Source organism: Bacillus sp. OTU530 (assembly GCF_038440375.1).
Genome location: NZ_JASATP010000007.1, coordinates 57,672 through 173,014 on the forward strand (window position 1 = coordinate 57,672; position 115,343 = coordinate 173,014).

General features: G+C 39.8%; 105 protein-coding genes and 3 pseudogenes (1 of these 108 only partly in view). 94 read left to right on the forward strand and 14 right to left on the reverse strand.

Annotation, left to right across the window (positions count from 1 at the left end):
* From spoIIR to AAHB12_RS07160, 10 genes are all read left to right on the forward strand, one after another.
* Window positions 1–897, forward strand: the 3' portion of a protein-coding gene (spoIIR, locus tag AAHB12_RS07115) for a stage II sporulation protein R (RefSeq protein WP_342044771.1). Its footprint begins 6 nt before the window's first position; only the last 897 of its 903 coding nucleotides appear in the window; its start codon lies off the left edge, out of view; the stop codon is at window positions 895–897.
* A 59-nt stretch (window positions 898–956) separates the two neighbouring features.
* Window positions 957–1,415, forward strand: a complete 459-nt coding sequence (locus AAHB12_RS07120) for a mechanosensitive ion channel protein (protein WP_342044772.1) — start codon at window positions 957–959, stop codon at window positions 1,413–1,415.
* Window positions 1,416–1,522: 107 nt separating this feature from the next.
* A complete protein-coding gene (locus AAHB12_RS07125; RefSeq protein WP_342044773.1) occupies window positions 1,523–2,566 on the forward strand; it encodes an L-threonylcarbamoyladenylate synthase in 1,044 nt (347 codons plus the stop codon).
* 57 nt (window positions 2,567–2,623) lie between these two features.
* Window positions 2,624–3,184, forward strand: coding sequence for a manganese efflux pump MntP (locus AAHB12_RS07130; RefSeq protein WP_129727488.1), 561 nt, complete (start codon window positions 2,624–2,626; stop codon window positions 3,182–3,184).
* A gap of 349 nt (window positions 3,185–3,533) precedes the next feature.
* Complete coding sequence (locus AAHB12_RS07135; RefSeq protein ID WP_342044891.1) at window positions 3,534–4,205, forward strand: response regulator transcription factor; 672 nt, start codon at window positions 3,534–3,536, stop codon at window positions 4,203–4,205.
* Window positions 4,202–5,572, forward strand: coding sequence for a HAMP domain-containing sensor histidine kinase (locus tag AAHB12_RS07140; protein ID WP_342044774.1), 1,371 nt, complete (start codon window positions 4,202–4,204; stop codon window positions 5,570–5,572). Before AAHB12_RS07135 ends, AAHB12_RS07140 begins: the two co-directional genes overlap by 4 nt.
* A gap of 726 nt (window positions 5,573–6,298) precedes the next feature.
* Window positions 6,299–7,639 carry a TrkH family potassium uptake protein gene (locus AAHB12_RS07145; protein WP_342044775.1) on the forward strand — a complete coding sequence of 447 codons (1,341 nt, stop codon included), beginning with the start codon at window positions 6,299–6,301 and terminating at the stop codon, window positions 7,637–7,639.
* Window positions 7,640–7,822: 183 nt separating this feature from the next.
* Entirely contained in the window at window positions 7,823–8,761 is a 939-nt protein-coding gene (locus AAHB12_RS07150) for an ABC transporter ATP-binding protein (RefSeq protein ID WP_342044776.1), read from the forward strand.
* A complete protein-coding gene (locus tag AAHB12_RS07155) occupies window positions 8,739–9,443 on the forward strand; it encodes an ABC transporter permease (protein ID WP_342044777.1) in 705 nt (234 codons plus the stop codon). Before AAHB12_RS07150 ends, AAHB12_RS07155 begins: the two co-directional genes overlap by 23 nt.
* Window positions 9,443–10,171 (forward strand): ABC transporter permease, encoded by a 729-nt coding sequence (locus AAHB12_RS07160; RefSeq protein ID WP_129727501.1) that lies wholly within the window; start codon window positions 9,443–9,445, stop codon window positions 10,169–10,171. The genes AAHB12_RS07155 and AAHB12_RS07160 overlap by 1 nt, the downstream gene beginning before the upstream one ends.
* 154 nt (window positions 10,172–10,325) lie before the next feature.
* Here the strand turns inward: AAHB12_RS07160 and AAHB12_RS07165 are convergent, their stop codons facing one another.
* Complete coding sequence (locus AAHB12_RS07165; RefSeq protein ID WP_342044778.1) at window positions 10,326–10,925, reverse strand: alpha/beta hydrolase; 600 nt, start codon at window positions 10,923–10,925, stop codon at window positions 10,326–10,328.
* 28 nt (window positions 10,926–10,953) lie between these two features.
* Window positions 10,954–11,340, reverse strand: a complete 387-nt coding sequence (locus AAHB12_RS07170) for a DoxX family protein (protein WP_342044779.1) — start codon at window positions 11,338–11,340, stop codon at window positions 10,954–10,956.
* Window positions 11,341–11,706: 366 nt separating this feature from the next.
* Between AAHB12_RS07170 and AAHB12_RS07175 the strand changes: the two genes are divergently transcribed.
* The 16 genes from AAHB12_RS07175 to AAHB12_RS07250 all read left to right on the forward strand — a co-directional run bounded on the left by AAHB12_RS07175 (window position 11,707) and on the right by AAHB12_RS07250 (window position 26,064).
* Entirely contained in the window at window positions 11,707–12,162 is a 456-nt protein-coding gene (locus tag AAHB12_RS07175; RefSeq protein WP_342044780.1) for a low molecular weight protein arginine phosphatase, read from the forward strand.
* Window positions 12,163–12,199: 37 nt separating this feature from the next.
* Entirely contained in the window at window positions 12,200–12,646 is a 447-nt protein-coding gene (gene rpiB, locus AAHB12_RS07180) for a ribose 5-phosphate isomerase B (protein WP_342044781.1), read from the forward strand.
* Between the two features lie 108 nt (window positions 12,647–12,754).
* Complete coding sequence (locus AAHB12_RS07185) at window positions 12,755–13,330, forward strand: TIGR01440 family protein (protein ID WP_129727506.1); 576 nt, start codon at window positions 12,755–12,757, stop codon at window positions 13,328–13,330.
* 448 nt (window positions 13,331–13,778) lie between these two features.
* Window positions 13,779–15,020 (forward strand): serine hydroxymethyltransferase, encoded by a 1,242-nt coding sequence (gene glyA / locus AAHB12_RS07190; protein WP_129727507.1) that lies wholly within the window; start codon window positions 13,779–13,781, stop codon window positions 15,018–15,020.
* A 335-nt stretch (window positions 15,021–15,355) separates the two neighbouring features.
* Window positions 15,356–15,985, forward strand: coding sequence for a uracil phosphoribosyltransferase (gene upp, locus AAHB12_RS07195; RefSeq protein WP_129727508.1), 630 nt, complete (start codon window positions 15,356–15,358; stop codon window positions 15,983–15,985).
* 396 nt (window positions 15,986–16,381) lie between these two features.
* Window positions 16,382–18,559, forward strand: coding sequence for a S8 family serine peptidase (locus tag AAHB12_RS07200; protein ID WP_342044782.1), 2,178 nt, complete (start codon window positions 16,382–16,384; stop codon window positions 18,557–18,559).
* Window positions 18,560–18,840: 281 nt separating this feature from the next.
* A complete protein-coding gene (locus AAHB12_RS07205; protein ID WP_129727510.1) occupies window positions 18,841–19,068 on the forward strand; it encodes an AtpZ/AtpI family protein in 228 nt (75 codons plus the stop codon).
* On the forward strand, window positions 19,065–19,460 hold the full coding sequence (locus tag AAHB12_RS07210; protein ID WP_129727511.1) for an ATP synthase subunit I: 396 nt from the start codon (window positions 19,065–19,067) through the stop codon (window positions 19,458–19,460). Before AAHB12_RS07205 ends, AAHB12_RS07210 begins: the two co-directional genes overlap by 4 nt.
* Window positions 19,450–20,187, forward strand: a complete 738-nt coding sequence (atpB, locus tag AAHB12_RS07215) for a F0F1 ATP synthase subunit A (RefSeq protein ID WP_129727512.1) — start codon at window positions 19,450–19,452, stop codon at window positions 20,185–20,187. Before AAHB12_RS07210 ends, atpB begins: the two co-directional genes overlap by 11 nt.
* A 52-nt stretch (window positions 20,188–20,239) precedes the next feature.
* On the forward strand, window positions 20,240–20,458 hold the full coding sequence (gene atpE, locus AAHB12_RS07220) for a F0F1 ATP synthase subunit C (RefSeq protein WP_129727513.1): 219 nt from the start codon (window positions 20,240–20,242) through the stop codon (window positions 20,456–20,458).
* A gap of 144 nt (window positions 20,459–20,602) precedes the next feature.
* Window positions 20,603–21,109, forward strand: a complete 507-nt coding sequence (gene atpF / locus AAHB12_RS07225) for a F0F1 ATP synthase subunit B (RefSeq protein ID WP_129727640.1) — start codon at window positions 20,603–20,605, stop codon at window positions 21,107–21,109.
* A complete protein-coding gene (locus AAHB12_RS07230) occupies window positions 21,106–21,648 on the forward strand; it encodes a F0F1 ATP synthase subunit delta (RefSeq protein WP_129727514.1) in 543 nt (180 codons plus the stop codon). The genes atpF and AAHB12_RS07230 overlap by 4 nt, the downstream gene beginning before the upstream one ends.
* Window positions 21,649–21,659: 11 nt before the next feature.
* Window positions 21,660–23,168, forward strand: coding sequence for a F0F1 ATP synthase subunit alpha (gene atpA, locus AAHB12_RS07235; RefSeq protein ID WP_342044783.1), 1,509 nt, complete (start codon window positions 21,660–21,662; stop codon window positions 23,166–23,168).
* A 105-nt stretch (window positions 23,169–23,273) separates the two neighbouring features.
* Window positions 23,274–24,134 carry an ATP synthase F1 subunit gamma gene (gene atpG, locus AAHB12_RS07240; protein WP_342044784.1) on the forward strand — a complete coding sequence of 287 codons (861 nt, stop codon included), beginning with the start codon at window positions 23,274–23,276 and terminating at the stop codon, window positions 24,132–24,134.
* Window positions 24,135–24,229: 95 nt separating this feature from the next.
* Window positions 24,230–25,642 (forward strand): F0F1 ATP synthase subunit beta, encoded by a 1,413-nt coding sequence (gene atpD / locus AAHB12_RS07245; protein ID WP_129727517.1) that lies wholly within the window; start codon window positions 24,230–24,232, stop codon window positions 25,640–25,642.
* 23 nt (window positions 25,643–25,665) lie between these two features.
* On the forward strand, window positions 25,666–26,064 hold the full coding sequence (locus AAHB12_RS07250; RefSeq protein WP_129727518.1) for a F0F1 ATP synthase subunit epsilon: 399 nt from the start codon (window positions 25,666–25,668) through the stop codon (window positions 26,062–26,064).
* Between the two features lie 65 nt (window positions 26,065–26,129).
* Here AAHB12_RS07250 and AAHB12_RS07255 read toward each other — a convergent pair whose 3' ends face one another.
* Both AAHB12_RS07255 and AAHB12_RS07260 read right to left on the reverse strand, forming a co-directional pair.
* Window positions 26,130–26,807 carry a DUF1796 family putative cysteine peptidase gene (locus tag AAHB12_RS07255; protein WP_342044892.1) on the reverse strand — a complete coding sequence of 226 codons (678 nt, stop codon included), beginning with the start codon at window positions 26,805–26,807 and terminating at the stop codon, window positions 26,130–26,132.
* A 351-nt stretch (window positions 26,808–27,158) separates the two neighbouring features.
* The gene (locus AAHB12_RS07260) at window positions 27,159–27,356 is read right to left on the reverse strand and encodes a hypothetical protein (RefSeq protein ID WP_342044785.1); all 198 of its coding nucleotides are present in this window, start codon (window positions 27,354–27,356) and stop codon (window positions 27,159–27,161) included.
* A 150-nt stretch (window positions 27,357–27,506) separates the two neighbouring features.
* On the opposite strand from AAHB12_RS07260, the gene AAHB12_RS07265 reads away from it, so the two are divergent.
* From AAHB12_RS07265 to AAHB12_RS07350, 18 genes and pseudogenes are all read left to right on the forward strand, one after another.
* The gene (locus tag AAHB12_RS07265) at window positions 27,507–28,199 is read left to right on the forward strand and encodes a DUF975 family protein (RefSeq protein WP_342044786.1); all 693 of its coding nucleotides are present in this window, start codon (window positions 27,507–27,509) and stop codon (window positions 28,197–28,199) included.
* 39 nt (window positions 28,200–28,238) lie between these two features.
* Window positions 28,239–28,496: pseudogene (locus tag AAHB12_RS07270) on the forward strand (hypothetical protein); the annotation flags it as partial.
* Between the two features lie 403 nt (window positions 28,497–28,899).
* Window positions 28,900–29,268: an NADH-quinone oxidoreductase subunit A gene (locus AAHB12_RS07275; RefSeq protein WP_129727522.1), complete on the forward strand. Its 369-nt coding sequence runs from the start codon at window positions 28,900–28,902 to the stop codon at window positions 29,266–29,268.
* Complete coding sequence (gene nuoB / locus AAHB12_RS07280; RefSeq protein WP_129727523.1) at window positions 29,259–29,777, forward strand: NADH-quinone oxidoreductase subunit NuoB; 519 nt, start codon at window positions 29,259–29,261, stop codon at window positions 29,775–29,777. Before AAHB12_RS07275 ends, nuoB begins: the two co-directional genes overlap by 10 nt.
* A gap of 371 nt (window positions 29,778–30,148) precedes the next feature.
* Window positions 30,149–31,555, forward strand: a complete 1,407-nt coding sequence (locus tag AAHB12_RS07285; protein ID WP_446715527.1) for an NADH-quinone oxidoreductase subunit C — start codon at window positions 30,149–30,151, stop codon at window positions 31,553–31,555.
* Window positions 31,556–31,560: 5 nt separating this feature from the next.
* Window positions 31,561–32,661, forward strand: a complete 1,101-nt coding sequence (locus tag AAHB12_RS07290; protein ID WP_342044788.1) for an NADH-quinone oxidoreductase subunit D — start codon at window positions 31,561–31,563, stop codon at window positions 32,659–32,661.
* On the forward strand, window positions 32,661–33,662 hold the full coding sequence (gene nuoH, locus AAHB12_RS07295; RefSeq protein WP_129727526.1) for an NADH-quinone oxidoreductase subunit NuoH: 1,002 nt from the start codon (window positions 32,661–32,663) through the stop codon (window positions 33,660–33,662). The genes AAHB12_RS07290 and nuoH overlap by 1 nt, the downstream gene beginning before the upstream one ends.
* A gap of 135 nt (window positions 33,663–33,797) precedes the next feature.
* On the forward strand, window positions 33,798–34,217 hold the full coding sequence (gene nuoI / locus AAHB12_RS07300) for an NADH-quinone oxidoreductase subunit NuoI (RefSeq protein WP_129727527.1): 420 nt from the start codon (window positions 33,798–33,800) through the stop codon (window positions 34,215–34,217).
* A complete protein-coding gene (locus AAHB12_RS07305; protein WP_342044789.1) occupies window positions 34,214–34,735 on the forward strand; it encodes an NADH-quinone oxidoreductase subunit J in 522 nt (173 codons plus the stop codon). The genes nuoI and AAHB12_RS07305 overlap by 4 nt, the downstream gene beginning before the upstream one ends.
* Window positions 34,728–35,042, forward strand: coding sequence for an NADH-quinone oxidoreductase subunit NuoK (nuoK, locus tag AAHB12_RS07310; protein ID WP_342044790.1), 315 nt, complete (start codon window positions 34,728–34,730; stop codon window positions 35,040–35,042). Before AAHB12_RS07305 ends, nuoK begins: the two co-directional genes overlap by 8 nt.
* 21 nt (window positions 35,043–35,063) lie before the next feature.
* Entirely contained in the window at window positions 35,064–36,923 is a 1,860-nt protein-coding gene (gene nuoL, locus AAHB12_RS07315) for an NADH-quinone oxidoreductase subunit L (RefSeq protein ID WP_342044791.1), read from the forward strand.
* On the forward strand, window positions 36,923–38,425 hold the full coding sequence (locus AAHB12_RS07320) for an NADH-quinone oxidoreductase subunit M (protein ID WP_342044792.1): 1,503 nt from the start codon (window positions 36,923–36,925) through the stop codon (window positions 38,423–38,425). The genes nuoL and AAHB12_RS07320 overlap by 1 nt, the downstream gene beginning before the upstream one ends.
* A 12-nt stretch (window positions 38,426–38,437) precedes the next feature.
* Window positions 38,438–39,952 (forward strand): NADH-quinone oxidoreductase subunit NuoN, encoded by a 1,515-nt coding sequence (nuoN, locus tag AAHB12_RS07325; protein WP_342044893.1) that lies wholly within the window; start codon window positions 38,438–38,440, stop codon window positions 39,950–39,952.
* A 324-nt stretch (window positions 39,953–40,276) separates the two neighbouring features.
* Window positions 40,277–40,510 carry a DUF1146 family protein gene (locus AAHB12_RS07330; RefSeq protein WP_342044793.1) on the forward strand — a complete coding sequence of 78 codons (234 nt, stop codon included), beginning with the start codon at window positions 40,277–40,279 and terminating at the stop codon, window positions 40,508–40,510.
* A 110-nt stretch (window positions 40,511–40,620) separates the two neighbouring features.
* A complete protein-coding gene (locus AAHB12_RS07335) occupies window positions 40,621–41,322 on the forward strand; it encodes a YwmB family TATA-box binding protein (RefSeq protein ID WP_446715528.1) in 702 nt (233 codons plus the stop codon).
* 41 nt (window positions 41,323–41,363) lie between these two features.
* The gene (gene murA, locus AAHB12_RS07340; RefSeq protein ID WP_129727534.1) at window positions 41,364–42,671 is read left to right on the forward strand and encodes a UDP-N-acetylglucosamine 1-carboxyvinyltransferase; all 1,308 of its coding nucleotides are present in this window, start codon (window positions 41,364–41,366) and stop codon (window positions 42,669–42,671) included.
* Between the two features lie 441 nt (window positions 42,672–43,112).
* Window positions 43,113–44,138, forward strand: a complete 1,026-nt coding sequence (gene spoIID, locus AAHB12_RS07345) for a stage II sporulation protein D (protein ID WP_342044795.1) — start codon at window positions 43,113–43,115, stop codon at window positions 44,136–44,138.
* Between the two features lie 382 nt (window positions 44,139–44,520).
* A complete protein-coding gene (locus tag AAHB12_RS07350; RefSeq protein WP_342044796.1) occupies window positions 44,521–46,107 on the forward strand; it encodes a sensor domain-containing diguanylate cyclase in 1,587 nt (528 codons plus the stop codon).
* A 627-nt stretch (window positions 46,108–46,734) separates the two neighbouring features.
* Here the strand turns inward: AAHB12_RS07350 and modB are convergent.
* The 5 genes from modB to AAHB12_RS07375 form a co-directional block, all read right to left on the reverse strand.
* Complete coding sequence (modB, locus tag AAHB12_RS07355; protein ID WP_342044797.1) at window positions 46,735–47,391, reverse strand: molybdate ABC transporter permease subunit; 657 nt, start codon at window positions 47,389–47,391, stop codon at window positions 46,735–46,737.
* A 9-nt stretch (window positions 47,392–47,400) separates the two neighbouring features.
* Window positions 47,401–48,207, reverse strand: a complete 807-nt coding sequence (gene modA / locus AAHB12_RS07360) for a molybdate ABC transporter substrate-binding protein (protein WP_342044798.1) — start codon at window positions 48,205–48,207, stop codon at window positions 47,401–47,403.
* A 235-nt stretch (window positions 48,208–48,442) separates the two neighbouring features.
* A complete protein-coding gene (locus AAHB12_RS07365; protein ID WP_342044799.1) occupies window positions 48,443–48,730 on the reverse strand; it encodes a hypothetical protein in 288 nt (95 codons plus the stop codon).
* Complete coding sequence (locus AAHB12_RS07370) at window positions 48,700–49,416, reverse strand: flavodoxin domain-containing protein (RefSeq protein WP_342044800.1); 717 nt, start codon at window positions 49,414–49,416, stop codon at window positions 48,700–48,702. The genes AAHB12_RS07365 and AAHB12_RS07370 overlap by 31 nt, the downstream gene beginning before the upstream one ends.
* Before the next feature lie 17 nt (window positions 49,417–49,433).
* The gene (locus AAHB12_RS07375) at window positions 49,434–50,516 is read right to left on the reverse strand and encodes a molybdopterin-dependent oxidoreductase (RefSeq protein ID WP_342044801.1); all 1,083 of its coding nucleotides are present in this window, start codon (window positions 50,514–50,516) and stop codon (window positions 49,434–49,436) included.
* Between the two features lie 374 nt (window positions 50,517–50,890).
* Between AAHB12_RS07375 and AAHB12_RS07380 the strand changes: the two genes are divergently transcribed.
* The 3 genes from AAHB12_RS07380 (at window position 50,891) to AAHB12_RS07390 (ending at window position 52,967) form a co-directional block, all read left to right on the forward strand.
* Entirely contained in the window at window positions 50,891–51,307 is a 417-nt protein-coding gene (locus tag AAHB12_RS07380; RefSeq protein ID WP_342044802.1) for a MarR family winged helix-turn-helix transcriptional regulator, read from the forward strand.
* A gap of 44 nt (window positions 51,308–51,351) precedes the next feature.
* A complete protein-coding gene (locus AAHB12_RS07385) occupies window positions 51,352–51,777 on the forward strand; it encodes a GNAT family N-acetyltransferase (protein ID WP_342044803.1) in 426 nt (141 codons plus the stop codon).
* 230 nt (window positions 51,778–52,007) lie between these two features.
* Window positions 52,008–52,967: a substrate-binding domain-containing protein gene (locus tag AAHB12_RS07390; RefSeq protein ID WP_446715524.1), complete on the forward strand. Its 960-nt coding sequence runs from the start codon at window positions 52,008–52,010 to the stop codon at window positions 52,965–52,967.
* 213 nt (window positions 52,968–53,180) lie between these two features.
* Here AAHB12_RS07390 and AAHB12_RS07395 read toward each other — a convergent pair whose 3' ends face one another.
* The gene (locus AAHB12_RS07395; protein ID WP_342044805.1) at window positions 53,181–53,894 is read right to left on the reverse strand and encodes an SIR2 family NAD-dependent protein deacylase; all 714 of its coding nucleotides are present in this window, start codon (window positions 53,892–53,894) and stop codon (window positions 53,181–53,183) included.
* A gap of 337 nt (window positions 53,895–54,231) precedes the next feature.
* Here AAHB12_RS07395 and AAHB12_RS07400 point away from each other — a divergent pair, with 337 nt between their 5' ends.
* From AAHB12_RS07400 to AAHB12_RS07615, 44 genes and pseudogenes are all read left to right on the forward strand, one after another.
* The gene (locus AAHB12_RS07400; protein WP_342044806.1) at window positions 54,232–55,098 is read left to right on the forward strand and encodes a M23 family metallopeptidase; all 867 of its coding nucleotides are present in this window, start codon (window positions 54,232–54,234) and stop codon (window positions 55,096–55,098) included.
* A 507-nt stretch (window positions 55,099–55,605) separates the two neighbouring features.
* Window positions 55,606–57,321 (forward strand): IS200/IS605 family accessory protein TnpB-related protein, encoded by a 1,716-nt coding sequence (locus AAHB12_RS07405; RefSeq protein WP_342044807.1) that lies wholly within the window; start codon window positions 55,606–55,608, stop codon window positions 57,319–57,321.
* 391 nt (window positions 57,322–57,712) lie between these two features.
* A complete protein-coding gene (locus tag AAHB12_RS07410) occupies window positions 57,713–57,868 on the forward strand; it encodes an ABC transporter ATP-binding protein (RefSeq protein ID WP_342044808.1) in 156 nt (51 codons plus the stop codon).
* A gap of 152 nt (window positions 57,869–58,020) precedes the next feature.
* Complete coding sequence (locus AAHB12_RS07415) at window positions 58,021–58,509, forward strand: hypothetical protein (RefSeq protein WP_129727544.1); 489 nt, start codon at window positions 58,021–58,023, stop codon at window positions 58,507–58,509.
* A gap of 569 nt (window positions 58,510–59,078) precedes the next feature.
* Complete coding sequence (gene spoIIID, locus AAHB12_RS07420) at window positions 59,079–59,351, forward strand: sporulation transcriptional regulator SpoIIID (protein ID WP_129727545.1); 273 nt, start codon at window positions 59,079–59,081, stop codon at window positions 59,349–59,351.
* A 160-nt stretch (window positions 59,352–59,511) separates the two neighbouring features.
* On the forward strand, window positions 59,512–60,513 hold the full coding sequence (gene mreB / locus AAHB12_RS07425) for a rod shape-determining protein (RefSeq protein WP_129727546.1): 1,002 nt from the start codon (window positions 59,512–59,514) through the stop codon (window positions 60,511–60,513).
* 858 nt (window positions 60,514–61,371) lie between these two features.
* Complete coding sequence (gene fabZ / locus AAHB12_RS07430) at window positions 61,372–61,797, forward strand: 3-hydroxyacyl-ACP dehydratase FabZ (protein ID WP_342044809.1); 426 nt, start codon at window positions 61,372–61,374, stop codon at window positions 61,795–61,797.
* A 722-nt stretch (window positions 61,798–62,519) separates the two neighbouring features.
* Window positions 62,520–63,248: a YveK family protein gene (locus AAHB12_RS07435; RefSeq protein ID WP_342044810.1), complete on the forward strand. Its 729-nt coding sequence runs from the start codon at window positions 62,520–62,522 to the stop codon at window positions 63,246–63,248.
* Entirely contained in the window at window positions 63,238–63,927 is a 690-nt protein-coding gene (locus AAHB12_RS07440) for a CpsD/CapB family tyrosine-protein kinase (RefSeq protein WP_342044811.1), read from the forward strand. Before AAHB12_RS07435 ends, AAHB12_RS07440 begins: the two co-directional genes overlap by 11 nt.
* A 23-nt stretch (window positions 63,928–63,950) precedes the next feature.
* Complete coding sequence (locus AAHB12_RS07445) at window positions 63,951–64,718, forward strand: tyrosine-protein phosphatase (protein ID WP_342044812.1); 768 nt, start codon at window positions 63,951–63,953, stop codon at window positions 64,716–64,718.
* A gap of 227 nt (window positions 64,719–64,945) precedes the next feature.
* A complete protein-coding gene (gene galU / locus AAHB12_RS07450; RefSeq protein ID WP_342044813.1) occupies window positions 64,946–65,827 on the forward strand; it encodes a UTP--glucose-1-phosphate uridylyltransferase GalU in 882 nt (293 codons plus the stop codon).
* A gap of 14 nt (window positions 65,828–65,841) precedes the next feature.
* A complete protein-coding gene (locus AAHB12_RS07455) occupies window positions 65,842–66,528 on the forward strand; it encodes a sugar transferase (RefSeq protein ID WP_342044814.1) in 687 nt (228 codons plus the stop codon).
* Window positions 66,529–66,847: 319 nt separating this feature from the next.
* Window positions 66,848–67,951 (forward strand): hypothetical protein, encoded by a 1,104-nt coding sequence (locus AAHB12_RS07460; protein WP_342044815.1) that lies wholly within the window; start codon window positions 66,848–66,850, stop codon window positions 67,949–67,951.
* Window positions 67,951–69,012, forward strand: a complete 1,062-nt coding sequence (locus AAHB12_RS07465) for a glycosyltransferase family 4 protein (protein WP_342044894.1) — start codon at window positions 67,951–67,953, stop codon at window positions 69,010–69,012. The genes AAHB12_RS07460 and AAHB12_RS07465 overlap by 1 nt, the downstream gene beginning before the upstream one ends.
* Before the next feature lie 18 nt (window positions 69,013–69,030).
* Window positions 69,031–69,489 (forward strand): PssD/Cps14F family polysaccharide biosynthesis glycosyltransferase, encoded by a 459-nt coding sequence (gene pssD / locus AAHB12_RS07470; protein ID WP_342044816.1) that lies wholly within the window; start codon window positions 69,031–69,033, stop codon window positions 69,487–69,489.
* Window positions 69,486–69,974, forward strand: a complete 489-nt coding sequence (gene pssE / locus AAHB12_RS07475; RefSeq protein WP_342044817.1) for a PssE/Cps14G family polysaccharide biosynthesis glycosyltransferase — start codon at window positions 69,486–69,488, stop codon at window positions 69,972–69,974. Before pssD ends, pssE begins: the two co-directional genes overlap by 4 nt.
* Window positions 69,975–69,985: 11 nt before the next feature.
* On the forward strand, window positions 69,986–71,527 hold the full coding sequence (murJ, locus tag AAHB12_RS07480; protein WP_342044818.1) for a murein biosynthesis integral membrane protein MurJ: 1,542 nt from the start codon (window positions 69,986–69,988) through the stop codon (window positions 71,525–71,527).
* A 7-nt stretch (window positions 71,528–71,534) separates the two neighbouring features.
* Window positions 71,535–72,743, forward strand: a complete 1,209-nt coding sequence (locus tag AAHB12_RS07485; RefSeq protein ID WP_342044819.1) for a polysaccharide pyruvyl transferase family protein — start codon at window positions 71,535–71,537, stop codon at window positions 72,741–72,743.
* Between the two features lie 32 nt (window positions 72,744–72,775).
* Window positions 72,776–73,363, forward strand: a complete 588-nt coding sequence (locus tag AAHB12_RS07490) for a serine O-acetyltransferase (RefSeq protein ID WP_342044820.1) — start codon at window positions 72,776–72,778, stop codon at window positions 73,361–73,363.
* 83 nt (window positions 73,364–73,446) lie between these two features.
* Window positions 73,447–74,784 carry a UDP-glucose dehydrogenase family protein gene (locus tag AAHB12_RS07495; protein ID WP_342044821.1) on the forward strand — a complete coding sequence of 446 codons (1,338 nt, stop codon included), beginning with the start codon at window positions 73,447–73,449 and terminating at the stop codon, window positions 74,782–74,784.
* A gap of 400 nt (window positions 74,785–75,184) precedes the next feature.
* On the forward strand, window positions 75,185–76,087 hold the full coding sequence (tagU, locus tag AAHB12_RS07500; protein ID WP_342044822.1) for a polyisoprenyl-teichoic acid--peptidoglycan teichoic acid transferase TagU: 903 nt from the start codon (window positions 75,185–75,187) through the stop codon (window positions 76,085–76,087).
* A 414-nt stretch (window positions 76,088–76,501) separates the two neighbouring features.
* On the forward strand, window positions 76,502–78,514 hold the full coding sequence (locus AAHB12_RS07505) for a DUF4962 domain-containing protein (RefSeq protein ID WP_342044823.1): 2,013 nt from the start codon (window positions 76,502–76,504) through the stop codon (window positions 78,512–78,514).
* Window positions 78,515–79,837: 1,323 nt separating this feature from the next.
* Window positions 79,838–79,984 carry a hypothetical protein gene (locus tag AAHB12_RS07510; protein ID WP_342044824.1) on the forward strand — a complete coding sequence of 49 codons (147 nt, stop codon included), beginning with the start codon at window positions 79,838–79,840 and terminating at the stop codon, window positions 79,982–79,984.
* 704 nt (window positions 79,985–80,688) lie between these two features.
* The gene (locus AAHB12_RS07515; RefSeq protein WP_342044825.1) at window positions 80,689–81,345 is read left to right on the forward strand and encodes a YveK family protein; all 657 of its coding nucleotides are present in this window, start codon (window positions 80,689–80,691) and stop codon (window positions 81,343–81,345) included.
* 733 nt (window positions 81,346–82,078) lie between these two features.
* A pseudogene (locus AAHB12_RS07520) lies at window positions 82,079–82,958 on the forward strand (UTP--glucose-1-phosphate uridylyltransferase).
* 14 nt (window positions 82,959–82,972) lie between these two features.
* Window positions 82,973–83,662 (forward strand): sugar transferase, encoded by a 690-nt coding sequence (locus AAHB12_RS07525; protein ID WP_342044826.1) that lies wholly within the window; start codon window positions 82,973–82,975, stop codon window positions 83,660–83,662.
* A 19-nt stretch (window positions 83,663–83,681) separates the two neighbouring features.
* Window positions 83,682–84,626 carry a GDP-L-fucose synthase gene (gene fcl / locus AAHB12_RS07530; protein WP_342044827.1) on the forward strand — a complete coding sequence of 315 codons (945 nt, stop codon included), beginning with the start codon at window positions 83,682–83,684 and terminating at the stop codon, window positions 84,624–84,626.
* Between the two features lie 26 nt (window positions 84,627–84,652).
* A complete protein-coding gene (gene gmd / locus AAHB12_RS07535) occupies window positions 84,653–85,732 on the forward strand; it encodes a GDP-mannose 4,6-dehydratase (protein ID WP_342044828.1) in 1,080 nt (359 codons plus the stop codon).
* 616 nt (window positions 85,733–86,348) lie between these two features.
* Window positions 86,349–87,164: a WecB/TagA/CpsF family glycosyltransferase gene (locus AAHB12_RS07540; RefSeq protein ID WP_342044829.1), complete on the forward strand. Its 816-nt coding sequence runs from the start codon at window positions 86,349–86,351 to the stop codon at window positions 87,162–87,164.
* Between the two features lie 732 nt (window positions 87,165–87,896).
* Window positions 87,897–88,073 (forward strand): annotated as a pseudogene (locus tag AAHB12_RS31680) (DapH/DapD/GlmU-related protein); the annotation flags it as partial.
* Between the two features lie 68 nt (window positions 88,074–88,141).
* Window positions 88,142–89,257 carry a glycosyltransferase gene (locus tag AAHB12_RS07550; RefSeq protein ID WP_342044831.1) on the forward strand — a complete coding sequence of 372 codons (1,116 nt, stop codon included), beginning with the start codon at window positions 88,142–88,144 and terminating at the stop codon, window positions 89,255–89,257.
* A 179-nt stretch (window positions 89,258–89,436) separates the two neighbouring features.
* Window positions 89,437–90,267: a glycosyltransferase family 2 protein gene (locus AAHB12_RS07555; RefSeq protein ID WP_342044832.1), complete on the forward strand. Its 831-nt coding sequence runs from the start codon at window positions 89,437–89,439 to the stop codon at window positions 90,265–90,267.
* A 3-nt stretch (window positions 90,268–90,270) separates the two neighbouring features.
* Window positions 90,271–91,509 carry a hypothetical protein gene (locus AAHB12_RS07560; protein WP_342044833.1) on the forward strand — a complete coding sequence of 413 codons (1,239 nt, stop codon included), beginning with the start codon at window positions 90,271–90,273 and terminating at the stop codon, window positions 91,507–91,509.
* A 258-nt stretch (window positions 91,510–91,767) separates the two neighbouring features.
* Complete coding sequence (locus tag AAHB12_RS07565; protein WP_342044834.1) at window positions 91,768–92,730, forward strand: alpha-1,2-fucosyltransferase; 963 nt, start codon at window positions 91,768–91,770, stop codon at window positions 92,728–92,730.
* Window positions 92,721–93,506, forward strand: a complete 786-nt coding sequence (locus AAHB12_RS07570) for a hypothetical protein (RefSeq protein WP_342044835.1) — start codon at window positions 92,721–92,723, stop codon at window positions 93,504–93,506. Before AAHB12_RS07565 ends, AAHB12_RS07570 begins: the two co-directional genes overlap by 10 nt.
* 11 nt (window positions 93,507–93,517) lie before the next feature.
* The gene (locus AAHB12_RS07575) at window positions 93,518–94,972 is read left to right on the forward strand and encodes a flippase (RefSeq protein ID WP_342044836.1); all 1,455 of its coding nucleotides are present in this window, start codon (window positions 93,518–93,520) and stop codon (window positions 94,970–94,972) included.
* 97 nt (window positions 94,973–95,069) lie between these two features.
* On the forward strand, window positions 95,070–95,741 hold the full coding sequence (locus tag AAHB12_RS07580; protein WP_342044837.1) for an acyltransferase: 672 nt from the start codon (window positions 95,070–95,072) through the stop codon (window positions 95,739–95,741).
* Between the two features lie 166 nt (window positions 95,742–95,907).
* On the forward strand, window positions 95,908–96,999 hold the full coding sequence (locus tag AAHB12_RS07585; protein WP_342044838.1) for a glycosyltransferase: 1,092 nt from the start codon (window positions 95,908–95,910) through the stop codon (window positions 96,997–96,999).
* A gap of 123 nt (window positions 97,000–97,122) precedes the next feature.
* Window positions 97,123–98,508 (forward strand): sugar phosphate nucleotidyltransferase, encoded by a 1,386-nt coding sequence (locus tag AAHB12_RS07590; protein ID WP_342044839.1) that lies wholly within the window; start codon window positions 97,123–97,125, stop codon window positions 98,506–98,508.
* Between the two features lie 15 nt (window positions 98,509–98,523).
* Window positions 98,524–99,585, forward strand: a complete 1,062-nt coding sequence (locus tag AAHB12_RS07595) for a glycosyltransferase (RefSeq protein ID WP_342044840.1) — start codon at window positions 98,524–98,526, stop codon at window positions 99,583–99,585.
* Between the two features lie 34 nt (window positions 99,586–99,619).
* Entirely contained in the window at window positions 99,620–100,615 is a 996-nt protein-coding gene (gene manA / locus AAHB12_RS07600; RefSeq protein WP_342044841.1) for a mannose-6-phosphate isomerase, class I, read from the forward strand.
* A gap of 166 nt (window positions 100,616–100,781) precedes the next feature.
* Entirely contained in the window at window positions 100,782–101,669 is an 888-nt protein-coding gene (gene rfbA, locus AAHB12_RS07605) for a glucose-1-phosphate thymidylyltransferase RfbA (protein WP_342044842.1), read from the forward strand.
* A gap of 109 nt (window positions 101,670–101,778) precedes the next feature.
* Window positions 101,779–102,798, forward strand: coding sequence for a dTDP-glucose 4,6-dehydratase (gene rfbB, locus AAHB12_RS07610; RefSeq protein WP_342044843.1), 1,020 nt, complete (start codon window positions 101,779–101,781; stop codon window positions 102,796–102,798).
* An 828-nt stretch (window positions 102,799–103,626) separates the two neighbouring features.
* Window positions 103,627–104,109 carry a VanZ family protein gene (locus tag AAHB12_RS07615; protein WP_342044844.1) on the forward strand — a complete coding sequence of 161 codons (483 nt, stop codon included), beginning with the start codon at window positions 103,627–103,629 and terminating at the stop codon, window positions 104,107–104,109.
* Window positions 104,110–104,182: 73 nt separating this feature from the next.
* Here AAHB12_RS07615 and AAHB12_RS07620 read toward each other — a convergent pair whose 3' ends face one another.
* Window positions 104,183–104,653, reverse strand: coding sequence for a hypothetical protein (locus AAHB12_RS07620; protein WP_342044845.1), 471 nt, complete (start codon window positions 104,651–104,653; stop codon window positions 104,183–104,185).
* 817 nt (window positions 104,654–105,470) lie between these two features.
* Between AAHB12_RS07620 and AAHB12_RS07625 the strand changes: the two genes are divergently transcribed.
* Together AAHB12_RS07625 and AAHB12_RS07630 are read left to right on the forward strand one after the other, a co-directional pair.
* Entirely contained in the window at window positions 105,471–107,219 is a 1,749-nt protein-coding gene (locus AAHB12_RS07625) for a phospho-sugar mutase (protein WP_342044846.1), read from the forward strand.
* A gap of 221 nt (window positions 107,220–107,440) precedes the next feature.
* The gene (locus AAHB12_RS07630; protein ID WP_342044847.1) at window positions 107,441–108,331 is read left to right on the forward strand and encodes an ROK family protein; all 891 of its coding nucleotides are present in this window, start codon (window positions 107,441–107,443) and stop codon (window positions 108,329–108,331) included.
* Between the two features lie 534 nt (window positions 108,332–108,865).
* Here AAHB12_RS07630 and AAHB12_RS07635 read toward each other — a convergent pair.
* Both AAHB12_RS07635 and AAHB12_RS07640 read right to left on the reverse strand, forming a co-directional pair.
* Window positions 108,866–109,843, reverse strand: a complete 978-nt coding sequence (locus AAHB12_RS07635) for an LCP family protein (RefSeq protein ID WP_342044848.1) — start codon at window positions 109,841–109,843, stop codon at window positions 108,866–108,868.
* Window positions 109,844–110,390: 547 nt separating this feature from the next.
* Window positions 110,391–110,528 carry a hypothetical protein gene (locus AAHB12_RS07640; protein ID WP_342044849.1) on the reverse strand — a complete coding sequence of 46 codons (138 nt, stop codon included), beginning with the start codon at window positions 110,526–110,528 and terminating at the stop codon, window positions 110,391–110,393.
* A gap of 488 nt (window positions 110,529–111,016) precedes the next feature.
* Between AAHB12_RS07640 and AAHB12_RS07645 the strand changes: the two genes are divergently transcribed.
* Entirely contained in the window at window positions 111,017–113,377 is a 2,361-nt protein-coding gene (locus AAHB12_RS07645) for an OmpL47-type beta-barrel domain-containing protein (RefSeq protein WP_342044850.1), read from the forward strand.
* 96 nt (window positions 113,378–113,473) lie between these two features.
* Here the strand turns inward: AAHB12_RS07645 and AAHB12_RS07650 are convergent, their stop codons facing one another.
* A complete protein-coding gene (locus tag AAHB12_RS07650; RefSeq protein ID WP_342044895.1) occupies window positions 113,474–114,742 on the reverse strand; it encodes a lysozyme inhibitor LprI family protein in 1,269 nt (422 codons plus the stop codon).
* Between the last annotated feature and the right edge of the window lie 601 nt (window positions 114,743–115,343).

The window sequence follows — 115,343 nt, forward strand, 5'->3', positions numbered from 1 at the left end:
AAGCAAATTATCGCATTTCTTTTATTGATGGTAATCGGTGCGCAAATGATGGCGCATTTCGGATATACAACAGTGGAAGCAACTGAGCAAAAGGTGATTCCGGACGAGGCCATTCGCCTGCGGATTTTGGCAAATAGTGATTCCGAAGAGGACCAGGCTTTAAAAAGAAAGGTTCGCGATCGTGTAAAGGCGCAAATTGATACTTGGGTTGTAGATCTAAAGTCTATCGAAGATGCGCGCCGTATCATTCAAAGCCGCCTACCAGAGCTAGAGAAAACGGTCGAGCAGACGTTACGAGAAGAAAAAAGCAACCAATCCTTTACAGTAGAATTTGGGAAGCATATTAAATTTCCGACGAAGATATATGGTAATTTTCTATATCCTGCAGGAGAGTATGAGGCAGTGTTAGTGACGCTTGGAAAAGGTGAAGGTGCAAACTGGTGGTGCGTATTGTTTCCGCCGTTATGCTTCTTGGATTTCTCAAGCGGTACCGCTGTTGCGCAGGAAGATGTAAAGACTGCTTCAGCAGCAGAGAAGCCTGCGGAAGAGGAGCAAACAGAAGAAACTAAACCTGAAGAAAAGCCGAAAAAGACTGCAGCGGAGAAGAAGAATGCCGAGAAGGAGCAGCCTGAGCAGGAAAAAGGAAATATAAAAGAGATCCAAGCAGAAACAAAGAAGATAAAGGAAACAAAAATAGCAGTAAAAGCAAAGGACATAGCGGAGTCCAAAGCTGAGGAGCAAGCTTCTGAGCCAAAGAAAAAGAAAGAAGCTAAAGAGAAGACAGAGCTAGAAGAAGATCAGAAAGAGCAGCCAAAGAAAATTGTCGTGAAGGAAGAGGAAGAGCCGCAGGTGAAATTCTTTATCGGCGAAGTATTTTCCTCCCTTTTTTCTAAATGAGTTCTATTTTGTGGCCCATTTCATATAGTAGTTTGTATGATGGGGAGAGGGGCTGCGAAATGACTAATATGCGATTTGCATCAAAACAGGATGTGGACAACTTACTAGCTTTTCTTGGACAAGTACCAATATGTGATACACGTATTCCAGATATGTATTCGCAATTTATGCTTTTAGAGGAAGATGACGCGATACAAGCAGTGATCGGATATGAACGTGCGGGAAATGCGGCTCTGCTGCGGTCGCTCGTTTTTTCGCCAAATGTGGAGCAAATGCAGCTGCTAGGGTTTCTTGAAACGTTTTTAGAGCAGCTGCATAAGCGCGAAATCGAGGACTTGTATTTGGTGACAAATAGTAAAAACTCCGTGCCGCTGTTTGGATTGTTTGGATTTAAACTTGTGGATAAGGTTCGGGTTCCAGTTGGAATTGCTTCATTAGAGCACTTTGCAGGCAGCATTGAAAGGGAAGATTCATTTATTTTGAATTGTCAGCTATTCACAAGGATATCCACAGATTAACAAGGTTTATCCACATTTTGTGGATAAACCTTGTTTGTGCTGTTAGGTTTCTTCATAGTACACTGAAGAAACAAAGGATTATGAGAGGAAAAGGGATGTGAGTAACTATGAACACAAAAGTATGGATTGTGGATAAATCTGTGGAAAATAAAAATGGTTATCCACAATTAGCGGAGGCAGCTGCGCTTTTACGACAAAAACAGACAGTCGCATTTCCGACAGAGACAGTATACGGATTAGGAGCGGATGCAACAAGCGATGAAGCAGTTGCGAAAATATTTGAAGCAAAGGGGAGACCAAGCGATAATCCGTTAATCGTTCATATAGCCTCGAAAGAGCAGCTAGATAGCATGGCGGCATATATTCCGCCAGTTGCTGAAACACTGATGGAGATGTTTTGGCCAGGTCCGCTTACGTTGCTGTTCCCGAAGAAGAAGAGTGTGTCTGACAAGGTAACGGCTGGTTTATCCACAGTAGCAGTGCGCATGCCGGCCCACCCGCTTGCGTTGGCGCTTATTCGGCAAGCAAATGTTCCGGTTGCAGCTCCAAGTGCGAACCGCTCTGGCCGTCCGAGTCCGACGCTTGCCTCTCACGTATATGAGGATTTAAACGGAAGAATTCCCGGCATTGTCGATGGCGGTCCTACTGGCATCGGTGTTGAATCTACTGTGCTTGATTGTACAGGAGACATTCCGGTTATTCTGCGTCCGGGCGGCATTACAAAGGAGCAGCTTGAGGCGGCAGTTGGACAAGTTCTATTAGATCCAGCTTTAAAGGATGAAACGGAGGCGCCAAAATCGCCGGGGATGAAATATACGCATTATGCACCAAAGGCTCCGCTTACGATTGTAGAAGGCTCGAGGGAATTCCTGCAAGATCTTGTGAAGCAGAGAAAGAAGGAAGGACTTCGGGTTGGCGTACTGACGACAGAAGAAAACCAGCATTTTTATGAAGCAGCTGTTATCCTTCCATGTGGGCAGCGCTCCGACTTAGCGACTGTTGCCGCTCATCTGTATGATGTGCTGCGTTCATTTGACGATGCTGGGGTTGACGTAATTTATAGCGAAGCGTTCCCGGGTGAAGGGATTGGGATTGCTATCATGAACCGTCTTACAAAGGCTGCCGGTCATCGCAGCATATCTGAAAAATAACTTCTATCCTTCCTTGGCGCTGCATATCTTTAAGTAGCAAGTCCAAGGAGGGAAGGTATGGACATTCAACATGTAATTGGGGAGCTAATGACCCTTATTATCATGGCATTTGCCTTAGGATTGGACGCGTTCTCTATCAGCCTCGGCATGGGTATGATATCCATGAGGCTGAGGCAAATGTTTTACATAGGTATTGTAATCGGGATATTTCATGTGATTATGCCTTTATTAGGGATGGCAATTGGGCGCTTTTTATCAGAACAATTTGGCTCCATTTCTACAATAGCAGGCGGTCTGCTTCTCCTTGGATTAGGATTCCATATTATTTATTCATCATTGTTCGGAGAAGAAGACAGCAAGATCGCTCCGGCAGGATTCGGGCTTATTTTGTTTTCTCTCAGCGTAAGTTTGGACAGCTTCTCTGTCGGCTTAAGTCTTGGAATTTATGGAGCCCGTACAGTAGCTACGGTCGTTATTTTTGGTGCGGTCAGCATGTTTCTTACATGGGCAGGCCTTTTGCTTGGGAATCATGTGAAAACTTGGCTGGGTACATATGGGGAAGTGCTTGGTGGAAGCATCCTTGTTGGATTTGGATTGAAGCTATTATTTCCTTTTTAAACGCTTGAAAATAGGATTCTTGATAAAGAAAACTCGCCGATTGGCGAGCCCTGCCTTTGGGCGAAGACAGAGGCGTAGTTGCCCTTATACTGTATTCCTAAAATTTCTCACTACGTCGAATTGTCTTCTAGCTAGAAATTTATACTTTCTTAAAGTGAAAAAAATACTAAAGGGTATTCCAAAGGAAGGCGTCTAGCGCTAACCTTTTGGGATACCTTCTTTCTGTTGGGGAGGGGTATAAATTTTAGTATGTGGAAACTTATGTAATCAAAGTTGGATTATGTTCGAATTGTATATCCTCGAGTAAAAGCATTGTGTAAAATAAAGGAAAAAACGGAGGGGTATTGTTATCATGAATATTTTATATTTGGAGGACGATACGGAAATAGGGAGATGGGTAAAGAGTGATTTGGAGTCTAGAGGCTATACGGTCGAGTGGTACACCTCAGGCTTAGAACTTCCCCATCATTTGGAACAATATGATTTAATGATTTTGGACATCATGCTGCCGGGCTTGGATGGTTTTTCCTTGGGCAGGCGACTAAAAAGTAAATATCCTCAAGTTCCAATTCTGATGCTATCAGCAAGAGGATCTATTGAAGATAAGTTAGAAGGCTTGGAATTTGCTGATGATTATTTGACAAAACCATTTCACCCAGATGAACTGGCAAAGCGCGTTGAAGTACAGTTGCGAAGATATGATAGGTTATTATCACCGGTACTGCAATTGCGTCACTTAGAGGTAGATCAAACAAAGAATAGTATTATCAATACGTTAACGAATGAAGAGGTTATGTTGACCGGCAAGCAATTTCAAATTTTTAATTATTTCTTGCGCCATTTGAATCAAATTTTAACGAAGGAACAGCTATTTGAAGGGGTATGGGGAGAACCGTATATCGAAGGCGATAAAACCCTAATGGTACATATTCGTTTTTTGCGTGAAAAAATTGAAAAGGATCCTTCAAAGCCTGAGATTATTGAAACAATTCGCGGGATTGGTTATCGGGTAAAGCAATGAAATGGTATAATTCACTACTCTTTAAATTCAGTTTAATTGTACTAGCAGCTATTTTGTTTATACCGATTGCAATCCCATTTGCATCCATTATTACATATGTCCCTACTATTCTATTGAAAAGTAAGGATGAGCAGACACCCTACAAAGGCTACAATGAACTGGAAAGCATGTGGCATGCTGAGGCTAAAAAGCTGGCGGGAAAAACAGATGAGGAAATACGCGGTAAGCTAGAGAGCCTGCATGAAACGTACCGTGATTCGCAAGTATTTTGGGTTGACCGTACAGGAAAAACACGTGACACATTTTCGTATAAGGATAAGCTTCCTGCAGAGTGGTCCGTCCCTTATACCATCCAATTTATGAAGGATAGTGTAGATGCAGATCCATTTACTGTACTCGCATTTTTAGGGGAGGACCCATCTGCTGGTTTTATGGTTATTAAAGTAGATCGTATTTTGCTGGATCCGCCGATTCAGCGTCTTTCAAATGGGTATAACTATCTGTTTGTTTCCTTTGTCTGTATCATTTTCATTTTATTTATTTTGTTTTCATCGCTATTTTTCAATAACCTCCGTAAACGGTTAATCCGTTTGCGGAATGCGATGCAGAACAGGCATCAATCAGGCATTCCGCTGCCAATTGCAATTTCAAAATATGATGAGATCGGCCAGCTTGAAGAGAGCTTTAACCTGATGGTAAAAGAATTGGGAGAAAGCCGCGAACGTGAGAAGCAGGAAGAAAAGTTGCGGCGTGAATTGATTTCTAACTTATCTCATGACCTGAGAACGCCGCTTACGATTATTCGCGGGCACCTGGCTTCTATGAGACAGGAAGCTCTGACGGCCAGGGGTAAAGAAGCCTTGGAGAGCATTGACCAAAGGATTGATTTCTTGAGCAGCCTTATTGAAAATTTATTGTCGTATACGCTGTTATCTAGCGGCAAATATCCTTTCCGGCCTGCCGATACGGAGATAAATCGTTTCATTCGAAGCAGTATTGCCAGTTGGTATCCGGCCCTCGAACAACACGGGATAGAGGTAGTGGCAGATATAACAGCTGAAGTGTTTCACTGGTCAATTGACCGCAGCTGGATGGAGCGAATTATCGATAATCTGCTTCAAAATGTAATTCGTCACGCAGGAGAAGGGAGATATGTTAAGATAACCGTCAGAAAAAATCAAATTACCATTCAGGACAAAGGAAAAGGCTTCTCCGCAGAGAGCTCCCAAAAAGGCATTGGAATAGGTATGGTTATTGTTGATGTAATGGTACGTGAGATGGGATTATCTTTAGAGGTTGATTCTAATAGTGCAGGAACAAGTATTACGATAAAAAGCAGTTCAAAAAATAGCTTGTATACAAGGTGACCTAATATTCAGTTAGGTAAGAGGCCACTTTCAAACTAATCAGCCAGAACACAACAACAAACAGATAGGGCGTAAGGTTACGCTCTTTCCATTTGAACCGTTCCAACCAAATCATCTTTTTTAAGAGCTCTATCACTACATGCCAATGAATTAAAATGCTTAAGAATGAAACAGCTAGATATAACACTAGAAAAATGAATAAAAGGCGCTCAATGAAGCCGAACTCCGGCCGCAGGGAATCACTCGTGAAAACCCAAGGGTAAACGATTCTATCGAGATGATAAAATCCAATATATCCGATGTTCTAGCTTCTAATAAAATTCTCGGAACGCATGCCACAATATTTGCTACCATGTTTACGATTATCAAATAATAAAAGTACCGATTCATTTCTACATTCCTCTATTTTCATTAGCCTTTTCTGAACAGCCAGTTTGTGATATATACTTCCTCCAACCTTGTTAAGATGTGTAATATACACAATGAAAAAGATTTTATTCTTACTTTAATCGGGTCATACAGTAATTTTTTAATCTTCCCGTCCGTGTCTATACTTATTTTTAAGTCATTAATTAAATTTAGTATTTCCTAAAATTAGTAATTGAATGTATCTTTAATAGATAAGAAGGGTAAGTATGTTGAATGTTTTGATGGAGTGAGGAGACCATTAGAGTAAACGGTTCGTTTGTTTGAGATGAATCTTATCTTAAGTAAGGAGGAATTAGAATGAAAAAAAGACCGAGATATTCTTTAGATCCTCCCAAGGTATTGGTGGCTGGGTTTGCCCTCATTATTATATTAGGTGCGTTTCTTCTAACCCTTCCTATAGCCACTACGAGTGGGAAGGGTCTGCTATGGTTAGATGCATTATTTACATCCACATCTGCTACATGTGTGACAGGGCTTGTGGTGGTGGATACAGGAACGACATTCACGATGTTCGGACAATTGGTAATTTTGTCTCTCATTCAAATAGGTGGTTTAGGATTTATGACATTTGCGACTTTGTTTGCGTTTCTTTTAGGGAAGAGGATTTCTCTGAAAGAACGGTTATTATTACAAGAAGCCCTAAACAATTTATCTGTTGAAGGTATTGTCCGCTTAGTAAAAAGAATTCTTATTTTTACGATTGTAATTGAATTGATTGGCGCGATTTTATTGGCAACTCGTTTCGCATTTGATATGCCACTCCCAAGAGCTATTTATTATGGAATATTCCATTCCGTTTCAAATTTTAATAACGCAGGATTTGATTTAATGGGGGAATTTAGAAGTTTGACCGGTTATGTAGAAGATCCCCTTGTTACATTAGTAGTATGTATGCTAATCACACTAGGGGGAATTGGGTTTATCGTGATGAACGAGGTATATGAATACAGACAAACCCGCCGTTTTTCTTTACATACGAAGGTTGTTTTTTTTACCAGCTCCCTGTTAGTGGTGTTAGGAACGGTGCTTATTTTCTTGTTTGAATTTAATAATCCAAAAACGTTACAACCGTTATCGATGTTTGGTAAATTTCTAGGGTCTTTGTTCCAAGCTGTTACGCCGAGAACAGCAGGGGCCAACACTCTCAATATCCCTGACTTAACACAGCCAACCCTGTTCCTTATTATTATTCTTATGTTTATTGGAGCATCTTCCGGATCTACAGGCGGGGGAATTAAAACAACGACATTGGCCACTTTATTAGGAGCAGTATGGTCACAGATAAAAGGGAAAGAAGATGTAGTGCTTTTCAAAAGAAGAATTCCATATGATACGATTTATAAGGCGCTTACTGTTACATTAAGCGGTCTTCTCCTTGTTATGACGGTTACCATGCTATTAACGATCACAGAACCAGGAAAAGAGTTTTTAATGATTCTGTTTGAAGCAACTTCCGCTTTCGCAACGGTCGGACTCTCTATGGGGCTAACACCTGAATTATCTCCATTTGGAAAAATTCTGATTATATTAACGATGTTTGCGGGAAGGGTAGGTCCATTGACCATTGCTTTTGCTGTTACACTTCGAAGAAAGCCAGATCCGTTCAAGCATCCAAAAGGAAAAATCATGATTGGGTAATCGCCCCGTCATACAATCTTAGAGGAGCGATGTACATATGAACAAGCAATACGCAGTGATTGGGTTGGGAAGATTCGGTTCGGGTATTGTGAGGTCAGCCCCATTGTTTTTAAACTATTTTTAAACAAACGAGTACCTTTGTTTTAACTGCAGCGCTCTATGATAACTATAGAGGTGATTGAAATGAAGGAACACATGATTATTCAAACGACCGATTTAGTAAAAAGCTTTAAAGGAAAAGCAGCTGTGAATGGAATCAACTTATCTATTCAAAAAGGTGAGATTTATGGGTTTTTAGGACCGAATGGATCAGGCAAAACAACAACAATCCGCATGCTGCTTGGTTTGATGAAGCCAACCTCTGGAGCCATTGAATTGTTTGGCAATGATGTGAAGAGGAATCATTTGCATGCGTTGCAGAGGATTGGTTCCTTGGTTGAATCCCCCTCTTACTATGCCCATTTGACGGGGCGGGAGAATTTAGAAGCCATCCGGAAAATTGTTAGAGTTCAAAAAAGCAGGATTGATGAAGTGCTTAGCATTGTAGGATTAACAGCAGATGCGAATCGAGGGGTAAAGGAGTATTCTCTCGGAATGAAGCAGCGGCTTGGGATTGCAGCTGCATTGTTAGGGAATCCTGAACTGCTGATCCTTGATGAGCCGACAAATGGCTTAGATCCTTCTGGAATTCATGAAATTCGCGATTTAATTAAAAATATGCCTGCTCGCTATGGAATAACGGTTTTAGTTTCAAGTCATTTGCTCTCAGAAATTGATCAAATGGCTTCGAAGGTTGGTATCATTTTAAAAGGAAATCTTATTTTTCAGGATAAGATTGAAATCCTGAGAAATAGGGCGAAATCTCAAATCAAGCTTCGTGTACAAGATACTGACAGAGCAAAAGCGCTTCTCTTAACAAAAGGGATTGCTGTTAGCCAAGAAAATGGGGCACTTTACCTGGAGGAAAACAAGGATGAGCATGTTACGAATGTAATCCGTATGCTCATTCATAACGATATTTCTGTCTATCGTGTAGAAGAGGAACGGAAATCATTAGAAGAGATTTTCCTTGAATTGACGAGTGGAGGGGATCTGCACCATGTTGGACATTCTGCAAGCTGATTTGCTGAAGCTGAAGCGAAAATGGTTTTGGCTGCTTGTTTTTCTAGGTCCCTTCGGTGTCGTTTCGCTGCAAATAGTAAATTACGGGGTAAGGTATGACTGGTTGATTCGGCAGCAGCCAGATGTTTGGCTAGGACTCATCCAAAATATCAATATGTTTGTCGCACCTGCTTTATTGCTGGGCATGACGATTCTTGCCTCACAAATTGCAAATATTGAACATCAACAAAGTTCCTGGAAACAGCTGTTGAGTTTGCCGGTTAGACGAAGAGATGTATTTTCATCCAAATTTATTATTGTATTTTTCATGCTGCTGCTATCTTGTGCTCTATTATTTGTCGGAACGATTATCTTAGGCGTTTATTTGCATTTTGGCGATAACATTCCGCTGCTTCTCATTTTTAAAAACAGCTTCTATCCCCTGTTAGCGGGAATCCCGATCCTTGCAATCCAGCTCTGGCTTTCAATTACGATTCAAAACCAAGCATATTCGCTTTCCGTCGGCATTCTGGGCAGCGTCTGCTCGATGTACGCCTATTCCGCACCAGATTGGTTCATTTGGAAATGGCCGCTATTGCAAGCGGGGCAAGGTCAGGAAAAATTTCTTTTAGCTGGAGTTTTGGCAGGAAGCGTTATTCTTCTGGCCGGCATCATTGACTTTCAAAGGAAGGACGTGAAGTAATGCTTTGGGCTCTTATTACGACAGAGTATTTTAAAATTAGAAAAACAAGGATTTTATCGCTTCTTTTTATCAGTCCTGTCTTTGCCGGAGTTGTTGGCTTTGCGACGAGTGATTTGTTATCAGGCCCGAAGTGGCTTGCGTCTTTATTAGCTATGTCGGTAACACATTCTCTTTTGCTGCTGCCGCTCATTATCGGAGTGCTGGCGAGCTTTATTTGCAGATATGAGCATCTTCACGGCGGCTGGAAACAGCTGCTGAGTCTTCCTGTCCGTCGCGAGCATGTCTATTTAGCCAAATTTATTATGATTGCTGTGCTAATTGCTGTTAATCAGCTGCTTTTCGGAATCAGCTGGATCCTAGTTGGAGCAGTGAAAGGATTTACCGATCCCATTCCGCTGGAAGCCCTGTGGAAGAGCTTGGCTGGAGGATGGATTTCCACACTTCCTCTCGCTGCCCTCTTGCTTTTCGTATCTATGGCATGGTCGAGCTTTGCCGCACCGCTTGCTTTAAATGTAGTGTTTACGCTTCCTAATATCCTAGTAGCTAACTCGAAGCAATACGCTCCATATTATCCGTGGGTACAGCCGTTTTTAACGATGCTTCCTAATGGGGATGGGCCGTGGGGAGGCTTTTTTACATCATTTGAGTCACTTATCTTTGCAATTTGCGGCAGCCTTCTTCTTTTCTTCGCTGCCGGATTATTGTACATTCGTCAAAAAGCAATTTGAAGAACATAAAAAAGTCCGGCCTGCACCGGACTTTTCTCCATTTGGATAAGGTGTGAATTTCCAGCTAAGAGCGAATTTGCGTAGCGAGAAATTTTAGGAATAAAGTATAAGAGCAACGATGCCGCTGTCTTCGCCCAAGGGCGGGGCTCGCTAATCACAGCTTTTCTTCAAACCAAGTCTTTGCCGCAGCTACTTCGTCGCGTGTTAGCTGGTGGCCAAAGGAGTGCCAATATAGCTGTACATCTGCACCGGCATCCTGCAGCAATGCTGCTAAATCATTGGTCTCCTGCGGCGGGCAAATTGGGTCATTGTTTCCTGCTCCAATGAAAACCGGTATTCCAGTTAAAGAAGGAAGGGCGACGCCGCGTCTGGGCACCATCGGATGAAATAAGATAGCTGCCTGCAGAGCATTCTTATAATGAAATAATAAACTGCCGGCAATGTTAGCGCCGTTTGAGTAACCAATGGCGATAACCTTGCCTCGGTCAAATTCATAGTTTCTCGCTGCCTCATCTAGAAACTCCTGTAATTCCTTCGTGCGAAATACTAAATCCTCTATATCAAAGATGCCCTCCGCCAGTCTGCGGAAAAAGCGGGGCATCCCATTTTCCAATACATTTCCGCGTACGCTTAAGACGTTAGCGGAAGGGGAAATCATTTCAGCAAGTGGCAGCAAATCCTGTTCTGTTCCTCCGGTGCCGTGAAGTAAAAGTAAGGTTGTATCTGTCGTTCCCTTTTGAAAAATATGCTGCATGATTGATCTCCCTTCAAAAGATAATTACTTAAAACAAAGTATAAGCGCCTGGACCGCTAAGTGCTACTCCAATAGCTGCGGCAATTAGCACGAGATTATATTCAAAGCCGTTTTGCGTGCTCCATAATCCGCTTTTCCCATGAACTGTAAATATCGCAACTAGCATTGTAATCGTAATCAGAGCAGCACCCGCCCATGTAAAGACACCAGCCGCAAATAATAAACCACCGACAAGCTCGCCTGCTCCTGCTAAAAATGCCATGAACACGCCTGGCTTCACTCCGATTGATTCCAGCCAGCCGCCTGTTCCTTTTAAGCCATAGCCGCCAAACCAGCCGAACAGCTTTTGGGCGCCGTGCCCGATAAATAGAATTCCCACAACTAAACGAATAATTAAAAGACCTGTGTCCATCATGTTGTAAACCTCCTAAAAGTTATTAACTTACATTACGTAAGTATAGTACGATACTTCACTTACTTTTGTCAATTAACTTCTTTAAAGTATATTTGTTATCTTCTTGTCTCATGCAAAAAAATATAGAAATAGAACGAGTTTGTCGTGGGGTGAAAAAATGCTGAAGGGAAATAAGAAAACCGTATGGGTACAAAAGATCTTTCAAACAAGCTGTTCGAGCAAATAGATAGCTTTCTGCTTAACAACATACCTTTCTGTACTGTATGATGAAGATAACAAGAACTATATGACCAATTTTATCGGCAGGAAAAGATTATAATGATTGAGACAAAGGGAAACAACGAAACCTAGGAAAGGGGAAACGGGATGAAACGCATATTGTTTGTATGTACGGGAAATACATGCCGTAGTCCGATGGCAGAAGCGGTGCTTCGTCATCATGGCAAAGAGGTCTTTGAAGTGAAGTCGGCTGGTGTATTTGCAGATGCAGGAAGCGATGCCTCTGCGCATGCCAAAACGGCACTTCAGGAACAAGGGATAGAAATCAATCATACTTCCCAGCAGTTAACAGAGGAATTGCTGCAATGGGCAGATGTTGTGTTGACGATGACGAGAGGCCATAAGCAGACGATTGACCAATATTATCCGGGGTTAGGGGATAAGGTGCATACGTTGTACGGATATACAGAGCGTATCGATCGTGATATTTCTGATCCGTACGGCGGCTCACTCGAAGTGTATAGAAGGACTTTACATGAATTAAATGCACTGCTGCAGCGCTTTGCGAAAAATCAAGCCGCTGAAGGCGGCGGACATGTATAATTAGGCTGTAGGGAGATTATATTTGGAGGGACCGAACATGAAGGTAGTAGTAGCATCTGATCACGGCGGCGTGAATATCCGTAAGGAAATTATACATTTATTAGAAGAACTTGGAATGGAATATGTAGATCTTGGCTGTGAATGTGCAGCTGGGTCGTCTGTCGATTATCCTGATTTTGCGTTTCCGGCAGCTGAAATGGTCGCAAAAGGGGAGGCTGACAGAGGTATTTTAATTTGTGGTACAGGCATTGGGATGTCTATTGCCGCTAATAAAGTAAAAGGCATTCGTTGTGCACTTATACACGATACTTTTAGTGCAAAGGCAACGCGTGAGCATAATGATTCCAATATGATGGCAATGGGAGAGCGCGTGATTGGACCAGGTTTGGCACGAGATGTTGCTGAAATTTGGCTAACAACTGAGTTTCTAGGCGGACGCCATGCAAATCGTGTTGGCAAAATTAACACGTACGAAGCAGAATAAACAGCAGGTTTCCTTAGCATACAAGAAATGAAGACGCTTCTTTCTTCTATGTATCCAACAAGCATAATGTAATTTTGGGAACCAATTTCCACGAAAGGAAGAGTCGCGATGGATGACTTAGAACAATTACGACAGCAAATGCACGCGGTGCTTTCCGATTTTCAAGAGCAAGCTTCCCTAGAGGCTGGACAATTGTTTGTGATCGGCTGCAGTACGAGTGAAGTAATCGGATCGAGGATTGGGACATCAGGTACAATAGAGGTCGCGCAAATTCTTTTTGAAGAGCTGAGAGCGTTTCAAGACAAAACTGGAATCTCCCTTGTGTTTCAATGCTGTGAGCATCTAAATCGCGCACTTGTTGTAGAACGAGAAGTCGCGCAGAAGTATAACCTAGAGATGGTTACAGTAATTCCAGTTCGTTCCGCAGGAGGGGCGCTGCCGACATATGCCTACCACAATATGAAGGATCCAGTTGTAGTAGAGTTTATCAAGGCAGATGCTGGTATAGATATCGGTGATACATTTATTGGCATGCACATCAAGCATGTGGCAGTTCCAGTACGTACCGCGTTAAAGCAAATCGGCAGTGCACATATTACGCTGGCGAAAACCCGTCCGAAACTTATCGGCGGCGCCCGCGCAGTCTACCCGGCAGCACAAAGGGAAAGTGTAAGCTGTCACTAATAGGCCATCCCTAGGGATGGCCTTTCCTGTTTTTGGCGGAGAGTCTTTTCTGTGAGAATGGAAAACTAAAAAGGCGGTGTTCCTTGAAGTGGGCGTCTGCAGAGGAACTTTTGCGTCCGATTAAGAAAAGACAGAATAAATTCATAAAGTGATGCAAAATACGCAGTTGGAAACGATATCATTTTTAAATCGACAAGAAACGCCAGGATATTTTATTTTTTCTTTTGACGCCACCTAAAATCATGGTAGAATGAAATTGAAAATGTGAATGTTAAAAATGAATTACGCGTATAATTTTCGTATTTTTTCAAGAAAATCCGAAAATACATTGCCTTTGCTGCTTATTGCCGTCCGTTTTGGCTACAAATGCTTCAGAGAACAATGAAGATATACTACAAGCAGCAAGATGGCATTGTAATTCGTTTGAGGGAAAAAAAGGGGGATTCTTATGGAGCATTTAAAGCAGCAGGATCAAAAAGTATTTCAAGCGATTCAAGCGGAATTAGGAAGACAACGTTCTAACATCGAGTTGATTGCTTCAGAAAACTTTGTTAGCCAAGCAGTAATGGAGGCACAAGGCTCTGTTTTAACAAACAAGTACGCAGAAGGCTATCCTGGGAAACGTTACTACGGTGGTTGTGAACATGTAGACGTAGCAGAAGATATCGCAAGAGACCGCGCGAAGGAAATCTTCGGAGCAGAGCATGTAAACGTACAGCCTCACTCTGGTGCGCAAGCAAACATGGCTGTATACTTTACGATTCTTCAGCACGGCGATACAGTTCTTGGTATGAACCTAGCGCACGGCGGTCACTTAACGCACGGAAGCCCAGTTAACTTCAGTGGTGTGCAATACAACTTCGTAGACTACGGTGTAGATCCAGAAACTCAATACATTGATTACAACGATGTTCTTGAGAAAGCACGTACACATAAGCCAAAGCTTATCGTTGCAGGTGCAAGTGCATATCCACGTGTAATTGACTTCGCAAAGTTCCGTGAAATCGCGGATGAAGTTGGCGCATATTTAATGGTAGATATGGCTCATATCGCAGGATTGGTTGCAGCAGGACTACATCCAAATCCAGTTCCTTATTGTGATTTCGTAACAACAACAACTCACAAAACATTGCGCGGACCTCGCGGCGGTATGATTTTATGTAAAGAAGAGTTCGCAAAGCAAATCGATAAATCAATTTTCCCTGGCATTCAAGGCGGACCATTAATGCACGTAATCGCTGCAAAAGCAGTAGCATTTGGCGAAGCATTGCAAGATAGCTTCAAAACATATGCACAAAATGTTGTTAATAACGCGCAGCGTTTAGCAGAAGGATTACAAAAAGACGGTTTAACACTTATCTCTGGCGGTACGGACAACCACTTAATTCTAGTTGATGTTCGTAACCTAGATATTACAGGAAAAGTGGCCGAGCACGTTCTAGATGAAGTTGGTATTACTGTAAACAAAAATGCTATCCCATTCGATCCTGCAAGCCCGTTTGTAACAAGCGGTATTCGCCTTGGTACAGCGGCAGCAACTTCCCGTGGCTTCGGCTTAGAGGAAATGGATGAGATTGCATCTGTTATTGCTTACACATTGAAAAACCATGACAATGAGCAAGCATTAGAGGAAGCAAGAAAACGCGTTAACGCACTTACTGCAAAATTCCCAATGTATCCAGAATTGTAATTCTATACATCAGTTATTCAAGACACCTTGTATCAATACGCAAGGTGTCTTTTTGCCTCTTTAAGTATAAATTTCTAGCTGAATGCTAATTCGACATGGCGAGAAATTTTAGGAATAAAGTATAAGTAGGGCTATGCCGCTGTCTTCGCCCAAAGGCAGGGCTCGCCAATCAGCGAGTTTTCTTTACCTATATGGTTACATGGTCCTTTCCACAAACATGTAAAGAAAAGGAGATAAGCTATACTTGAATATTGAACAGGTTTTTTATACAATCGTAAATAGTGTTCAAAAGGGCAGACCAACGAACGCCACATCCCAAAAAAGGAGAGATGTAAATGGGAAAGCTATATGTTTTCGATCATCCACTTATTCAACACAAGCTTACATACATTCGTGATAAAAAAACAGGTACGAAGGAATTTCGTGAGCTAGTCGATGAAGTAGCCAGCTTAATGGCCTTCGAGGCAACGCGCGATCTTCCATTACAGGAAATAGAAATTGAGACGCCGGTAAGCGTAACGAAGACAAAGGTGCTCGCAGGGAAGAAGCTTGGCCTAATACCAATTTTGCGTGCGGGGCTTGGAATGGTAGATGGTATTTTAAAAATGATTCCAGCGGCAAAGGTAGGGCATGTTGGTTTATACCGCGACCCGAAAACATTGCAGCCAGTTGAGTACTATGTGAAGCTCCCAAGTGATGTGGAGGAGCGTGATTTTATCGTGCTTGATCCAATGCTTGCGACAGGCGGTTCAGCTGCTGAAGCGATCAATTCCTTGAAAAAGCGCGGTGCGAAGAGCATTAAGCTGATGTGCATCATCGCTGCCCCAGAGGGAGTAAAGATTGTACAGGAAGCGCATCCGGATGTAGATATTTATATTGCGGCTTTGGATGAAAAATTGAACGACCATGGTTATATCGTCCCTGGTTTAGGGGATGCGGGAGACCGTTTATTTGGTACAAAATAAGATAAAAGACGAGAAGGCATGCCCTTCTCGTCTTTTTTGTATTTTGGGAAAGTATAAATTTTCAGCTGGAAGACCATACCTTGTAGTAGATTACTTTTTGGAAGTATCTTCACTAGCAGACCATTTTCAGCTAATAAAAAGAACCGTTTTTGAAATAGTCCGTAGTGCAATCCCGATAAATGTTGACCTGTCAGCCGCACTTAATGGTGATGAACTGCGAATTTGATACATTCGAAAAGCTTAGGAATACAGGATAAGGGCAGCTATGCCGCTGTCTTCGCCTAACGGCTCGTCAATCAGCGCGAGTTCTTTATTATAGGAGTAAAATTATTTCCCTCTTTCTTATACATGGAATAGCTGGAAAAGGAGAAGCATATAGGAAAAGGGAGGTTCGTTATGCTTCGGGTTTTACTTCTAGGATGTCTTCTTTTGTTTGCGACAAAAGCAGAGGCGACTGTGTTTCCAAATCGTCCGCCTGTGCCGTCTTCTTATGAAAATGAGCAGGAAATTGCCATTGTTGAGACTGCGCCTGAACGAATGGAGAAGGTGCAGCAAATGATTCGGCGTGAATACCCGAATATACGGGTACGCTGTGTGTATCAAACAGCACTGTCCGGCTTAAGTGTACAAGGAAGCAGGAAGGAGCTGCGCAATCTGGCCAAGATCCCGGGCATCGCTCGCGTTACCCCTGTATCTGTGTATAAAGCTGATATAACAGAGAGCGTCCCGTTTATTGGCGGGGCTAAGGTGCGCGGCTATTTTGATGCATCGGGCAGGCGTTTAAGCGGGGCCGGGGTCCGCGTCGGGGTTATTGACACAGGATTAGATTACCGCCACCCAGATTTGCGGCGCAGCTATGCAGGCGGCTATGACACGGTAGATAACGATTCTGACCCGATGGAATCGAAAACGAAGGAGCCAACGCAGCACGGCTCCCATGTAGCGGGTATTATTGCAGCAAATGGGAAGCTCAGGGGCATCGCACCGGATGCGAAAATCCTCGCGTACCGCGCACTTGGGCCTGGCGGTGTTGGCTCGACCGAAACAGTACTCAACGCAATTGAGAGAGCAATCAAGGATCGGGTGGATGTTCTTAATCTTTCGCTCGGCAATGATGTCAACGGCCCAGATTGGCCAACGAGCATTGCCTTAAACTATGCTGCTAGAGCAGGGATTATTGCTGTAACGGCATCAGGTAACTCAGGTCCCTCTATTTGGACGATCGGATCCCCGGGAACGGCGGCGCAGGCTATTACGGTCGGGGCATCCACACCGCGTCTTCGCATTCCTTACCTGCATGTTGCAGGGAGGGAGTTTCGGCTGGCGCAGCTTGGCGGGGCAAAGGAGTGGAATCTAGAGCGTACATATGAATGGGTGGATGCCGGTCTTGGGAAGACTGCTGATATGAAGAATGCTCGGAACAAAATCGTTCTTGTAAAGCGAGGCGAGCTTTCGTTTGCGGAAAAGGTGCAGAATGCACAGAGGGCAGGGGCAAAGGCCATTATTATTTATAACAATATGCCGGGCTCCTTTGCCGGGATGGCTGAAGGAGCGGCTATTCCCGCTGCTGCTATGTCCGGCCGTGACGGTGCATGGCTTAGAAAGCAGAGGGACTCGCTTGCCGGTACGGTGTTTCATACAGAGCAAGATCGTCTCGCCGGTTTTAGCTCGCGCGGTCCTGTTACGGTAACATGGGGGATTAAGCCCGATGTCGTTGCTCCAGGCGTGGGTATTACCAGCACGGTTCCCAAAGGGTATATGTCGCTGCAGGGCACGAGTATGGCGGCGCCCCATGTGGCGGGCGCCGCTGCGCTGCTGAAGCAGGCGCACCCGAACTGGACACCGGAGCAGGTGAAGGCAGCGCTCATGAATACAGCGAAGCTACTATATAAAGGAAAGCAGCCATATCATGTGTATGAGCAGGGAGCTGGGCGCGTTCAGCTCGAACAAGCGCTGCATCCGCCTTTTCTTATTTATCCTTCTTCTCTATCATTCGGGCTCATTCGGTCATCGCAGGGACATACGATACGTAAGGTTGCTGTGACGCTCGACAATCAAACGGAGAAGGTGCAAAAATATGTTTTCGAGATGCCGCAGGCTAGGCCTGGTATACAATGGAGGCTACCGCATACAGTATATGTAAAGCCGCATGAAAAACAGCGTGTTGTCATTGGTACAGAATTAAGCGCTTTCACCTTGCGAGAAGGGGTACATGAAGGCTATTTGCGCGTCCGAAGCGGTAGTACCGCTGCCGAGCTTCCTTATTTATTCTTCGTAGAGGAGCCCGATTATCCGCGAATTATGGGGTTTCGATTTGTGAAAGGGGACGCTCCTGAATTGTACCGTTATGAAATGTATCTGCCTGGGGGAGCAGATGAACTAGGAATTGTTTTGTATGATCCAGCCACATTTCGATATGTAGATTACATTATGTATCGTCAAAATGTGACAAGCGGAAGAGTGAGGGAAGTTATATCAGTAAAACAATCTATCAAAGGGACATATAAGGCGCTTATATTTGCAAAGAAAGGAAAAAAGGAGGATATCATAGAAAAAACTCTTCAATTCCAATAGGAAAATGCTTAAAATGTGAACATTTATTGACAAATTCAAGATTGAGTTGGAATTTTTCGATTTTTTTCGATTTGGCATTGACACTATTTAACACACTATTGTATGCTAACAAAGTGAGTGGATGATAAGGTTTTCAGCGATAGTTTTCGTCTATCTTTTGACAAAATACTCGCTTTTCAACAACTCAAAAAATGATTCTCGTATAAAAAAGGGTAATCATAAAAACATCTCACACCTCATTTTGCACCAAACTCCTTATACCCATTTGGAGGGATGAACGCTTGCATGGGAATAAACGAAATCCAATGAAAGCTGCGGCTTTGATGACGACAATTACGTCCCAATTAGTAGGCTTTATTCTTATAGGAATTTTTGGAGGAATGTGGCTAGATGAAAGATCACATCTTTCCCCTTTATTTTTAGTTATCGGGCTGCTATTAGGGTTATTTGTTGGGGTATATACTACCATTTCTCTTATTAAACGTTATTTCAAGGAGAATCAGCTATGATGGAAATAGCAGTTAAAAGTTTCAAAAAACAAATGTTATATTTGTTAGCTTTACTAGTCTTAGGCTGGGGATTTACTTCGTATTCTTCACAATTTTTAGGCTTGATAATGGGAATATCCTTTAGCCTTTTCTCCATTAACTACTTAGCAAAAAAAGTAACCAATTTTGGAGAAAAGGTAGTTAAGAATATTCGTGTGAAATCCTTAGGGATGCTCTCGCGTTTTTCAGGAGCAGCCTTGATTGCGCTTGTCGCCGCTAAGTATGAAACCCACATTTCATCTATGGCATTATTATTGGGTATAGTGATAGGCTATTCTATCATTGTCATAAATTTGTTTTATTATAATTTTATTCATAGCAGTGAAAGCGAGGTGAATAAAGATGGAACATAACTTTTATATGTTTAAGTTTTTAGGACTGACGTTCAATCTATCCAACATTATCATGATTCCCGTCGTAATGGCGATTGTGCTATTAATAGTGACACTTGGCACCCGTAAGCTAGCCATGAAGCCAACTGGTATGCAAAACTTCGTGGAGTGGATACTAGATTTTGTTAAAGGAATCATTGGTAGTACAATGGATTGGGAGACAGGAAAGAAGTTCTGGTCATTGGGTACTACATTAATCTTATTCCTTTTCGTATCAAATATGTTAGGGTTATTCTTCTCCCTTTCATATCATGAGAATTTAATCTGGAGATCGCCAACATCTGATCCTATTGTTACATTAACGTTGGCTGTTATGATTGTAGTGCTAACGCATTTCTATGGAGTAAAGCAAAAAGGCAGCAAAAACTACATAAAAGAAAGTTTTTTCGCGCCTCTTTGGTGGTTGTTCCCTATTAAGATCATTGAGGAATTTGCTAATACCTTAACGTTAGGCTTACGTCTATACGGAAACATCTTTGCAGGTGAAATTTTATTAAGCATGTTAGCAAAATTGGCTACACATGGACCTGCATCGAGTGCAGCTGGGAATGTAGTTATTACGATCCTTACGTTCATTCCGACAGTTGTATGGCAAGGATTCAGTGTGTTTATCGGAAGCATCCAATCGTTTGTTTTCGTTATGTTAACAATGGTTTATATGTCTCACAAAGTGAGCAGCGACCATTAATTTATTTCATAAAAAATTAATTAAGGAAACATTTAAAGGAGGATATATCATTATGAGTTTAGGAATTATTGCAGCTGCTATCGCAACTGGTTTAGCAGCAGTTGGCGCTGGTATTGGTAACGGTCTTGTTGCATCTCGTACAGTTGAAGGAATTGCTCGTCAACCAGAATTAAGAGGTTTATTACAAACTCAAATGTTCATCGGTATTGCGTTAGTAGAAGCACTTCCAATTATCGCAGTCGTTATTGGTTTCTTAACATTAAACCGCTAAGAACACAATATGATGTATACAATGGCGAAGTTAGCTCTGAATGGAGGGCCTTCGCCATTCCTTTAGTTAAGTAATTTTGACATTAAACAGTTTCATAAATATAAGCTGAATAACCCTTGAAGGGAGTGAATCGTTGTGTTTCAAGTGAATACGTTCGTGTTAGGGTCAGCTATGGCTAACGGAGATGTGCTCTTTACTCTAGTAAGTTTTATTATCCTTTTGTTCTTAGTGCGAAAGGTTGCATTTGGCCCCTTAATGAACATGATGAAGCAGCGTGAACAACACATTGCAGGTGAAATTGAGGCTGCTGAAAAGAACAATGCAGAAACTAAGAAATTATTAGAAGAGCAACGTGCAGCTGTAAAGCAATCCCGTGTAGAAGCGCAAGAATTGATTGAGAGAGCGAAAAAGCAAGCAGAAGAGCAAAAAGATGGTATTTTAGTTGCTGCGAAGGCAGAAGCAGAGTCCATTAAAGAAGCTGCGGTGAAAGAAATCCAGCGTGAGAAAGATCAAGCGATTGCTGCATTACAAGCACAAGTTGCTGTCTTATCTGTTCAAATCGCTTCCAAAGTCATTCAAAAGGAATTGAAGGAAGAGGATCAAGCATCGCTTATCCGCGACTACATTAAAGAGGTAGGCGAAGTGCGATGAGTAAGGACATTGTAGCAAAGCGTTACGCAGTTGCTCTTTTCAAGCTTGCGAAAGAAAAGCATATGCTCGAAACTTTTGAAGAAGAGCTGCGCACTGTAAAGGAAGTATTCCTTACAAGCAAAGAATTAAGCACATTCTTAACTCAACCAAACATTTCCGCTGAAAAGAAGAAAGAAGTAATTCGCCAAGCGTTTTCTTCTTTGTCTTCTTATGTACTAAATACGCTTTTTCTTTTAATTGACAAGCATCGTGAGGACATCATTGCAAACATCGCAGACGTATATTTTACTTTAGCGAATGAAGAGCGCAATGTAGCGGATGCTATCGTCTACTCTGTTCGCCCGCTTACTGAGGACGAGCAAGTGGGAATTGCTGAAGTGTTTGCCAAGAAGATAGAAAAAGATGCGGTCCGCATTAAAAATATTGTAGATACTGATTTATTAGGCGGCATTAAAGTCCGTATCGGCAACCGTATTTATGACGGAAGCCTACAAGGAAAATTAGCACGTATTCAGCGTGAACTTTTGAACAATAGATAGGGGTGAAACGCATGAGCATCAGAGCTGAAGAAATTAGCGCACTGATAAAGCAACAAATCGAAAACTATCAGTCCGAAATCGAAGTTAGCGATGTTGGTACAGTTATCCGTGTTGGTGACGGTATCGCACTTGTTCATGGTCTTGATAATGTAATGGCCGGAGAACTTGTAGAATTTGCTAACGGAGTTATGGGACTAGCGCAAAACTTAGAAGAAAACAATGTAGGTATCATTATTTTAGGACCTTACACAGGGATCCGTGAAGGTGACGAAGTGCGTCGTACAGGACGTATCATGCAGGTACCAGTAGGTCCGGAACTTGTTGGTCGTGTCGTAAACTCTCTTGGACAACCTGTAGATGGATTAGGTCCAATCAATACAACTAAAACTCGTCCAATCGAAAGCCCGGCTCCTGGCGTAATGGATCGTAAATCTGTTCATGAGCCGCTTCAAACGGGTATTAAAGCGATTGATGCGCTTGTACCAATCGGCCGTGGACAACGTGAGTTAATCATCGGTGACCGCCAAACTGGTAAAACATCAGTAGCGATCGATACAATTCTTAACCAAAAAGATCAAGATATGATCTGTATTTACGTTGCAATCGGACAAAAGGAGTCCACTGTACGTAACGTAGTTGAAACATTGCGTAAATTCGGCGCATTAGATTACACAATCGTTGTAACAGCGTCTGCTTCCCAGCCGGCTCCATTACTATACTTGGCTCCTTACACAGGCGTAACGATGGGTGAAGAGTTCATGTACAACGGCAAGCACGTTCTTGTTGTATACGATGATCTTACTAAGCAAGCAGCAGCATACCGCGAGCTTTCCTTGTTGCTTCGCCGTCCTCCAGGTCGTGAAGCGTATCCAGGGGATGTATTCTACTTGCACTCCCGTTTATTAGAGCGCGCTGCGAAATTAAGCGATGCAAAGGGCGCAGGTTCCTTAACGGCACTTCCGTTCATTGAAACACAAGCAGGGGACGTTTCTGCTTACATTCCGACAAACGTAATTTCGATTACAGACGGACAAATTTTCTTACAATCTGACTTATTCTTCTCCGGTGTACGTCCTGCGATTGATGCAGGTACATCCGTATCCCGCGTAGGGGGAGCTGCTCAGATTAAAGCAATGAGCAAGGTTTCTGGTACACTTCGTCTGGATTTAGCATCCTTCCGTGAGCTAGAAGCATTCGCAGCATTCGGTTCTGACCTTGATAAAGCGACACAAGCGAAACTAAATCGTGGTTCGCGTACAGTAGAAGTATTGAAACAAGGCTTGCACAAACCTCTTAAGGTAGAAAAGCAAGTTATGATTCTTTATGCACTAACACGCGGATTCCTTGATGATATTCCAGTTGTGGACGTTCAACGCTTTGAAGAAGAGCTGCTTGCATGGATGGATTCCAACCGTGCAGAAGTACTTGAACAAATCCGTACAACTCGTCAGCTTCAACCTGACGACGTAATGGGCGGCGCAATCGAGGAGTTCAAAAAGACGTTTGTTGTTTCTGAATAATAACGAAAAGCGGAGCCGGCTTGGCTCCTTATAAATAGTAATAAGAGAGTAGGCTTGTCCTATTCTCTTTCCATGCCTACTTTCGACAAAAGGTGGTGAAACCCTGTGGCATCTTTACGCGAGATTAAAACGAAAATTACGTCCACGAAGAAAACGAGTCAAATTACGAAGGCGATGGAGATGGTGTCTGCATCCAAATTGAACCGTGCGGAGCAAAATGCGAAAGCATTCGTTCCATACATGGAGAAAATTCAGGAGGTAGTAGCTAGCATCGCAGGCGGCGGTAGAAAGTTTAATCACCCAATGATGACGGCTCGTCCTGTGAAACGCACAGGATATATCGTAATTACATCCGACCGTGGACTTGCAGGTGCATATAACAGTAACGTACTACGTGCTCTAAGTAAGGAAATTCAAGATCGTCACAAGTTGGATTCCAGCCAGTATGCTATCGTTGTAATTGGTCGTGCAGGCCGTGACTACTTAAAACGCCGCGGCTTTAACATTATTGATCAAATTACAGGATTATCTGACCAACCGGTATTTTCTGACATTAGAGAAATCGCATCTCGTGCGGTTTCCATGTTTGCAGATGAAGCATACGACGAGCTATATATTTACTACAATCATTACGTAAGCAAAATACAGCAAGAGGTAGCAGCTACAAAAGTATTGCCTCTTACGGATATTCAATCCAATAAGCCGAGCAGATACTATGAGTTCGAGCCTTCTGAAGAAGACATTTTGAAGGTACTATTGCCGCAATACGCAGAAAGCTTAATTTACGGTGCCTTGCTGGACGGTAAAGCAAGTGAGCATGCAGCGCGTATGACAGCAATGAAAAATGCAACTGACAATGCAAAAGACGTTATCGATACGCTTACACTTTCCTACAACCGTGCACGTCAAGCAGCGATTACGCAAGAAATTACGGAAATCGTCGGCGGTGCGGCTGCACTGGAATAGAAAGCTTTCATTAACATGTCTATTAGCCTTTCATCAGAGAGAATTTGCTCTGCTGATGTAAGCTGGACGGCAACAAACAATTAGGAGGGAAACCGATGAATAAAGGACGCGTTACAGCGATAATGGGTCCGGTTGTAGACGTGAAGTTTGAAGACGGCAAGCTTCCTGCTCTCTACAACGCCCTTAAAGTCACAAACGAAGCAAGCGGTAAAGGCGAAGCTTCCATTAACCTTACATTAGAGGTTGCTCTTCACCTTGGTGACGATACAGTTCGTACAGTTGCGATGGCTTCTACAGACGGACTTGTTCGTGGCATGAATGTAACAGACACTGGCAGCCCGATTTCCGTTCCAGTAGGGGACGCAACTCTTGGCCGCGTATTTAACGTACTTGGCGATGCAATCGACTTAGACGGCGAGGTTTCTGCAGATGTTCGCCGCGACCCGATTCACCGTCAAGCTCCTGCGTTTGAAGAGCTTTCTACAAAAGTAGAAATTCTTGAAACTGGTATTAAAGTAGTAGACTTGCTTGCTCCTTACATCAAGGGTGGTAAAATCGGTCTATTCGGTGGTGCCGGCGTAGGTAAAACGGTATTAATTCAGGAATTAATCAACAACATCGCACAAGAGCACGGTGGTATTTCCGTATTCGCAGGTGTAGGTGAGCGTACTCGTGAAGGTAATGACCTATACCATGAGATGAGCGATTCCGGCGTTATTAAGAAAACAGCAATGGTATTCGGACAAATGAATGAGCCGCCTGGAGCACGTCAACGCGTAGCCCTAACTGGTTTGACAATGGCTGAATATTTCCGTGATGAGCAAGGACAAGACGTACTATTGTTCATCGATAATATCTTCCGTTTCACGCAAGCAGGTTCTGAGGTATCCGCGCTTCTTGGCCGTATGCCATCTGCCGTAGGTTACCAACCAACGCTAGCTACAGAAATGGGTCAATTGCAAGAGCGTATCACATCCACTAACAAAGGTTCTATCACTTCCATTCAGGCAGTATACGTACCAGCGGATGACTACACTGACCCGGCTCCTGCAACAACGTTCGCTCACTTAGATGCAACAACAAACCTTGAGCGTCGTTTAACACAGATCGGTATTTACCCAGCGGTAGATCCATTGGCGTCTACATCTCGTGCATTATCTCCTGAAATCGTAGGAGAAGAGCATTATGGAGTAGCTCGTCAAGTACAGCAAACATTGCAACGCTACAAAGAGCTTCAAGATATCATTGCGATCCTTGGTATGGACGAGTTGTCTGAAGATGACAAGCTAGTTGTACAACGTGCGCGCCGCATTCAGTTCTTCTTGTCTCAAAACTTCCACGTAGCAGAGCAATTTACAGGACAACCTGGTTCTTACGTACCTGTAAAAGAAACTGTACGCGGATTTAAAGAAATTCTAGAAGGCAAATATGACGATCTTCCAGAGGAATCTTTCCGTCTTGTAGGTCGTATTGAAGAAGCTATCGAGAAAGCTGCAACGTTAGCATAATAAGGCCTTAGGAGGGAAAAACCATGAAGACAGTTCCAGTCAGTATCGTGACTCCTAACGGACCGGTATATGAAAATGATGTTGAAATGGTTAGCGTGAAAGCGGAAAGCGGAGAAATGGGGATCCTGCCGGGTCACATTTCTACAGTGGCACCGCTGCGAATCAGTGCTGTTCGCCTGAAAATAGGTAACAGAACTGATAAAGTAGCAGTGGCTGGCGGCTTCATTGAAGTTCGTCCTGATAAGGTGACAATTTTGTCCCCTTCCGCTGAGGAGGCATCTCATATTGATGTGCACCGCGCGAATGAAGCGAAGCGCCGTGCTGAGCGTCGCTTAGAAGATAAGCAAGCCAACATCGATTTCAAACGTGCCGAACTTGCTTTAAAACGAGCAGCTAACCGTATAGACGTTTCTAGTAAATAACAATAAAAAAGCTGCAAGGGGGACGCCTCTTGCAGCTTTTTTGCACTAGTCTTGCCTAGAAAAAATTATGGAGTTAACGTGACTCCATTTAGAATGTAATCCCAAATTGTAGTGTCATGGATACGATTAGGGACTTGAACACTACAAACTCTATCCAGTCCCCAATCCACTTCTGAGACATTGGGTAAACCTTCTACAGGATTTATGATGACTATATGAAATAAACCATTTGTTATTTTATACAAAGCGGACTGTAGTTCGGCAGCTTGGTTATAATTCGCAAACCACCTTACAAAGAGAATAGATTGACTGGTATTCATTAGGTCGAGAAAACGATTAACCCGTTTATTTAGTTTTTCTTTAAAAGAAGGGTATGTGGCAGTCCAATCTTGATTCGGAAGTATTGGGAAATCATGAACTGAAATAATATTGTAAAAGGTATCTTCTACAAAATATGATTGAACTGGCTTAGCAAATCTATCATCAGAAAAAATGGGAGCTCCATCATCAAGATAAAAAGCAGCCCCATCTTTTAAACGCATATTTTCAAGTTCCATATAGCCAGTGAATTTATTTTCCAATAATCTGCTTACATTAGAAAGAGATAAGGATGCTACCCAATCAAGAGGTAGTGAAGCTTTTCTGAGATTAAGTCTTTTTATGTGAATGGTTGGATCGCATGCACTGCCTATTCCGATTACTGTATCATAAGGTCGTTTAATGTCTTGTAGCTTTATTTTAATCCCTCATTTCAATAACAATATATGAGAATTAAATAAGGCTGATTGGACTAAATGCTAGGGGGATTTTTACATAGAAAGTATAAATTTCCCGCTAGAAGCAAACTCGACGTAGCGGGAAATGCTAGGAACAAAGTGTAAGTGTAACTACGCCTCTGTCTTCACCCAAGGACAGGACTCGTCAATCAGCGAGTTCTCTTTACACTTTAAGAAAGTATAAATTTCTAGCAGGAAGACCATTCGACGCAGTTGGAAATTTTAGGAATAAAGTATAAGTGCAACTACGCCTCTGTCTTCGCCTAAGGACAGGGCTCGCCAATCAGCAAGTTCTCTTTACAAGTTATGTTGTAGAAATCAACATCCCCAAAATAAGTCCTTGCTTCTCAGCCATTGTACAATAAGAGGGTTTTCATGAAGCTCCGATTCTAGCACAAGCCAGGCTCCTGTCTCATCCTGCAGAGCACGAATTTCCCCTGTTTGACATTTTGCCTCAATCCAGCGAACAGATACCTGTGTAAGATTAGATAATTCCTGCGTTGAGATGGTCTTCATACAAAGCCTCCATTTCCTGCAGTTTTTTACCTATTGTATCCGAATTTTGTAATGCAAGCGAGTATGTCCTTCTGTCATTCATATCTTTTCTCTCTCCTGAATACATATGGCAAGAGGAGAACATGTCCAGAGAATAGGGGAGGAAATAGAATGATGACAGGTGAGTGCAAACGGCTGGCGGCAGCAACCTTAAGGGGGAAATGGAACTTTGGAGCGGGTGTCACCTTTTTGAGCCAGCTCATTCTTTCCATTGGCTCCGGTGCCTTATATCTTCCATTTATGATTGCAGCTTTGTATGCTGTACATACATTTTTAGAGGAGGTTACGGTTGGGCTGCTGTATGGTATATATGTAGCAGTTTCCTTGATTTTTTCGGGAATTATTATAATGGGGCGCCGGAAGCTCTTCCTCTGTCTAGCACGGCAGGAGCCGGTGACAGCCGATTTGCTATTTGATTATTTTGGAAGCTGGAGAAAGATGCTGCAGGCATGCAAGATCGCATTTTTTATTTCCTTTTATACATTTTTATGGAGCTTGCTGCTTGTTGTACCTGGCATTATCAAATCATTTTCTTATTCAATGACTCCCTTCATTTTAATCGATCATCCTGAGTATACGGTGCACGAAGCGCTGGATATAAGCAGGGAAATGATGAAGGGATATAAATGGCAGCTGTTTTTGCTATGTCTCCGCTTTTTTGGCTGGCTGCTGCTTATCATTCTTACGTTTGGGATTGCCAGCTTTTGGGTTGTTCCGTATGTTTCTACCGCGGTTGCCCATTTTTATCTTCGTCTGTCAGAGAGGGACGAGCTGGAAGAAGTGTCTTACAGCGGATTAATCTGAGAGAATATTGGAAAGCAGGAGATTTAGTTGGAATTGATAATGATCAATAAAAATGTCTATCATATTAGCTGTGTTCCTTTTGAAGACAAGAGCGAACAAGATAAGGATGGAAATTACGAATATTATTATAAAGGAAGAAATATATCATTTTGCCGAGATAAAGAATGGATAGAAGGAAGAATGTATGATGAAGAAGAGGTAATTTCATTCTTTCAAAATCCTATCCTTGCTTTTGGTGGAGACTTCGAAGCAATCAAAGTGTATCTAGGCAAAGAATATGGAATAAGGAGATTTAGGTTTCTAGATAGGGAAAGCAAGGTGTCAGTTTATACTTTAAGAAAGTATAAATTTCTAGCTGGAAGACAATTCGACGTAGTTAGAAATTTTAGGAACAAAGTATAAGTGCAACTACGCCTCTGTCTTCGCCCAAGAGCAGGGCTCGCCAATCAGCGAGTTTTCTTTATACAGAGCTATAGCTAGAATCCATACTATTCTAGATCATAACGTAAAAAATATTTGCGATATGTAAAAAACGGAACAACATTCCTTTCATTACCTTAATTGGTCGACATAGGAAATATAAATTTGATATAATAATTATGCTTACATTATTTAGAAAATTAAGAAAAAATAAGGTGCTTTAGCAGATTTAGAGCTTGTTGATTGGACAAATTCAAGCAAACGGAAGGGGGTTTTGAAGATGTTCAACCTGTATCAAAACAACTATTTAATTGTAGTTGTCTTTTTGCTTTTGGGTATCCTGCTGCCTGTCGTTGCATTAACTGCCGGCAAGCTGCTTCGTCCGAATCGTCCGAGTGCTGCAAAGCAGACTACGTATGAAAGCGGCATTGAACCATTTCATGAAGCAAACGTACGGTTTCATGCCCGCTATTACATTTTTGCGTTACTGTTTGTCATTTTTGATGTGGAAACAGTCTTTTTGTATCCATGGGCAGTTGCCTATAATGAGCTTGGAGTGTTTGCGCTCATTGAAATGCTGATTTTTGTTGTTATGCTTCTTATCGGACTTGTGTATGCTTGGAAAAAGAAGGTGTTAAGATGGCTATAAACTTTGAGGAGCTTCACCCAGATGAAAGGGCAGAGCTAGAGCGCAATATTTTTTTCGCAACGCTAGAGCAGGTAAAGGGGTGGGCGCGAAGCAATTCACTTTGGCCCATGACATTTGGACTTGCCTGCTGTGCTATTGAAATGATGGGGGTTGGGTCATCCCACTATGACCTGGATCGCTTTGGTTCTTTCTTTCGTACCTCTCCGCGTCAGTCGGACGTGATGATTGTATCCGGTACTGTAACAAAGAAAATGGCACCAATTGTGCGTCGATTATATGATCAAATGCCGGAGCCAAAGTGGGTTATTGCAATGGGTTCATGTGCAACAGCTGGAGGGCCGTATGTGAATTCGTATGCGGTTGTCAAAGGTGTGGACCAAGTTGTTCCGGTTGATGTATATATACCGGGATGCCCGCCAAACCCGGCAGCTTTAATTTACGGTATTAATAAGCTGAAGGAGAAAATTCGTTACGAAGCGCGGACTGGGAAGCAGGTGACGAATCGATGAGCGAGAACGAGAAGAGTAAGGAAGAGCTAAAGCGCGAGGCGGCAGCACGAGCGAAGGAAGAAGCCCTGCGAAAGCTGGCAGAACGAAAAGCTATGCAACAAAGTTCGACACCAGCAGCAGAACAAGCTGCAGTGGATGAAGAGGAGAAAACGCTACCAGAAGAAAAAGAGGAAACTTTAGAGAATAAAATCGATATGCCAGAGGATCCGGCAGAAGCCAAGAAGCGCGCAGCAGCGGAGGCGAAGGCGAGAGCGCAGGAGCTGGCAAAGCAAAGAGCGGCTGAGAAGGCAGCAGGTGAGTCAGCGGCGCCGGAGGATCCGGCAGAGGCCAAGAAGCGCGCGGCGGCGGAAGCGAAGGCGAGGGCGCAGGAGCTGGCGAAGCAGAGAGCGGCTGAGAAAGCGGCAGGTGAATCAACGGCGCCGGAGGATCCGGCAGAGGCCAAGAAGCGTGCAGAAGCGGAAGCGAAGGCGAGGGCGCAGGAGCTAGCGAAGCAGAGAGCGGCTGAGAAAGCAGCAGGTGAGTCAGCGGCGCCGGAGGATCCGGCAGAAGCCAAGAAGCGCGCGGCGGCGGAAGCGAAGGCAAGAGCACAGGAGCTGGCGAAGCAGAGGGCGGCTGAGAAAGCGGCAGGTGAGTCAGCAGCGCCGGAGGATCCGGCAGAGGCCAAGAAGCGTGCGGCAGCGGAAGCGAAGGCGAGGGCACAGGAGCTGGCGAAGCAGAGAGCGGCTGAGAAAGCGGCAGGTGAGTCAGCGGCGCCGGAGGATCCAGCAGAAGCCAAGAAGCGCGCGGCGGCGGAAGCGAAGGCGAGGGCGCAGGAGCTGGCAAAGCAAAGAGCGGCTGAGAAAGCAGCGGGTGAGTCAGCGGCGCCGGAGGATCCGGCAGAGGCCAAGAAGCGCGCGGCAGCGGAAGCGAAGGCGAGGGCACTGGAGTTGGCGAAACAGAGAGCAGCGGAGAAGTCCGCTGGGGAAGCCCCTCCTTCAGATGATGCAAAGGCGAAGGCTGCTGCAGCAGCGAAGGCAAAGGCGGCGGCAGCGGCGAAGGCGAAAGCAGCCCGCGCTATGCAGCAGGACGCAGGTAATGGCTCTGCTGAGGACGACGAAAAGGCAAAAGCCATTGCGGCAGCGAAGGCAAAGGCAGCGGCGGCAGCAAAAGCGAAGGCAGCCGCAAAGGCAGAGGGAGCTGGCGGGGATGATGCAAAGGCAAAGGCGATTGCAGCCGCAAAAGCCAAAGCTGCAGCGGCAGCTGCTGCTAAGAGAGGAGCAGCCTCTGAACCGAAGGAGGAACCGATCGAAGAGCAGCCCTCACCAAATCAGCCTTACCTCGATAAATATATCAATGTTTTGCAGCAGCATCTTAGCGAGGAGGCTTTAGAAGAGTCTTACATTAATAGACTATCCAAGGATGTTCCAACGCTTGTTTTGCACAAGGATTATTATTATAAGGCTATGGAGTTTCTAAAATATAATGAGCAGCTGGCATTTAATTATGTATCCGAGCTGCATGCCACAGATTTTGTGACGCATATGGAAGTGTATATTCACTTGTATTCTTATAACAATCGGCAGTCAGTTGCCGTCAAGGTAAAGGTGGACCGCGATGAGCCGAGGGTTCCGTCCATTACACCGCTTTGGCAGGGGGCAAATTGGCCTGAGCGTGAGGCATACGATTTGCTCGGCATTACATTCGAGGGGCATCCAAACCTAAAGCGCATCCTCTTGCCTGATGATTGGGTCGGATATCCGTTACGAAAAGATTATGAGCCTTTTGATGTGGAGGTGTAACGAGCATGATTCGCACAGAGGAGATGCTATTGAACGTCGGACCTCAGCATCCGAGTACACACGGCGTATTCCGCCTTGTTTTAAAAATTGACGGGGAAGTAATTAAAGAGGCAACACCTGTCATCGGCTATCTGCACCGAGGGACGGAAAAGCTCGCGGAGAATCTGCAGTATACACAAATCATTCCCTATACGGACCGCATGGACTACTTGTCCGCGATGACCAATAACTATGTCATTTGCCACGCGGTAGAAACGATGATGGGACTTGAGATACCAGAACGGGCCGAATACTTGCGGGTGCTTGCTATGGAGCTTGGACGCATTGCCAGCCATCTTGTGTGGTGGGGCACAAACTTGCTTGATATTGGAGCGGTAAGTCCATTTTTATATGCGTTCCGTGAGCGAGAGATGATTATTAATTTTTTAAATGAACTGTGCGGCGCACGTTTAACCTTCAATTACATGCGTGTAGGCGGGGTGAAGTGGGATGCCCCGGAAGGCTGGGTTGATAAGGTGCGGGAGTTCGTTCCCTATATGAGGGAGCAGCTGCAGGGCTATCACGATCTGGTAAGCGGCAATGAAATTTTCTTAAACCGCGTTAAGGGCGTCGGGATCTATACGGCGGAAGAGGCGATTGAATACTCACTCAGTGGCGCAAACCTGCGTTGTACAGGCGTGAATTGGGATCTTCGCAAGGATGAGCCATATTCGATTTATAATCGCTTTACCTTCGATGTGCCTGTTGGAAATGTTGGCGATGCTTGGGATCGTTACGTATGCCGGATGCAGGAAATCGAGGAATCCTTGAAAATTATTGAACAAGCTGTGGAGCAATTTCCAGCGGACGGACCGACCTTGGCGAAGGTGCCGAAAATCATTAAAGCACCGAAGGGTGAGGCGTTTGTACGGATTGAGTCACCGCGCGGCGAAATTGGCTGCTATATTGCGAGCGACGGGAAAAAGGAGCCATATCGTTTGAAGTTCCGCCGGCCGTCCTTCTATAACCTGCAAATTTTGCCGAAATTGCTAAAGGGTGAAAATATCGCAAACTTGATTACAATTTTAGGCGGCATTGATATTGTACTCGGGGAGGTAGATGGCTGATGGTGGAACACCTCTTGCAATCGACGCCTGGCTGGACGAACTTTTTCATTTTTTTCGGGCTGGCGGTCATTCTGCTGTTCGTTGTGCTCGGCTTTGTTACATATGGAATTCTCGCTGAACGTAAGCTGATGGGCTTTATGCAAGGCCGGATTGGGCCGAATCATTTAGGCGGCCGCTTCGGTCTGCTGCAAACAGTAGCTGACGTACTCAAGCTATTGCTGAAGGAGGATACGATTCCCAAGGCTGCGGATAGACCGCTGTTTATTTTAGGGCCGGTGATCGCCTTTGCGCCCGCGTTCATGGTGCTGGCGACAATTCCTTTTACAGAGAATCTTCAGTTTGCCGATTTAGGAGTCGGCCTTTTATACTACATTGCTATTTCAGGTATTTCAACTATTGGCATTGTAACAGGGGCATGGGGGTCTAATAATAAATACTCCCTGCTCGGGGGCATGCGTGCTGCGGCACAGATGATTTCCTACGAGATTCCGCTTGTCATGAGTGTAATCGGCGTGGTTCTTCTAACAGGAAGCTTAAATTTAAATGAGATTGTGCAGGCGCAGGAGCATCTATGGTACATATTTGTGCAGCCGATTGGCTTTATCGTTTTTTTCATTGCTGCTATTTCTGAGCTGAACCGTACACCATTTGACTTGCCAGAGGCTGAATCTGAGCTTGTTTCCGGTTTTCATACAGAATACTCGGGCTTTCGCTGGGCATTCTTTATGCTTGCGGAGTACGTCTATTTATTCGGGATGTCGGCGCTGATCACGGTGCTATTCCTTGGGGGCTGGCAGCCGGTCTTCTTCCTCGGCTTTATTCCAGGAGCAGTATGGTTTGCGCTGAAATTCATGTTCGTCGTCTTTCTGCTCATGTGGATTCGCTATACGTTTCCCCGCATGCGGGCCGATCAGCTTATGGAATTTGGCTGGAAGGTGCTTCTGCCAATCGCGCTCGCAAATATCTTCTTAACAGCACTTGTAAAAGAATTATTTTTCTAGTGAAGAATGGGCGCGGCTCGTTTAGTCCTCAGGGGAGGGCTGGCCGCGGGAGCTGGAAACACGAAAAGCGTTCGCGGCTTGCTTGGCTCTCAGAGGCGAGCAAGCCGCGAAGGTTAGACAAAGGGGCGAAAACCAATGATAGGACTATTTAAAGGTTTGAAGTATACCCTGAAAAATTTAACGAGGGAAAAGGTTACGTATGATTATCCAAATCAGCCGCTTCCGCTTCCCGATCGGTTTCGAGGGATTCAAAAGTTCTACCCTGAAAAATGTATTGTTTGTAATCAGTGCGCACAAATTTGCCCGACAAACTGCATTCAGCTAACAGGCAAAAAACACCCGGATCCAACGAAAAAAGGGAAAATCATCGACACATATGATATTAACTTCGAGATTTGCATTTTATGCGACCTCTGCACAGAGGTTTGTCCGACCGAGGCGATTGTAATGACTAATAACTTTGAGCTGGCAGAGTATACACGAGATGATTTGTTCAAAAATCTCCAGTGGCTGGATGAGAACGATACGAATGTGAGAAAGGAGAATAAAGTATGAGCGGTGAGCTGCTGGCGTTTCTGGCGCTGTCCCTGATTGCGATTATGGGCGGTGTGCTCATGCTGAACTTTACGAAGGTTATGCATATGATGCTCGCCCTCGTCTTTACTTTTCTTAGCATAGCAGGCTTGTATATTACGCTGTCAGCAGAGTTTGTCGGTGTTGTGCAGGTGCTCATCTATTCTGGTGCTGTGACGATCATTATGATTTTTGGCATCATGCTGACAAAGCAGGATGATGAAAGCGAAGGAAAGAGCAAGCTTCGTTCCTTGCTTGTTTTTATCGGCGTTGTTGCTTTTGGAGCAGTCATGTATTATGCCGTAAATAATACGGAGTTTACACCAGCAACCGATGCGCCTGCCCTCCATGAGGAGAATACGAAACAAATCGGGGAAATGCTGTATACGAAGTATATTATTCCATTTGAACTAGTGTCCGTTCTTCTGCTGGTGGCTCTTGTTGGAGCGATTATTTTAGCGAGAGGGGACGGAAAAGAGGAGGGACGCTCTCATGAGTGATGTTCCAGCATCCGCGTATTTGGCGCTTGCGATTATTTTGTTTTGCATCGGGCTTTATGGGGCGCTGACAAAGCGCAATACTGTCATTGTCTTGATTTGTATCGAGCTCATGCTGAATGCGGCAAATCTAAATCTGATTGCCTTTAGCAAGCTTGGTGCATTCCCAAGCCTGACGGGACAAATTTTCGCATTGTTTACGATTGCAGTGGCTGCGGCAGAAGCAGCGGTCGGCTTGGCAATTTTGATTTCGTTATATAGAAACCGCTCAACAGTCACTACAGATGAAATGGATTCCTTAAAGCACTAGGGCAAGAAGGGAGAAAAGACAATGATGGAATATGCATGGCTTATACCGCTTTTTCCGCTCGCCTCATTTGTTCTCTTGCTGATTGCTGGTAAGAAGATGGGGGAAGCGAGCAGCGTAATTGGCATCGCGCTGACGTTTCTTTCATTTGCGGGCTCGGTGCTCGTGCTACTTGAGCGTATATCCTCTTCTACGCTGAAGCAGGAATGGACGTGGCTTAGCATTGGCAAAACGAGCGTAACCTTTGGATTTGAAATTAACGCATTAAACGCTTTAATGCTGTTGATTGTAACGCTTGTTAGCTTGTTGGTACATATATATTCCCGGGGATATATGCACGGTGATGAACGGTTTTACATGTTTTATGCCTATCTGGGGCTATTCACGTTTGCGATGCTCGGTCTTGTCATCGCTACGAATGTATTGCAGCTTTATATTTTCTGGGAGCTTGTCGGCTTAGGATCCTTCCTATTAATCGGCTTCTACTTCTTTAAAGAGGAAGCGAAGGCAGCGGCGAAGAAGGCGTTTATTATGACGCGGATCGGTGACGTTGGCTTGTTTATCGGCATGATTCTATTATTCTGGCAAACTGGCAGCTTTGAATATGATGAGATTTTCAAGGCTGTGCAGGCGGGTGAAGTGTCAGGGACGATGATTACGCTGACGGCAATTTTAATTTTCGTCGGAGCGATCGGGAAATCTGGTCAGTTTCCGCTTCATACATGGCTTCCAGATGCGATGGAGGGCCCGACGCCTGTGTCAGCTCTCATCCATGCGGCTACGATGGTAGCGGCAGGGGTATATTTAGTGGCAACGATGTTCCCGCTCTTTGAAGCAAGCAAAGCGGCGATGATGACCGTTGCGGTTGTCGGTGGATTTACCGCAATTTTTGCAGCATCCATTGCTCTTGTGCAACGGGATATCAAACGCGTACTGGCATATTCAACGGTAAGCCAACTAGGCTACATGATGCTTTCCCTCGGCTCTGCTGGTTATGTAGCGGGTGTGTTTCACTTAACCACGCATGCGTTTTTCAAAGCGCTGTTGTTCTTGGCTGCAGGAAGCGTCATTCATGCGGTACATACACAGGATATTGAAGAAATGGGCGGCTTGTTCCGAAAGATGAAGGTAACAGGCACTTTGTTTTTAATCGGTACGATGGCAATCAGCGGAGTTCCACTGCTTTCCGGGTTTTTCAGCAAGGATGAAATTCTAGTTGCGACGTGGGAGCAGGGCAATTACGTTCTCTTTTGGCTAGCTGTCCTCGCGGCATTTCTTACGGCATTTTATATGTTCCGTTTATTCTTTATGGTCTTTATGGGGAAGCCGCGCGGCAAGCAGCAGGAGGTGCACGAATCTCCAAGTGTCATGACTGTACCGATGCTGGTGCTTGGCGTGCTTGCTATCCTGGCAGGCTATATTAACACACCTTGGTTTGGAACATTTCTCGGAGATTGGTTAACAGAGGATGTTCCGTTTCAAGCACATGAGGGACATGGTCCAGCGTGGATTATGATCGTTGCCACGCTCGTATCGTTAGCTGGGATCTTCCTCGCGTACCTAATGTACGGAAAAGGAGCAATCCCTCGCAGCTGGCTAGGCGGCAGCGGCTCCATTCCTTATCGTACCTTAAAACACAAGTATTATATTGATGAGTTATACGGCATAACGATTTTGCCGCTTGTAAAGGGAATCTCGCTTATGCTTGGTGCAATTGAAAAATATGTTATGGAGGGCTTGGCCCAAATTGTCGGTGCTTGTGTACAGGCAATCGGTAAGCTCGGCTCTAGGCTGCAAAGCGGGCAAGTGCAAACATATGGCGCGGTAGCATTTATTGGGCTCGCTGTTCTGCTTGTTATTCTGTTGGTAGGGGGGGATATGTAATGGGAATTTTGTTGTCTATATTCATTTTCTCCCCGCTTTTAGGAATTCTAGTTCTCGCCCTTCTGCCAAAGGGAAGGGAGAAGACAGCGAGGCTGCTCGGCATCGTAACGACACTCATTCCACTTGCCTGTGCGCTTATCTTGTATGGCTCGTATTTGGCAGGGAAAGATTTTGCCTCATTTACAGAAAAAATAACCTGGATTCAGTTTGGTAGATTCGAAGGCTTGCCGGACGGCTCCTTCAGCATTCTATATGAGCTAGGGATTGATGGCTTTTCATTTGTCATGATGCTGCTAACGGCAGTATTGGCAACGCTCGCTGCAGTGACAGCCGCGTCTTTCATTAAAGAAGCGCCTAGAAGCTTTTATATGCTGCTGCTGCTGCTCGAAATTGGGATGCTTGGCGTATTCGCAGCTCAAAACCTACTTCTCTTTTTCGTATTCTTTGAGTTAACCTTGCCGGCAATGTTCCTTCTGGTTGGAAAGTGGGGGAAATTCGAGAGTGAAAAGGCAGCGTATAGCTACCTAATTTATAACGGAATCGGCTCTGCTATTTTGTTAATTGTTTTTACCATTTTGTTTGCCAGAACAGGAACAACAGATATCGCATCGCTTCGTACTATTTTGGCGGCAGGCGAAAGCCCGATTGGCCCAATTTCCGGCTCCATGCAAACGGCTCTTTTTGTTGCCATGCTCATTGCCTTTGGGATTAAGCTTCCGGTATTGCCGCTGCACCGCTGGATGGTGAATGTGCACGTCCAGGCTCCGCCGGCTGTTGTTATGCTGCACGCGGGCGTGCTATTGAAAATTGGTGCGTACGGTTTGATCCGTTTTGGAATCGGGATTTTTCCGGAGCAGTTTAAGAAATTTGCTGTGCTGATTGCGATTCTCGGGGTTGTAAACCTGCTGTACGGGGCATTTTTGGCACTTGTACAAACAGATTTCCGAAAGGTTCTTGCATATTCCAGTATTTCCCATATGGGCATTGTACTCATTGGTCTAGCGGCATTGAATGAGGCAGGGATCAAGGGGGCAATTTTTCAGGTTGTATCTCATGGCTTAATTGCAGCGCTACTATTTTTCCTGCTTGGTATTATGGAAGACCGCTTGGGCACATCGGAGCTGCAGCGGATTGGCGGATTGGCAAAATCAGCGCCGCTCTTCAGCGGTTTTCTGTTAGCGAGTGCGATGGCCTCGCTTGGATTACCAGGCATGTCTGGGTTTGTGAGTGAATTCCTGGCATTTCTCGGCTTATTTGAGTCCATGCCAGTTGTGGCGGCAGTCGGAACGCTCGGTATTATTATAACAGCGGCTTATCTGCTGCGTGCTGTGCTTGGCATGACGTTCGGACAAGAGAAGGGGGCAATGAAGGCGGATATACAAGGTGCGGAGTTTATCCCTGTGCTTGTCTTGCTGTTCTTCATTCTTGTTATCGGCGTAATGCCAGATGTACTCGGCGGACCGCTTAGCTCCACATTACAATCATTAGGGATAAGGGGGTAGGATAGAATGGATATGCAGACACTTTTAGGTTATCAGTGGAGCTTAATGACACCAGAGTTTATTGTTGTCATTGCAGCTATCCTTCTATCGATCCTTGATTTGCTGCTAAAGGATTCCTTTAACCGTCAGCATTTCGCATATGGAGCGTTTGGAGCAAGTGTGCTCGCGCTCGTTTCGCTTATTTTGCTATATAATCAAGCAACTGCTGATATTTTGGAGGGCACATTTGTCTTAGACGGATTTGCCAAGGCGTTTAAAACCTTGCTGCTAGTCGGGGCAGCGCTTGTTTTCCTCCTTGCCGCAAGCGGGGAGAAAACAACACCAATTGAGGATAAGGGCGAGTATTATTACTTGCTGCTAACAGCGCTTCTGGGTGCGATGTTTATGGCATCAAGTGCCGATCTGATTACGCTGTTTGTCGGACTGGAGCTGCTATCACTGTCCTCCTTCATTCTTGTCGGCATCCGTAAGCGCAGCCAGGCATCCAATGAGGCCGCGATGAAATACGTGATTAATGGCGGTATTTCAACCGCAATTACATTGTTTGGCTTTAGCTACCTGTACGGACTTACGGGTTCCACAAATATTATTGCGATGCGAGAGGCGCTGGCCAATCTTTCTGATGGCAGCATGCATCTCCTGCTGGCATTTGCCTTCCTGCTGACGTTTGTTGGCCTATCGTTCAAGCTTGCGACAGCACCGTTTCATATGTGGGCGCCTGATGTATATCAAGGTGCAGCAACCCCGGTTACCGCCTTTTTAGGAACGGTATCGAAGCTTGCCGGCTTTGTCATCATGATGCGCCTGTTCATTATGATTTTTGCGGTCGTACCAGATGTAACAGGTAAACAGTCACTGTCTGCGAGCATGCAAATGTATATCGCGGTTTTGGCTGCGATTACGATGATTGTCGGCAACACAATTGCCCTAAAGCAGCAAAATGTAAAGCGTTTGTTTGCTTATTCCGGCATTGCACATGCGGGATACTTGCTTGTACCGCTGCTCATGCTTTCACCATTCACGCTCGACAGCATGTGGTTTTATATGCTTGCTTACCTGCTCATGAATATCGGTGTGTTTGCTATCATCCATGGCTTGCAGCGACAAAATGGCAGTGAAGGCTTTGACCTGTTTGCCGGCTTGTTTCAACGCTCGCCATTTGCAGCGGCGGCGATGACGATTTTCATCCTTTCGCTTGCGGGCATCCCGGGCACGGCTGGTTTTATCGGGAAAATCAACATTTTTATCGGGGCATTTGTTATCGAACCAGGGCATTACGTACTGCCATCCATTATGATGGCAACAACAGTTGTCTCGTTTGTGTATTATTTCCGCATCCTGCAGCAAATGTTCTTCCGCAAGCCGGAAGGTGACCAAAAGCTAAAGATACCATTTAATGTGAATGTTGTGATCACACTTTGCGCGGTGCTGACACTCTTATTTGGGATTCTGCCGGCAATCGGCTATCAATTCTTCTATGAAAACTTCCCGCTGCTGAAAGATTTCTTTTTTACAGGAGCAGAATAATGGTAAAATAGAGAGAAATAAAGAAAAATTGCTGATTGGCGAGCCGTTAGGCGAAGACAGAGGCGTAGTTGCACTTACACTTTGCTCCTAAATTTTCAGCTGCGTCAAATTTGCTGCTAGCTGGAAATTTAGACTTTCTGAAGGTGCAAAAAGGTGTAGAGATAAACTCTACGCTTTTTCTTTGTGTATAACAAACCGATACAATTTTATTACCACGTCTCCCGCAGGAAAATAACAATTTCATAACTAGGCGGGTTAGTATAAAATAAACAAGGAGGTGAGACCGTTCGCTAAAATTTGGATGTTTTTTAGCAACGGCATACTATGCAAATTTTCGGGCAGCAAGCACTTATTGCCATTGTGCTGCATTTACTGTTTATTGCACTTACCTGGTGGGCGCTGCAGGGTATCCACTTTGAGCATTTGATGAAAAAAGGAAAGGTTGCGCAAACGAGGGTGCTTCTAATTTTATTGACCATCGCAATCGGTTCGTCAGTGAGCAGATTCTTTTTGGATTATCTTGGGTACTCTAACAGTCTCACATATCTCTTTAAGTAAAAGCTGGAATACTCTTTCATGTAGTTTTTGTCGAGCTTTTAGTGGTATGTATTGTTTCTTCCTCGTCCAAAATGGAGATAAAGGGGAGTGGGGAAGAGATGAAAAAGGGAATACAACTGCTAGCGGTAATGTTGGTTGGAGTCTTGGCTTGTTTTTTGGGTTATACGCGTATTGAAGCACAAGAGCCGGTGGAGAAGCTTGAGAAGATGATTGCGGTCGTGGAGGCAAATGGAGCGACTGTGGAGCAGTGGTCTTGGCTTGCAAAAGAAGAGCTTGATTCAGTGCAAGATGTACATACATTTTATAAACTGTTAGATAGCTTGGCTGAGAAGAAAGTGGCAGCCGATTGGAAAGTCGAGCAGTCACCTGAGGGTTACAAGGCAATAGCGGTAAAAAAATTTACTCATTATCAAGAAAGATTGGTTGTCACGTGGGCAAAAGAGAATACTAAGGACGAAACCTTTATTACATATGAAGTAAAGGGGACAGAGTGGGACGATGCAATTTTAAAAAAAATGCATAAAATTTTTAGACAAAATCCTGCAACTTTCACTTGTGTTCAAGCTGTTTTCAATGATAAGATTGAAGGTGTTTTGCAAAATAAGGCAGCTGAAATATTGAAAGATTTATCTGCTACGCCGATTGAGTCTTTAGAGGAAATAGCATTCGTCTCCGTCTCCGCATATACTGAGGAGTGGAAAGACGCTCTTGCGGTAAATAGAGAGAAAATGAATGTGCAAGTTGCGCTGCGCAACACTGACAACAAGACAACTGTTGTGGTTGGCACACCAATTATTACATCTGAGTATTGAATAGATAGTGTACAAAATTAAGGACACGGAGGGGAATACCTTTGGAAAAGATCATCGTCCGCGGCGGAAATAAGCTAAGCGGTTCTGTACGCGTAGAAGGCGCGAAGAATGCTGTATTGCCGGTTTTAGCCGCAGCTCTATTAGCAAGTGATGGGAAAAATACGATATGCGATGTGCCAGCTCTTTCCGATGTATATACAATCAATGAAGTCTTGCGTTATTTAAATTGTGACGTTGTGTTTGAGAACGGCCAAGTCATCATCGATGCATCAAAAGAGCTGAACATTGAAGCACCATTTGAATATGTACGAAAAATGCGTGCGTCTGTTCTTGTAATGGGACCATTATTGGCCCGGAAGGGTCGCGCGCGCATCGCATTGCCTGGCGGCTGCGCAATTGGCTCTCGTCCGATTGACCAGCATTTAAAGGGCTTTGAAGCAATGGGTGCTAAGGTAAAAGTTGGAAATGGATTTGTTGAGGCATATGTAGACGGAAGATTGCATGGAGCAAAAATTTACTTAGACTTCCCGAGCGTAGGAGCAACAGAAAACATCATGTCTGCTGCTGTATTAGCGAAAGGGACGACAATCATTGAAAATGCCGCAAAAGAACCGGAAATCGTAGACCTTGCAAACTTCCTAAATGCTATGGGTGCTCGTGTACGCGGTGCTGGCACAGGTACGATTCGCATTGAGGGTGTTGAGACACTATTTGGAGCGGTTCATCATGTTATTCCTGACCGTGTAGAGGCTGGTACATTTATGGTAGCGGCAGCTATTACGGGAGGAAATGTTTTAATTGAGAACGCCGTACCAGAGCATTTAAGCCCTATTAGTGCGAAAATGAAAGAAATGGGTGTTATCATTATCGAAGAAGAAGAAGGCTTACGTGTCATTGGACCGGAGAAATTAAAGGCGGTAGACATAAAAACAATGCCTCATCCAGGCTTCCCAACAGATATGCAGTCACAAATGATGGCATTATTATTAAAAGCGGAAGGCACAAGCATGATCACAGAAACGGTGTTCGAAAACCGTTTTATGCATGTAGAGGAATTCCGTCGCATGAATGCCGATATCAAAATTGAAGGACGCTCTGTTATTATGAGCGGACCATGTGAGCTTCAGGGCGCAGAAGTGGCAGCAACAGACTTGCGCGCAGCAGCAGCTCTTATCCTTGCAGGCCTTGCTGCACCAACAGGCTACACGCGTGTAACAGAACTAAAGCATCTTGATCGCGGCTATGTGAATTTCCACGGCAAGTTGGCTGCGCTTGGCGCTAATATTGAGCGCGTGAAAGAGGAAGCGCAGCAAACAGCAGAAAAAACGATCTCTGATCTTCATGCGTAATTGAAGGGCAGCTTTTATACTTTTGGGGGGTCAAAGGTATAGAGGCTGTCTTTCTTTTGTACTTTCAAAAAGTATAAATTTCTAGCTGGATGCCAATCGACGTGGCGAGAAATTTTAGGAATAAAGTATAAATGCAACTATGCCTCTGTTTTCGCCAATCAGCGAGTAGCATTCCTTTGCAGCTATTGCCCAGCCTGCTTCCTCATTGTGATCTCTTCTTATACGTTCTAAAACTCTCTTAATTCTGTTACTATTGTTATAGTCAAGATGTATACATAATATTCTAAAAATGTGAAAAAATCGTGAAAGAATTTCTGACGTTCTAAAAGCTCGTCCTTTTCCATAAGATGAAAGTGACACTTCAGATAGCAGGGGGTTCATCCTGCGCGAAACCGGGTTTCTGAACCTGTGTTGGATCTATTTTCGTGACGGAGGGCCAGTATGAAGCTAACAAAGCCAATTTTTATGTTTGTGTCTGTTCTCGTTCTGTTAGTCATTGTTGTACCGAGCTTGCTGGTGCTTCCCTACCATATGGGAACAAAGCAGCCAGCAACAGGGAAGGAAGCTGCTTCTACTGCCGCTTCTGCCTCTAATGTTCCGCAAACTGTCACAAGCAATGTTGAGGTAGCGGTATATAGAACCAAGCAAAAAATGGTGGAACATGTACCTCTTGAGGACTATGTCGTGGGAGTAGTTGCCGCCGAGATGCCGTCAGACTTCGAAATGGAGGCGCTCAAGGCGCAGGCACTCACCGCTCGCACCTTTGTTATAAAACGGATGGTAAACGGTGCAGTGCTGCCAAACAAGGCGGACGTCACTGACACAGTCGACACACAGGTGTATTACAGTTTAGCCGATTTGAAAAAGCAGTGGGGCCAAAGTTATAACTCAAAAATTGAGCGGATCCAAAAAGCGGTGCGCGCAACGGCAGGACAAGTATTAACCTTTGACGGGCAACCGATTACTGCCTCTTTCTTCTCTACAAGCAATGGCTACACAGAAAATGCAGAGGACTATTGGGGCAATCCGACCCCATATTTAAAAAGTGTAGATAGTCCTTGGGATAAGGATACCCCGAAATTCTTGAGCGAGCAAAAAGTCAATGTAGCTGATTTTGAAAAGAAGCTTGGTGTGCAGGTGCTTGCAAATGGGAAGGTCGGAAGCATTACAGAACGAACATCCGGCCAGCGAGTAAAAACCGTCAGCTTTAGCGGGAAGCAGCTGAGCGGAAGAGAGGTAAGGGAAAAGCTCGGGCTTCGCTCCTCGGACTTTACGTGGAAGCAGGAGGGCAGCCAAATTGTCATTACGACAAAGGGCTACGGACATGGCGTCGGTATGAGCCAATATGGCGCAAACGGTATGGCGAAGGAGGGTAAGTCATACACGGACATTGTGCAGCATTATTACAAAGGAATTGAGATTAAAGGTGTAAATGAATATGAGCAGAAGCTCACCGCAAAAAAGTAGTCTGAGACTACTTTTTTGTCATTTTTATCCTGATTACATTCGTAAGACACCCCCTAGATTTCCCCAATTTTTTTCTGTAATATGGTATAGACAGTTCAATTTGAGGCATCTGCATGGATAAGCTGTTTGGTGTTTCGATAGATTACGCTGATCGGCGAGTTTTCTTTACGAATAAACAGTGGCCATTATTCATTATGTTAATTATTTTTATGTTAAATTAGTATGTCTTTTGTGCCGCTTTAAGAGGGTATAAATTTCTAACTGGAAGACCATTCGACGTAGCGAGAAATTCGTCAAGAAACTAGATGTTTTCCAAGTGAGTGCAATTCCATTTGTCAGAATCTTCTATTAAAACGTAGATAGATTGAGGAGTACATTATGCATGAAGGTAAGTAGAAGGTTTAAACTCCAAATTGTTATTAGCGGAATACTTGCGCTATCCATTGTATTCACAGCAGCCATATGGTTATTTGCTTCTTTCCAAGTGAATAAAAAATCTCTAGAAACTAGTTATTTGAAGAATAACTATTGGTACGCCAAAAAGCTAGCTTCGGAGACGAATACGCTATTATCCAGCATGGGTGCAGTATTACAGACCGTTGCAGACCAAGCCGCTTATCATTCTGTAAAGGAAATGCAGGAGGATGTAGCTGCGCTGATGGATAGCAGAGAGCCCTATTTCAACTCCGTATTCATTGTAGACCAAAATAGGGTAGTGCAAGCAGTTAGTCCTTCCGCGACGGGGATTTCTATTGGGCAACAGCTGGATTCGAGTGTCTCTCAGCGCGCGGTGACATTAAAGAAACCGTTTATTTCAAATCCGTATCGAGGGATTACTGAGCGGCTCATTGTCCTAGTTTCCTATCCTATCTTTGATAGATCAGGGGGCTATAAAGGATTTGTAGGTGGTACAATCTACCTTGAAGGAGACAACATATTAAGCAATATGCTGGAGAAGCATTATTATGAGAACGGATCGTATGTATATGTTGTGGATCGGGCAGGGCATTTGATTTTTCATCCCAATAAACAACGATTAAGTGAAGATGTCTCCGAAAATAAAATAGTAGCTAAAGTGCTAAAGGGTGAAGAAGGCTTTGGCAAGGTAGTAAATACAGAAGGAAAGAGTTTTCTGGCGGGGTATGCATTTGAAAGTAAAAGCGGGTGGGGGATTGTATCACAAACACCATCGTCGATTACAAATGAACCTATCTGCAATATGATTGTCCGTTCAGTAAAGCTTGCTTTTCCTTTTGTGGTTCTTGTCTGGTTCTTTGCTTGGTGGATTTCCCGCCGGATTTCCCGTCCTTTACAGCAGCTGGCCAGTTATACAGAAGAGACGACAAAGACATTGGGACAGCCCCCTGTTCCCATTCCCCGTGTTAGAACGAATATTTATGAAATACAGCAGCTGTTTGAGAGTGTAAAATATTCGAGCCAGCATGTGCATTCTTATTTGAGTCAATTACAGGAAGAGACTCAGACAGACGGATTAACGGGGATTGCAAATCGGAAAACATTTGATTTTGTCATGAAGGATCTCATGCATAACGACATCCCATTTTCCCTCATTCTTCTTGATATTGACCACTTCAAAAAGATAAATGATACGTATGGGCATCCAATGGGAGATGAAGTGATTAAGTTTCTTGCTACGGTTATGCCAGATGTAATACGGGAAGGCGACATGTGCTTCAGATATGGCGGAGAGGAATTTTGTATTATCGTCCTATATAGTGACGAAGAGGTAGCTGGAAATATTGCAGAGCGTTTGCGGCAAACGATGGAGCAATCAATCAGTCCTGCTGGGATAGCTGCTACCCTATCCTTGGGGATTTCTGCATTTCCAAAGCATGCCGTTTCTCCAAACGAATTGGTGAAGCTTGCGGACAAAGCATTGTACCAATCTAAGCAAGAAGGAAGAAACCGGGTAACGATCTTTTCTCAGAGCTTTTCAGGACATGTATAATGCAGCTTCTTTTGATAAAGTTTCGGAAAAAATATATGCAAAACAACAGTAAGCGACCTTGCTCATCCTCCTGGGAATTGCAAGGTCGCTTACACTATTTCTTCGTTCATTTTATCAAAGCCCTTTCCATTATTTTGTATTTGGAGAGAATCGCCCTCCTAGAGAAATTTCCTTTGCCTTATCATCAGCTTATTAGCATCACCTATTCTTTCGCTCGCTTTGTTTTTTTGTTTACTCCAAGTACACCTCATCTTTTACTACCTTCAATGGCATCACCTGTCCCTTCATTCGCTTTGTTTTTCTACATTTCATCCTTCGTTACTTTAACGGCCTCCTTTCTTTTTAGGTAGTATGTATTGCTTGTATTTATCATACAAGGAAAAGAGGGGTTTGTAAATACTAAATATTATAAATTTTCTGAATAGTATGAATAATTGTAAAAAAGTGGAAAATGTTTGTTACTGTTAGGTGAGATGGGAGAGCAGAAGCATGAATCCATGCAAGAAACCCCATAGGATTTTCCTATGAGGTTCTAGGGCAGAGACGAAGAGGAGACTGACAGGAAAACGGCCTGATTGCTTCAAATTCGTTCTGCCATAATCCTTTCACTTTTAAGAAGAAAAGGATTTATCTACTTTTAAGCTGTACTGTTAACAGCATCAGGAATGAGATGAACACTGTGGCGGCCACCCATAGCCAAGCCATCGTCATATTTCCAGAATCAATCGCAACATAAATAGCCGTTGGAACTGTTTGTGTTTTTCCGGGAATGTTGCCGGCAAACATTAAGGTAGCGCCAAATTCTCCTAAAGCTCGAGCGAAACTCAGGATACCGCCAGTCAGCAGCGATCTGGATGCTAAAGGCAGAGAGATATACAAAAAAACCTTTAGTGTATTAGCGCCATCTACTGCGGCTGCTTCTTCTATATCAGAATCTACATTTTGAAATCCAGTCTTTGCAGACATATACATGAGTGGAAAGGCAACCACTGTGGAAGCAATCATAGCTGCCCACCATGTAAATATAATCGGCTGTTTAAATAGAAATACAATCGCTTCGCCTAACCAGCTATTCTTCCCAAATATGATAATCAGCAGGAAGCCTATCACGGACGGCGGAAGTACTAAAGGCAACATGATCATCGTTTCGATGATTATTTTACCTCTAAAAGGGAACTTCACCATAAGCCAGCTTATAAAAGTTCCTAATATAAAAACGGTTATGCCGGATACAAGGGAAATCTCTAATGATAGTTGAACTGGCTCCCAAAATTCTTTAAACATCCCTTTTCCTTATTCAGCTACAAATCCGTACTGTTCTAGTACTTTTAATGCTGCTTTGCCTTGTAAGTATTTATAGAACTCTTCAGCTTCTTTCGGATGTTTCGTGTCTTTTACAATGCCAACTGGATAGATAATCGGATCATGCGTCTTTGGATTAGCTGTTGCGACTACTTTGACTTTGTCTGAAATTAAAGCATCTGTTTTGTATACAATCCCCGCATCCACATTTCCTGTTTCTACATAACTAAGAACCTGGCGTACATCTTTTGCATATACCACTTTGCTGCTTACTTGATTCCAAAGATTTAATTTTTCTAGTGTTTGTTGTGCATACTGTCCAGCTGGTACTGCTTCTGGTGTGCCCAAAGCAATTTTATTCGCTTGTGTTGATAAATCAGAAAAGTCTTTGATTGATTTCGTTGTGTCCTTCGGTACAATGAGCACTAATTCGTTTCCGACTAAATCAACGCCTTGTTTTTGGTCAATTTGACCTTCTTTAACGAGCTCGTCAAACTTGTCCTCTGCTGCTGAAAAGAACAAATCTACTGGAGCGCCCTGTTTAATCTGTTGTTGTAAAGCACCTGAAGCCCCAAAGTTAAACTTCAGATCAATGTTAGTGTGATCTTTTTCATAGGTCTTTTCAATATCAGTGAGCGCATTTTGCAAGCTGGCTGCTGCTGACATAGTCAACTCCACCTTTTCTTTTGAAGCTGCCTCCTTTTTGTTTGTTTGATCGCTCGTGGAATTTCCATTGGAGCAGCCAAACAACAAAGCTGCCATCATAGTACTTACTACTAGATTTAACTTCTTAAACATAAGATACCTCCTAATAATCCTCACTTTAATATTAAGATAAAATTGATTATAACTTATTATAAATAGATATAAAATGAAATTTTTCGCAATTTTAAAAAATTATGAAAAGAGTAGTAAAGAAAACTCGCCGATTAGCGAGCCCTGCCTTTGGGCGAAGACAGAGGTGTAGTTGCCCTTATATTTTGCAATCTCATCTCATTTATAATAGTTCCTCTTTACGCAATGAATCTTGATCCTAGTAAACATCCCTTGCGTATCTCTTAGACTTTGCCATTTCCTTCACATATGCTTCTGCTTCAGCGCTGCGCATCCCGCCGTGCTGCTGGATAATGCGCTTCAACATGGATTCCACTTCTTTCGCCATCCTACTTGCATTGCCACAGATGTAGAAGTGCGCACCTTCCTGAAGCCATGCCCAAAGCTCTGCTCCATGCTCCAGCATCCGATCTTGAACATAGATCTTCTCAGCTTGATCACGCGAGAATGCAGTATCTAGCCGCGTAAGAAGTCCGTTTTTTTGCATGGCCTCCAATTCCTCTTTAAAGTAGAAATCGTATTCAGCGCATTGTCTTGCAGCGCCTGCCAGAAGCCTTCTCCGTTATCAGGGGGATCCCCAGCGCCGAATGTGCTGGCGACCATCAGAACTAACCGCTCCTTAGATAGGTCTGTGATGGAATAGGAATCCATACAGGCAAGGCGAACATCATGACCCACCGCCTGCAATTTCTTGGCGCAGCTGTTTGCGGCGCCTTCTGCATTTCCTGTTTGCGAGGCCCACAGAATCGTGGCGAGCGCTTTAGTCTCAACTGTAGCCGTCGCTTCCGCTGCGTGTGTTGATAGGGAAGTCGTTGCTGATGGGGAGCCATTCCCTGCGGTTAATGCCTTCTCAATTGAGTGAATCCACTCATTGGCTTGTTCTTCAAAATCGGTATCACAATCGACGCGACCTCTAAGGCGCTGAGCCCCAAGCTGCTCCAAACGGATGTCCAGATTGCGTGCAAATCCGCAAAACAGATCGTAGCTAGAATCGCCGAACCCTAGGACGGCGTAGCGAAGATCAGGTAAGCGAGGTGCATTGTCAGCTTGCAGCGCCTGCCAGAAGCTTTCGCCGTTATCAGGGGGATCCCCAGCGCCGAATGTGCTTGCGACCGGATTGGTACAAATGATCCAGCACGCCTTGATGTCTCCAGCGGTCATGCTTTGGAACATAGAAATCGTGCCCGTTCCTACCTCGGTGCGGAGCGATTCCCTAGGGATGCCCTACATATCCTTGATAAAATGGCGGTCATCCTCAACAAGCACGGAGCGCTGCCCGGGTAAGCCGGGCCCCATATAACCCACATCTCCCGGCCGCCCATCGCATTCGGCTGCCCAGTGAGGGAGAAGGGGCCGCTGCCGGGGCGGCGGATTTTGCCGGTAGCCAGATGCAGATTGCAGATCGCGTTGGTATGCCATGTACCGTGCGTGCTTTGATTCAGCCCCATAGTCCAGCAGCTCATCCATTCAGGCGACTCGCCGATCCATAATGCCGCTTGACGGATATCGGCTTCGGGGATCCCTGTTATTTCGGCAACCTTGTCTGGAGGGTAATCCTCCAGAAATTCGGGCATGGCTCCCCAGCCGGAGGTGAACTCCTCAATAAAGTCTGGATCCGTATGACCATTTTTGACAAGCAAATGTAAAAGACCGTTAAGCAGAGCGAGGTCGGTGCTGGGTCTGATTTGCATAAAGAGCGAGGCCTTATCTGCGGTAGCATTGCGGCGCGGATCCACCACAATCAGTTTGGCTCCCGCCTTGACCCTATCCATGACGCGAAGGAACAGGATCGGATGACAGTCGGTCATGTTTGCGCCAATGACAAAAAACAAGTTCGTACGGTCCATATCCTGATATGAGCCTGGTGGACCGTCCGCTCCGAGCGACAGCTTATAGCCGCTACCGGCGCTGGCCATGCATAAGCGTGAATTGGATTCAATATTGTTGGTGCGCACAAAGCCCTTCGCCAGCTTGTTGATGAGATATTGCGCCTCTAATGACATTTGGCCCGATACATAAAAAGAAAGGGCATCGGGTCCATGTTCATCAAGGATTGCCCATAATCGCCTTGCCGTCTCAGAGATTGCTTCATCCATATTGAATTTGACGGGTTCATCCTTCCGATTGGGACGGCGATATGCGTATTCCATTCGCCCAGATTCAGTGATGGCCTGCGCACAGGAGTTTCCTTTTGTACACAATCTCCCGAAATTGGTGGGATGCTCTTTATTGCCTTTGACCTTGACCACGCGGTTGTCGGACACTTCAAGCACGATTCCGCAGCCAACGCCGCAATACGGGCAGACGCTTTTTATTTTTTTGTCATGTTGTTCACCAGCATTTCATTACTTGTGTAGTGATGGGTTTGTTGGAATTTGAATAGAATACCATATTAAATATAATTAGATATAACTAGATATAATTAATTATACTTTGAAATATATATCGGACTACGATTGAAGTCAATATTTTATGTCATATAAACTGACATGAAAAATAAAAATCAGTGCATCTATTTACAATTTAGTTAAAACGGGTTAGAAAATATATCATAATGGCCTAGAAGTGTTGGATCGCAGTTGTTCCAAAATAAGGAATAAAGTACATTAGGGGTTAGAGATATTGTGTTACGTGAAAGGAGCTGGACATGAAACAGGGACGATTGCCTAAGGAAATTTATGAGCAGCTTGCTCTATTTCGTTATCGAATTCGCAAATTCATTCGATTCAGTGAGGAAGCCGCAAGGGCAAAAGGGCTTACACCTCAGCATCATCAGCTTATGCTGTCGATTATGGGATTTCCTGATCGTGAGTACGCCACGCCAAAAGAGCTGGCAGAGCGCTTGCAAATTACCCCTCATGCATGTGTAGAACTCATTAGGCGGTGTGAGGATTTGAACTTAGTGCAGCGTTTCCCAAATCCAGAGGACAAACGCAGTATTTTCATACAGCTGACGGAATACGGAATGAGGCTGCTAGACGAGTTATCTGAAATTCATTTAGATGAGTTAACGAGAGCTGGTTTGCTTGTTTTGCATCATGGTAATCAACGTTCGGAAGAGTGAAAATTAGCTCCTTCAATTATGAATTGGTTTTTAGGGGGAGAACTATGGGAAGCCAGTATGAAATTTTAAGGAAGACTCCAACGCTAGATGAATACAAATATTTATGCTCAGTTGCCGGCTTGGATAATGAGATGAATTTTAACGTTGCCGAGATATCACTAAAGAACTCCATTTTTGCTGTTACAGTTAAGAGTCGTGATAAGGTCATAGGAATGGGAAGAATTGTAGGGGATGGGGCGATTTACTTTTACATTCAAGATGTAATCGTTCATCCGGGTTATCGAAGACTGGGGATGGGCAAAGACATTATGAATACATTAGTCGAGTATCTAAAAGAAAATGCGCCAGATAAGGCATCTGTCGGGTTATTTATCGCAAAAGGGAAAGAAAATTTCTATGAAAAATACGATTTTAAGGATGCTACACCTCATACAAAAGGAATATTTACTGTAATAAAGAGATATGATTAGAAGGGAATCCTATCTTTTCAATATGCATTTCATTCCTACTCCCATGCATGATGTGGATGAGCAGAAAAAACAAGCTAATTGTCTGTTGCATATAGATGATTAGCTTGTTTCATGAAACGATAAAGCTTATTTTAATGCTAATAAAAATAATATAACCGAATAAATAAATATAAAAAATAATATTTTCGCAGTTTTAAAAAATTATGAAAAGTGTAATAAAAAAGGATAAAATGAAAGAAAGGAGGCAGCTTGTTTTGGAAGAAAATCGTTCATATACAACTGAAGAGGTTTCAAAGTTACTAAGGGTTTCTAAATTGACTGTTTACGATTTAATTAACAAAGGTGAATTGCCTGCCTACCAGGTTGGCCGGCAAAAACGGATCGATGCAGTGGATTTAGAACAGTATATTAATCGCTCGAAAAATGTTAAGAGTCATAAACCATTAAACAGAGAAAATCGTCAAGATCATCAGTTAGAGCCTTCATTACAGCATGCTGTTATTATAAGTGGACAAGATGTAACATTAGATATTCTAGCCAACTACCTTCAAAAAGAAGGTTTTAAATCTTTACGTGACTATAACGGAAGCCTAAATAGCTTAATTTCCATGTACAATGGAAAATGCACGATTGTAAGTACTCACTTGTTTGATGGGGACACAAACGAATACAATCTTCCTTTTATTAAAAAAATTCTCACAGGACGCTCCTATATCGTGATTCGTTTAGTATCGAGATGGGCAGGTTTCTATGTGAAATCTGGCAATCCGAAGAATATTAAAACTTGGGAGGATCTATCGAAATCTGATATCAAGATTGTCAATCGTGAAAAGGGAGCAGGTGCACGAGTTTTATTGGATGAACAACTTCGGATTCGTAATATGTCTCCAAAAGCGATTCAGGGCTATCATAACGAGGAAAGTAATCATCTCAGCGTAGCAACGGCGGTTGCTCAAGGGCTTGTGGATGTAGGAGTTGGCATTGAAAAAGAGGCAAAGATTGTTAATGTTGATTTTATTCCCCTCATTCAAGAACACTACGATTTGGTTATCTTAAGATCTGATGAACAGGAATCCTTAATTCAAACTATGCATAAGATTCTAAACTCCACTGAATTTAAAAATAAAATTAGCTGTATTGAAGGATATGATACAGCTAGAACAGGTTCCGTGATTTTTGAGACTCTTTAGGTTCAAAAAGGGTATTGAAATGTTATCACTCAAGATAAAATTCAATGGCTATAGCTGCATCACTTTGCCGATCAGAAGCGAACTATTTGTTTCTATACTAAGTAAAATAAGAGAGCATAAGACCGCAAAGCAACCTTCCAATAAAAGCTTTGCGGTTTTTTTGTTTTAAGAATAAAATGTCGGTGCAATTTTTGCCTAACGGCGAGACTTCTTTTACAATAACGCCTCCACCTCACGCAACACTTCAGCTGCTTTTTCACGAATGACAAGATCAAATTTGTCGTCAAATGGTGTTTCATCCATATTGATAATCGCAATCTTGCCTCTTGCCTCAAGCGGTAATTGATTAACCGGTGATACGCGCAGGCTTGTCCCGATGATAAGCAATAAATCAGAGCGAGCAATTTCTGTAAATGCTTGGCTCCAGACGTCCTGAGGCAGCATTTCCCCAAATAGTACGATGTTAGGCCGCAGCCTTCCACCGCATGATGAGCATGGCTCCTTTTCTAAGAAGGCCTCTAGCGTGGATGGTGTCCCGCAATGATGGCAGTAAATATGATCTAGGCCGCCATGCAGTTGGGCAACATTCTTGCTTCCGGCTCTTTGATGTAAATTTTCCACATTTTGCGTAGCAAGAAATTTCACTATACCTGCTGCTTCCCAGCGCGCTAGGATGTTATGTCCCTCATTAGGCGAAATATTCTGGAGCTGCTGTGCGATCCGTTGTCCGTAAAAGCTATGAAAGGCATCATAGTCATTATCGATTGTATCAACATGCGAAACGGTAAACGGATCATACTTCTTCCATAAGCCTTCAGATGAACGAAAATCAGGAATGCCGCTCTCCGTACTCATGCCTGCTCCCGTTAATACAACCATATGCTTTGCATTTCGCACGAGTGAAGCTAATTGTTCGGCCTTATTCAAAGAAAAACCCCCTTCAATTCCTAATAGATTGCTGCTAGCATTTGTTATTCTTCCAATATGGTCACTATAGGTGAAACCTTTTCTTGCTGTCTAATTCCATTGTAACAGATATATTCATGTGAAAAAAAAGAGAAAATCCTTGTAAAAACAACAGATTTTTTGGCTTTTTTATGTGTAAATCTGTCTAAAATCCAAAGCTCACAGCAGCTTTCATGTATTTCCTCGGAAATTCTACACATTTTTATGTATATTTATCTGAAAAAGTCGAAAAATACTTAGTTAGGCGTGTATAGTTTGTTGGAAATTTGTTCAAAATGATTGCTGAGGTGATGATAGAATGAGAGATGGAGAAAAAAAGCAATCTTCTCGAAAGGTAGTGCGCTTATTCCAAAAGCGCTGGGTATTTCCAACCCTTTATATCGCGTGTGCAGCAATTATTTTGACGGCAGCCCTTTGGTATCAAGCAGCGAAGGATCCAAAGCAGTTTAGTCAAAAGCCATCTGCACCATACAGCAGCCAGCAGGAAAATCCGACTATCTCGGTAACAAGCCCGTCGGAAATCGTGAAAATGCCGGTAGCTGATGCAGATCAGGTTGTAGTGAAAACGAAATTCTATGACGACAAAGCGAAAGCAAAAGAGCAAGAAGAAGCACTTGTATTCTATAACAACACGTACTCTGCTAACACTGGCATTGATCTTGCAGCGAAGAACGGTTCAGCGTTTGACGTAACAGCTGCAGTAAGCGGTACAGTGACAAAGGCAGAAAAGGACGCATTGCTCGGTTATGTTGTAACGGTTGAAAGCGGAAATGGCATTTCAACATTCTACCAAAGCTTAGGCAAGCTGCAAGTAGCGCAAGGTGATACAGTATCACAAGGCGATGTACTTGGTACAGCAGGTATGAATGAATTGAACAAAGACGCAGGTAACCATGTTCACTTTGAAATTCGCAAGGACAATGTTGCAGTAAATCCAGAAAGCTACTTTGAAAAATCAGTTGCTGATATTAAAGTAGAGCAAGCAAGCACAGAGGTGAAGGAAAACAGCACTCAGCCGGCTGAAGAAAAGCAGCCTGCTAAGGATGAAAAGAAACAAACGGATGAAAAAGAGCCAGCGAAGGATGAAAAGAAGCAAACGACTGAAGAAGATGCATCTTCTCAAAGCGACACGTCTTCTGAAGCTGGAGACAGTACAACACCATAAAAAAGAAGCTCCTGAGATCGTTCTTAGGAGCTTCTTTTTTACACTTTAAGAAAGTATAAATTTCTAGCTGGAAGACAATTCGATGTAGTGAGAAATTTTAGGAATAAAATATAAGTGCAACTACGCCTCTGTCTTCGCCCAAGAGCAGGGCTCGCCAATCGGCGAGTTTTCTTTATCATTTTCCGACAGAAGACCTCCACTTCAAGCACGTGATGGGCGTAGCCCAGTGGTAAGGAGGGCACTGAAAAAGTCCACTTAAAGAGAAAAACAAGCTGACCACCTACTATATGCAGAGGATTAGCTTGTTTTTATTTTCTGTATATTGATAAAAGTTTCTTTATTTACCGAAATCACACACTTTTTCAGTGGCCTCGTGGTAAGTGGGGGATGAATGTCGGCTAGGCAATCGCCTAGCCTGTTTGGTAAATAGGGAAATGTAACTGGACAAACGTACGTTCTTTTGGTAATGTATAATTACCAAAATGAACCAGAAGGGAGGAGGAAGGAATGAAGAAGTGCTATTTTTCCAATCGAATCTATAAACACACAATCCCCCACGATTTGAATCAGGAACTCTCTCATTCTCTCCGTCTCTATAATAGAGCCACGCGCACGGCTTATGCTTGGCAAACAAAACATCTACGCACGGGGAACAAGCCGTATGAAGGCACTCTTCACCTTGCGATTAAGAAACGACTTCAGCTGGATGACTACTATACGAATAGCGCAGTCCAACAAGCAAACGCCCTTCGGACATCGCAAAAGGAACTACAAGCGTTGTATGTCAAACAGGTAGACAGTGTCATGAAATCGATTCAAAAGAAATTAAAAAAGGAACGCAGCAAGCTTACAGCATTACGGAAGATGAAGCAATCAGTTGTAGCAGGAAAACCGAAACTGCATAAAAGAATGGGGTATCGGGTGCATCAAACCCCTTCCGGTGCGGTATATGCGCTTCATCGTAAGAACGAGACACATATTTGGTTCTCCCTCTATCTGTTTGAACATCGGCATCTAGATAAAGAACTCAAACGTCTCAAGGCAAGAATCGGACAACTCCAGCATCGTCTCCTTAGGCAGGAGCAGAAAAAGGAGAAATTGAAACAGACGATTTCTTCTGCTTTGTTTGGCTCCCGTTCCTTCTTTCGTAAGCAGTATACAATGGATCAGGATCAAAAGAGCCATGCAGCATGGAGACAAGCATTTCGTCACAAACGAAACGCCAGGATGACCATCTCTGGACGGAAGGATGCGAAGTACGGCAACTTTGTGTTCCAGTATGATGCACAAAACCAAACCTTACACGTCAGAAGTATTACGGGACAAGCGCTTATACTTCCCGATGTGTATTTTCCTTATGGACAAGATCAGGTGCAAGAATCTGTCGCCACGCAGCTTTCCTGTCAGAACAAAAAGAAGTATGGCAAGCCAATCGGTTGGTCCATCGAAGACCATGGTACGTACTATATCATCAAATGTATCGTAGAAGAGCCAGAACATCCTCATCTCAATCACTCAAAAGCAGATGGTGTCATCGGTGTGGACGTTAACTACAATCATATTGCCTTCTCCCATGTGAATGGACAAGGACAATTACTTTCCTCCTCTTGTCTCTATTTCTCCTTAGAAGGAAAACGAAGCGGACAAATCACAAAAATTCTAGAAGCAGAAGCGATTCGTTTGGTGGACATCGCCGTTCAAAGGAATAAGCCGATTGTGTTAGAAGCATTGGATACAACCCTCTCCAAGTCTGCCGGACGTTACCGCAATCGGAAGCAAAATCGAAGAATGAGCCTGTTTGCCTATAAAAAGATGCAGGATGGCATTCACAGCCGAGCTGCCAAAATGGGAGTCGCTGTATTTGAGGTGAATCCTGCCTTCACAAGCCAGATCGGAAAGATGAAGTATATGAAACAGATGCATATTTCGATCCATCAAGCGGCGTCCTACGTCATTGGCAGACGCGGCATGAACTTGAAGGAACAGGTGCCAAAGGGACTGCAAGCCTATACAGAACGCAAGGATGGGGAGCACCACTGGAAGCAATGGAGTGTGTTAACAAGGAGATTCAAAGCACTTCGTCCGCATTTGTTCTATCATGTATCGGGCCAATCGTATCCATTATTCAACAAAGAAATTTGTAACGATGGGCTGACACAAGCAGAACGTGATATTTTGCAGAAGTATGTACCAAAAGTTTGGTTAGAAGAAAGGGAAGCCTGACTTCGTTTGGAATGGCATCATCTGTTCTTGCATCACCATCATTTTGCCGCAAAAGCCAGAAGGATTGAGCTCCGGAATGGTGGGTGCATTGGTGCAAGAACATCGCAACACGTATAGGGTGAAAAAAGAGAAGCAACTATCACTACTTGTATGAGACAAGGTCACCTCGGTGACTTTGTCACGTACAAGAAAGTGTGAGCTCTCCCTATTTGCCCTATGAGAATCCTGTTGAACGGCCCTGTATTTCGCTTCCTAGGAAGAGGATACAGGATCTCCCACCTCAAGGAGCATTAGCGAGTAGGTGGGGGTAGTTCAATTTATCTGCTTGGACACATCCTTGGTAATCTGAATCCTCTACCTACATATATATAGAAAAAGGGGGTGTAGAGACATGTCTCTTATATTTGCTATTGCGGTAGGAATTGTATTTTGGTTTATGATGTTTGCGCTCTATTGGCTGATTACAAGCAATCGCAAGGAGAGCTCCAAGCATTTATCGCAGTATTTAGTAGAAGAATACGATGAAGCGGTAGAACGAAACCGTTAACGACACTCTCCGGCAGTGTCTTTTTTTTGAAGAGATATCATTTGATTTCAGCAACCGTTCTTCAAGGGCGAGTGAAGCTATATTTCATTTTTAGAATAACATACAGAAACGCATCTACTTTCCTTGTATAATGAAGGTAAGGGGGGAAAGATATGGCAGATTTGCTAGATGGAGAAGTTCGATATTATCCAAAGCAACCAGGATCAGACCTTGAGATCACGAATGTTCGTATTATCTCAAAGGGAAGTGTGTATTCCACAAACTATATTGCCAACATAGGGCAAAGCCAAACCGAAAGCAAGGAGCGAAAGCCCTGGGAGCTTCTTTGGATAATAGGAGCTGTCATCTTTATCATGCTGTTTCTAAGGGATCTGATTGAACCGGAACTCAATCTTTTGATGCTTAGTCTTGCTGTCATTTGTGGTTTCGTTGCTTTTTCTTTATATAAAAGTGCTAAAAATGATGTTCCGCTCTATTTCATCCACGTAAAGATGACAACAGGAGACGAGATTTCGCTTTCGTTCAAGGAGCCTAAAGATCGTGAGGAGGCCTTTGACGCACTTAGCAAAGCACTCGCCTTTTGGCGCATTCACCAAACGCCGACAACAAAAACAAGAATGGAACGGTTTCATTCATCATGAAGCAGGAGCTTCATTTGTATAATAGGCAAGCCTCAGCTTTAGAGTGTTGTCCCGCACCGGAACCCAACAATTTAATATCCCTTCCTGCAGAAAGACAAACAGCGATCCTGCTTTTTTGTATCATTTTGCGAAATCCATGTGAAGGAGAGAAGAGCTTGTATAACGGTGTAGATTCCCAGTTTAACAGGCTCTTTTTGCTGCTGGTGAGACTGTCCTTCCCAACATTCCTCTAAGTTTTCAAGAAAAATTCACTTTTTCTCATAAAAACTTGTAATTTTTGTCATCTTAGTCCGCAAAAATGCGCTCATTGTAGCATATAACCCGAACACGCACAATACAATGTTATAAAGTGAGACGGCTATCCAATGGCTGTCGAGCAAACCGGGCTGCTGGTAATGAGCGCGGAATAAACTTAACAGAGAGAGTGTTTGAGGTGAGAAATCGTGGAACATTTCATGATAAACAGCAAGGATTCTAAGACTTATGACCCACACTCGAACTTACTTCCATGTACAGTGCAGCGAGTCTCATTTCACGCTTCTCACATCCATTTTAGGGAGGCGAGTGGTGTGCACGATTACATCAAAGAGAGAACTATCAAGATTGGAAAGTATATCGTGGAGACAAGAAAAACAGTTCGCGTGATTGCAAAGGAATTTGGTGTATCAAAGAGTACCGTTCACAAGGACCTAACGGAACGGCTGCCCGAAATCAATCCTGAGCTCGCGAATGAAGTGAAGGAGATTTTAGACTATCATAAATCAATTCGTCACCTTCGCGGCGGAGAAGCAACAAAGCAGAAGTATCGCAAGGAAGAAACGGAAAAAACGGTACGGCAATAGGGAGATTCCCGCAAACCTCCGGTCCACCTTAAGGAACTTTGAATCGAAAAATCTTAATACACTTGTTACGTTTACGTAAAACTTGTGATAAAATTTTAAATTAGGTGTGAAAGAATTCGGCGCTCAGCATGAGTGAAGAATCAAGGAGGATTTGACTGGGATGTTTGCAAGAGATATTGGAATCGACCTTGGCACGGCCAATGTATTGATTCATGTAAAAGGTAAAGGAATTGTATTGAATGAACCGTCTGTTGTCGCAATCGACCGCAATACAGGAAAAGTATTGGCGGTAGGGGAAGAAGCAAGACGTATGGTAGGACGTACACCTGGTAATATTGTGGCGATTCGTCCGCTAAAAGACGGAGTAATTGCAGACTTTGATGTTACAGAAGCAATGTTGAAGCATTTCATTAATAAATTAAATGTGAAAGGCTTCTTATCTAAGCCTCGTATCTTAATCTGTTGCCCAACGAACATTACATCGGTTGAACAAAAAGCCATTCGTGAAGCAGCTGAGAAATCAGGCGGCAAGAAGGTGTATCTAGAAGAGGAGCCAAAGGTAGCTGCGATTGGAGCTGGGATGGACATTTTTCAGCCGAGCGGGAACATGGTTGTGGACATCGGAGGAGGTACAACGGATGTCGCGGTGCTTTCTATGGGCGATATCGTAACCTCCTCCTCCATAAAAATGGCGGGCGATAAGTTTGATTCGGAAATTCTAAGCTATGTTAAGCGTAAATACAAGCTTTTAATCGGAGAACGAACTGCTGAGGATGTTAAGATTAAGGTCGGCACAGTATTCCCAGGTGCACGTAAGGAAGAAATCGATATTCGCGGACGTGACATGGTATCAGGCTTACCGCGTACAATTACAATTGGCTCTGAAGAAATCCAGCAAGCGCTTAAGGAAAATGCAGATGTCATTGTACAAGCTGCTAAGGGTGTGCTAGAACGTACGCCTCCTGAATTATCCGCCGATATTATCGACCGCGGTGTTATCCTGACGGGCGGCGGTGCACTGCTGCACGGCATTGACATGCTGCTTGCGGAAGAACTAAAAGTACCAGTATTGATCGCAGAAGACCCGATGCAATGTGTTGGAATTGGAACGGGTATAATGCTGGATAATATTGATAGGCTGCCAAAACGGAGCCTTGTTTAAGGGATAGAAGCTGATTTAACAAGTATGTTATGTGCTTGTTAAATCAGCTTTTTTGAGTTCAACTCCGACTGCTACAAAGAATGAGCAGAAAGAAGAATGAATGGTTTGACACATTGCAGTATTATGGGAGGCTCCTCAAGGTATGATGAGTATTTTCTGTATCAGCTTTGAGAAAAAGGGGGACTATAATGCACATCAGTACTATCTCTGAAGTAAAAGTCCTTTTGTTTTTTATATTTGGTGGTAACCTAGATGTATTATGTTTTTTGTATAGCCTTTGGAATATGTAGTCCTAGGCATTTAAGAACTATGTTACTCTGGTACTCCAAAATGCTTACCTATAACCTCGTTCCAGTCTAAGCGGACTTATATAAATCGTGCTATATAATAGCTGGTTTTTACAGAACTTCATTAAATAAATTTTACATACAGAAATTGGAGATACTTCAAACTAGATAAAGGTATATGCTATGAAGCAGCTATCTTACTTAATATCAGACCTAGTTACTTTACTCGAAATCTGCATAAGGGTGTAAAGGTTTTAGATGAAGTTATATCATATGCATTAAATTGTGTATAAAAAACATCTGGAAAGTATTTTGAATTGTTATTTCAAAGGAGTGTCCAAGTTTAGATAACATTAAATTCTTTGCGAATGAATGCCAGGCGTACTTCAAATAACGTAAAATATGGAATTTATTGTGATTTTTTACGGATTACTTCTATAATATATAACGCTATTTATAAAGATAGAGATCCCTATTGATATTTGTTTATTCACAAAATGAGATGACAATGGGATAATAGGTAATGTACATTACATGTCCAGTTTATATGCAGTAGAAAGGAGAGAAGGATATGCTAGACATTCAACAAATTAAAGAAATTATCCCACATCGTTATCCGTTCTTGCTCATCGATCAAATTCTTGAGGTGGAAGAAGGGAAGCGGGCTATCGGTATTAAGAATGTAACCGCAAATGAAGAATTTTTTAATGGTCATTTCCCTGAATTCCCGGTAATGCCAGGCGTGCTAATCGTAGAGGCATTGGCACAGGTTGGCGCAGTTGCTATGCTGAAAAAGGAAGAAAACCAAGGTAAGCTTGCTTTATTTGCAGGAATCGATAACTGCCGCTTCAAAAGACAGGTGCGCCCTGGTGATCAGCTTCGTCTTGAGGTTGAAATGACGCGTGTACGCGGTGTTATCGGCAAAGGAAAGGGCATCGCGACAGTAAACGGTGAGGTTGCGTGTGAGTTGGAAATGACGTTTGCGCTTGGGAAGTAAGAACTGTGGTTCAAACATCCTGAGAGTGTCGATAAAATCATTTTTCAACAGCTTAGAATAAGGACCGTCATAGACGGTCCTTATTCTTTCCGAAAAAGGGATGATATATTTGTTACATTTTAATGTAAAAAAAGGGAGTATGTATTCTTTACGTTATTAATGTAAAAAAGGGATTATATTTTTTTATATTATTAATGTAAAAAAGAGATTATATATTTGTTACATTTTAATTTGAAAAATGTTACTTGTCTGTATATTATGTGAAGGAATACTTTATTCTGAAAATGATATAAATACATGAGTTTGTTTCTAAATACATTTTCTTGTGGAGATTCTTATTTGGATGAAACAATATCTACTATTAGTCATTCTGCAATCGGTGACTAGGTTATAACGATAGGTCATTTTGTTATTCTAATATATCTTTTGTATGTGATTTTACCGAAAACGCTTTCAGTTAATTTCTGTATTTTCTCTGTTTGTAAGTAAAAATATTACATAATTTGTGTTGTAAATAAATGAAGGGTTGTGTATTATTTTGTTATGCAATTCGTAATTAACAGGGATTAACAGAAGTTTTTATAAGATTATCCAAAAATTCACATACGAGATTCGATAGAATGATCGTATTTTTTTATGATATAATGTTTTTTGTGTTCACGGGGTAGTAACGTAATTTTATAATAAGAAATTTCAAAATCTATATATACATGGAGGAGAATATGGAAGAGACAATTAGCTTCAAGGAATTATTTCTCATCGTACGAAAACGACTAACTATGATTATTGGTATTACCTTTATAGTAACACTAATAAGTGCTATAGTAAGTTTCTACTTTATCACTCCGGTCTACCAATCTTCTACACAGATTCTTGTGAATCAAAAGAGAGAACAAGGGGTAGTAAACGCAGGAGATGTACAAACAAACTTACAGTTAGTTAACACATATAACGTTATTATAAAGAGTCCTGCCATTCTGGAGAAGGTTAAAGATCAATTGAAGTTAGATATGTCTGTACAGCAGCTTACTAACAAGGTTACTGTAGCAGCCGAGAAACAGTCTCAAGTTATTTCTATTACTGTTGAAGATACAAAGCCAGAGTTAGCAAGGGACATTGCGAATACAACGGCAGCAGTATTCCAAGCAGAAGTTACGAAAATTATGAATATCGATAACGTAACAATTTTGTCTAAGGCTGACGTAGTAAAAGGTCAATCACCTGTGAAACCGCGTCCGATAATAAATATTGCAATTGCATTTGTGGTAGGATTGATCTTGTCTGGTGGTTTAGCATTCTTATTGGATTACTTGGATAACACTATTAAAGGAGAGCAAGATATAGAAACAATCCTAGGTTTACCAGTTCTTGGTGTTATTACACAGATGGAAGAAAAGAAAACTATCTCAGCAGTAGTAACGAAAGTGAGGGAGCAAACAATTGGGTCTTAAAAAACAAGTTCAACAAACTATCCGTCAATTAATTGCCCATAGTGAACCAAAATCTCCGATCTCTGAGCAATACCGAAACGTTCGGACAAATATTCAATTTTCGGCAGTGGATACAGATGTGCGTTCCTTCATTGTGACATCATCTAATCCAGCGGAAGGGAAAACCACAACAACTGGTAATCTTGCTGTTGTGTTTGCCCAACAAGGAAAAAAGGTGCTTTTAATTGATGCTGATTTGCGTAAGCCAGCTATGCACACAATGTTCCGGACAGAGAACACTCTGGGGCTAACAAGTATATTATCTAACCAAAATACACTTAAAAGCTGTGTAAGAGAAACAGAAATAGAAAACCTGGATTTTCTGCCAGCTGGAGCTGTACCGCCAAACCCTGCTGAATTATTAGGATCGAGCAAAATGGAAGAATTACTAAATAAGGCATATGAATCATACGATCTAGTTATCCTTGATACACCACCTGTTTTGGCGGTGACAGATGCACAAGTGATGGCTAATAAATGTGATGGAATTGTACTTGTAGTACGTAGCGCTCAGACAGAGAAGGAAGAAGCTTTAAAGGCAAAAAGATTATTAGAAAATTCAAAAGGTAAATTGTTGGGTGCTGTCCTAAATGCTAAGAAACAAGATAGTGACTATTATTACTATTACGGTCAAAATTAATAGGTAAGGAGGAGGAAGTTGCGATGATCGATTTGCATTGCCATATATTGCCAGGTGTTGATGATGGGGCAAAAACAATAGAGGAAAGTTTGCAGATGGCAAAAGAGGCTATGCAGCAAGGAATTCATACAATTGTCGCAACTCCTCACCATCAGAACGGGAAATACAATAATGAGAAGCAAGTAATTCTTGAAAAAGTAAATGAACTAAATGCAGTTTTAAAGGAGCAAGACATCGCTGTTAAAATTTTACCAGGACAAGAAATCCGTTTGTATGGTGAATTTCTACAAGATTATGATTCTGGGACAATTCTCACGAAGAACGAAACGGGGAAGTATGTCCTAGTAGAGTTTCCATCTAATCATGTACCGCGTTATGCAGAATCCTTGCTGTATGATATTCAGCTAAAGGGACTTATACCTATCATCGCCCATCCGGAACGCAATACAGAAATCATCGAAAGACCGGGTCTTTTGTATAATTTAATTAAGAAGGGCGCGCTGTCACAAGTAACAGCTGCCAGTTTGACTGGGGATTTTGGGAAAAAGATTAAAAAGTTTTCTATGCAGCTTGTTGAACATAATCTAGCACATATGATTGCATCTGATGCTCATAATATCACAACTAGATCTTTTAAATTAAGAGAAGCTTACGATGTGTTAGAAAAAGAGTTTGGAACAGATGTGCATTATTTATTCCAAGAAACAGTGTATTCTATTATCAGCGGTCAACCTATTTATAAATTGGACCCTGAACAAATCCGTAAGAAAAAGCTGTTTGGGATTTTCTAATTATAATAAGCAGTAATCAGTTGTTATCATCATTCACAGTATTGGATGGTTTGATATATGGATAACCAGTTTTATCTTATGATGTTAGTTGATGTGTTTTGGGGTAAACGTAAATTTTTAGACTAAAAATCTTAGTTATCGAATTATGGTTTATCGATTGAATGGATAGTTAATATTTTTAGTCTGATTCCATTAAATAGAAATTTTAAGTAGGGGGAGAAGCAAGGATGAGTAAAGTTAGAAAAGCAATTATTCCAGCAGCAGGATTGGGGACTAGATTTTTACCAGCAACAAAAGCGATGCCGAAGGAAATGCTACCGATTGTTGATAAACCGACTATTCAGTATATAGTAGAAGAGGCTATTGAGTCAGGGATTGAAGATATTATTATTGTAACTGGTAAAGGAAAACGTGCAATCGAAGATCATTTTGACCATGCATTTGAGTTAGAGCAAAACCTATTAGAAAAGGGGAAGCATGACTTACTTGCGAAGGTACAAGAATCCTCTAAAGTAAACCTCCATTATATCCGTCAAAAAGATCCTAAGGGGCTTGGACATGCAGTATGGTGCGCAAGAAACTTCATTGGCAATGAGCCATTTGCAGTACTGCTTGGCGATGATATTGTACAAGCTGAAACACCAGGCTTACAACAACTGATGGAACAATATGAAGAAACAAAAGCATCGGTTATTGGGGTACAAACTGTAGCAGACAACGAAACGCATCGTTATGGAATCATTGATCCATTAGGGCAATCAGGCCGTCGTTATCAAGTAAATCAGTTTGTAGAAAAACCAGCTCCTGGTACTGCACCTTCTAACCTAGCTATCATGGGACGTTATGTTTTAACACCAGAAATTTTTATGTTCTTAGAGCAGCAAGAGACTGGTGCTGGTGGAGAAATTCAATTAACGGATGCAATTCAAAAATTGAATGAGATTCAGCGTGTATTTGCGTATGACTTTGAAGGTAAACGTTACGACGTAGGTGAGAAGTTAGGGTTTATTCAAACAAGTATTGAATTTGCTTTACAGCATGATGACTTAAGAGAAGAGCTTTTAAACTTTATGAATGAAGTGTTGAAAAAAGAAAATACTTTAGTATAGTAGGTGGGATGAGCGTGGATATAGCAAAGTTGTCAAATAGTAGCGTATCTCAAGCAGAATCCCAAGTGATTTCAAAACAAGAAGTAAATAGTAATAAATCATATTTGCTGGCTAAGCGATGTGTTGATATCACTGGGGCATTATGCGGCATTATTTTGTTGCTCTTCCTTTTTATCATAATAGCTATAATAATTAAGATTGAAGATCCTAAGGGACCTGTATTTTTTAAACAAAAGCGTATTGGGAAAGACGGAAAAGAGTTCTATATGTATAAGTTTCGCTCAATGGTAACTGATGCAGAAGAACGTTTAAAGGATTTGTTAAAGTATAACGAAATTTCTGGTGCTATGTTTAAAATGAAAGAGGATCCTAGGATTACTAAAATAGGGAAATTTATACGTAAGACTAGTATAGATGAGCTTCCGCAGCTTTGGAATGTATTAAGAGGAGATATGAGCCTTGTTGGACCAAGACCTCCGCTTCCTCGTGAGGTAGCAGAATATACAACGCATGACATGCAAAGATTACTTGTAGTTCCAGGATGCACTGGACTCTGGCAAGTGAGCGGACGTAACGATCTTAATTTCGATCAAATGGTTGAGCTTGATATACAATACATCAAAAAAAGAAGCTTTATGTTTGATGTAAAGATTATTTTAAAAACTGTTAAGGTATTATTAGGTTCTGATAACGCTTATTGAAGTGTCCTCCTTTGATTTCTATATTTAAATAAGTCTCCCTTGCTATTTGTTTGTACTAAAAAGTGAGGGAGATTGTTTTTATCGGTTATAGCTTATAGGTGAGCTAGCGTTATACTAAGTAAAGTCTAAAAGGATGACTATTGTGAATTTTACAGTTAAAATTACTACTTTTTTGTTACTGCTTATGTTTTTCCAGGATTTAATAGCTGTCAATCTTAGTGAAACTGCAGCTGGGTATTTTACCTTTCTTGATGAGTTGTTCATCATATGTGGTTTAAGTTTTGTGATTTTGAGATCTAGATCTATTAGGAAGAGCACGTTGACGTTACTGTTAATTATGCTAGGTATCCTATTACTTGGTTTTTTATCTGGTGCATCCCACAAGGTACCTTTCGATATTACCTTAAAAGGAGCTTTTTTGGCAGTAAAGGGAATGCTACTCTTTTTCATTTTTAAGAACCTTAAGTTTTCGGAGACAGACATTGCAAAAATTATGAAATTAATTTACGTATTGGGGCTTGTCTCTATATTTTTTGCTGTAGTCGATATCCTATTTAAAGAAAGCTTTCGAAACCTATTGCATACTAACAATAAGTTGGATACTAGGTCGAACATTTTAAGTGTCCAATCAATATTCATTCATCCGGGTGTTTATGGATGGTTTACCTTATTTGTGGGTCTCTATTTTTTAGCGCAATATCTAATAAAGGGAGAGAAAAAGGCTTTTATTTACACAGGTGTGTTTTTCGTTTTTTCAATCCTTTCCTTACGATCCAAGGTGTTAATGGCTATAGGTGCTATTCTCCTCTTGGTAACGATCAAAAGACGTATTTATATTATTGGATTAACATTCCTTGGAATTATCGTTTTCTTGCTGTTTGGTGATGTAATAATGGATTTGGTTCAGCTAACTACTGATCGCTATATATCCGCAGATGCTACGGAATCGGCACGTAAGGCATTATACGAGACAGGATATTTAATAGGTCTAAATGAGTTTCCTTTAGGGGAAGGATTTGGACGTTTTGGAAGTTGGATTGCAAGGGTAGAATATAGTCCAGTTTATTATGAATATGGTCTTAATAATGTATATGGTTTAAAACCAGACAATCCTATTTGGGCTACCGATACGTATTGGCCGTCTATCATGGGCGAAATTGGAATTATCGGTATGATTTTATTAATTTCATTTTTTGCTTTCGCACTTAGGTACATCTATGTCAAGTTTCGTGATCTTGACTTTAGCAAGGATATTAAAGTTTTTCTTCTTTTTTCCTTGTTTGTAATTGTACAAAGCTTAATTGAATCAACAGGAGAGCAAATATATAATTCTGCACCACAGTACATTTATATTTTTGCTGTAATCGGTATAGCCTTTTCTCTTATAGAAAATCGAAATAATGTGGGGAGCTATAATAAGTGATGAAAAAAATTATGGTTGTAGGTTCATCTCTGAAGGATAGAGGTGGAATAGTAACAGTCATGGATAATATTATGAATTCTTCTTTAAAAGAGGAATTTAAATTTGAATTAGTTGAAACCTATATAACGGGAAGTAAGAAAGAAAGAGCAGTGATGTACTTTAAAGGTTTAAGAAAACTGCTTAGTAAGTTAATGACAGATAAGCCTGATTTGGTGCATATCCATATGTCATATAAAGGAAGCTTCTATAGAAAATCTTTAATTTTGCTTTTAGTAAAATTATTTAAAGTTCCTGTTTTTATCCATGTGCATGGATCAAGCTTTAAGGATTTCTATTCTTCCTTAGGTAATCTAGGGAAAAAGTATTGTCATTTTATACTCAATCAGCCAGAGAGACTGATTGTTTTGTCAAATGAGTGGTACAACTTTTTTTCCCAGTTTGTCAATAAGAATAATATTGAAACCTTATATAACGCTGTTCCGGAAATAGATCAGGAATTTAGTAGAAACAACATAGAGCCAGCTTGCTTATTTATGGGAAGATTGGGACAGAGAAAAGGAACATATGACTTACTAAAGAGTATAAAAATTCTTAAAGATAAAGGTGTTAAAGGTAAGTTCCTGTTGGCTGGTGACGGTGAAATAGAGGAAGTCAAAAAAGAATTAGTTAGCCTCAATATCGAAGATTATGTAAGTCTTTTAGGATGGATTAATAATGAGGAGAAGAAGGAATTGTTGATCCAGTCAGATATTTTAGTTTTACCTTCGTATAATGAGGGATTACCGATGGCAATCTTGGAGGGAATGAGCTACGGTCTACCGATTGTGAGCACTCCAGTGGGAGGAATTCCTGAGGCTGTTGAGCATGGAAGAAATGGATTCCTTGTAGAGCCAGGGACTGTAGATGATTTAGCCCTTTATCTTGAGAAGCTGATTGATGATGCTCAGCTTCGCATTACTATGGGTAAGGAAAATCAAAATGCTATTCGTCAATCCTTCAGCTTAAATACTTTAATGAAACAGTTGTCTAAAGCTTACAATCAAGCAATAGAAAATAAATAAGAAGGGGGCAGTGGACAAATGAAAATATGTCTTGTTAGCTCTTCTGGCGGTCACCTTTCACAGCTAAAGGAACTAATAAAAGTAGTGAAAGATAAAGATTATTTTATCGTAACAGAGAAGAACTTAGTAAATTTGCCATTGAAAAAATCTCATAGAGCGTATTTCTTAAATCAGCAAGAAAGAAAAAGTGCTAAATTTTTATTTGATTTTATAACGAATCTTTTAAAAGCATTTTTTATCCTAATAAAAGAAAGACCCCAGTTAATTATAACTACTGGTGCAGGTGCAGTAATTCCTCTGGCTATTTTGGGGAAACTTATGGGGGCAAAACTAGTATTTATTGAGAGCTTTGCAAAAATTGATTCCCCTACAATAACAGGGAGAATACTGTATAAATTTGCAGATCGTTTCTATATTCAGTGGGAGGAGCTTAGAAAGCATTATCCTGACGCTATTTATAGGGGGACAATATATTGATCTTTGTTACAGTTGGCACACAAAAATTTCAATTTGATCGTTTGTTTAAGGAATTGGATCTCTTAATTGAGAAAAAGGTGATTAAAGAAGAAGTATTTGCGCAAATCGGATATACTTCGTACGTTCCAAAGCATTTTAAATATTCTCAATTAATTACTGAAGACGAAATGAATAACTATGTTGCACAGGCAAGCTTAGTTATCACTCACTCTGGAACTAGTTCAATTATAAAGAGTTTAAAACACGATAAAAAGGTTCTAGTAGTGCCAAGGATGTCCAAATTTAAAGAGCATGTTGATGATCATCAATTAGAATTAGCGCATGTATTTGAGGAGAAAAATGTCGTTGAAGTGGTGTATGACATCAAGGATTTAGCAGATAAAATGGAAGTCTGCAGAACGAAGCAATATGATGAAATCTCACTAGACAACTCAAAACTCCTGCAATCAATTGGCGATTATATTGATGAGTTAATAAAACAATAAAGAGGAATGTTATGTCTAAAGGAGTATTAAAAGCTGGATTAGCACTATTCATTATTTCTGTAGCAAGTAAATTATTGGGTTTTGTCAGGGAAATGCTAGTGGCAAATTACTATGGAACGTCGTATGTTGCAGATGCTTATTATATCGCACAAACACCTAGTACATTGGCCATAACATTTTCAATGGCGATTAGCAGTGTATTTTTACCGCTTTTTGTTAAATACTCTTCTGATAGAAAACAGTCTTTTTTATTTGCTAATAACGTTTTGGTATTATTCTTAGCAGCTGTTGTTGCAATTTATATCTTTGTAATGCTGTTTACAGAATTATTTGTTGGTACTTTAGCACCAGGATTACCTGCTCAGGCAGAAAGCTTATCAATACTATTAGTGAAAATTTTATTCCCATTAGTATTTATTGTAATAGCTGTGCAAATATATACGTTAATGTTAAATACATTTAATGATTATGTTGCATCTGCTGCTAGTGTTCTTCCCAATAATATCATAATCATTGTATACCTTTGGATATTTGGAGATAAGTATGGCATTACAGGCGTTACCATTGTTACTTTAGTAGCATCTGTGATTCAACTTTTTATACTCTATCTACTCCTAAGAAAACATAATTACACGATCATGAATACTACAGAAGTTTGGGGCGTGAACTCCAAGGAGTTTATCTTATTGCTTCTGCCTATCATCGTTAGTTCTGGGTTTAATCAATTAAACTCTGTTGTTGATCGGATATTGGCGTCAGGTATTTCTGAAGGGGCAATTGCGTCACTTTCCTATGCATTTAGGCTAAGGGGGATTGCGACAGGAATTTTCATAACGCCGATAATTACCTTAACATTTCCTAAACTAGCCAGACATTCTCACAAGAAGGATTACACGCAAGTAAGTGAATTAACACACAAAAGCTTATTTTCAGTTTTTGTGCTGCTTCTTCCCTTAACTTTAATATTTATGTTCTTTAGTAAGGAAATAATTGAAATCCTTTTAGAAAGAGGAAACTTTGATAGTAGAGCTACCGAGATGACTTCTGGTATATTTTGGGCTTATTCGTTAGGGATAATAGCTATTGGATTTAGAGAAGTTACCTTAAGAGCCTTCTATAGCTATGGAGATACGAAAACCCCAACATATATTATGATTATTGGCTCAATATCTAATGTTATTTTAAGTTATCTTTTCATAAAATGGTTTGGTTTAACTGGACTCGGTTTGTCCTCTAGTATTTCCTTTGTTATTACGGCTCTAATCACTATTGTAGCACTCAAAAAGAACTTAAGCTCAATCTGGTCCAGACCGTTTATTCAGCAAATGCTAAGACTTACATTGGTTACTGGCATTGTCGGTGGAACAATTTATTATTTAAAATACTTAAACCTCATTCATTTTTTATTGATGGATAATAAATATCTAAAAATTCTTGGTTTAGGTCTCTACGGTATCTTTGCTTATTTATTATTCATATTGCTGCTCGTTGTATTAAAGGAAGAAGAAATCTTAACTTTAATTAAGAAGCTATCTAAAAAAATAAAAGGATGAAGCCCTCATGAATATCTTAATCATTAATGCGCATTCCTCGAAGAATAAAGGGGATGCGGGTATAGTACTATCAATGATTGATGCTATCAAGAAGCATAATCATAATTGCAATATCAAAATTCACAGCAGGTTCCCAGAGATAGATGGTAAATTTTATGATGAACCTGTTAGTGCTTGTGTAGATAATGTATCAATTGATCCTAAAACATCCAAACTAAAAAAGATGGGATCTTCTGTAAAATTATTAGCTGCTTTGTCAAACACAAGAAAAGTAAAATCCAGTGATTATGAATGGGCGGATGTTGTTGTTAGCTGTGGTGGCGGCTTTTTGCTCTCACACAGATTCAGTGCTGCTCTTATGCAACATTTAGTTCAAATCAAAACTGCGTTTGATTATGGTAAGCCAGTGGTAATTTATGCACAATCAATAGGTCCATTTTATAATAAGAAGATGCAAAGTTTAGCGAAAAGCGTTCTTGATAAAGTTAGTAAAATTTATATTAGAGAATCAGTTTCTAAAAATTGGCTAGAGAAAATCGGATGCGAAAATCGTAATATAGAGCTAGTGCCTGATTCAGCCTTTTCAATGTATTTAGAAGGCTCATCACGTATTGACGATCTATTAGAAAATGTAAAACAAAAACACGATGGTCCGATTGTTGGAATGACAGTAAGGGATTGGAACTTCCCTGAAGTTACAGATACAGAATTTCATCGAAATAAGTACATTGAAAGTGTGAGAGCAGCAATTAAGCATATGTCTGAGAAATATAATGCTAAAGTATTACTCATGCCGCAAGTACTTGGCCCTAACCCATTTAATGATGATCGAATTATTAGCAGGGAAGTGTTAAAGACTGTAAACCCTGAGACTGCTGAGCTTTTGGATTATGATTTCCATCCGCGTGAGCTGAAGTACCTATATTCTAAAATGGATATGTTTATCGGTACAAGAATGCACTCAAACATTTTTGCTTTATCAACTTCAGTGCCAACGGTAGCTATTAACTATGAGCACAAAACCAAAGGTATTATGGAGATGTTAAATTTAAATGATTATGTTGTCGATATTAAAGATATTGAAGCAGAGCCATTTATAAAGATGATTGAAAATTGCTGGAGCAATAAAGACCATTTACGAAATGAACTTTCGAAAAATATACCTGCTGTTATTGAGAAGGCAGAAATCCCTGCAAAAGTCTTGAAAAGTTTATAATCTATACTAACAATGAAGTGGTGAAATTTTCATTGATCACAAATATAAAGACCGATATTAATAGATATGTAAGAGTAGGAAGGCATAAAAGCTTTTTATCTAAAATTAAAATGTTTATCATTCATGAGCCTATTTGGTATTTGATGATATTTCGTTTAGGAAGTTACTTCAAAGATAATTTTAAAATACCTATCATAAAACAACTTGTTTATATAATATTGTTTATCCTCCATAAATTCCTATCAGTAGTTATGGGAATCCAAATTCCATTGGGAACTAAGATAGGTAAGGGAGTATATTTACCCCATTATGGTACAATTGTTGTTCATCAAAATGCTGTAATTGGAGAAAACTGCAATATTGGACAAGGCGTAACTATCGGGGTAGCTGGTCGAGGTGAGAAGAGGGGAGTTCCCCACATTGGGAACTTCGTTTATATAGCACCTGGTGCAAAGGTTGTAGGGAAAATTAAAATAGGCAACAATGTGATGATTGGTGCTAATGCTGTAGTGACAAAAGATGTGCCAGATAATGCTGTTGTTGCAGGTGTCCCAGCCAAAGTCGTTAGTTTTAAGGGATGGGATATAGAGAATAATCCGTACAATAAGAGCAATGCTTAAAATTGGATATAGGTCTATGTATCTCAGTATAATAGGCTAGGAAAATAAAATACTCTCTGAATAAAATTAAGGAGGATTACAGTATGGCTAATATCTCAGTAATAGGAACTGGTTATGTAGGGTTAGTAACAGGAGTTTGTTTATCAGAAATTGGGCATAATATCACATGTATAGATATAAACGAAGAAAAAGTTAAGAAGATGCAAGAAGGTCTTTCTCCTATTTATGAGCCTGGATTATCAGAGCTTATGAAGAAAAATATTGCCGAAGGAAGATTAAACTTTACGACTTCTTATGAAGAGGGATTAAAGCTATCCAACGTTGTATATATTGCGGTAGGAACACCTCAAAATGAAGATGGCTCAGCAGATTTAAAATACATTACTGGTGCAGCTATAAACATTGCAAATCATTTAACAAAAGATACTGTGGTCGTGACGAAGAGTACAGTTCCAGTAGGCACAAATGATTATATTAAAAGCTTACTTCTTGAAAACTTAAAGGTACAATGCAAGGTTGATGTTGTATCTAATCCAGAGTTTTTAAGAGAAGGTTCTGCTATAGCTGATACCTTTAATGGAGACCGCATTATTATTGGTGCAGACAATGAGGAAGCTGCTCAAGTAATTAAGGAAATCAATGAGCCTTTTGGTATTCCTACTTTTATAACTGGTGTTCGCAGTGCGGAAATGATTAAGTATGCATCCAATGCTTTTCTAGCTACTAAAATCAGCTTCATTAATGAAATCTCTAACATTTGTGAAAAACTTGAAGCTGACATTGAAGAAGTAGCATATGGTATGGGATTGGACAAGCGAATTGGAGGACAATTCTTAAAAGCGGGTATTGGCTACGGCGGTTCTTGCTTCCCAAAAGATACAAGTGCATTAATACAAATTGCCGGAAATGTACAGCATGACTTTGAACTGTTAAAAGCAGTTGTAAATGTGAATAATACACAACAAGGATCACTTGTTGAAAAAGCGAAAACGCTTTGTGGAGATCTTAGCGGGAAAAAAGTAGCATTATTGGGAGTAGCATTTAAGCCTAATACTGATGATATGCGTGAAGCAGCTTCAATTGTAATTGCTAAACAGCTAGTTGAGGAAGGTGCACAAATATTTGCATATGATCCTATCGCTGTTGAAAATGCAAAGAATATCCTTCCTAACGAAGTTGTATATTGCAATTCAATTAATGAGGCGATTGAAGGAGCAGATATTACGTTTATTGTGACTGAATGGGAAGAAATTAAAAATGTACCATTAGAGACATATGAGCAATTAATGAAAAAAGCTATAATCTTTGATGGAAGAAACTGCTATGATCTTGATGTAGTAAAGAATCATAAAGTTGACTATCATTCAGTTGGTAGAACGTCTGTTACTAATTTAAGCAAGGTTCCTACTTTAAATCGATAACACAAAAAATTCTGTACGGAATATAAGATTAATAGGTATATAGAGTGTATTAAAAAAGGCCTTAGATTCTTTTTGGGAATAATGAAATGGATTCCGGTTTTCTTCTTTAGGATATGGTGAATAAGGATTTCCTATTTCTTCAGGCTATTAAAAATTATATAGTATCTTTTAATAAGGCAGGGTATTCTTTTCATAGATTTGTTATTACGAACTTGAGAATACCCTGCCTTTTTATTTTACCTAAAATTTTGATAGCATAATTGTTGAGGCTATGACACACATGATAGGACATGTATTCGTGATTACATCCATATATGAGTTTTATAAACAGTAAATGATTAGCTGTTAGCCAGCGCGGATAATTTCGTAGTATTTTTGTACGGAAGAGGAGAATATAAAAGTGAAAAAGAAAGTGCTGTTTTGGGTGCTGGGAATTATAGGAGTACTCATAATTGGTGTAGGCATTTACTTGTACAATATAGACTCTAACGTTTCTAAAACCTATCAGCCTCTAAAGCGTGATGCTTCACCTAAACGAACGGAGGAGGTTAGTGTTAAACAGGCTGCTCCTATCTCAATCTTATTAATAGGATCAGACCCAAGAGGGGATGAGCAAGGCCGCTCTGACTCTTTAATATTGATTACATTAAATCCTAGTAAATCCTCAATGAAAATTCTAAGTATTCCTCGTGATACTTATACAGAGATTGTTGGGAGAGGAACGAGGGATAAAATTAATCATGCCTATGCGTTTGGCGGCATCGATATGTCTGTCAATACAGTCGGAAATTTCCTTGATGTACCAGTCGACTACTATATTGAAGTGAACATGGAATGCTTTAAAGATATTGTTGATGCAGTAGGCGGGGTAGATGTTAATAATGATTTAGACTTTACATCTAGAGGCACACATTTCGCAAAAGGTCCACTGCACTTGGATGGCGAGGCTGCTCTTAAATATGCTCGAATGAGATATGAAGATCCTCGAGGGGATTTTGGACGTCAAATGAGACAACGCCAAATCATTCAGGCTGTTATTAAAAAGGGTGCGAATGCTGAAACCCTTACAAATTACGGTAATATTTTAGAGGCTATTCAAAAGAATGTGAAAACAAATTTAACACAAGATGACATGTTTAAAATTCAACAAAATTATAAGAATACTCGTAACAATATTGAAGAAATTCAGATTGAAGGCAACGGTCAAATGATGAATAATATTTGGTATTATATGGTTTATGAGCAAACACGTCAGGACTTATCTAAGCAACTGCGTGAGCATCTAGAATTATCGGCACAATAATGATAAAAGGACGACATCTGACAAGGATGTCGTTTTTCATTTTAAGTATTTGGCCAGTATTATGTTTTATATGAAATAGCAAAAAAGATAGATACATTGTTTTCCTTTTTAACGATGTCCTATTATAATGATAGAGGACTTATGAAGAGAAAATTTTATATGAATTAACTAGACCAAGTTAAAGACAAAAATGATCATAATAGCTGATATGCTATGAATATTCGATCAATACCATACATCTGAGGGCATCGCCTTTAAGGGCCATTCTCTGTTTGGGACAGTCCAACGATGATTCTTATGATATCTTGGCATTAGGGATACATAAAAATCTTTTTTAATCGCTATATTTAATAATCCAGCAGGTACGGAGGAAATAGTTAGATTCTTTAGTTTTAGATATAGGGGGATATTTACATGTGTTTTAAATCAACATTCTTGAGTAGAGGTCTTTCTCTCATTATTGCCTTGTGCTTAATCCTTAGCGGGTGTTTGCATACAGAGGAACAACAGCCAAAGCCTTCTGCTTCTAAGTCTAAATTGCCACAGCCTAAGCTGCCACAAGCCCAGGAGATCATTAGCAACTTAAAAGAGACCTCTCTCAATAAAGCACATCCCCGTTTAATGGCAACAGATGAGGACTTTAAAGAGATTAAAAAGAGTTTAAAAACGGACAAGAACCTAAAAAGATGGTACAAGAGCCTCCGAACTGAAAGCAATAAAGTACTCCAGGAACCAACCGTAAAGTATGAGCTTGCAGATGGTGTACGCCTACTCTCGGTTAGTCGATTGGTTCTAAAACGAACTATTAATCTAGCAATGATGTATCGATTAACAGGAGATGAAAAATATGCTAATCGAGCATGGAAGGAGTTACAAACGGTCGCGGATAACAAACAGTTCCCAAATTGGAATCCAAAACACTTCTTAGATACAGCAGAGATGACCAATGCTGTAGCAATTGGATACGATTGGCTTTATGACTACCTATCAATCGAACAAAGAGAAGTGTTGCGTAAGGCCTTGGTGGAGAAAGGACTTCAGCCCGCACTTCAGGTATATAGGGGAACGGCAAATGCGTCTGAAATTACAACCTCTTGGAAGAGTACGACAGATAACTGGAACACAGTTTGTAATGCAGGTATAGCTATGGGAGCATTGGCTATTGGCGATGAATCTCCGGAGATAGAAGCCCTTTCAGGTGAGATTTTACAATCTGCAATGAAATCCATTAAAAAATCTTTAGATGTATATACAACAGATGGAGGTATGCCGGAAGGACCGTCATATTGGAGATATGCAACTAGTTATATAGCTTATTTTTTATCCTCACTAGATTCTGCAATTGGTACGGACTATGGATTATCTAAAACAAAGGGACTTTCAAAGGCGGGGTATTATCCCATCTATACTGGAGGGGCGAAGGGGTCCTTTAATATAGGGGACACAGGATCAGATATTATCTCAACAGCACCTCAAATGTTTTGGTTTTCTAACACATATAAAAACTTAGATTTTTATTACTTTGCGTTAAAAGGCAATAATCCGATGAATTTAATTTGGTATAAAAAGAAAAAAATAACAAATCCAATTATAAATAAACTGCCCTTAGATAGATTCTTTCGGGATGAGGAAACAGGTATAATCACTATGCGCAGTAAGTGGGATAGTAACGCGATTTTTGTTGGGATGCATGCAGGAGATAATCAAGCAAATCATAGTGATCTGGATATAGGCGATTTTGTATTGGATGCATCAGGGGTAAGATGGGCCTATGAACTTGGGGCAGATGATTATAACTTACCTGGCTATTTTGATATGAGCTCTAGCAGATGGAACTATTACCGTAAGCGAGCTGAAGGACAAAATACTCTTGTTATAAATCCTAGTAGTGAGCCAGATCAAAATATTCAGGCAAAAGCAAAAATTCTAGATGTTGGTTCTACCCCTCAACAGGGATTTGCAGTTATCGATATGACTAGTGCTTATGAAAAAGATGCTTTATCTGTTAAGAGAGGCATAGCCCTGACAGATAAGCGTACGACAGTAGTGCTGCAGGATGAATTAAAGCTTAAGGATTATTCTGAAGTGTATTGGTTTATGCACACAAAGTCAAAAATACAGATAAGCAAGGATAAAAAAACAGCTACATTGATTCTTCCAGGAAAAAGAATGTATGCTCATATTCTCTCTCCAGCGGAAGGTCACTTTAGCGTTATGGCTGCTAAACCGTTACTTGATTCCTATAATTTATTGAATCAAAACTACAATAGTGGCATTAGAAAATTAACAATACATCTAGATAAGGTGAAAAATACTACATTATCAGTTGTATTTACTACAGATAATGAAAAGGGGAGAGAGATAAAATATGGGGCAAAACCTCTTGCCTTGAATAAATGGGATGGATGGGGTGTTTTAAATGATTGATTCTGTTCTGAATGTATAAAGAGATCATCCATGCTATTTTTTTGCCCATTGTTGATTATAGATGGTATGAAGGCCGGAACAAATATCCAATATGGCAGACGATTTAACAGAAGAAGCTATCCGAGCAAAGTTGAATGAAACTTCTGCTGCGTTTATAGGAGAGGTAGACAATAGCTTAAGCTTAGGACAGCAGTTGTAAATTTTAGAAGGCAGATATTCCTTAGTGTGGTATCTGCCTTTTATATGTCAAATATGAGTACAAAGGCTGCTAACAGGAACAACATACTAACTTGCAAGGTAAGTGATAATGACTTGTTCCAAAAAATATGATTCTAGTAATATGCAATTAGTGAAAGTATACACCTGTTGATCTAAGAAAAAATTAGTCCCTAAGTGTATTGTATATATCCCCTTAGTTTTTATTAAAATTCTCAGTATGAAAAGGCTTACAATGTATCCTTGTCGAATTAATTATATACAATTAATCCCAATAAATGTTGATGGAAATTTATTGCCGAAAGGATGAGGATAGTATGAATACATACGCAGAGGGAAACTTTTTAAAGGGTCTTTTTTGGGGGAGTCTACTATCTTTAATTTTATGGATTTCAGTCATTGGTTGGATAAAGCTTGTATTTCAAACTTTTAAGCATTTACCCATGTATTAAGCAAGTCCTAGTATAGGGCTGTTTCTTAGGGATAATTTTTTAATAAGGTGGGCTAAGGCTCAATCATAAATACATATATTTTTATTTACTAGCCATTCTCTCTAAGGGGTTTCCCTTAGAAGGAATGGTTATTTTTAATGGGGAAATTCACCATGAAACTAGGGCAGTCTAGGAGGAGAGTAGGATAGAGATGTTAATGCCCTGAAATTATCTAACGAAATGTACAGCATTAAACATTTCATGTTCTGCGATAAAATAAAAGATTTATGGGAGAAGGGTACTTCTATCCCCCCACCTTTAGGGCAGCTTGTCCTATTCCTAAAACAAGATCCTATAAGGAATGTGAGGGATTAGATGTTGGAAGATTAGAAAAAATTCATATATTATAGATAATTGTTATTAGTTAAATTTTTACATTGTTACACTTGATTTCCAAAATTGGTTGAGTTTATAATGATTTTAATTCTCTGAAGTTGTTTTGTTATTTGATAGATTGGGAACCTTTCCAGACGAAACAAACGTTGTATATCTTTGGATGCCCGATTTATTACCAGTTATTATTATCCCCCGTCTTAGTTTTTGAGGGAGGGTTCTGTTTCTGTGAAACTAACTAAACGCTGAAGAGAAATAAATTATATTGAGGGAGGAGATTAATGTGCCAGCATTACATTTAAAGAAGGTGTGGACACCGCTAGGGTTATTTGGGATTTCTATTTTTAAATGTCTAGAGACAGGAGGGTATTATTACAAAGTAAAAGGCCAGAAGGTGAAAAGGTTGAAAATGGGTAAAGCTTCTGTGTAATAGGCCTAGAGAGGCAAAGTGCAAGGGAATTTAAAGGAGCTGTGTTCTAAAAATAGTTGATAGATATTAATTCAACTATATCTATCCTCCCTAGTGGTAAGCTAAAAGGAATTTCAACATGGTATTGAAATAATACAGGTAAATAAAGATAATTTTTTGATTTTGGAGGGTGTGTCTGTGGTTAGAGTTGGGATAAATGAACTATAGAATGGGGTAGGAATGTTTAGGGTTCCTGCCCCATTTTGTATGTAAGCGGATACCTTCTTTGTTAGTTCTTTCCGGTCATGTTCCCTTTTACTGTGTAGGACGATATGTTTGTAAACCGCTGTAGATATTTCTCATTCTGTTATAGATGTAATGGTTTCATTTTTTATAGGATATGATATCTATGTTTGAGATTCTTAGTATTTTAGATAGAATTCACACGTTTAAATTTGGAAACGTTTTCAATATAACGTTATCTTAGATTGCGCTTACATTAAATTTACATATTTTAACTCTTCGAAATCATGAAAAAATTACAAAATTTGTATTGTAAACTGTAAGAATTCTCTGTATTATTATGAGGTAAGTTGCTTATTTATATTTTTAGATAAAATGTCAGAACCCAATGCAAGAAAAAACAAATATTATTTTTTAGGTATAATTTTTTTCTAGGGATGTATTGGTTTGTGGCACTTAAATTCATGTATTCGGAGGAAGTTATGGAAGAAAGGGAAGTAACAATTGGTCTTGGCGAAATATTTCTTGTTTTACGAAAACGTTTAGTGATGATTATTAGTATCACCTTTGCAGCTGCATTAGTGAGTGGTATTATCAGTTTTTACTTTATTACTCCTATTTATCAATCTTCTACACAAATTCTTCTTAATCAAAAAAGAGCAGAGCAAGGGGTACAAGCAGTACAAATGGATCTTCAATTGATAGAGACCTATAGCGATATCATCAAGAGTCCAGCGATTTTGGGAAAAGTAAAGGAACAACTAGGTCTTGATACATCTGCTGAGGCATTGGGTGAGCAAATTACTATAATAAGTAGGGAAAAGTCACAAGTAATGTCTATTACTGTGAAGGACGCAAGTCCAGAAAAAGCTCGTGATATTGCAAATACGGTAGTAACAGTATTTAAAGAAGAAATCCCAAAGATTACAAGCCTTGACAATGTAACGATTCTAGCACAAGCGGAAGTTGTAAAAGGTCAATCTCCTGTTAGCCCGAGTCCAATGAAAAACATAGCAATTGCATTTGTAGGCGGCCTAATAACATCTCTTGTATTGGCATTCTTGTTGGAGCATTTAAAAAATGATTTGAATTTAGGTAATGCTACTAAAAGGGAAAAAGATATAAACAGAGCTATGTAAGAAAAAGAATTTGTTAGATGTAAAAGAAAATTAAATATACTTATGTTATGTATTGAATAGCTAAGTTAGGAGAAATAAGAATAGAGAGAGCTGCGATAATTGACTTATATTTTCACCTTTTATCGGAATCAAATAATTGTTTAGAAAGGTGAAAGAAAGCTTGCTCATGTGAAAAGCAGTCGTTCAGCAAGGGACTCATGCTATCGTCTCAGCTCCTCATCACTCCTCAATACAAAATGAGTACATATGATGATGAAAAATGTGTTATTGTTCACAAGATAAATAAAAAAATCTATATTAGTTTTTTTATTTGCATCTTACATAAATATAGCTTAAATACATGAGATTTTGAATTTTGTTATTATACATTCCTAAAAACTGTATATATGCATAACGTGTTTTTAGATATAGAATCAGCGTATGTACAGAAAAAGATGTTTCTAGTATTTTCAAGTATTATAACGGTGATGTCTCCTTACCGATATCAATGGAAACACTCGATCATGCTGTGGGTTAGGGGAAGCTAACCTTAGACGCTAGTCGTCAAAAGTATGATGTGAGGGTGGGTTAGATGCCCCTTTTTATTTATATTCTAATAGAAAGCCTAGATATGAAGTTGAATATTCATTAGCCGTATATCTAAGCTTTTTAATTATTCTACCTCAATAAAGTTACGAGAAGGTTATGGCAAGATTACAAGGGGGTTACTGTAAAGTTAAAAAGGGGAAGGATTTTGAAAAAGGTAAGAAAAGCTATTATTCCAGCTGCAGGACCTGGAACACGGTTTCTGCCAGCAACAAGGGCGATGCCAAAGAAAATGCTTCCAATCATTAACAAGCCAACGATTCAATACATAGTAGAAGAAGCAATCGAGCCTGGTATTGAAGGCATTATTATTGTAACAGGAAGAGACAAGCGTGCGATTGAAGATCACTTCGACCAAGCATCTGAGCCTGAGCAGAACCTATTAGAAAAAGAGAAATATGAGCTTCTAGAAAAGGTACGAGAATCACCAAAAGTAAATCTTCATTAATATTCGTCAAAAAGGACCCTAAAGGATTTGGGCATGCGGTTTGATGTGTAAAGAAATTTATTGGAAATGAGCCGTTTGCAGTACTTCCCGGTGATGATATTGTGCAGGCTGAAACACCAGGATTACGACAATTGATTGATCAGTATGAAGAAACAAAGGTATCTGTTATTGGTGTACAAACTGTTTCCGATAATGAGACTCACCACTATTGAAGTGTTGATCTATTAGGACAAACGGGTCTTCATTATCAAGTAAATAAATTTGTGGGAGAGCCACCCCACGGAATAGCGTCTTCCAATTTAGTGATTATGGGACGTTATATCTTAACATCAGAAATTTTTATGTTCTTAGAGGAACAGCAGGTAGGAGCTGGTGGGGAGATCCGATTAACAGACGCGATTTAACGCTTGAATGGGATTCAGCGCGTATTTGTATATGACTTTTGGGGTAACGATTTGATGTAGGTGAGAAGTTAGGGTTCATTACGACTACAATTGAATTTGCATTACAGCATGAGGATTTACAGGGGCAATTGAAGGAGTTCATGCGTGCTGTATTAGAAGAAAATTCATTAGTGTAAAGCGAGGGATGAGAGTGGATTTAGTAAAGGTATCATCAACAGGAGGTACAGTTACAAAAGAATCCTCTATGATTGCACAAGCAGACGTAAATAATCGTGGGTTGTACTTACTAGCAAAACGCCTTATTGACATAGTAGGGGTAATATGCGGGCTTTTAGTATTATCGCCTGTATTTTTGATTGTTACGTTATGTATTAAATTAGAAGATCCGAAAGGGCCTGTATTCTTTAAGCAAATTCGGATTGGCAAGGATGGTAAGGAATTTTATATGTATAAGTTCCGATCGATGGTTACAGATGCAGAGAAACGCCTGGAGGAGCTGCTGAAGCATAATGAAATCCAGGGGGCCATGTTTAAGATGAAGGATGATCCACGTATTACGAGGATTGGGAAGTTTATTCGAAAAACAAGTATTGATGAGTTGCCTCAATTATTAAACGTTTTAAAGGGCGATATGAGCCTAGTAGGACCGCGTCCACCTCTACCTCGTGAGGTACAGGAATACACAGAATATGATATGCAACGTCTGTTTGTGACACCGGGCTGTACAGGATTATGGCAGGTGAGCGGTCGTAACGGCTTAAGCTTTCAGCAAATGGTAGAACTAGATGTGCAATATATACAAAAAAGAACTGTATTGCTTGATATGAAGATTATATGTAAAACAGTAAAAGTATTATTTGGCTCTAGTGATGCTTACTAAAAATGAGGGTGTGAAAAAGATGAATCAGGATTCCAAAATTTATGTAGCAGGTCACCGAGGCTTGGTTGGCTCTGCAATTTTACGAAAACTACAAGAAAAAGGATATGCAAACTTAGTTTATAAGACAAGTAAGGAATTAGACTTGCGTGATCCGAAGCAAGTAGATGAGTTCTTCCAAGCGGAAGGCATTGAGTATGTGTTTCTAGCAGCGGCAAAAGTAGGAGGAATCGTTGCGAACAACGAATACCCAGCTGATTTTATCCGTGATAACTTAATGATTCAAACAAATGTGATTGATTGTTCATATCGCTATGGCGTGAAAAAGCTTTTATTCTTAGGAAGCACATGTATTTATCCAAAGCTTGCACCGCAGCCATTAAAAGAAGAGTATTTACTGACTGGCGAATTGGAGCCAACGAATGAACCGTACGCAATTGCAAAAATTGCTGGTATCAAAATGTGTGAATCTTATAACCGCCAATATGGCACAACATATATCTCTGCAATGCCAACAAACCTATATGGGGAAAATGATAACTTTGACTTGCATACTTCCCATGTGCTTCCGGCATTAATTCGTAAGTTCCATGAGGCGAAGCTGAATAATGCGCCATATGTAGAAGTATGGGGAACAGGTACACCTAAGCGTGAATTCTTATACTCTGATGATCTAGCTGATGCTTGTGTGTTCTTGATGAATACATATGAAGGCAATGAAATTGTAAATATTGGTGTTGGTGAGGATATTGCAATTGGAGAATTAGCAGCTAAGGTTAAGGCAACAGTTGGCTATGAAGGAGAAATCAAATTCGATACAACAAAGCCAGATGGAACACCACGCAAACTAGTTGATGTTACAAAGATTAATTCCCTTGGATGGAAAGCATCCGTTTCTTTAGATGAGGGCTTGCAAAAAGCATATCAATGGTTCTTAGAAAATCAAAAAGAGGCAGTAACAAACTAATATAACTGAAATTATCGGAGGCTACAATGAAAAAAGCACTTATTACTGGCGTAACAGGACAAGACGGATCTTATTTAGCAGAGCTTCTATTAGAAAAAGGGTATGAAGTACACGGTATGATCCGCCGCAGCTCTTCCTACAATCAAGAGCGCTTAGAAGATATTATGTCTGCAGAAGAAGCAGATGCATTATTAAACAATCAAAACTTCCACTTACACTATGGTGATGTTACGGATGCATTAAATGTTACTCGTATAATCGGTGAGATTCAACCGGATGAAATATATAACCTAGCAGCACAATCGCACGTACGTGTTTCCTTTGACATGCCTGGTTACACTTTAGATGTTGATGCAAAAGGTACATTAAATATTCTTGAAGCTGTACGTATTTTAGGGTTAACAGAAAAAGCTCGTGTATACCAAGCTTCTACATCCGAACTATATGGTAAGGTGCAGGAGGTTCCTCAAAAGGAAACAACGCCATTCTACCCACGTTCTCCATACGGCGTAGCAAAAATCTATGGTTTCTGGATTACAAAGAATTACCGTGAATCCTACAACATGTTCGCAGTAAATGGTATTCTATTCAACCATGAATCTGAGCGCCGTGGTGAAACATTTGTAACGCGTAAAATTACACTCGCAACTGCACGTATTGCACAAGGCAAGCAAAAGAAATTAACGCTTGGTAATCTTGATTCTCTTCGTGACTGGGGCTATGCAAAAGACTATGTTGAGTGCATGTGGTTAATTCTTCAACATGACAAACCAGAAGACTTCGTTATCGCAACTGGTGAAATGCATACTGTACGTGAATTCGTAGAGCTTTCCTTCAAGCATGTAGGTATTGAAATTGAATGGAATGGCAATGGTGTAGATGAGAAGGGTATTAATAAGGCAACTGGTGAGGTTATTGTTGAGGTTGATCCGAAATTCTTCCGTCCGGCAGAGGTAGATCAGTTGTTGGGAGATCCTACAAAGTCTAAAACGTTATTAGGTTGGAACCCAACGAAAACCTCCTTTGAAGAGCTTGTTCGTATTATGGTTACAGCTGATATGAAGAAGGTTGAGAAGGAAGATAGAGTTAAGAAGATGTTTGATTAATTTTTAATAAATAGTGTAATATTTATTTTCTAGTTTTCCCCCTTTGGTTCTGAATTATCTATATGCATACAAAATCTATATTTTAAATAATATATAAGTTGAATTTAATTCTTGCACTTTCTTAATTCAGTTACTAAGTCATTATTCAAATTGCCTTTGCAGGGCAACGTATTCTGTACGACATTTGGCTACAATGGGGTTATGGGAAAATATTTAGTTCAGCTTATATAGATACCTGAATTGTCTCAGATTATAAATAATAAATACCATTATGATCTCTTAAAAAACGTCATAATGGTATTTATATCAGGTATGATTTGTTAAATTGGTTTGGGATTTTACGGGAACATCGAGTACTCCAAATCAACATTAACCATATTCTTTCCTAAGAAAAGTTTGTAACTGACAAATGTATAATCAAAAAATATATATTAGGAAGAACAAGTTAGATTTATGTATTATTCAATATGTTGTTATGTATATTTGCATCAAGGAAAATACGGGGTTTACTTTCTTTTTTTATTTATAAGGTTTTTAAATGAGTTAATTGAGTTATTTTCTGCTTAAAAGATTGAATTAGGTATGTGCTAAGGGATAAAAAGTTATGGGGGGAAAAATGAATACAAGTATTTCAGGCTTTAATAAAAGCACGGCATTTTATCGAAAGGTAGACAAATCTAAAATTCCCACTTGTAATATCCTCGGTGTGGAAATAGCTGCAATAAGTATGGAGTGGTTACTGGATTATCTTTCAGCAAATGTAAAAAGTGAAATCGGCAACCGGCTAGCAGGTGATTATATCTGTGTTTCAAATGTTCACACAACTGTAACTTCTTATGAAGATAAGTCATATTGTGACATTCAAAATGGTGGACTAATGGCTATTCCGGATGGCGGACCACTTAGTACAGTGGGGCGAAAACGTGGACATAAAAATATGGGGAGAATCACTGGGCCTAGTTTAATGAGTGAATTATTTAAAGTTTCTGTTGAAAATGGTTACCGTCATTTTTTTTACGGATCCACTGAAGAAACACTAGGGAAACTTTATAAACAATTGACTTTTTTATATCCTGGGATTGAAATTGCTGGAATGTATAGTCCCCCGTTTCGCCCGTTGACTTCAGATGAGGATAAGGGGATTATAAAACGAATAAATGGAGCAAAACCAGATTTTGTATGGGTGGGACTTGGTGCGCCCAAACAGGAAAGGTGGATGGCAGAACACCAAGGAATAGTGGATGGTTTAATGCTAGGGGTTGGTGCAGGATTTGATTACTTTGCTGGTAATTTAGATAGAGCACCCCAGTGGATGCAGAAAAGTAATTTAGAGTGGGTTTATCGGTTGATTCAAGAGCCGAAGAGACTGTTTAAGCGATATCTGCATACCAATACAAAATTCATTTGGTTCGCAATGATAAGAGGTAAATGATTACTGTAGAAGTGATAATAAAATTAAAAGGCCTCATGTTATTTTTCCAAGAGTGCTGTTTCATTGGAGTGGTAATACTTGTAATGATTACATGAGAAATGGACTGTGGTATGCAGTTTCTAATGGGAATTATCGGTAGTGAGATTAATACGTTTTCCATCATATTAATTCTTAATAAATTATATAGAAACCTTGTAATTATGAGAACTCATAATTACATTTGTTTTATGGCGTTTTGTGGAGAAGGACAAAGATGTTTTAATTAGGTTGTTTGTAATAAAGAAAGATTACAGGATAAATATAAAATTCTTGTTCAAAGCTAAGTGATTAGGAGAATTCAATTATCTCATGCTCCCTAGATATTTACCAAAATAGTATTTTTGTTTGGAAAAGGAATGGAATATAATGGGAATCGTAAGGAAACTAAAGTTATTAAGATGTAAGTTACTTTTAGCAAAGCATAAAAATATTTCAATAGGTGAGAACTCTACATTTGGTCGTGGGACGGTGTTCTATGCCCCAAATAAGATGATGATAGGAAGTAACGTTTACATAGGAAAATATTGTTCATTTGAAACAGATATCGAAATTGCTGATGATGTTTTGTTCGGGAATAATGTGGGGCTTATTGGTAAATATGATCATGATTATAGCTATATCGGGAAAAGCATCAAGGACAGTCCTTGGATAGGCGATAAAGACTATAACTTTAAAGGTGAAAATCTAAAAATTGTGATTGAAAAGGATGTTTGGATTGGATATGGAGCGATTATTGTCAGTGGGGTTCGCGTGGGAAGGGGAGCTATTGTTGCTGCAGGTAGTGTAGTTTTGAGAGACGTGGAACCATATTCAATTGTCGGAGGAAACCCTGCTAAAGTTATCTCAAAACGGTTTACTCAAGATCAAATTGAAAAGCATGAAGAGATTTACAATAAAAATTACTATCGAGGGTAGTTTTATAGGTGAGTGGTGAGGGTATGAAATTAGGATTACTTATTACGAGTATTGGAAACTTTGGAGAAAAGGGTTTTTACAATGCCCAGGAGATAGGATTAGCAAAAGAATTGGATAAATTATTTGATGAGGTTATCGTCTATAAGTTGATTCCTAAAACTGAGGAGTTCCTATCCGAAAAGGTGGTCGGTTGTAATCACACAACTTTAAATTTGATACCGGCCAATTACTTAGGTATTAATGGATTTATGGATTTAAATAAACTTGATACAAGTATTGATGCATTAGTCTACTTCTCTGACACACAGCTTATGGTTCCTAAGGTATACAAGTGGTGCAAGAAGAATGGTGTCAGATTGATTCCCTATATTGGTGTCATTGAGAGCCACAGTGATAACAACCTCAAGAAAGTTCTTATCGATATAATGTTCAAGCGGAATGTTTCAGTTTATAAGAAATGTACATGTATGGTAAAGACTCCGCAGGTTGGGATGGAGTTAAAAGAACATGGAGTTATAAATTGTAAAGTTGCTCCGGTTGGCCTAGATTTAAGTATATTGCATACTGAATACGTTGAAGCGCCAGTTATAGAGTTAAAAACAAAATGGGGCTTTGAAGCCTCTGACAAAGTATTGCTATTTATAGGCCGTCTTGTCCCAGAGAAGCAGCCGCTTAAGCTTATTGAGATATTTGAACAAATACACAAGAAGAATCCCGCTTATAAACTCCTTATCGTTGGAACTGGAGTTCTTCATGAAGAAATCGAGAATAAAGTCCAAGAAAAAAATTTAAGTGCGTTTGTTAAAATGATAGATAAAATCCCGAATGTTGATATTTGGGAATTGTATAGAATTTCAAAAGCATTTATTAACTTGAATCAGCAGGAAATATTCGGAATGGCAATACTAGAGGCTATGTATTATGAATGTAAAGTTGTAGCATGGGAGGCCCCTGGTCCAAATTTTATTATAGAAAATAGTGTTAGCGGAGTAATATGTAAGTCTAACATTGATGTTGTTAATGCGACCCTAAAGCAGGACAATAAGATGGTGAAAGAAGCACATAGGAGAATTCTAGATAATTTTACTTGGAAAACTACGGCTAATGTAATAAAAGAGTTAGTAAAAGAAACTAGATAATTATACCATTATTTGTAGGTTAGGTCCTCTGAAGTGAACAGCAGATATGAATTATTTAATAAAGTATACGGATTTTTCAAAGGTATAATTATATTCAATAAAAATTGAAGTGAGTGGTAAATATGAATAATAATTGTACGAAGTTAGGTGATAAAGTTTCAGAAAAGGGGGGGCAGTTTGTGAATATTGTTGCGCTTATGTCTTGTTTTAATCGAAAGGATAAAACTGAACAGTGTATAAAAGATTTAGTAAATGGAAATAAAAATATCAATTTTACTTTTGTTGTTGTAGATGATAACAGCAACGACGGAACAGACAAGATGTTAAAGGATTTTTCAAAAGTACATGATGTTAGGGTTATACGAACGGAAGGAGACTGTTATTATTCGGGTGGAATGAGGATAGGTATGCAGTATATCCTAGACAACTTAAATAAGGATTACGATGGGTTGTTGCTTGTAAATGATGATGTACAATTTTTTGATAACTGTATAGAAAAAATGTATAGAGATTTGGTGAAAAATAAGAATCGGGTTATTGTTGGAACTACATGTGATAAAAACAGAGCCCTTACTTATGGGGCTATAAAGTACCGTAAAAGTATTAAATATAAAACCTTAGAAATCAGTGAATCACATATACAGGCTAATACATTCAATGCTAATTGCGTCCTAATGGATTTTAATGTTTTATATGATGTTGGTATATATGATAAAGTATATATACATTCATTGGGTGACTTTGACTACGGGATGATGTTATCAAAGGCTGGATATGAAATTTCTTCTACCAACGAATACATTGGAATTTGTGAGAAAAATAGTACTAATAATACATGGTTGGATATGAGTTTATCTAAGGTAACAAGATTAAAATTAAAAGAAAGTCCCAAAGGTGCACCGCTAAAACCGTGGTTTCATTATCTTTATAAACATTTTGGATTGAGTATTGCAATTAGAGGAGCCGTGACACCATATATAAGGATTATTTTCAGTAAAGAAAGGATATAATAGATGAATAGGATATTCCATTATTTGGTGTTGTATTCTGTTATACTTGTTAGTGGTGGTCTTATCTATGCGGTTCATAAGGATATAATAATAATTACTTTATTAGTGTTTTGCTTTTTAGTAATTTTATTGGGAAAAGTTCGTATTGATAGGCGTTTTTTTTATTTATTTGCGTTGGTTTCGATGTTGCTATTATTCACAAGTATATATACGAACGGTTCATTATCCATTCAAACGGTGTTTAATTATCTTCTTCGTTTTCTCTTGGCTTATGTGGCATATAAGTGGGATAAGGAAAGAGCATATGAACGGGTTATTAAGTTGATATTGTGTCTATCTATTTTTAGTTTGATAGGCTTCTTATTTACTGGAATACTTGGTGTAAAATTACCAGGTTTTCTTTTCTTTTCATCTCAAGAGTACCCTGCGTATCATTTTAACATTTTCTATGCTTATGCCGAAAACTATCATTCTGGTAGAAACATAGGGATTTTTAATGAACCTGGTGTATATCAAACAATCTTGAATTTCGCCCTAATGATTATGTTCTTTAGACCACCAATGTCAATGATTAATATTAGATCTAAGGTAATAGTAGTACTGGTTGTAACTATTATTTCTACATTTTCAACTACAGGTTACATTAATATGGCCGTAATAATATTGTTCTATGTTTTAACAAATAGAAAAAAAGATACTGCATCAAAAAGATTAAAAATTATAAGCATAATTTCATCTATAGCTTTTATTTTTTATATTAATTTTGCTTCAGAATCTAGTTCAATATTTCATACTATCATTTCTAAGATTTCAGAGGATGGGCAGATAAATTTTGGTGCTTCAACAGGGCTTGCAAGAATTGAATCAATGAAGGCAGATACTAAAATTGCATTACTTCATCCATTTGGATTAGGATATACTGAATATTCAAGAGTTTGGAAATCATTTGTAGAGGTTAATATTATCGATACAAGTTCTGTTTCAGGGATAACCATAGCAATGGCTACCATCGGAATCCATACAACATTATTAATATATGGTTATGTAGCGATATCATTTTTAAATAATAATAAAAATCCATTTGAATTTATCGTATTTGTCTTTGTTTTGATTTTTAATGGGTTATCACAGCCAGGATTAATTTTCCCATTGTATATTATGTATGCAATTTCCAGAAAAAGTACTGGTGATATGCGTATTAAAAGGCCACAAACAAATAAAGGAACTATTGAGGTATATTAATAAAATAAGTAAGTGGTTTGATGATGTTATTTATTAAATAAAGGTGTTAAATTTAACGCATAGTTATCTTTATATCGAAATATTAATTTTAACATGTGAAACATTATGAACTTCCTTTAATTTTTGGTTATGTAAAATTGTTACTTATAAGAATTCATATTGTTTTTTGTTTATTGACCAAAAGCGATGATGTATATAAAAATAAAAAATTAATGGAAGAGATATTTGGTAAATTGTTATTAATAGAGAGGGTAAATTATGATTATAATAAAATATTGTGGTGGGTTAGGGAATCAAATGTATCAGTATGCATTGCAATCAGTTTTACAGGAGGTATATCCGGAACAAGATTTCAAAGCTGATATTTTTCACTATAATTTACTAAAAGAGCATAATGGATTTGAGTTATGCAATGAATTTGAAATAAGTCTTAAAGTTGCAGATAAAGATGAAATAAAAAAAGTTTCTTGTGGATTCGTCCCAGGGAATAGTTACCAGATGCTACCATATAAGTTGCGTTATTTTATTGCTCATAAGCAAAATTATATTCGTCAAATTAATGGCCTTTTTAGAAAGAAAGTAAAACAGTGTAGAATCAGTGGCTATGGACATAATGTTTACAATGATGTTGTATTTCATTTAAATAAAGAGCGTCATTATTATCTTGATGGACTATGGCAAAATATTAATTATTTCAAAGATTACGAAAGTCTAGTAAAAAGGTCATTTAAATTTAAAAGAAAATTATTGGGGGATGATCAGATACTAGGCAAACATATAAATGATTTAGAATCTGTTAGTGTTCATGTTAGAAGAGGAGATTTCGCTAACTCTAAATTTGATATTTGTGGAAAAACTTATTATAAAGCCGCTTTCGATGCTATAAATAAACTATATGATAATCCCCATTTCTTCTTTTTCTCAGATGATGTTGAGTTTGTTAGAGAGCATTTTTCTGATATTGATAATAAAACAATAGTAACTCACTCCAAGGCTGATGGTGTTTTGGATATGCAACTAATGAGTATGTGTAAATGTAATATTATAGCAAATAGTACTTTTTCTTTTTGGAGTGCATTTTTAAACAACAATGAAAAAAAGGTTGTAATAGCGCCCGCATTTTCTCTAAAAGATGAAATTGGATGTTATGAATTCTCTTTACCAGCTGATTGGATTCGTATTAATCCTTTTAACGGAGAGTTGGTGAAAAATTGTTATTAATCACGAGTTGCATTAATCCAAATAAAGATGTTCCCTACTTATCGATTAAAAGCTCTTCTGAAAGATTTCAGCAATATTGTACTACAGTTGAATGGGCTATTAAGTCTACCAACTTTTCCAAGATTGTCTTTGTAGACAATAGCAATTTTGATACTACAGTATTTCAAAAATACGTTGAATTAGCAACTAAGTATGAGAAGCGACTAGAAATTTTATCTTTTCAAGGTAATGTTGCGCAAGTAGTACAAAAAGGTAAAGGATATGGAGAAGGAGAAATGATTGAATATGCATTAGAAAATAGTTCACTTTTAGCAGACTCAAATTACTTTTATAAAATCACAGGAAGACTAATTGTGGAGAATATTTCTGAAATTGAACAGACGGTAAAAGAAGATAACTATTTAACTGGATGCTTTTACCTCAATTATCCCTATACTAATATGATTGACACCAGATTTTACCTGATAAATAAGGAGTTATATAAAAACATTTTATTAAACGAGTACTATCATGTAGATGATTCTAATTGGTTTGCTTTAGAACATATTTATTATAAAGAATTAAAGAAAAATAAAATTAAATATAGTAGTTTTAAAGTTTATCCTCGAATCAGTGGCCAAAGTGGAAGTAGCGGAAAAACATATAATAAGCGTAAAATATTTTATTTCTATGATATTCTTTGTAAACTTGGGGTATTTAATTATGAATCGATTATATATATATTAGATATTCCTAGAAAGATAAGACAAAAAATTCATCGATTAAAAGAGGGATAAATAGTAAAAATATGGATAAAAAACAATTAATACGTCAAGAGAGCATGGTACTTAATTATATTTATAATCTTTTATATCAAGTTCTTGCATTAATTGTCCCTTTAATAACTACGCCTTACGTGGCGAGGGTTTTGCAGGCTGATGGAGTAGGTGAATATAGCTATGGGATATCTATCACAACTTATTTTTTGATGTTTGGAAATTTAGGTATAGCAACATATGGTCAAATGAAAATTGCTTCAGTTAGAAACGATGACCAACTCCGAAGTAAAATATTTTGGGAAATTCTTATTGCAAGAAGTATTACTATGGCTTTAATGTTTGGTGTTTATCTCGGATATGCTTTGCTGATTAGTATCAACGAAGAATTAATGATTGCTTTATCACTCACCATATTTGCTGGTTTGTTTGATATCACTTGGTTCCTACAAGGACTGGAAAAGTTTAAGACAATTATGATTAGGAATTTTGTTATTAAGATAGCTAGTGTAATTTTAATTTTTACTTTTGTTAATAATAAAGATGATTTAATTATTTACGCATTAATTATTCAAGGCTCTACCTTACTAGGGAACTTGTCCATTATAAATTCAGCAAGAAATTACCTAATAAAAACAAAACTAAGCGATTTTAAAATCATACCACATTTAAAATCAAGTATGATATTTTTTATACCTTCGGTAGCTACATCGGTTTATACGGTTCTAGATAAAATCATGTTGGGGGGAATAACTAACTCCTCATTAGAAAATGGATATTATGATCAATCTCTAAAGATCGTTCAAATTGCTATCACAATTGTTACATCAGTAAGTACAGTAACTTTGCCTAGAATGACATTTCTTTATATTAATCAAGATACGAATGCAATGAAAAGCATATTAAAAAATTCAATTCAATTTTTACTTTTTATTTCTATACCAATTACTATGGGTTTAATATTACTATCAAATAAAATTATTCCTTGGTTCTTGGGGAGTGGGTACGATAAAAGCATAGTATTATTACAACTATTAAGCTTTCTAATTATTTCAATGGGTTTAAATAACACTATTGGAAAACAGTGTCTTATGGCAAATGGAAAGATAAAAATGTACAACATTAGTATAATTTGTGGAGCATTAATTAATGTTGTTTTAAATATATATTTGATACCAACATTAGCTTCAATTGGAGCAGCTACAAGTGCTGTTATTACAGAAACATTTATTTTGGTACTTTTTATTTGTTTTAGCCGAGAGTGGATATCAATAAAAGATATTGTCAAATATTCTAGAAAATATATTTTAGCAAGTTTACTAATGGGAGCTTTTTTGGTTTTATTTGGGAATAGTTTACCAAATACATTTATAAATATATTTGTCTTAATTGTATTAGGGGCAACTATATATTTTACTATTTTACTCTTAACAAAAGAGGAATTTGTAGTAAATATAATTAGAAAGGCAAAGTATCAAAAAAATTAAGTTAATAATTACTGTTAAGTTAATAGTAATAGTGTAGGCTATGATAGTTAATAAGCCTATTTAGAACCTAGTAAGGATTATTATAAGGAGATAAAGAATGTTAAAACTATTACTGCACATACTAATATCTTTCCCTAAAACGCTCTATTTTAATTTTATTTGTTTTCCTTTTTGTACAGCAATACGATTACCCGTACTAATTTCCTATCGTGTTTATCTTAAAAATTTACATCGTGGATGTATAGTTATTGAGGGAAATCCTAAATTTGGATTTATGAAATTTGGGTTCGGAAATGGGTCTTTTAATATGTCTAAAAAATCTAGTAGTTATTTAAATATAGGCAAAGAAGGAGCTATAGTATTAAAAGGAAGCATCAGCATTTCAAATGGTAGTATTATAAACGTTTCAAAAGGAAGAATAATTTTTGGCGAAAATTTTATTAGTAATGCCAACCTAAAGATTAGTTGTGAAAAAGGAATATCATTTGGGAAAAATGTTCTCATAGGGTGGAACTGCACTTTTATTGATGGAGATGGGCATAATATATTGGATAATTATGGGTCAAAAATAAATCACTCAGAAGAGATAAATATTGGTAATAACGTTTGGTTCTGTGCTGAAGCAACTATCTTCAAAGGGACTGTAATACCTGATAATTCTGTAGTTTCATACGGATCTAATATATATAATAAATTTAGCGACAATAATTGCATAATTGGGGGGAATCCAGCAAAAGTTCTTAAGAGAAATATTAATTGGGAAATTTAAAGTTCACTGTAATTGTCTTCTTGTATTGCAAAATCGTAATTACTTATCAGTAATTCGAATATGCCTAAATACATGTTGAATGTAAATGTAAAGATTTTTGTATTTTTTGTTATGAAATATGAGTTCCTTTTAACAACCTAAATAAAAATTATCTTGGGAGGAATAAATGAAGATTTTACATGTATTAAATTCCCTATTACCATCTGGTGCTGAAACAATGCTTAAAACTTCGGCCGAGTATTGGGGAGTAGATTTAGAAAAACATATCTTAGCGACGAGTTCAGATATTGGACCTTATGCCATCGAATTAGAAAATGCAGGATATATAATTCACCATATAAGTGCAAATAATTCTTTCAAACAACACTATAAAGTTATGAAGTTTATTAAAAATGGAAAGTTTGATATAGTACATGTGCATACTGAAGGACAAGCTTTATATTATGAATTAGATGCTAAATTAGGTAGTGCAAAGAAAGTTATTCGGACTGTTCATAATGTATTTTCCTTTAACGGACTTTTACGAATTAGACGTACTATTACTCGTTTTTTAGGGAGAATTATAGGTGTAAAGCATATTGCTATTAGTCAAAGTGTATATGAAAATGAAAAAAAAATGTTTTATAATACATGCAATGCAATAGTGAACAATTGGTATGATGAAACTATTTTCAACTTTACATCTGAAGAAACGAAAAGAGAAGCTAGAGCAAAGCTAGGTATCTCACTTGATGAATTTTGTATAGTAAGTGTAGGTAACTGTAATATCGTAAAAAATCATATGTCAATTTTGAGGGCACTTGTCGAATTAAAAAAGAGAAATCATAAATTTGTGTATTTACACGTAGGAAAGGGTGCGCTAGAAGGTGAAGAAAAAGAATTCACCTTGAAAAATGATTTACAAGAAAATGTGCGATTTATTGGCTTTGAGAATCCTTTAACATATTTACGTGCAGCGGATTTATACATTATGCCCTCGTTATACGAAGGAGTGGGTATTGCAGCTTTAGAGGCAATAGGAACTGGAATTCCAGTCCTCCTAACAAATGTTGCGGGCTTGAAGGATTTTAAAGAACATGCTTTTGATAATGTAGTATATTGTGAGTTGGATAATGATAGTATCAAAAATGGGATTTTAGATTGTATTGATTCCTTTAAAAAAGAGAAATATACCAATAGTAGTAAACAAGTGGAAGAGGTCCAAAAGATTTATGGGATAAAACAAGGAGTAAAGGGTTATTTGAAATTTTATAAATAGATCAGAGCTTAATAATGTTAAGTAGATATATGGATTTCAGTAAAAATATCAAAAATATATAGGAATGAATAGTTGGAGCCAAATGGGTTCCTTTTTTATTTCCAGTAAAGGGGAGAGAGTACTTTGAAATTAGTATTGTTATCTGGTGGTTCTGGTAAACGTCTTTGGCCATTATCCAACGATACACGTTCTAAGCAATTTTTAAAGGTTTTAGAGAATGAAGAAGGTCTTCGCCAATCGATGGTACAACGTGTTTGGAGCCAGCTTGAGGCCGTTAGTTTAGCTGAATCTGCAGTCATCGCTACATCGAAGACACAGACCGAAATTATGTATAGTCAATTAGGGACAGATATCCCATTAATTATAGAACCGGAGAGAAGAGATACATTTCCGGCGATTGCTCTTGCCGGTTCCTTTTTATTTTCTGAACAGGATGCGAGTCTTGATGAAACAGTTATTGTATTGCCTGTCGATCCCTATGTAGAGGATCGTTTTTTTGATAGGGTGAGGGATTTAGAGAGGGTATTGGTGGAGTCTGGTGCAGATTTAGCGCTTATGGGGGTAAAGCCGACATATCCTTCTTCTAAGTATGGTTATATTGTTCCAAACCTACAGGAAAGCAATGATGAATATGTCTCTGTTGCAAGATTTACGGAAAAGCCAAGTGAGGAGCAAGCGGTTGGTTTAATTGAGCAGCATGCCCTTTGGAATTGTGGTGTGTTTGCTTTTAAATTAGGTTATCTAATTAAAATCCTAGAGGAACAAAATGCCCCAATTACATATGAGGCATTATCTAAGCAATATCAAGTACTTCCTAAAATCAGCTTTGATTATGAGGTTGTCGAGAAGGCAAGGCGCATTGTCGCACTTCCATATGAGGGATATTGGAAGGATTTAGGTACATGGAATACATTAACAGAAGAAATGGCAACAGAGCAAATTGGTAAGGGGATCGTTTGTGAGAAGTCTGAAAATACGCATCTTGTAAATGAATTGGAAATTCCGGTTACAGTAATTGGCCTTTCTAATGTTGTAGTTGCCGCAAGCCCAGATGGTATTCTGGTAGCTGATAAAGCAGCTAGCCCGAAGGTAAAGGATTTAATTGGGGGCTTTGAGCAGCCGCCAATGTATCAAGAACGTATTTGGGGTTGGTCAAAGGTTCTTGATTATGCCAAGTATCAAAATGAAGAGATGGTTACAAGACGAATTTGCATTCAAAAAGGTAAGAATTCAACATACCATTACCATAATGTGCGTAATGAAGTGTGGACGATTGTCCGGGGTGAGGGCGAGTTAATTCTTGATGATAATATTCGCCGTGTGAAGGCTGGAGATATTATTCATATTCCTGCTGGAAGAAGGCATGCGATTCGTGGTATTACGGAGCTTGAGTTTATTGAAGTACAAACAGGTCGAGAAGTAATTGAGACAGACTTTGTTCGTCTGTATTGGAACTGGGAAGAGATTCTGCAGCATTATTACAACTCACAAGCACAAGTAATCCTGTAATTGGTGGGATCAGGTATGGGAATAATCGCTTTTTATGTTTCTGAGTATGGCTATGGGCATGCAGCACGGTCCATTGCTCTCATTAGGGAGATTCTTCGAATGACAGATGATATGCAAATCATTGTCTGTCATTCGTTTGCTTTACCTTTTATGAAGGATTCTCTCAAGATTTATGAGGAAAGAGTACTTTTTCATGAGATAGAGACGGATATTGGTTATGTACTGAATCAGCATTCTTTGTTGCTGGATTGGCAGGCTTTAGAGAAGCAGTATGGGCACTATGTAAGAGAGTTACCGTATATAGTAGAGTTGGAAGTTGCGTTTTTGAAGGAGTTTCAGGTTGCATGTATTATATCTGATATTTCCCCGATTGCTTTTGAAGTGGGAGAGAGATTGGCTGTTCCATCTATAGGTATTTCTAATTTTACATGGTATACAGCTTATCAAGATGTAGTACCTAGAGATTTACTTGATCATTTCTTTCGTCTATATGAAAAGATGGACCATTTTTATTCATTAGCTGGAAGCAAAGAGCAATGGGGTAAAGGGAAGAGTAAGGAGTTTGGGTTTTATAGTAGGCAAGCTGAGCCCCTAGAGGTTGAAAGAATCCGCAGTGAATTAAATCCTAACAGGGATAAACAAATTACTTTTGTGCCAATTGGTATGCGAATCGATATTGGAGATATTAGCAATTGGAAGCTGTGGAACAACGAAGCATGCCGTTTTGTTGTCTCTAGTAATATGGATGTGAATCATCCAAATGTTGTTAAGATTCCTAGAGAATATACGGAGTCACAAAATTATGTGGCAGCTTCAGATATTGTTATTTCAAAAGCTGGTTGGGGAACAGTGAGTGAAGCTGTTGTACATGGCAAGAAGCTATTTATCATCGATCGGCAAGGAATGAGAGAGGATCAAAATACGATTGAATTTTTGCGAAAGCATAACCTATGTGAATTGATTACATGGGAGCGGCTACAGAATCTTACTATCCCTATACATCATAGTAATGAAGCAAGGATATTGTATGTGAATGAGGTAACAAATATTGCTTCCCATATCCTCATGTCTGTTTAGACAAGGAACATCAAATAGAAAGAAGGAAAAATAGATGCAATCACCAGTCTTTTTGCAGCCTGTACTGCAGGAGCGCATTTGGGGCGGAAAGGAACTTGAAGCTTTCGGATATGAATTGCCGTCAAAGTCTACAGGGGAATGCTGGGGGATTTCTGCACATCCTAATGGGCAGAGTATAATCCGAAGTGGAAAGTATAAGGGTAAAACGTTAGAGGAACTTTGGCAGAATAATAGGGAACTATTCGGTAACCATCAATCTGATAAATTTCCACTTCTTACAAAGATTCTGGATGCAAATCAAGATTTATCTGTTCAAGTTCACCCAAATGATGCATATGCAAATGAGTATGAGAACGGTGAGCTTGGGAAGACAGAGTGCTGGTATATTATTGACTGTAAAGAGGGAGCGGAAATGATTTACGGTCATCATGCTAGAACGAAGGAAGAGTTTGTAGGGATGGTACAAAAGGGAAGGTGGGATGAGTTATTGCGTCGCGTGGCAATTAAGCCAGGTGACTTTTTTTATGTCCCGAGCGGCACGATTCATGCCCTTTGTGAGGGAACGCTTGTTCTTGAGACGCAGCAAAGTTCCGATACAACCTATCGTGTTTATGATTATGAACGTATTGATGCAAATGGCAAGAAACGGGAGTTGCATTTAGATAAGGCAATAGAAGTATCCACAGTGCCACATCAGGATGTGAGGTTAGAGTTTGAACAGGTAACTCTAAATGGTGCTATCATTACAAAGTTTGTAGAGGACACATACTTTTCGGTATATAAATGGGACATCGAGCAGGAAGCCTCCCTTTCTCAAGATAAGTGTTTCCAACTTGTCAGCGTAATTAATGGTGAAGGAACACTTGTAACCCTGGATGGTATAGTATCTATTCAAAAGGGCGACCATTTTATCTTGCCAAGTGGGATGGGGGACTTCACAATTCATGGTCAAGTCACATGCATTGTTTCATATCCACAGTTATATCCTGTGCAACAAGAAGTTACTGATAGGCTTATAGTAACTGTATAAATATTACCACTACATGAATTATCTGCTTAATAGGTAAATGGCCAAATTATAAGCTATATATTGCAGTCGCTATAGGGGTTATTCCAAATTGGCTTACACGATTTGGAATAGGGATCTGTACTGCACAGGTGTCTATGTATAATTTTTCAAGAGGAGATGTTCAATAGTGAAAGGTATTATCCTGGCAGGCGGAAGTGGTACAAGACTTTATCCATTAACACAAGCTACTTCTAAGCAAATGCTCCCGGTCTACGATAAACCAATGATTTATTATCCTTTGTCCGTTCTTATGTTAGCAGGCATTCGGGATATCTTAATTATATCAACACCACAAGATACGCCACGTTTTGAAGAGTTACTGGGAGATGGAACTCGTTTTGGTATTCATTTAGAATATGCGGTACAGCCCTCACCTGATGGTTTAGCACAAGCGTTTCTCATTGGAGAAGAGTTTATCGAGGATGATTCGGTAGCTTTAATTCTTGGAGATAACTTATTCTACGGGCATGGGCTTACACAACTTTTACGAAATGCCGTAGATAGGTCCCATGGTGCTACAGTATTCGGGTACTACGTGAATGATCCAGAACGTTTTGGGATTGTTGAATTTGATGAAAATGGGAGGGCAGTATCCGTTGAGGAAAAGCCAGCAGAGCCAAAGTCCAATTATGCAGTAACGGGCCTTTATTTCTATGATAACAGAGTGGTCGAAATGGCTAAACGTATTAAACCCTCTGCACGTGGAGAATTAGAAATTACAGATGTAAATAGGATGTATTTAGAATTAGGTGAATTACATGTAGAGTTGTTGGGACGTGGTTTTTCTTGGTTAGACTCTGGTACACATGAATCCCTTTTAGAGGCTTCTCAGTTTATTGAAACAATTGAAAAAAGACAAAGTCTAAAGGTAGCTTGTCTAGAGGAGATTGCATTTAATAAGGGATATATTACTCGGGAACATCTCCTTGAACTGGCGGAGCCGTTGAAAAAGAATCAATATGGGCAGTACCTAATAAGGTTAGCCGATCAAAGTAAAAAACCATTTTATGTATAAATAAAGATCAGAGGATAGGATTGAATGACAGATAAATCGAAATTATCAGACCTTATCCTCTAATATAATTCCTATGGATATAAATTTTAACTTCTAGGAGGCATAATAAATGAAAGTATTAATAACAGGTGGCGCTGGGTTTATCGGCAGTAACTTTGTGCGCCATATGGTAAATAAATATCCTGAGTATCATATCATAAACCTGGATTTGCTCACATATGCAGGAAACCTTGAAAACTTAAGGGACATTGAAACTACATCCAACTATACATTCGTAAAAGGCGATATCGCTGATCGTGAATTCATAAATAATTTATTTACTGAGCAAAAATTTGATTCTGTATTAAATTTCGCAGCTGAATCTCACGTGGACCGCAGCATTACAAACCCTGATATTTTCGTGCAAACGAATATTCAAGGCACACAAGCATTGCTAGATGCAGCAAAAAACTTTGGTGTGAAGAAATATTTACAGGTTTCTACAGATGAGGTATACGGTACGCTTGGAGAAACAGGTTACTTCACAGAGGAAACACCGCTAGCAGCGAATAGCCCATACAGCGCAAGTAAAGCTGGTGCGGACCTTTTGGTGCGCGCTTATCATGAAACATTCGGCTTGCCGGTCAACATCACGCGTTGCTCTAACAACTATGGACCATTCCACTTCCCTGAGAAGCTTATTCCATTGATGATTATTAATGCATTAAATGATAAACCACTTCCTGTGTATGGAGATGGATTAAACGTACGTGACTGGCTGCACGTAGAAGATCATTGCCAAGCGATCGATCTTGTTCTTCATAATGGCCGCAACGGTGAAGTGTACAACATTGGCGGAAATAACGAGCGTACAAACATTGAGATTGTTAAAACAATCCTAGAGCATTTGGATAAACCTGAGTCTTTAATTAAATATGTAGCTGACCGTCCAGGGCATGACCGCCGTTATGCAATCGATGCAACAAAGCTTCGTACAGAGCTAGGCTGGCAGCCAAAATATACTTTTGATACAGGCATTGTGCAGACAATCAAGTGGTATCTAAAGAACAGAGACTGGTGGGAAAACATCATTTCTGGTGAGTATCAGGATTATTTTCAAAAGCAGTATGGAGAGAGATTTGAGGTATAGTACGAGGCACCTAGACTATATGTTTAGGTGCTGTTTTTATAATTTTATCTATTAATAAAACATTTGTTTTCATTCATGCAAATTGAGCCCTCCGTTTCCAGTTAGAACACATCTTGATATGGGGTAAGAGATGTGATGGATTCACTGCCTTTTCGAAATACCTTGGTGAGAAGATTTTCGAGCAAAATCATGCTTCTGGCTACTTTATATCAAGTCACCAATATTTCCTAGTTTTGAAATTCAGAATGGCTAATTTCGATGTAATTATAGTGGCTCAAAAACCCTGAATAGTAAAATAACGTTTGTTTAAAATTCTCAAATTCTTTGAAACTGCTCCGTCATCTGCTCTCCATTAACTGATAATTATGAAAAGATTTGTGTTCGTGTTAGCTAGGGAGTCATGTGGCAGGACTCTCACCTTTTATAAAATCCTTTAGCTGAAAACGATTGCTTTACAATATGCTATCCCAGTATTACACCAATCTTTCCTTTTGCATGAATGGAAATATCCACTTCAAGTACCTTTTCGAGAAGTCCTAGCATTGGTTCTGTCAAATTATCCTCCGATATGCTGATGCGTTTTTTTATATGCTAGCTCCAACTGCTGTAGTATTATGAATACTCGCCCCCTGTAAATGAACAAAAAATAACAGTCTCTCCTCTTCGTCTGTTTCTTTCACTGTTAACTCGATGTGTATGGGAAACCGCCTGTACAACTACTATATGGATTTCTTTGCATCTTTAATGTAGTGGACAAAATCCAGTTAATACAAATGCAATACAACTGTTTCTAGATAAATAGTCTATGGAATTGGGGGGAGATGTAACATGGAAAGAGGATTAAATCGGCGAAAAAAGTTTCAACGATATCGGCGTAAAAAACAAATCCAATTATCCTTTGTCATACTATGGGGATTGTTTCTAAGTGTAAATATCTTTACAGAGGATTTAGGGCAGTTCTTGATGTCCCGCTCCATACGTTTTAAGTGGGTCCCAAATCCGGATTTCTCATATTTTTTTAATCTATATGACCTGACAACAATTCATCATGGGTGGGTATGGGTAAAGCTCGGTCATTTTATTGGTTTTGCTATTCTGAATTTGTTACTTTATAGCTGGGTAAGAAGTCATAGAATTGCAATTACCATTGCTGTAGCTTTTGCAGTTTCAACAGAGCTGTTGCAGCTTTTTTTCGGAAGAGATGGCCGTTTATATGATATAATCGTCGATTCCTTAGGGGTTTTATTAGATTATTATCTTTTGAAGAAGCCTAGTTCATTTAAAAGCAGCATAGGGAGAGTTATAAGGTAGATATATGAGAAATAACAAGCGCCTAGATAAACTATTTAGGCGCCGTTTTTACGCTAATTTATGAACTAAATATTTATTTTAAAAAATAGTCGTAGGGTTTTTCCCATTCTTCCTCCGGTGTGCGCAAAGCAATAACCAGCCCTACTTCGGTTTTGGTTTGGCTTAATCCTAAGAATTTTTTCGCCCGCTCTACCTCTGATTCATTTGTTGATGTAATGCGGGAAGTAAGACGCTGGCTGTGATGCTTACGATTGATATGCATAAGGATGCGGCTGGAAGACATGTAAGCTAAATATTGTGAAAACCATTCTTTATCCTGAAAGTTAGAGAACCTAAAGACTTCAAGCAACTGTTCAGTTTCGTACTGTTCGTCTATTATACGACTTACAGTGTGGAGAGCAACTGTGTAGGAACCGTTGTGCTCACAAGACATGGCAAGAATGCCCCTGCGGTTATCCTTTAGGGGAACGATGCCATTTTCGATTGTTGGAAAGATGGCATACAGCTTTTCTGATACAAAGAACATCAATTGTGGCTTTCTCATTTGTATTTCCTCTCCTTTTTTTATATGAGTATATTTAAATACTCATAAGTTTGTCGTATGGCTTGGTAATACTTTAGGTGATTTGCTTAATATGATGATAGTCAGACCTTGTTAGTCGTTTCGGGAGATGTTTTGTAATTTGCATACACCTTCTTGTCTTTAAAAAATTCATGGCATGGATAAGTGGGAATCTGGAATGAGTTGTTTGATTGGGATATTTCTGTCAACTAGTGTTTATTATAGTGCAACGAAGTTTTTTGGTAAATAAAGGGGATTAAGGATATGCTACTAGGAATTTCTACGTTTCTAGGACAGATTTCCTTAAAATAGGGGCTAGAAAAACTAATTTTATAGAACTTTAAAATAATTTTTTGGGAGGACTATCATCATTTTGATTTCGATTTCGATATTTTCTCAAGAGGAAATAGAGCAAACACTAGAGAAAGTACCGCATATGAAATGTTGCTAAGTGATTATATGTCAATGATCATAGGTGTAAATAGTTTTAGTAGCATGAAGCAAACATTTGTTTAAAACTAGAACGATTATTGATAATGCCCTATAATTTGTCTCCTGATCTTATCTTTATTAATCACTAAAGATGTTTGACTGGTTTAGAACTCCATTGATACATAAATAGGGAAAATTTACAGAAATATAAAACTTATTGTTCCTGTTATACTATATAATGGAATCTAATGTGATGGGCAGAACATAAGCTGGGGGAGCAATTTTCAGGGCATGTTCTGCTTTTTAGATGCTTGTACATACTCTGTTTTTTACATGAAGTACTATTTGAATAGGGGAGAATTAGATTATGAATTGGAAACAAACATATGAACGTTGGGTTAAATTCCCTCAACTAGATCAAGAGATTAAACAATCATTAGAAACAGCTAGCCAAAATGAGAAGGAACTAGAGGATTGTTTTTATAAAAATTTAGAGTTCGGAACAGGCGGCATGCGCGGGGAAATCGGACCGGGCACAAACCGTATGAATATCTATACAGTACGTAAAGCATCTGAGGGACTAGCTCGTTTTATTGAATCGTATGGAGAAGCAGCAAAAAAGCGCGGTGTTGCGATTGCGTATGATTCCCGTCATAAGTCACCACTATTTGCGATGGAAGCAGCAAAAACCCTAGCAAGCCATGGTATTCAAACGTATGTATTCGAAGAGCTTCGCCCGACTCCGGAATTATCTTTTGCGGTACGTGAATTGAACGCATTCTCCGGTATTGTTATTACCGCAAGCCATAATCCACCTGAGTACAATGGATACAAAGTGTATGGAGAAGACGGCGGACAGCTTCCGCCAAAAGAAGCTGATATGGTCGTCGAGCGAGTAAATGAAGTGGAAAATGAGCTTGAGATTGCGGTGGAAACAGAAATTGCATTAAAGGAAAAAGGTCTTATCGTAATGATTGACGAAACGATGGATGAGAAATATGTGGAGCAGCTGAAAACAATTTCTGTAAACCCTGAGCTTGCGGAAGAAATGGGAGACAAGTTGAAAATTGTCTTTTCTCCGCTTCACGGAACAGCAAATAAACCGGTGCGTAAAGCGTTAGCAGCGCTTGGTTATACAAACGTAACGATTGTGAAGGAGCAAGAGTTGCCAGATGCAAACTTCTCTACAGTAAAGTCACCAAACCCGGAAGAGCATGAAGCATTCGAATTGGCAATCCAATACGGAAAAGAAATTGATGCTGATGTACTTGTGGCGACAGATCCAGATGCAGATCGTCTAGGTGTTGCGGTGAAGAATACAGAGGGTGAATACATCGTTTTAACTGGTAACCAAACAGGGGCGCTTATGTTGGAGTACTTATTGTCCCAGAAGAAAGCGAAGGGTGTATTACCTGAAAACGGCATTGTGTTAAAAACGATTGTAACGTCTGAGATTGGTCGTGAAATCGCGAAGGCTTACGGCTTGGATACAGTAGATACACTTACAGGATTTAAGTTTATTGGAGAGAAGATTAAAGAATATGAAACAACAGGGGAGTATGTCTTCCAATTTGGCTATGAAGAAAGCTACGGCTATTTGATCGGAGACTTTGTACGCGATAAGGATGCGGTACAAGCAACAATCTTCGCTATTGAAGTGGCTGCCTACTATAAGAAGAGGGGCATGACGTTATATGAGGGGTTGCTTGAGGTCTTTACAAAGTATGGGTTCTATCGTGAAGGATTAAAATCACTTACGTTAAAAGGGAAAGACGGTGCTGAGCAAATAGCGAATCTATTAGCTTCCTTCCGTGCGGAAACACCAACAGAATTTGCAGACTTGAAGGTTGTTACAGCAGAGGACTATAAAGCAAGTGTAAAAACAAATGTTACAGACGGTTCAACGGAGGACATTCACTTACCGAAGTCTAATGTGTTAAAGTACCATCTAGAGGATGGTTCTTGGGTATGCTTACGTCCATCTGGTACAGAGCCAAAGGTGAAGTTCTACTTTGGTGTGAAAGGGACAAGTGTAGAGGATAGTGGAGCAAAGTTAAATGAAATTTCCAATGCATTTATGGAGAAGGTAAACAATAGCCTGATGCAGCAGGCATAATTATGAGGGCAGGTATTTCTTAGGAAGCCTGCCCTTTATTTATTAATCAAACGTTTGTTTAGATTTTGGAATCACTATATTGTTGTGTCTATTCATCACTAAGGGAAATATTTAGGAATTCTGACAGCTTTCTTAAAAATGCTTAAGGGAATGTATAGATGTCTATTTGAAATTAGTACAGTACTAATTGTTTCACATCCTTAATTAAAGGGGGAAGAACAATGCTTTTTGGCGCAATAGAAGCAGGGGGCACAAAATTTGTATGTGGGATTGGCTCGGAACACGGAGAAATTCTTGAGAAGATTACCATTCCAACTACTACCCCTGATGAAACAATGGAAAGAGTTATAGGTTATTTCAAGGGGAAACATCTTGATGCGATAGGAATCGGTTCGTTTGGTCCTGTTGATTTACATAAAAGCAGTAGCACCTATGGCTATATAACTAGTACGCCTAAACCATATTGGAGCCAGTTTAACTTTCTAGGGGAAATTCAGAAGGAATTTCCTGTACCTATTGGTTTTGATACGGATGTAAACGCTGCCGCATTAGGGGAGATGGAGTGGGGAGCAGCAAAGGATGTAGATAGTTGTATGTATATGACGGTTGGAACAGGAATTGGGGTAGGAGCCGTTGTAAACGGGGAGCTTCTCCATGGTTTAACACATCCAGAAATGGGTCATATTTTTATTAAAAGGCATGAAGAAGATTCATTTGGAGGGAGCTGTCCCTATCACAAGGACTGTTTAGAGGGTATGGCATCGGGACCTGCTATTGAAAAAAGATGGGGAAAGAAGGGGCTAGAGCTTGCCGGAGTAACCAAGGTATGGGAACTGGAAGCCTATTATTTGGCACAAGCTGTTGCTAATTATATTTTAATTATTTCGCCGAAGAAGATTATTTTAGGGGGAGGTGTGATGAAACAGCAACACCTAATTTCTATGGTACGTGATAGAGTCGCTGGGTTATTAAATGGTTACCTTCAGCACGAAAGTATTACCTCAGGTCAAATTAAGGATTATATTGTATCACCTGGTTTAGGAGAAAATGCCGGGCTATGTGGAGCGTTGGCATTGGCTAAAAAAGGATGTTTCAGAGAGAGTATTATCTGATTAGTATGGGACGAGAGAACAGATATTTATGAGCTAAGATAGATGTAGAGGACAACGAAGCGAAGTTGAATAAAGTTTCCACTGCATTTATAGAGAAGATAAATAATATTTTAATGCAACAGGTGTAAGTATATGAAGCGGGCACCCCTAAGAGGAAAAATGCCTGCTTTTTATATGTATCAAATATGTGGATCACGTAAATCTTTATGATGGAAATCAGGAATGACATAGATGATGGGCAGCGGCTTAATAGAAATGGACATCAAAACTTCACATACGATTGGTAAGTTAGTGGCAAGTCATTCATTATATAACTTCTTAGCCTTTTTATTTAAAATATTAAAACAAAAGGGTTTACGTCATAATCTATGTCGAATTAATTATATACAAATAACCTCAAATGACTTCTTCATTTGTGTAGTTGGGACATTTATAGAATGCTTAAAAGAAGAAGAACTAATACAAACAAAAAAATCCCGAGCTGGGATTTTTTTGTTTGTATATTAATCAGATGTTTGTCTAAAACTAGAATGATTATTGAAAATATTCCGCAACTAACTTCTTCATTTCATCTTCATTAATCACTAACTGATAATTATTATTTTTTAAAATGTCATCATACATTGTTTTTCCTTCACCACTCAACTGATGATACTGAAGTTGCTTAGCTGGATCTGAATCCTTAACAGCTAATCCTAGACTCAGCATGTCTGCTGTTGTCATGTTTGAGGCAACTAAGAATTGTGGAATGGTTTGAACTAACTTAGGCAAATTCTTAATATTTGCAGGATCTAGTGCTGCATTTGCAATGCCGACTAGTGCTTCCTTCTGTAATTGTTGACGACCAAATTCTCCATTTTCAAGGGAGTAGCGTTCGTGTACAACCTCTGTAACCATTTTTCCATCTAAAAACTGAGTTCCTTTTTGAACTACCTTATTACGGTTTTCAGGATACCATGAATGCGTGAGCTTTACATCAAACGGTACATTCATATGAATACCGCCAACTGCATCTGTTAGTGCTTGCAGACCTTCATAATTTGTTTCTACATAATAATTAATTGGCACACCAGTTAAATCACTAATAGCTTTGATTGCTGCGTCAACCCCTTGTTGGGTTCCTTCTGTTGCTTGTTTAATGTATTGGACACTTGTTAGCTTTGTGTAGCCGTAGCCGTCTAAGTGTACACGAGTATCACGTGGAATGCTCATCGCATGATACTCTTTTTTATTTAAATCAACATGGACAATAATCATAGAATCAGAATGTCCGATCTTTTGTCCTTTTCTTTGGTCTGAACCAATTAATAGGATATTAAATGTGCTATTTTGGATCTTAGATTGCTGCTCACTTGTTTGGGAATCCTTTGTGTTACTGGAATTCACAACAGGAACAGTTTTAAAATGATTTTGCGGTTGCAACTGTTTATAAGTGTAGGCAATAGCACCAGCAGCGATGATAACTACGGCTAGTAGACTATATCCTAGTATTTTTAGCTTTCCTTGTTTCAATATCGGGGCCTCCAATGCTTTTTAATGGCAGTCATTTATAATTCCTATAAATAACCATGGTTTGATAATACCATTAATAGACTTAGTTTCCAATATCGAAATTTTCAAATATCACTAATAAAGGGAAAGTATTATATTCCAATTCAGGGGAAGTTCTTGTAGTAGATGGACATTCTGTGTAATCTGATGCGGTCAATTCTCTAAACGAGGAGGATGGGAGAATACAAGGGGGGATTGAGCGGCAGTAAACTGGATTTTGCATTGTAGGGCGGTTATACGGAAAACAGCATGGACAGGTGTACTTATTGGCATCTGTTCATGCTGTTTTTGTCTTTCTTCTATCTCTTGTCCTTTCTTGTTAAGAAAGGGTAGGGAATTAGCAGCACATGTGAGGCAGGCTTGCCATTTGGCACGAAGCTCATTTCATTCCGTTTTTGCTGATGCGAACGAGGTATTGCTCAGTTATGCACAAAGTATAAGGGACCGCAACTCATACACAAGAGAAAATGCAGTTCTCTCTTACAATACCTCGATCTGAGATTTTATTTTATTCGGTTTTTCCGATACGTTTTAAAATTTGTCCCTGCTTCTTATAATAATATTTTCCTTCTTCTTGATCCTTAAAAACAGATATACCAAACCATTCCAACGGAGTCCAAATCTTTTTTAAGTATAAAGCTGGCATTTTCTATCACCACCAAATTGGAATATTTTAGAATGATTACAATCTTTATATCATGTTAATAGATATTACACCCTTGGTCAATGACTTCAATTATTATGTAACCATTCTTTGAGTGAATTGTAACATTTTTATTGGTTTTATCACTTTTTTAATCTTTTAATGCAATGGAGGCAGTAAAGGATTTAGATAGTTTTATGTATATGAATTTGGCAAGACTTTAAGCTGCGCATTAACTTCTAATATAGCAATCTATCGAAATTTGTAGATGAAAACAACTACCTAAATTATGGGAATGGTGTTATGATTTCCTTAGCATCAAGATATCTATTTATATCACAAGTTAGTATAAGTGTTTGGTAGGAAGCCATAGATTTGAAGCAGAGGATGGTGAAATTTCATGAAACCGTTTTTGTAACTAGTGTCTTTTGTTAAGTACATAAATTATTTTTATAGAAACGTTTAAATACAAAAGAATAGGGGTGGAAGATTTGAATAAATTCAAAAAAAATATAGTGAAGGCTATGATTGCAACTACCTGTACATTTTCTGTAGCTTCTGGGAGTATAGTGATGATTCCGGCGGCTCAAGCAGCAGCAGAAACACTGGCTTGGCAGGCTGTAGGAGATACTGGTTTCTCTGTTAGTCAGGTGTACAATGTCAAACTTCTGGTAGGCAAAGATGGTACTTTATATGTTGGCTTTCAGGATATGGTGGATGGAAAATATGTAGCTGTAGTCAAGAAATACACCACTGAGGGATGGAAAACAGTAGGGTCACCTGTTCCTGCCAATGGTTCAGTTAGTGCTGTTTCTTTTACACTAGATAAAGATGATACCCCTTATGTATCTTATAAGGAGGGTGGAAACAACAAAGCTACGGTTATGAAGTACAAGAATGGAAGTTGGCAAGCGGTAGGGACACCCGGTTTCACCCCTAGTTATGTAAATTCAACTGCTATTGCAGTGGATCAAAGTGGGACTCCTTATGTTGCCCTTCGAGATGGTTTATATGGGGATAAAGCCACTGTGATGAAATATGTGAATGGAAGCTGGCAAGTGGTAGGAACCCCTGGTTTTTCAGCTGGTTTAGCGAATGACATGTCTCTGAAGTTTGATCAAAATGGGATTCCTTATGTTGCTTATGCTGATAAAGGAAACGCAGATAAACTTACGGTTATGAAGTACACGAACGGAAGGTGGCAAGCGGTAGGAACCCCTGGTTTTTCAGCTGGTGAAGCGAATGGGCACTCCCTCACGTTGGATGAACAAGGAACTCCTTATGTCGCTTATAATGAATACCTAAATGGCAAGTACACTGGTGCAAAGGTGATGAAATACGTTGATGGTAGTTGGCAGCTGGTAGGGGAGGGACCAATCTCCAGTTACTCAGCCTCTGGTATTTCTATTGCATTGAATAAAGAAGGAGTTCCTTATATCACCTATGCAGATGGAGCAAACTCCCTTAAAGCTGTGGTGAAGAAGTATACCAATGGGCAGTGGCAAACAGTAGGTACCTCCGGTTTTTCTGCTGGTCAAGCGAACGGGACTTCCCTTGCGTTAGATGGTGGAGCTGTATATGTTGCTTATGCTGACCAAACAAATGGCGGCAAAGCTACGGTGATGAAGTTATTAGAGCAACAACCTTCTACGCCGCCACTCGCTACAGATATCACGATACTCAACAATCCTGCAGGAGTAACAGATAAAGTGACCGTTAGCGGGTTATCTCAAGGGGACGTGGTCAATGTTTACCGTTCAGAAACGGATGGAACGGCCATTGGTTACTCCCAACCAGTAGAATCAGGTCAAACAACTGCTACTGTTAATATCGAACAATTGGGTTCAAGCGATGGAACAATTTATGTTTCTGTAAAAAGCGCCGGGAAAACCGAAAGTCCACGTACCGCTGTAACGTATGGTGCTGAGGATGCTTTACCTCCAGAAACAACTATTACGGTCGACCCTGCAGCACCTAGTGGAAACAATGGATGGTACAATACTTCTCTTACTGTTAACTTAAACGCTATAGATCATACAAACGGTTCAGGAGTTGCCAAAACAGAATATCGAATAAATGGAGAAGAAGCTTGGAGCACCTACGATGGTTCCTTTGAATTATCGAAGGATGGGCAATATAAAATTGAGTATAGAAGTACGGACAATGCAGGGAATGTTGAATCGACTAAAACACTAGAACTAAAGCTCGATAGTACAGCCCCGGTAACAAAAGCTTCCGTGGAAGAAAATGCGAATGATAATAATTGGTACAATAAAGATGTGCATGTAACTCTTTCAGCTGAGGATAATTTAGCTGGTATAGAGAAAACAGAATATAGTCTTGATAGTGGGAAAACCTGGGATGTTTATAACGGAGTTATTGCCGTTTCTACAGACGGCAAGCACACTGTAAAATATCGTAGCATCGATTCAGCAGGCAATGTGGAAAAAGAGAAGTCCGTTGAAGTTAATATTGACCAAACAGCTCCAACATTCGAAGTAATTTTAGATAAGAATACACTTTGGTCGCCTAACCATAAAATGGTTAAGATCAATGCTACGATTCGTCCAGGTGAAGAAGTATCCGGTTTGGAAACAATTGTACTAACATCTATTACAAGCAATGAGGTTTTACAACCTAATGATATTCAAAATGCAGCATACAATGTACCTCTTAAAAACTTTACAGATTCTTTTGAACTTCGTGCAGAACGCAATGGTAATGAGGACAAAAACAAGAGTGGTCGCATCTATACGATTACTTATACCGCTACTGATAAAGCTGGAAATGTGGCAGTTCAAACGGCTACCGTAACGGTTCCGCATGATCAATCTGAAAAAACCAAGAATTAATAAAACCTCCCTCTTGAAAATAGAGATAGTGAAAGACCGACAGGATTTTGTCGGTCTTATCATTTTAGTTAATGGATATGATGTAGGTTTAATTAACTATTTTAGATATGAATTGACTAATTCATAGCAACGTTCTTTAGTGACCTCTACCAATGTCTCGCTATATACGATTCTGGACATGGAACCGCCACCTTCTTCATCATAACTTGCTTGAGCAGCCTGATCTCTAGTTATAACCCATTGACGTTGTTGATTTCTTAATTCATTCATTTCAGATTCGGATAGCTGATTTTTTAAAACACTGTAAATTTCGTTTAGAGCATTATCCCATAACTCATAATTATATTGGCTGTCGTTCAGTATATCTGTTGTTACACCAGTTGATGATTCTCTTACTTGTGTTTTAATTTTATCTAGTTTTGCTAGATACTCCTCTTTGCTACTGGTGTTATTACTTATGGTGGTCTCTGTTGAATTGTTTGATTGTATAGCTTGATTTTTTGAGATGTTTGTTGCTTCTTCCTCTTCTGTCTTTTGGTTATTCACAGAGGCTAACCATTTTTGAAACTCTGTTTCCAACATAGGAAAACTATACCCATCATTAAGCTGAAATATGTAATACTTTGTTTTGACTGGATGCTGTCTAGAATAATCATCTGGGGGATAGTCATCCACAAAATTTTCAAGTTCAAGGACATAAATAGGACCTTTATATGTCCAGTAGTCCTGTGGATTCTCTGCTATAGACAGATAACTTTCGTAAGTAGTTCTATAGACCTTTTTAACGGGTTCCCCCATGGCTTCAAAGAAATGTTTTACTTCTACTTCTGAGATATTAAATTCAGTAGAATCTTTTTCGATAGAATCGAATTTCCAAATCCCTTTCTCTTTTACCATAGCTATAATGTATTGTTCTCCGCCACTCTCTGGGGCTGTCGTCCTAGATAGTAATGTACGAACTTTAAATCGATTGGACGTATTCTCTAATACTTGTAGTCTCAATTTTGTATCCAATATTGTTGGTATTAATAGGCTCGGAGAAGGAGAACTGAAAATATGATCAAAATTCTTTTCTATAAAATTTTGATACATTTCCTCTGTCACAATAGTCCGAAAACGTTTTTTAACAGCAACCTTATCTAGGCTATCTGACGGATTTTCTTGAACCCCGAATTCTGACTGAATTGCTCCAAATTCTTTTACTTTTTCTAACGCTTCCATTATTTCTTCTTGTGAAACAGATGTAGTTTCTTTCCCAGGGTCTGTTTCTGTCTGCTTTGCTAGTTCTTTTCCCGTTACTTCATCCTTTGTACAAGCTCCTAATAAGAAAGCAAGGGAAACAAGTAACATAAGTATGTACTTCATCAAAACCCTCCTCCTGTATGTTCTGGTTGTAATCAATTTGTAAACATATTGATTTTATAATGATGAATGAATTTGGAATAGAGGGGAGTTATTTCCAAAAATAAAATAGCAAGAATAGGATGCTATTTCTTATGAGGGTTGGAGAGTTGTAAATAGGAGTACAGGAAAATCGAATATATAAGCTATCGCCATCCTTACCGTATGCGGTGCATATTGGTGAAACACAATTCGACCATTTTGCAACTTTGACGGTTGAGCCTTTTTCCACAATAAAAGGGAAGCGAATCCAGTCTTCTCTTTCAATTGAAATTGAGTAAGTAGCGAGAAAAAGCTGGCTTCGATTAGCTTCTTTCCTAATGTATAGTTAGTTTTTCTCCTTTTTGTGCTAATTATGAATGCTTGTATATTTTTGAATAAGACTGCAAACGCAGTGGGATAAATAAATATAAAACGGAAGCGCATGTTATTCATGGAATAGTGTAAATTCGCTAATAACTACTATAGCGGGGGCTATCCTCGTAAAAAACGATAAGATTCTAGAAGAATATTTTCCATTTTTATGGTAAATTATTTAAATATTTACGATAAAAATGTCGGATTT

What these genes read in the sequence shown, in the direction of transcription:
- AAHB12_RS07485 (WP_342044819.1), top strand. Translation starts at nt 71,535, where the DNA reads ATGAATATCTTAATCATTAATGCGCATTCCTCGAAGAATAAAGGGGAT.
- pssD (WP_342044816.1), top strand. Translation starts at nt 69,031, where the DNA reads ATGAAAATATGTCTTGTTAGCTCTTCTGGCGGTCACCTTTCACAGCTA.
- AAHB12_RS07445 (WP_342044812.1), top strand. Translation starts at nt 63,951, where the DNA reads ATGATCGATTTGCATTGCCATATATTGCCAGGTGTTGATGATGGGGCA.
- AAHB12_RS07505 (WP_342044823.1), top strand. Translation starts at nt 76,502, where the DNA reads ATGTGTTTTAAATCAACATTCTTGAGTAGAGGTCTTTCTCTCATTATT.
- AAHB12_RS07415 (WP_129727544.1), top strand. Translation starts at nt 58,021, where the DNA reads ATGGCAGATTTGCTAGATGGAGAAGTTCGATATTATCCAAAGCAACCA.
- AAHB12_RS07615 (WP_342044844.1), top strand. Translation starts at nt 103,627, where the DNA reads ATGGAAAGAGGATTAAATCGGCGAAAAAAGTTTCAACGATATCGGCGT.
- rfbB (WP_342044843.1), top strand. Translation starts at nt 101,779, where the DNA reads ATGAAAGTATTAATAACAGGTGGCGCTGGGTTTATCGGCAGTAACTTT.
- AAHB12_RS07305 (WP_342044789.1), top strand. Translation starts at nt 34,214, where the DNA reads ATGAGCGGTGAGCTGCTGGCGTTTCTGGCGCTGTCCCTGATTGCGATT.
- AAHB12_RS07595 (WP_342044840.1), top strand. Translation starts at nt 98,524, where the DNA reads ATGGGAATAATCGCTTTTTATGTTTCTGAGTATGGCTATGGGCATGCA.
- AAHB12_RS07365 (WP_342044799.1), bottom strand. Translation starts at nt 48,730, where the DNA reads ATGCAAAAAAACGGACTTCTTACGCGGCTAGATACTGCATTCTCGCGT.
- AAHB12_RS07640 (WP_342044849.1), bottom strand. Translation starts at nt 110,528, where the DNA reads ATGCCAGCTTTATACTTAAAAAAGATTTGGACTCCGTTGGAATGGTTT.
- AAHB12_RS07540 (WP_342044829.1), top strand. Translation starts at nt 86,349, where the DNA reads ATGAATACAAGTATTTCAGGCTTTAATAAAAGCACGGCATTTTATCGA.
- AAHB12_RS07370 (WP_342044800.1), bottom strand. Translation starts at nt 49,416, where the DNA reads ATGTTCCAAAGCATGACCGCTGGAGACATCAAGGCGTGCTGGATCATT.
- modB (WP_342044797.1), bottom strand. Translation starts at nt 47,391, where the DNA reads ATGTTTAAAGAATTTTGGGAGCCAGTTCAACTATCATTAGAGATTTCC.
- AAHB12_RS07320 (WP_342044792.1), top strand. Translation starts at nt 36,923, where the DNA reads ATGGGAATTTTGTTGTCTATATTCATTTTCTCCCCGCTTTTAGGAATT.
- AAHB12_RS07275 (WP_129727522.1), top strand. Translation starts at nt 28,900, where the DNA reads ATGTTCAACCTGTATCAAAACAACTATTTAATTGTAGTTGTCTTTTTG.
- modA (WP_342044798.1), bottom strand. Translation starts at nt 48,207, where the DNA reads ATGTTTAAGAAGTTAAATCTAGTAGTAAGTACTATGATGGCAGCTTTG.
- AAHB12_RS07380 (WP_342044802.1), top strand. Translation starts at nt 50,891, where the DNA reads ATGAAACAGGGACGATTGCCTAAGGAAATTTATGAGCAGCTTGCTCTA.
- AAHB12_RS07260 (WP_342044785.1), bottom strand. Translation starts at nt 27,356, where the DNA reads ATGAAGACCATCTCAACGCAGGAATTATCTAATCTTACACAGGTATCT.
- AAHB12_RS07165 (WP_342044778.1), bottom strand. Translation starts at nt 10,925, where the DNA reads ATGCAGCATATTTTTCAAAAGGGAACGACAGATACAACCTTACTTTTA.
- spoIID (WP_342044795.1), top strand. Translation starts at nt 43,113, where the DNA reads ATGAAGCTAACAAAGCCAATTTTTATGTTTGTGTCTGTTCTCGTTCTG.
- upp (WP_129727508.1), top strand. Translation starts at nt 15,356, where the DNA reads ATGGGAAAGCTATATGTTTTCGATCATCCACTTATTCAACACAAGCTT.
- AAHB12_RS07515 (WP_342044825.1), top strand. Translation starts at nt 80,689, where the DNA reads ATGGAAGAAAGGGAAGTAACAATTGGTCTTGGCGAAATATTTCTTGTT.
- AAHB12_RS07230 (WP_129727514.1), top strand. Translation starts at nt 21,106, where the DNA reads ATGAGTAAGGACATTGTAGCAAAGCGTTACGCAGTTGCTCTTTTCAAG.
- atpB (WP_129727512.1), top strand. Translation starts at nt 19,450, where the DNA reads ATGGAACATAACTTTTATATGTTTAAGTTTTTAGGACTGACGTTCAAT.
- AAHB12_RS07550 (WP_342044831.1), top strand. Translation starts at nt 88,142, where the DNA reads ATGAAATTAGGATTACTTATTACGAGTATTGGAAACTTTGGAGAAAAG.
- AAHB12_RS07650 (WP_342044895.1), bottom strand. Translation starts at nt 114,742, where the DNA reads ATGAAGTACATACTTATGTTACTTGTTTCCCTTGCTTTCTTATTAGGA.
- manA (WP_342044841.1), top strand. Translation starts at nt 99,620, where the DNA reads ATGCAATCACCAGTCTTTTTGCAGCCTGTACTGCAGGAGCGCATTTGG.
- AAHB12_RS07565 (WP_342044834.1), top strand. Translation starts at nt 91,768, where the DNA reads ATGATTATAATAAAATATTGTGGTGGGTTAGGGAATCAAATGTATCAG.
- AAHB12_RS07580 (WP_342044837.1), top strand. Translation starts at nt 95,070, where the DNA reads ATGTTAAAACTATTACTGCACATACTAATATCTTTCCCTAAAACGCTC.
- AAHB12_RS07405 (WP_342044807.1), top strand. Translation starts at nt 55,606, where the DNA reads ATGAAGAAGTGCTATTTTTCCAATCGAATCTATAAACACACAATCCCC.
- AAHB12_RS07585 (WP_342044838.1), top strand. Translation starts at nt 95,908, where the DNA reads ATGAAGATTTTACATGTATTAAATTCCCTATTACCATCTGGTGCTGAA.
- AAHB12_RS07120 (WP_342044772.1), top strand. Translation starts at nt 957, where the DNA reads ATGACTAATATGCGATTTGCATCAAAACAGGATGTGGACAACTTACTA.
- AAHB12_RS07265 (WP_342044786.1), top strand. Translation starts at nt 27,507, where the DNA reads ATGATGACAGGTGAGTGCAAACGGCTGGCGGCAGCAACCTTAAGGGGG.
- fabZ (WP_342044809.1), top strand. Translation starts at nt 61,372, where the DNA reads ATGCTAGACATTCAACAAATTAAAGAAATTATCCCACATCGTTATCCG.
- nuoI (WP_129727527.1), top strand. Translation starts at nt 33,798, where the DNA reads ATGATAGGACTATTTAAAGGTTTGAAGTATACCCTGAAAAATTTAACG.
- AAHB12_RS07390 (WP_446715524.1), top strand. Translation starts at nt 52,008, where the DNA reads ATGAAAGAAAGGAGGCAGCTTGTTTTGGAAGAAAATCGTTCATATACA.
- AAHB12_RS07145 (WP_342044775.1), top strand. Translation starts at nt 6,299, where the DNA reads ATGAAAAAAAGACCGAGATATTCTTTAGATCCTCCCAAGGTATTGGTG.
- AAHB12_RS07465 (WP_342044894.1), top strand. Translation starts at nt 67,951, where the DNA reads ATGAAAAAAATTATGGTTGTAGGTTCATCTCTGAAGGATAGAGGTGGA.
- AAHB12_RS07290 (WP_342044788.1), top strand. Translation starts at nt 31,561, where the DNA reads ATGATTCGCACAGAGGAGATGCTATTGAACGTCGGACCTCAGCATCCG.
- AAHB12_RS07250 (WP_129727518.1), top strand. Translation starts at nt 25,666, where the DNA reads ATGAAGACAGTTCCAGTCAGTATCGTGACTCCTAACGGACCGGTATAT.
- mreB (WP_129727546.1), top strand. Translation starts at nt 59,512, where the DNA reads ATGTTTGCAAGAGATATTGGAATCGACCTTGGCACGGCCAATGTATTG.
- AAHB12_RS07625 (WP_342044846.1), top strand. Translation starts at nt 105,471, where the DNA reads ATGAATTGGAAACAAACATATGAACGTTGGGTTAAATTCCCTCAACTA.
- AAHB12_RS07160 (WP_129727501.1), top strand. Translation starts at nt 9,443, where the DNA reads ATGCTTTGGGCTCTTATTACGACAGAGTATTTTAAAATTAGAAAAACA.
- AAHB12_RS07560 (WP_342044833.1), top strand. Translation starts at nt 90,271, where the DNA reads ATGAATAGGATATTCCATTATTTGGTGTTGTATTCTGTTATACTTGTT.
- nuoH (WP_129727526.1), top strand. Translation starts at nt 32,661, where the DNA reads ATGGTGGAACACCTCTTGCAATCGACGCCTGGCTGGACGAACTTTTTC.
- AAHB12_RS07140 (WP_342044774.1), top strand. Translation starts at nt 4,202, where the DNA reads ATGAAATGGTATAATTCACTACTCTTTAAATTCAGTTTAATTGTACTA.
- AAHB12_RS07495 (WP_342044821.1), top strand. Translation starts at nt 73,447, where the DNA reads ATGGCTAATATCTCAGTAATAGGAACTGGTTATGTAGGGTTAGTAACA.
- AAHB12_RS07175 (WP_342044780.1), top strand. Translation starts at nt 11,707, where the DNA reads ATGAAACGCATATTGTTTGTATGTACGGGAAATACATGCCGTAGTCCG.
- AAHB12_RS07150 (WP_342044776.1), top strand. Translation starts at nt 7,823, where the DNA reads ATGAAGGAACACATGATTATTCAAACGACCGATTTAGTAAAAAGCTTT.
- AAHB12_RS07630 (WP_342044847.1), top strand. Translation starts at nt 107,441, where the DNA reads ATGCTTTTTGGCGCAATAGAAGCAGGGGGCACAAAATTTGTATGTGGG.
- AAHB12_RS07435 (WP_342044810.1), top strand. Translation starts at nt 62,520, where the DNA reads ATGGAAGAGACAATTAGCTTCAAGGAATTATTTCTCATCGTACGAAAA.
- AAHB12_RS07185 (WP_129727506.1), top strand. Translation starts at nt 12,755, where the DNA reads ATGGATGACTTAGAACAATTACGACAGCAAATGCACGCGGTGCTTTCC.
- AAHB12_RS07410 (WP_342044808.1), top strand. Translation starts at nt 57,713, where the DNA reads ATGTCTCTTATATTTGCTATTGCGGTAGGAATTGTATTTTGGTTTATG.
- AAHB12_RS07170 (WP_342044779.1), bottom strand. Translation starts at nt 11,340, where the DNA reads ATGATGGACACAGGTCTTTTAATTATTCGTTTAGTTGTGGGAATTCTA.
- AAHB12_RS07350 (WP_342044796.1), top strand. Translation starts at nt 44,521, where the DNA reads ATGAAGGTAAGTAGAAGGTTTAAACTCCAAATTGTTATTAGCGGAATA.
- AAHB12_RS07575 (WP_342044836.1), top strand. Translation starts at nt 93,518, where the DNA reads ATGGATAAAAAACAATTAATACGTCAAGAGAGCATGGTACTTAATTAT.
- rpiB (WP_342044781.1), top strand. Translation starts at nt 12,200, where the DNA reads ATGAAGGTAGTAGTAGCATCTGATCACGGCGGCGTGAATATCCGTAAG.
- atpD (WP_129727517.1), top strand. Translation starts at nt 24,230, where the DNA reads ATGAATAAAGGACGCGTTACAGCGATAATGGGTCCGGTTGTAGACGTG.
- nuoL (WP_342044791.1), top strand. Translation starts at nt 35,064, where the DNA reads ATGATGGAATATGCATGGCTTATACCGCTTTTTCCGCTCGCCTCATTT.
- AAHB12_RS07155 (WP_342044777.1), top strand. Translation starts at nt 8,739, where the DNA reads ATGTTGGACATTCTGCAAGCTGATTTGCTGAAGCTGAAGCGAAAATGG.
- atpA (WP_342044783.1), top strand. Translation starts at nt 21,660, where the DNA reads ATGAGCATCAGAGCTGAAGAAATTAGCGCACTGATAAAGCAACAAATC.
- galU (WP_342044813.1), top strand. Translation starts at nt 64,946, where the DNA reads ATGAGTAAAGTTAGAAAAGCAATTATTCCAGCAGCAGGATTGGGGACT.
- AAHB12_RS07385 (WP_342044803.1), top strand. Translation starts at nt 51,352, where the DNA reads ATGGGAAGCCAGTATGAAATTTTAAGGAAGACTCCAACGCTAGATGAA.
- AAHB12_RS07210 (WP_129727511.1), top strand. Translation starts at nt 19,065, where the DNA reads ATGATGGAAATAGCAGTTAAAAGTTTCAAAAAACAAATGTTATATTTG.
- glyA (WP_129727507.1), top strand. Translation starts at nt 13,779, where the DNA reads ATGGAGCATTTAAAGCAGCAGGATCAAAAAGTATTTCAAGCGATTCAA.
- AAHB12_RS07400 (WP_342044806.1), top strand. Translation starts at nt 54,232, where the DNA reads ATGAGAGATGGAGAAAAAAAGCAATCTTCTCGAAAGGTAGTGCGCTTA.
- murJ (WP_342044818.1), top strand. Translation starts at nt 69,986, where the DNA reads ATGTCTAAAGGAGTATTAAAAGCTGGATTAGCACTATTCATTATTTCT.
- AAHB12_RS07200 (WP_342044782.1), top strand. Translation starts at nt 16,382, where the DNA reads ATGCTTCGGGTTTTACTTCTAGGATGTCTTCTTTTGTTTGCGACAAAA.
- nuoB (WP_129727523.1), top strand. Translation starts at nt 29,259, where the DNA reads ATGGCTATAAACTTTGAGGAGCTTCACCCAGATGAAAGGGCAGAGCTA.
- fcl (WP_342044827.1), top strand. Translation starts at nt 83,682, where the DNA reads ATGAATCAGGATTCCAAAATTTATGTAGCAGGTCACCGAGGCTTGGTT.
- AAHB12_RS07130 (WP_129727488.1), top strand. Translation starts at nt 2,624, where the DNA reads ATGGACATTCAACATGTAATTGGGGAGCTAATGACCCTTATTATCATG.
- gmd (WP_342044828.1), top strand. Translation starts at nt 84,653, where the DNA reads ATGAAAAAAGCACTTATTACTGGCGTAACAGGACAAGACGGATCTTAT.
- AAHB12_RS07620 (WP_342044845.1), bottom strand. Translation starts at nt 104,653, where the DNA reads ATGAGAAAGCCACAATTGATGTTCTTTGTATCAGAAAAGCTGTATGCC.
- nuoN (WP_342044893.1), top strand. Translation starts at nt 38,438, where the DNA reads ATGCAGACACTTTTAGGTTATCAGTGGAGCTTAATGACACCAGAGTTT.
- AAHB12_RS07125 (WP_342044773.1), top strand. Translation starts at nt 1,523, where the DNA reads ATGAACACAAAAGTATGGATTGTGGATAAATCTGTGGAAAATAAAAAT.
- AAHB12_RS07330 (WP_342044793.1), top strand. Translation starts at nt 40,277, where the DNA reads ATGCAAATTTTCGGGCAGCAAGCACTTATTGCCATTGTGCTGCATTTA.
- atpE (WP_129727513.1), top strand. Translation starts at nt 20,240, where the DNA reads ATGAGTTTAGGAATTATTGCAGCTGCTATCGCAACTGGTTTAGCAGCA.
- nuoK (WP_342044790.1), top strand. Translation starts at nt 34,728, where the DNA reads ATGAGTGATGTTCCAGCATCCGCGTATTTGGCGCTTGCGATTATTTTG.